This window comes from Paenibacillus flagellatus, from assembly GCF_003217775.1.
In the GTDB taxonomy this organism is placed as follows: domain Bacteria; phylum Bacillota; class Bacilli; order Paenibacillales; family NBRC-103111; genus Paenibacillus_AB; species Paenibacillus_AB flagellatus.
The window spans coordinates 1-114,300 of sequence record NZ_QJVJ01000016.1 but is presented as its reverse complement, the minus strand read 5'-3'; the positions used below and the strand labels follow the sequence as shown (position 1 = coordinate 114,300).

The 114,300-nt window shown below is 60.7% G+C and carries 108 protein-coding genes and 1 riboswitch (1 of these 109 only partly in view); of the genes, 74 read left to right on the top strand and 34 right to left on the bottom strand.

All coding sequences use genetic code 11. From position 1 onward, the window contains the following. The 3 genes from zwf to DLM86_RS27775 form a co-directional block, all read left to right on the top strand. Window positions 1–1,199: the 3' portion of a glucose-6-phosphate dehydrogenase gene (zwf, locus tag DLM86_RS27785; protein WP_245954971.1), read on the top strand. The gene continues 352 nt to the left of window position 1, outside the view; only the last 1,199 of its 1,551 coding nucleotides appear in the window; the start codon falls outside the window, past its left edge; it ends in the stop codon at window positions 1,197–1,199. Window positions 1,200–1,477: 278 nt separating this feature from the next. Beyond that, the gene (locus tag DLM86_RS27780) at window positions 1,478–2,539 is read left to right on the top strand and encodes a metallophosphoesterase family protein (RefSeq protein ID WP_110843330.1); all 1,062 of its coding nucleotides are present in this window, start codon (window positions 1,478–1,480) and stop codon (window positions 2,537–2,539) included. Between the two features lie 36 nt (window positions 2,540–2,575). Continuing rightward, window positions 2,576–4,159 (top strand): peptide chain release factor 3, encoded by a 1,584-nt coding sequence (locus DLM86_RS27775; RefSeq protein ID WP_110843329.1) that lies wholly within the window; start codon window positions 2,576–2,578, stop codon window positions 4,157–4,159. A 66-nt stretch (window positions 4,160–4,225) separates the two neighbouring features. Here DLM86_RS27775 and DLM86_RS27770 read toward each other — a convergent pair whose 3' ends face one another. Together DLM86_RS27770 and sspI are read right to left on the bottom strand one after the other, a co-directional pair. Then, on the bottom strand, window positions 4,226–4,900 hold the full coding sequence (locus tag DLM86_RS27770; RefSeq protein WP_110843328.1) for a GntR family transcriptional regulator: 675 nt from the start codon (window positions 4,898–4,900) through the stop codon (window positions 4,226–4,228). Between the two features lie 188 nt (window positions 4,901–5,088). Continuing rightward, window positions 5,089–5,295: a small acid-soluble spore protein SspI gene (gene sspI, locus DLM86_RS27765; protein ID WP_110843327.1), complete on the bottom strand. Its 207-nt coding sequence runs from the start codon at window positions 5,293–5,295 to the stop codon at window positions 5,089–5,091. 150 nt (window positions 5,296–5,445) lie between these two features. Here sspI and DLM86_RS27760 point away from each other — a divergent pair, with 150 nt between their 5' ends. After that, a complete protein-coding gene (locus DLM86_RS27760; RefSeq protein WP_110843326.1) occupies window positions 5,446–6,105 on the top strand; it encodes a potassium channel family protein in 660 nt (219 codons plus the stop codon). A gap of 23 nt (window positions 6,106–6,128) precedes the next feature. Further along, window positions 6,129–6,923, top strand: a complete 795-nt coding sequence (locus tag DLM86_RS27755) for a TrmH family RNA methyltransferase (RefSeq protein WP_110843325.1) — start codon at window positions 6,129–6,131, stop codon at window positions 6,921–6,923. Between the two features lie 110 nt (window positions 6,924–7,033). On the opposite strand, the gene DLM86_RS27750 is transcribed toward DLM86_RS27755, so the two are convergent. Continuing rightward, complete coding sequence (locus tag DLM86_RS27750) at window positions 7,034–7,369, bottom strand: TetR-like C-terminal domain-containing protein (RefSeq protein WP_245954969.1); 336 nt, start codon at window positions 7,367–7,369, stop codon at window positions 7,034–7,036. Between the two features lie 180 nt (window positions 7,370–7,549). On the opposite strand from DLM86_RS27750, the gene DLM86_RS27745 reads away from it, so the two are divergent. From DLM86_RS27745 to DLM86_RS27615, 27 genes are all read left to right on the top strand, one after another. Then, complete coding sequence (locus tag DLM86_RS27745; RefSeq protein WP_110843323.1) at window positions 7,550–7,756, top strand: hypothetical protein; 207 nt, start codon at window positions 7,550–7,552, stop codon at window positions 7,754–7,756. A 60-nt stretch (window positions 7,757–7,816) separates the two neighbouring features. After that, entirely contained in the window at window positions 7,817–8,866 is a 1,050-nt protein-coding gene (locus tag DLM86_RS27740; RefSeq protein ID WP_110843322.1) for an NAD(P)-dependent alcohol dehydrogenase, read from the top strand. A gap of 320 nt (window positions 8,867–9,186) precedes the next feature. Further along, complete coding sequence (locus DLM86_RS27735) at window positions 9,187–9,891, top strand: AAA family ATPase (RefSeq protein ID WP_110843366.1); 705 nt, start codon at window positions 9,187–9,189, stop codon at window positions 9,889–9,891. Window positions 9,892–10,322: 431 nt separating this feature from the next. Further along, window positions 10,323–11,216 (top strand): tripartite tricarboxylate transporter substrate binding protein, encoded by an 894-nt coding sequence (locus DLM86_RS27730; protein ID WP_245954966.1) that lies wholly within the window; start codon window positions 10,323–10,325, stop codon window positions 11,214–11,216. After that, window positions 11,213–11,689 carry a tripartite tricarboxylate transporter TctB family protein gene (locus DLM86_RS27725; protein ID WP_110843320.1) on the top strand — a complete coding sequence of 159 codons (477 nt, stop codon included), beginning with the start codon at window positions 11,213–11,215 and terminating at the stop codon, window positions 11,687–11,689. Before DLM86_RS27730 ends, DLM86_RS27725 begins: the two co-directional genes overlap by 4 nt. Window positions 11,690–11,730: 41 nt before the next feature. Beyond that, window positions 11,731–13,227 carry a tripartite tricarboxylate transporter permease gene (locus DLM86_RS27720; protein ID WP_110843319.1) on the top strand — a complete coding sequence of 499 codons (1,497 nt, stop codon included), beginning with the start codon at window positions 11,731–11,733 and terminating at the stop codon, window positions 13,225–13,227. A 26-nt stretch (window positions 13,228–13,253) separates the two neighbouring features. Continuing rightward, the gene (locus tag DLM86_RS27715) at window positions 13,254–14,954 is read left to right on the top strand and encodes an L-aspartate oxidase (RefSeq protein WP_110843318.1); all 1,701 of its coding nucleotides are present in this window, start codon (window positions 13,254–13,256) and stop codon (window positions 14,952–14,954) included. After that, on the top strand, window positions 14,951–15,262 hold the full coding sequence (locus tag DLM86_RS27710) for a 2Fe-2S iron-sulfur cluster-binding protein (RefSeq protein ID WP_110843317.1): 312 nt from the start codon (window positions 14,951–14,953) through the stop codon (window positions 15,260–15,262). The genes DLM86_RS27715 and DLM86_RS27710 overlap by 4 nt, the downstream gene beginning before the upstream one ends. 30 nt (window positions 15,263–15,292) lie before the next feature. Next, on the top strand, window positions 15,293–16,459 hold the full coding sequence (locus DLM86_RS27705; RefSeq protein WP_110843316.1) for an amidohydrolase: 1,167 nt from the start codon (window positions 15,293–15,295) through the stop codon (window positions 16,457–16,459). Beyond that, complete coding sequence (locus DLM86_RS27700; protein WP_110843315.1) at window positions 16,456–17,823, top strand: MmgE/PrpD family protein; 1,368 nt, start codon at window positions 16,456–16,458, stop codon at window positions 17,821–17,823. Before DLM86_RS27705 ends, DLM86_RS27700 begins: the two co-directional genes overlap by 4 nt. Window positions 17,824–17,835: 12 nt before the next feature. Next, window positions 17,836–19,215, top strand: a complete 1,380-nt coding sequence (purB, locus tag DLM86_RS27695) for an adenylosuccinate lyase (RefSeq protein ID WP_110843314.1) — start codon at window positions 17,836–17,838, stop codon at window positions 19,213–19,215. Continuing rightward, window positions 19,212–20,252 carry a M14 family metallopeptidase gene (locus tag DLM86_RS27690; RefSeq protein WP_110843313.1) on the top strand — a complete coding sequence of 347 codons (1,041 nt, stop codon included), beginning with the start codon at window positions 19,212–19,214 and terminating at the stop codon, window positions 20,250–20,252. The genes purB and DLM86_RS27690 overlap by 4 nt, the downstream gene beginning before the upstream one ends. After that, the gene (locus tag DLM86_RS27685; RefSeq protein ID WP_110843312.1) at window positions 20,245–20,754 is read left to right on the top strand and encodes a GNAT family N-acetyltransferase; all 510 of its coding nucleotides are present in this window, start codon (window positions 20,245–20,247) and stop codon (window positions 20,752–20,754) included. Before DLM86_RS27690 ends, DLM86_RS27685 begins: the two co-directional genes overlap by 8 nt. Beyond that, on the top strand, window positions 20,754–21,584 hold the full coding sequence (locus DLM86_RS27680) for a nitroreductase family protein (protein ID WP_110843311.1): 831 nt from the start codon (window positions 20,754–20,756) through the stop codon (window positions 21,582–21,584). The genes DLM86_RS27685 and DLM86_RS27680 overlap by 1 nt, the downstream gene beginning before the upstream one ends. 55 nt (window positions 21,585–21,639) lie before the next feature. Further along, a complete protein-coding gene (locus tag DLM86_RS27675) occupies window positions 21,640–23,307 on the top strand; it encodes a thiamine pyrophosphate-binding protein (RefSeq protein WP_110843310.1) in 1,668 nt (555 codons plus the stop codon). A gap of 11 nt (window positions 23,308–23,318) precedes the next feature. Continuing rightward, window positions 23,319–24,743, top strand: a complete 1,425-nt coding sequence (locus DLM86_RS27670; RefSeq protein WP_245954964.1) for an NAD-dependent succinate-semialdehyde dehydrogenase — start codon at window positions 23,319–23,321, stop codon at window positions 24,741–24,743. A 354-nt stretch (window positions 24,744–25,097) separates the two neighbouring features. Beyond that, complete coding sequence (locus DLM86_RS27665) at window positions 25,098–25,706, top strand: NAD(P)/FAD-dependent oxidoreductase (RefSeq protein ID WP_211326596.1); 609 nt, start codon at window positions 25,098–25,100, stop codon at window positions 25,704–25,706. A gap of 84 nt (window positions 25,707–25,790) precedes the next feature. Then, window positions 25,791–25,875, top strand: a riboswitch (cyclic di-GMP riboswitch). Between the two features lie 83 nt (window positions 25,876–25,958). After that, window positions 25,959–26,462 (top strand): chemotaxis protein CheX, encoded by a 504-nt coding sequence (locus DLM86_RS27660; RefSeq protein ID WP_110843308.1) that lies wholly within the window; start codon window positions 25,959–25,961, stop codon window positions 26,460–26,462. After that, on the top strand, window positions 26,447–26,809 hold the full coding sequence (locus tag DLM86_RS27655) for a response regulator (protein WP_110843307.1): 363 nt from the start codon (window positions 26,447–26,449) through the stop codon (window positions 26,807–26,809). Before DLM86_RS27660 ends, DLM86_RS27655 begins: the two co-directional genes overlap by 16 nt. A 96-nt stretch (window positions 26,810–26,905) precedes the next feature. Next, window positions 26,906–27,337, top strand: a complete 432-nt coding sequence (locus DLM86_RS27650) for an RrF2 family transcriptional regulator (protein WP_110843306.1) — start codon at window positions 26,906–26,908, stop codon at window positions 27,335–27,337. 82 nt (window positions 27,338–27,419) lie between these two features. After that, on the top strand, window positions 27,420–27,821 hold the full coding sequence (locus DLM86_RS27645; RefSeq protein ID WP_110843305.1) for a hypothetical protein: 402 nt from the start codon (window positions 27,420–27,422) through the stop codon (window positions 27,819–27,821). 55 nt (window positions 27,822–27,876) lie between these two features. Beyond that, window positions 27,877–28,194, top strand: a complete 318-nt coding sequence (trxA, locus tag DLM86_RS27640) for a thioredoxin (protein ID WP_110843304.1) — start codon at window positions 27,877–27,879, stop codon at window positions 28,192–28,194. A 214-nt stretch (window positions 28,195–28,408) separates the two neighbouring features. After that, entirely contained in the window at window positions 28,409–28,942 is a 534-nt protein-coding gene (locus DLM86_RS27635) for a YceI family protein (protein WP_110843303.1), read from the top strand. Window positions 28,943–29,058: 116 nt separating this feature from the next. Beyond that, window positions 29,059–29,412 carry a metal-sensitive transcriptional regulator gene (locus tag DLM86_RS27630; RefSeq protein ID WP_110843302.1) on the top strand — a complete coding sequence of 118 codons (354 nt, stop codon included), beginning with the start codon at window positions 29,059–29,061 and terminating at the stop codon, window positions 29,410–29,412. Between the two features lie 29 nt (window positions 29,413–29,441). Next, window positions 29,442–29,642: a copper ion binding protein gene (locus DLM86_RS27625; protein ID WP_110843301.1), complete on the top strand. Its 201-nt coding sequence runs from the start codon at window positions 29,442–29,444 to the stop codon at window positions 29,640–29,642. A 99-nt stretch (window positions 29,643–29,741) separates the two neighbouring features. Next, window positions 29,742–32,168, top strand: a complete 2,427-nt coding sequence (locus DLM86_RS27620) for a heavy metal translocating P-type ATPase (RefSeq protein WP_110843300.1) — start codon at window positions 29,742–29,744, stop codon at window positions 32,166–32,168. 17 nt (window positions 32,169–32,185) lie between these two features. Continuing rightward, window positions 32,186–33,037, top strand: coding sequence for a hypothetical protein (locus DLM86_RS27615; protein WP_110843299.1), 852 nt, complete (start codon window positions 32,186–32,188; stop codon window positions 33,035–33,037). Between the two features lie 255 nt (window positions 33,038–33,292). Here the strand turns inward: DLM86_RS27615 and DLM86_RS27610 are convergent, their stop codons facing one another. Further along, entirely contained in the window at window positions 33,293–34,456 is a 1,164-nt protein-coding gene (locus DLM86_RS27610) for an MFS transporter (protein WP_110843298.1), read from the bottom strand. 40 nt (window positions 34,457–34,496) lie between these two features. Next, a complete protein-coding gene (locus DLM86_RS27605; RefSeq protein ID WP_158289692.1) occupies window positions 34,497–35,753 on the bottom strand; it encodes a DUF445 domain-containing protein in 1,257 nt (418 codons plus the stop codon). Between the two features lie 212 nt (window positions 35,754–35,965). On the opposite strand from DLM86_RS27605, the gene yunB reads away from it, so the two are divergent. Continuing rightward, window positions 35,966–36,763 (top strand): sporulation protein YunB, encoded by a 798-nt coding sequence (gene yunB / locus DLM86_RS27600; protein ID WP_110843296.1) that lies wholly within the window; start codon window positions 35,966–35,968, stop codon window positions 36,761–36,763. Between the two features lie 36 nt (window positions 36,764–36,799). On the opposite strand, the gene DLM86_RS27595 is transcribed toward yunB, so the two are convergent. Next, window positions 36,800–37,813, bottom strand: coding sequence for a M23 family metallopeptidase (locus DLM86_RS27595; protein ID WP_110843364.1), 1,014 nt, complete (start codon window positions 37,811–37,813; stop codon window positions 36,800–36,802). Between the two features lie 180 nt (window positions 37,814–37,993). Between DLM86_RS27595 and larC2 the strand changes: the two genes are divergently transcribed. Further along, window positions 37,994–38,500: a nickel pincer cofactor biosynthesis protein LarC2 gene (larC2, locus tag DLM86_RS27590; RefSeq protein WP_110843295.1), complete on the top strand. Its 507-nt coding sequence runs from the start codon at window positions 37,994–37,996 to the stop codon at window positions 38,498–38,500. 108 nt (window positions 38,501–38,608) lie between these two features. On the opposite strand, the gene larC is transcribed toward larC2, so the two are convergent. From larC to larE, 3 genes are read right to left on the bottom strand one after another with little or no spacing between them, the layout of a single operon-like run. Further along, window positions 38,609–39,712 carry a nickel pincer cofactor biosynthesis protein LarC gene (gene larC, locus DLM86_RS27585; RefSeq protein ID WP_245954962.1) on the bottom strand — a complete coding sequence of 368 codons (1,104 nt, stop codon included), beginning with the start codon at window positions 39,710–39,712 and terminating at the stop codon, window positions 38,609–38,611. Next, the gene (larB, locus tag DLM86_RS27580; protein ID WP_110843293.1) at window positions 39,709–40,488 is read right to left on the bottom strand and encodes a nickel pincer cofactor biosynthesis protein LarB; all 780 of its coding nucleotides are present in this window, start codon (window positions 40,486–40,488) and stop codon (window positions 39,709–39,711) included. Before larB ends, larC begins: the two co-directional genes overlap by 4 nt. Beyond that, on the bottom strand, window positions 40,485–41,333 hold the full coding sequence (gene larE / locus DLM86_RS27575; protein WP_110843292.1) for an ATP-dependent sacrificial sulfur transferase LarE: 849 nt from the start codon (window positions 41,331–41,333) through the stop codon (window positions 40,485–40,487). Before larE ends, larB begins: the two co-directional genes overlap by 4 nt. Window positions 41,334–41,619: 286 nt before the next feature. Between larE and lipA the strand changes: the two genes are divergently transcribed. The 5 genes from lipA (at window position 41,620) to DLM86_RS27550 (ending at window position 45,236) form a co-directional block, all read left to right on the top strand. Beyond that, window positions 41,620–42,585: a lipoyl synthase gene (gene lipA / locus DLM86_RS27570; RefSeq protein WP_281272206.1), complete on the top strand. Its 966-nt coding sequence runs from the start codon at window positions 41,620–41,622 to the stop codon at window positions 42,583–42,585. A 36-nt stretch (window positions 42,586–42,621) separates the two neighbouring features. Next, window positions 42,622–43,119, top strand: a complete 498-nt coding sequence (locus DLM86_RS27565) for a YutD family protein (RefSeq protein ID WP_110843290.1) — start codon at window positions 42,622–42,624, stop codon at window positions 43,117–43,119. After that, entirely contained in the window at window positions 43,046–44,185 is a 1,140-nt protein-coding gene (locus DLM86_RS27560; RefSeq protein ID WP_110843289.1) for an efflux RND transporter periplasmic adaptor subunit, read from the top strand. Before DLM86_RS27565 ends, DLM86_RS27560 begins: the two co-directional genes overlap by 74 nt. Before the next feature lie 153 nt (window positions 44,186–44,338). Further along, window positions 44,339–44,662, top strand: a complete 324-nt coding sequence (locus DLM86_RS27555) for an acetyl-CoA acetyltransferase (protein WP_110843288.1) — start codon at window positions 44,339–44,341, stop codon at window positions 44,660–44,662. Between the two features lie 112 nt (window positions 44,663–44,774). Next, entirely contained in the window at window positions 44,775–45,236 is a 462-nt protein-coding gene (locus tag DLM86_RS27550) for a carboxymuconolactone decarboxylase family protein (protein WP_110843287.1), read from the top strand. A 44-nt stretch (window positions 45,237–45,280) separates the two neighbouring features. Here DLM86_RS27550 and DLM86_RS27545 read toward each other — a convergent pair whose 3' ends face one another. From DLM86_RS27545 to ylbJ, 4 genes are all read right to left on the bottom strand, one after another. After that, window positions 45,281–45,595, bottom strand: a complete 315-nt coding sequence (locus tag DLM86_RS27545) for a hypothetical protein (RefSeq protein WP_110843286.1) — start codon at window positions 45,593–45,595, stop codon at window positions 45,281–45,283. Window positions 45,596–45,693: 98 nt separating this feature from the next. Further along, entirely contained in the window at window positions 45,694–46,500 is an 807-nt protein-coding gene (locus DLM86_RS27540; protein ID WP_110843285.1) for an NAD kinase, read from the bottom strand. Further along, window positions 46,497–47,360, bottom strand: coding sequence for a PilZ domain-containing protein (locus DLM86_RS27535; RefSeq protein WP_158289691.1), 864 nt, complete (start codon window positions 47,358–47,360; stop codon window positions 46,497–46,499). The genes DLM86_RS27540 and DLM86_RS27535 overlap by 4 nt, the downstream gene beginning before the upstream one ends. 153 nt (window positions 47,361–47,513) lie before the next feature. Continuing rightward, a complete protein-coding gene (gene ylbJ / locus DLM86_RS27530) occupies window positions 47,514–48,740 on the bottom strand; it encodes a sporulation integral membrane protein YlbJ (protein WP_110843283.1) in 1,227 nt (408 codons plus the stop codon). A 421-nt stretch (window positions 48,741–49,161) separates the two neighbouring features. Between ylbJ and DLM86_RS27525 the strand changes: the two genes are divergently transcribed. Both DLM86_RS27525 and DLM86_RS27520 read left to right on the top strand, forming a co-directional pair. Continuing rightward, complete coding sequence (locus DLM86_RS27525) at window positions 49,162–49,551, top strand: globin domain-containing protein (protein ID WP_110843282.1); 390 nt, start codon at window positions 49,162–49,164, stop codon at window positions 49,549–49,551. Window positions 49,552–49,569: 18 nt separating this feature from the next. Further along, window positions 49,570–50,280 (top strand): DUF2225 domain-containing protein, encoded by a 711-nt coding sequence (locus tag DLM86_RS27520; RefSeq protein ID WP_110843281.1) that lies wholly within the window; start codon window positions 49,570–49,572, stop codon window positions 50,278–50,280. 103 nt (window positions 50,281–50,383) lie between these two features. On the opposite strand, the gene DLM86_RS27515 is transcribed toward DLM86_RS27520, so the two are convergent. The 3 genes from DLM86_RS27515 to DLM86_RS27505 form a co-directional block, all read right to left on the bottom strand. Next, entirely contained in the window at window positions 50,384–51,487 is a 1,104-nt protein-coding gene (locus DLM86_RS27515; protein ID WP_110843280.1) for a GGDEF domain-containing protein, read from the bottom strand. Window positions 51,488–51,613: 126 nt separating this feature from the next. Beyond that, window positions 51,614–51,850: a hypothetical protein gene (locus tag DLM86_RS27510; protein WP_110843279.1), complete on the bottom strand. Its 237-nt coding sequence runs from the start codon at window positions 51,848–51,850 to the stop codon at window positions 51,614–51,616. Then, a complete protein-coding gene (locus DLM86_RS27505; RefSeq protein ID WP_110843278.1) occupies window positions 51,847–52,038 on the bottom strand; it encodes a YycC family protein in 192 nt (63 codons plus the stop codon). The genes DLM86_RS27510 and DLM86_RS27505 overlap by 4 nt, the downstream gene beginning before the upstream one ends. A gap of 156 nt (window positions 52,039–52,194) precedes the next feature. Between DLM86_RS27505 and DLM86_RS27500 the strand changes: the two genes are divergently transcribed. Continuing rightward, on the top strand, window positions 52,195–53,985 hold the full coding sequence (locus DLM86_RS27500) for a M3 family oligoendopeptidase (RefSeq protein WP_425454003.1): 1,791 nt from the start codon (window positions 52,195–52,197) through the stop codon (window positions 53,983–53,985). Window positions 53,986–54,050: 65 nt separating this feature from the next. Here the strand turns inward: DLM86_RS27500 and DLM86_RS27495 are convergent, their stop codons facing one another. Beyond that, complete coding sequence (locus tag DLM86_RS27495) at window positions 54,051–55,313, bottom strand: methyl-accepting chemotaxis protein (protein ID WP_342773122.1); 1,263 nt, start codon at window positions 55,311–55,313, stop codon at window positions 54,051–54,053. Window positions 55,314–55,524: 211 nt separating this feature from the next. Here DLM86_RS27495 and DLM86_RS27490 point away from each other — a divergent pair, with 211 nt between their 5' ends. From DLM86_RS27490 to DLM86_RS27475, 3 genes are all read left to right on the top strand, one after another. Next, window positions 55,525–55,749, top strand: a complete 225-nt coding sequence (locus DLM86_RS27490; RefSeq protein WP_110843276.1) for a hypothetical protein — start codon at window positions 55,525–55,527, stop codon at window positions 55,747–55,749. 236 nt (window positions 55,750–55,985) lie between these two features. Then, the gene (locus DLM86_RS27485) at window positions 55,986–56,354 is read left to right on the top strand and encodes an O-methyltransferase (RefSeq protein WP_110843275.1); all 369 of its coding nucleotides are present in this window, start codon (window positions 55,986–55,988) and stop codon (window positions 56,352–56,354) included. Window positions 56,355–56,535: 181 nt separating this feature from the next. Next, complete coding sequence (locus DLM86_RS27475; RefSeq protein ID WP_158289690.1) at window positions 56,536–57,147, top strand: hypothetical protein; 612 nt, start codon at window positions 56,536–56,538, stop codon at window positions 57,145–57,147. A gap of 119 nt (window positions 57,148–57,266) precedes the next feature. Here the strand turns inward: DLM86_RS27475 and DLM86_RS27470 are convergent, their stop codons facing one another. Then, window positions 57,267–58,682, bottom strand: coding sequence for an extracellular solute-binding protein (locus DLM86_RS27470; protein ID WP_146250316.1), 1,416 nt, complete (start codon window positions 58,680–58,682; stop codon window positions 57,267–57,269). Between the two features lie 267 nt (window positions 58,683–58,949). On the opposite strand from DLM86_RS27470, the gene DLM86_RS27465 reads away from it, so the two are divergent. From DLM86_RS27465 to DLM86_RS27450, 4 genes are all read left to right on the top strand, one after another. After that, entirely contained in the window at window positions 58,950–59,966 is a 1,017-nt protein-coding gene (locus DLM86_RS27465; protein ID WP_158289689.1) for a Gfo/Idh/MocA family protein, read from the top strand. Further along, window positions 59,963–61,270: an enolase C-terminal domain-like protein gene (locus DLM86_RS27460; protein WP_110843270.1), complete on the top strand. Its 1,308-nt coding sequence runs from the start codon at window positions 59,963–59,965 to the stop codon at window positions 61,268–61,270. The genes DLM86_RS27465 and DLM86_RS27460 overlap by 4 nt, the downstream gene beginning before the upstream one ends. Next, window positions 61,267–62,202 carry a Gfo/Idh/MocA family protein gene (locus DLM86_RS27455; protein ID WP_110843269.1) on the top strand — a complete coding sequence of 312 codons (936 nt, stop codon included), beginning with the start codon at window positions 61,267–61,269 and terminating at the stop codon, window positions 62,200–62,202. Before DLM86_RS27460 ends, DLM86_RS27455 begins: the two co-directional genes overlap by 4 nt. Before the next feature lie 223 nt (window positions 62,203–62,425). Beyond that, on the top strand, window positions 62,426–63,016 hold the full coding sequence (locus DLM86_RS27450) for a Uma2 family endonuclease (protein ID WP_110843268.1): 591 nt from the start codon (window positions 62,426–62,428) through the stop codon (window positions 63,014–63,016). A 68-nt stretch (window positions 63,017–63,084) separates the two neighbouring features. On the opposite strand, the gene DLM86_RS27445 is transcribed toward DLM86_RS27450, so the two are convergent. Continuing rightward, window positions 63,085–63,318 carry an alpha/beta-type small acid-soluble spore protein gene (locus tag DLM86_RS27445; RefSeq protein ID WP_110843267.1) on the bottom strand — a complete coding sequence of 78 codons (234 nt, stop codon included), beginning with the start codon at window positions 63,316–63,318 and terminating at the stop codon, window positions 63,085–63,087. Between the two features lie 93 nt (window positions 63,319–63,411). Between DLM86_RS27445 and DLM86_RS27440 the strand changes: the two genes are divergently transcribed. Both DLM86_RS27440 and DLM86_RS31840 read left to right on the top strand, forming a co-directional pair. Continuing rightward, on the top strand, window positions 63,412–63,903 hold the full coding sequence (locus tag DLM86_RS27440) for a hypothetical protein (protein ID WP_110843266.1): 492 nt from the start codon (window positions 63,412–63,414) through the stop codon (window positions 63,901–63,903). A 37-nt stretch (window positions 63,904–63,940) separates the two neighbouring features. Next, on the top strand, window positions 63,941–64,441 hold the full coding sequence (locus DLM86_RS31840; protein WP_146250314.1) for a hypothetical protein: 501 nt from the start codon (window positions 63,941–63,943) through the stop codon (window positions 64,439–64,441). 84 nt (window positions 64,442–64,525) lie between these two features. Here DLM86_RS31840 and DLM86_RS27430 read toward each other — a convergent pair whose 3' ends face one another. The 4 genes from DLM86_RS27430 to DLM86_RS27415 all read right to left on the bottom strand — a co-directional run bounded on the left by DLM86_RS27430 (window position 64,526) and on the right by DLM86_RS27415 (window position 68,581). Then, entirely contained in the window at window positions 64,526–65,485 is a 960-nt protein-coding gene (locus tag DLM86_RS27430; RefSeq protein ID WP_110843264.1) for a carbohydrate kinase family protein, read from the bottom strand. Between the two features lie 16 nt (window positions 65,486–65,501). Then, a complete protein-coding gene (locus DLM86_RS27425; protein ID WP_110843263.1) occupies window positions 65,502–66,455 on the bottom strand; it encodes an aldose 1-epimerase in 954 nt (317 codons plus the stop codon). A 107-nt stretch (window positions 66,456–66,562) separates the two neighbouring features. Continuing rightward, window positions 66,563–67,546, bottom strand: coding sequence for a TIGR03943 family putative permease subunit (locus tag DLM86_RS27420; RefSeq protein WP_110843262.1), 984 nt, complete (start codon window positions 67,544–67,546; stop codon window positions 66,563–66,565). Window positions 67,547–67,582: 36 nt separating this feature from the next. Continuing rightward, window positions 67,583–68,581: a permease gene (locus DLM86_RS27415; RefSeq protein ID WP_425454004.1), complete on the bottom strand. Its 999-nt coding sequence runs from the start codon at window positions 68,579–68,581 to the stop codon at window positions 67,583–67,585. 229 nt (window positions 68,582–68,810) lie between these two features. On the opposite strand from DLM86_RS27415, the gene DLM86_RS27410 reads away from it, so the two are divergent. Beyond that, the gene (locus DLM86_RS27410; protein WP_110843260.1) at window positions 68,811–70,007 is read left to right on the top strand and encodes a GTP-binding protein; all 1,197 of its coding nucleotides are present in this window, start codon (window positions 68,811–68,813) and stop codon (window positions 70,005–70,007) included. A gap of 90 nt (window positions 70,008–70,097) precedes the next feature. Here DLM86_RS27410 and DLM86_RS27405 read toward each other — a convergent pair whose 3' ends face one another. Beyond that, window positions 70,098–70,628, bottom strand: a complete 531-nt coding sequence (locus DLM86_RS27405) for a MogA/MoaB family molybdenum cofactor biosynthesis protein (protein ID WP_110843259.1) — start codon at window positions 70,626–70,628, stop codon at window positions 70,098–70,100. Window positions 70,629–70,885: 257 nt separating this feature from the next. Here DLM86_RS27405 and rpmG point away from each other — a divergent pair, with 257 nt between their 5' ends. Together rpmG and trpS are read left to right on the top strand one after the other, a co-directional pair. Further along, a complete protein-coding gene (gene rpmG, locus DLM86_RS27400; RefSeq protein ID WP_110843258.1) occupies window positions 70,886–71,035 on the top strand; it encodes a 50S ribosomal protein L33 in 150 nt (49 codons plus the stop codon). 337 nt (window positions 71,036–71,372) lie between these two features. After that, on the top strand, window positions 71,373–72,356 hold the full coding sequence (gene trpS, locus DLM86_RS27395; protein WP_110843257.1) for a tryptophan--tRNA ligase: 984 nt from the start codon (window positions 71,373–71,375) through the stop codon (window positions 72,354–72,356). 62 nt (window positions 72,357–72,418) lie between these two features. On the opposite strand, the gene DLM86_RS27390 is transcribed toward trpS, so the two are convergent. Next, on the bottom strand, window positions 72,419–72,601 hold the full coding sequence (locus DLM86_RS27390; RefSeq protein WP_110843256.1) for a DUF5325 family protein: 183 nt from the start codon (window positions 72,599–72,601) through the stop codon (window positions 72,419–72,421). A gap of 146 nt (window positions 72,602–72,747) precedes the next feature. Here DLM86_RS27390 and DLM86_RS27385 point away from each other — a divergent pair, with 146 nt between their 5' ends. Further along, window positions 72,748–72,975 carry an alpha/beta-type small acid-soluble spore protein gene (locus DLM86_RS27385; protein ID WP_110843255.1) on the top strand — a complete coding sequence of 76 codons (228 nt, stop codon included), beginning with the start codon at window positions 72,748–72,750 and terminating at the stop codon, window positions 72,973–72,975. A 188-nt stretch (window positions 72,976–73,163) separates the two neighbouring features. Here DLM86_RS27385 and DLM86_RS27380 read toward each other — a convergent pair whose 3' ends face one another. After that, the gene (locus tag DLM86_RS27380) at window positions 73,164–74,147 is read right to left on the bottom strand and encodes a metal-dependent hydrolase (RefSeq protein WP_110843254.1); all 984 of its coding nucleotides are present in this window, start codon (window positions 74,145–74,147) and stop codon (window positions 73,164–73,166) included. 334 nt (window positions 74,148–74,481) lie between these two features. Between DLM86_RS27380 and DLM86_RS27375 the strand changes: the two genes are divergently transcribed. The 4 genes from DLM86_RS27375 (at window position 74,482) to DLM86_RS27360 (ending at window position 81,692) form a co-directional block, all read left to right on the top strand. Beyond that, complete coding sequence (locus DLM86_RS27375; protein ID WP_110843253.1) at window positions 74,482–74,775, top strand: hypothetical protein; 294 nt, start codon at window positions 74,482–74,484, stop codon at window positions 74,773–74,775. 463 nt (window positions 74,776–75,238) lie between these two features. Then, a complete protein-coding gene (locus DLM86_RS27370) occupies window positions 75,239–77,065 on the top strand; it encodes an ABC transporter ATP-binding protein (RefSeq protein ID WP_110843252.1) in 1,827 nt (608 codons plus the stop codon). Beyond that, a complete protein-coding gene (locus DLM86_RS27365) occupies window positions 77,062–79,173 on the top strand; it encodes an ABC transporter ATP-binding protein (RefSeq protein WP_110843251.1) in 2,112 nt (703 codons plus the stop codon). Before DLM86_RS27370 ends, DLM86_RS27365 begins: the two co-directional genes overlap by 4 nt. A 176-nt stretch (window positions 79,174–79,349) precedes the next feature. Continuing rightward, window positions 79,350–81,692, top strand: coding sequence for an AraC family transcriptional regulator (locus DLM86_RS27360; protein ID WP_146250313.1), 2,343 nt, complete (start codon window positions 79,350–79,352; stop codon window positions 81,690–81,692). A 118-nt stretch (window positions 81,693–81,810) separates the two neighbouring features. Here DLM86_RS27360 and DLM86_RS27355 read toward each other — a convergent pair whose 3' ends face one another. Genes DLM86_RS27355 through DLM86_RS27345 form a run of 3 tightly spaced genes read right to left on the bottom strand, consistent with a single transcriptional unit; the run spans window position 81,811 to window position 85,186 of the window. Beyond that, window positions 81,811–83,355: an extracellular solute-binding protein gene (locus DLM86_RS27355; protein WP_110843249.1), complete on the bottom strand. Its 1,545-nt coding sequence runs from the start codon at window positions 83,353–83,355 to the stop codon at window positions 81,811–81,813. Window positions 83,356–83,400: 45 nt separating this feature from the next. Beyond that, complete coding sequence (locus tag DLM86_RS27350; protein ID WP_110843248.1) at window positions 83,401–84,276, bottom strand: carbohydrate ABC transporter permease; 876 nt, start codon at window positions 84,274–84,276, stop codon at window positions 83,401–83,403. Between the two features lies 1 nt (window position 84,277). After that, window positions 84,278–85,186 (bottom strand): ABC transporter permease, encoded by a 909-nt coding sequence (locus DLM86_RS27345; RefSeq protein WP_110843247.1) that lies wholly within the window; start codon window positions 85,184–85,186, stop codon window positions 84,278–84,280. Window positions 85,187–85,435: 249 nt separating this feature from the next. On the opposite strand from DLM86_RS27345, the gene DLM86_RS27340 reads away from it, so the two are divergent. The 11 genes from DLM86_RS27340 (at window position 85,436) to DLM86_RS27290 (ending at window position 100,114) form a co-directional block, all read left to right on the top strand. Continuing rightward, window positions 85,436–85,918: a spore coat protein gene (locus DLM86_RS27340; protein WP_110843246.1), complete on the top strand. Its 483-nt coding sequence runs from the start codon at window positions 85,436–85,438 to the stop codon at window positions 85,916–85,918. Between the two features lie 166 nt (window positions 85,919–86,084). Further along, entirely contained in the window at window positions 86,085–87,050 is a 966-nt protein-coding gene (locus DLM86_RS27335) for a metallophosphoesterase family protein (protein ID WP_110843245.1), read from the top strand. Between the two features lie 25 nt (window positions 87,051–87,075). Further along, window positions 87,076–87,891, top strand: coding sequence for an MBL fold metallo-hydrolase (locus DLM86_RS27330; RefSeq protein WP_110843244.1), 816 nt, complete (start codon window positions 87,076–87,078; stop codon window positions 87,889–87,891). 100 nt (window positions 87,892–87,991) lie between these two features. Next, complete coding sequence (locus tag DLM86_RS27325; RefSeq protein ID WP_110843243.1) at window positions 87,992–89,233, top strand: MFS transporter; 1,242 nt, start codon at window positions 87,992–87,994, stop codon at window positions 89,231–89,233. A 189-nt stretch (window positions 89,234–89,422) separates the two neighbouring features. Further along, entirely contained in the window at window positions 89,423–91,684 is a 2,262-nt protein-coding gene (locus DLM86_RS27320) for a helix-turn-helix domain-containing protein (protein WP_158289688.1), read from the top strand. A gap of 224 nt (window positions 91,685–91,908) precedes the next feature. Beyond that, entirely contained in the window at window positions 91,909–92,856 is a 948-nt protein-coding gene (locus DLM86_RS27315) for an ABC transporter permease (RefSeq protein ID WP_110843241.1), read from the top strand. A 16-nt stretch (window positions 92,857–92,872) separates the two neighbouring features. Further along, complete coding sequence (locus tag DLM86_RS27310; protein ID WP_110843240.1) at window positions 92,873–93,760, top strand: carbohydrate ABC transporter permease; 888 nt, start codon at window positions 92,873–92,875, stop codon at window positions 93,758–93,760. Between the two features lie 27 nt (window positions 93,761–93,787). After that, window positions 93,788–95,416, top strand: a complete 1,629-nt coding sequence (locus DLM86_RS27305; protein ID WP_110843239.1) for an extracellular solute-binding protein — start codon at window positions 93,788–93,790, stop codon at window positions 95,414–95,416. Window positions 95,417–95,437: 21 nt separating this feature from the next. Then, the gene (locus DLM86_RS27300) at window positions 95,438–96,949 is read left to right on the top strand and encodes a sulfatase family protein (RefSeq protein ID WP_110843238.1); all 1,512 of its coding nucleotides are present in this window, start codon (window positions 95,438–95,440) and stop codon (window positions 96,947–96,949) included. Window positions 96,950–96,966: 17 nt separating this feature from the next. Then, on the top strand, window positions 96,967–98,520 hold the full coding sequence (locus DLM86_RS27295; RefSeq protein WP_158289687.1) for a sulfatase family protein: 1,554 nt from the start codon (window positions 96,967–96,969) through the stop codon (window positions 98,518–98,520). A 115-nt stretch (window positions 98,521–98,635) separates the two neighbouring features. Beyond that, entirely contained in the window at window positions 98,636–100,114 is a 1,479-nt protein-coding gene (locus DLM86_RS27290; protein WP_110843236.1) for an arylsulfatase, read from the top strand. A 73-nt stretch (window positions 100,115–100,187) separates the two neighbouring features. Here the strand turns inward: DLM86_RS27290 and DLM86_RS27285 are convergent, their stop codons facing one another. Continuing rightward, window positions 100,188–101,123 (bottom strand): AraC family transcriptional regulator, encoded by a 936-nt coding sequence (locus DLM86_RS27285; RefSeq protein ID WP_211326595.1) that lies wholly within the window; start codon window positions 101,121–101,123, stop codon window positions 100,188–100,190. Window positions 101,124–101,276: 153 nt separating this feature from the next. Between DLM86_RS27285 and DLM86_RS27280 the strand changes: the two genes are divergently transcribed. Continuing rightward, entirely contained in the window at window positions 101,277–102,014 is a 738-nt protein-coding gene (locus DLM86_RS27280; protein ID WP_110843234.1) for an SDR family oxidoreductase, read from the top strand. Window positions 102,015–102,127: 113 nt separating this feature from the next. On the opposite strand, the gene DLM86_RS27275 is transcribed toward DLM86_RS27280, so the two are convergent. From DLM86_RS27275 to DLM86_RS27265, 3 genes are all read right to left on the bottom strand, one after another. Then, window positions 102,128–103,093 (bottom strand): GNAT family N-acetyltransferase, encoded by a 966-nt coding sequence (locus tag DLM86_RS27275; RefSeq protein ID WP_110843233.1) that lies wholly within the window; start codon window positions 103,091–103,093, stop codon window positions 102,128–102,130. A 158-nt stretch (window positions 103,094–103,251) separates the two neighbouring features. After that, on the bottom strand, window positions 103,252–108,468 hold the full coding sequence (locus DLM86_RS27270; protein ID WP_146250312.1) for an S-layer homology domain-containing protein: 5,217 nt from the start codon (window positions 108,466–108,468) through the stop codon (window positions 103,252–103,254). Window positions 108,469–108,851: 383 nt separating this feature from the next. After that, window positions 108,852–110,042 (bottom strand): M20 metallopeptidase family protein, encoded by a 1,191-nt coding sequence (locus DLM86_RS27265; protein ID WP_110843231.1) that lies wholly within the window; start codon window positions 110,040–110,042, stop codon window positions 108,852–108,854. 568 nt (window positions 110,043–110,610) lie between these two features. On the opposite strand from DLM86_RS27265, the gene DLM86_RS27260 reads away from it, so the two are divergent. From DLM86_RS27260 to DLM86_RS27250, 3 genes are all read left to right on the top strand, one after another. Continuing rightward, window positions 110,611–111,801 carry a bis-aminopropyl spermidine synthase family protein gene (locus tag DLM86_RS27260; protein WP_110843230.1) on the top strand — a complete coding sequence of 397 codons (1,191 nt, stop codon included), beginning with the start codon at window positions 110,611–110,613 and terminating at the stop codon, window positions 111,799–111,801. Between the two features lie 101 nt (window positions 111,802–111,902). After that, complete coding sequence (locus DLM86_RS27255; protein ID WP_110843229.1) at window positions 111,903–113,096, top strand: glycine C-acetyltransferase; 1,194 nt, start codon at window positions 111,903–111,905, stop codon at window positions 113,094–113,096. A gap of 12 nt (window positions 113,097–113,108) precedes the next feature. Then, complete coding sequence (locus DLM86_RS27250) at window positions 113,109–114,074, top strand: NAD-dependent epimerase/dehydratase family protein (protein WP_110843228.1); 966 nt, start codon at window positions 113,109–113,111, stop codon at window positions 114,072–114,074. A gap of 81 nt (window positions 114,075–114,155) precedes the next feature. Here the strand turns inward: DLM86_RS27250 and DLM86_RS27245 are convergent, their stop codons facing one another. Beyond that, window positions 114,156–114,287 (bottom strand): IS3 family transposase, encoded by a 132-nt coding sequence (locus DLM86_RS27245; protein ID WP_281272205.1) that lies wholly within the window; start codon window positions 114,285–114,287, stop codon window positions 114,156–114,158. Window positions 114,288–114,300 lie beyond the last annotated feature (13 nt).

Below are 114,300 nucleotides of genomic sequence, written 5' to 3'. Positions count from 1 at the left end.
TCGGGGGCAACCGGCTGTTTTATTTGGCGCTCGCGCCGGAGCTGTTCGGCAGCGTCAGCTTCAACCTGCGCGACGGCGGTCTGCTCGATTCGCCGGGCTGGCACCGGCTCGTCATCGAGAAGCCGTTCGGCTACGATTTGCCGTCGGCGGAGAAGCTGAACGAGCAAATCCGCCAAGTGTTCCAGGAGGACGAGGTATATCGGATCGACCATTACCTCGGCAAGGAAATGGTGCAGAACATCGAGGTCGTCCGGTTCGCCAACGCGTTCTTCGAGCCGCTCTGGAACAACAAGCATATCGCGAACATCCAGATTACGCTGAGCGAAACGGTCGGCGTGGAGGAGCGCGGCGGCTACTACGACCATGCCGGAGCGCTGCGGGATATGGGACAAAACCATATGCTGCAAATGATCACGATGATGGCGATGGAGCCGCCGAGCCGGATGGAGCCGGAAGATATCCGCGACGAGAAGGTGAAGGTGCTCCGCTCGCTGCGCGTGTTCCGCGACGCCGAGGAAGTACGGGACAACGTCGTGCGCGGCCAATACGCCGCCGGCGAGCATAAGGGCAAGCCGCTTCCGGCTTACCGGAGCGAGGAGGGCGTCCCCGCGGATTCCGTCACGGAGACGTATTTCGCCGCGAGAGTGTTCGTCGACAACTTCCGCTGGGCGGGTGTGCCGTTCTATATCCGGACGGGCAAGCGTCTCCCGGTCAAGACGACCGAAGTCGTCGTCGAGTTCAAGAACATGCCGGAGAACGTCTACTTCTCCCGCAAGACGAAGCTCGAGCCGAATTTGCTCGTCTTCCGGGTGAATCCGACCGAAGGCATCTATTTGAAAATGAACGCGAAGCGGCCGGGCTCCGAATGGGGCATCGTGCCGATCGCGATGGATTTTTGCCAAAGCTGCGAGGTGGGCATCAATACGCCTGAGGCGTACGAGCGGCTGCTGTACGACGCGGCGCGCGGCGACTCGACCTACTTCACCCGCTGGGACGAAGTGGCGCTGGCGTGGAAGTTCGTCGACCGGATCGAGCAAGCTTGGCGCGAGCAGCACGTCGACCTCCATCCGTACCCGGCCGGCTCCTGGGGGCCGGAGGCCGCCCAAGCGCTGCTCGCGCGCGACGGCTTCAAGTGGTGGCCGGTGAACGGCCAGCACGAGGGCGAGGTCGTCTGGGCGACGCCGGTCGCCGGGAAATAATCGTCGAACCGGACCGGGCGCGGCGCCGTTTCCTTGAGTACGGAGAGTGCAAGGGAAGCGGCGCCCGCCGCCGGACCGCGACGCGCAAGACGGCTCGCTCGCGCATATGCTGTCGCAAGCGTCCGCGCGGGCGGCGGCCGTGTCCGCCGGGACCTTCGGATGCGAAGGTCTTTTTTGGATTGGATGGCCCTAGCCTCGCCTTCTATGCACGACACCGTCCGAACCGCTATAATGAAGGAACGGTGGCTGCCCCATCCTGGTAAAATGGAAGTGAACGCATGTCGAGACGCGGATTTTTGAAATGGTTGACGGCGGCCGCCGCGGTCGTGGCCGCATCGTTTTACGCGTTGTTTCAATTGCTGACCCGATTCGGCACGAAGACGCCCCCGCCGGCGGCGGCCGACATCGTCGTGCCGGTCCATCCCGAGCCGGCGCATGCCCAGGAGGCGAAGCCGGTCGTGTCCGCGGAGCCGCTGCTTTCGTTTTTCGTGCTGAGCGACCTGCACATCTCGATCTACGACGAGAGTACGCCGCGGAAGCTGCGGATGGCGCTGGACGACATCGTCAAGCTCGAATCGAAGGTGGACGCGATTTTGTTCGGCGGCGACTTGACCGACTACTCGATGGAGTCCGAGTACAAATCGTTCGAAGCGATTTTGAAGGAATACAAGCTTCCCCCGTATTACGCCAACATGGGCAACCACGATTATTACGGCGTCTGGATCGACAAGAATGGCGGCTTCAACCGCGATGCGTTCCCGAACGGCAAAACGGACGCGCAGTCGCGGGCAAGGTTCCAGAAGCTGTTCGGCTACGCGAAGCCGTACCACGACGTCCTGCTTAACGGCTACCACGTCATTCTGATGTCCCAGGAGGCGTATGCGCAGGAGAAGCCCGAAGTGGGCGAGGGCGCCTGGTATTCCGACGAGCAGCTCGAATGGCTCAAGGCGAAGCTGAAGGAGACGAAGGACGGGAAACCGATCATCGTTCTCATTCACCAGCCGCTGCCGCCGGAAGGGCAGGACGGCGGCTCGCACCGGCTGATCCGCGCCAAAGAGTTCCGCGAGGCGCTGAAGCCGTACAAAAACGTGTTCGTCATCTCCGGACATACGCATCAAGACTACGAGAACGGCTCGTCGCACTACAGCAAGGAGACGTTCCACTGGTTCATGAACGCCTCCGTCGGCCGTACCCGTACCCAGGGCGGCAAGGAGAAGTCGCAGGGACTGTACGTGCAAGTGTACGAGGACCGGGTCGTGCTGCGGGGCCGGGAATTTACGACCCGTTCGTTCATCGAGGCGGCGAATTGGACCGTCCCGCTCGAACGGGCGAAAGTGTAAGCAACGGAATACGAAGAAGGGAAAGACACGAAACTCATGAACCCTACCTCTACGGACATATTGACCGAGGTGCGCAAGCGCCGGACGTTCGCGATTATTTCCCACCCCGACGCGGGGAAGACGACGCTGACCGAGAAGCTGCTCCTGTTCGGGGGCGCGATTCGGCTGGCCGGAACGGTCAAGGGCCGCAAGGCGAGCCGCCATGCGACGTCGGACTGGATGGAAATCGAGAAGCAGCGCGGTATCTCGGTAACGTCGAGCGTCATGCAATTCGATTACGAAGGGCATAAGGTGAACATCCTCGATACCCCGGGCCACCAAGACTTCAGCGAGGACACGTACCGGACGTTGACCGCCGCCGACAGCGCGGTCATGCTGATCGACTCGGCGAAGGGCGTCGAGGCGCAGACGAAGAAGCTGTTCCAGGTATGCCGCAAGCGCGGCATCCCGATTTTCACGTTCATGAACAAGATGGACCGCGAAGGCCGCGATCCGTTCGACTTGATGGAGGAGATCGAGCAGCTGCTCGGCATCCGGTCGTATCCGATGAATTGGCCGATCGGCTCCGGCAAGCAGTTTTGCGGCGTGTACGACCGGGTGAAGAAGCGGCTCGAGCTGTTCAAGGGCGGCGACCACGACGAGATCGAGGTGCGCGAAGTGAGCGGCTACGACGATCCGCTCGTCCGCGAAATCGCCGGAGACTACTTGTACGAGCAGCTGCAGGAGCAGCTTCAATTGCTCGACATCGCCGGCGACGAGTTCGATTTGGAGCGGGTGGCGAGCGGCGAGCTGACGCCCGTCTTTTTCGGCAGCGCGATCAACAACTTCGGCGTGCAGACGTTCTTGGAAAACTTCCTGCAGCTGGCGCCCGAGCCGACGCCGCGCAACAGCACCCAAGGCGTCATCGAGCCGACGTACGAGAAGTTTACCGGCTACATCTTCAAAATCCAGGCGAACATGAACCCGGCGCACCGCGACCGGATCGCGTTTCTGCGCATCTGCTCGGGCAAGTTCGAGCGCGGCATGTCGGTGAAGCACGTCCGGGTCGGCAAAGACATCAAGCTGTCGCAGCCGCAGCAGTTTCTCGCCCAGGAGCGGGACATCGTCGAAGAGGCGTTTCCCGGCGACATTATCGGTCTGTTCGATCCGGGCATATTCCGCATCGGGGATTCGCTCACGCAAGGACCGGCGCTCGAATTCGAGGAGCTGCCGACGTTCTCTCCGGAAATGTTCAGCAAAGTGACGATCAAGAACGCGCTGAAGCAAAAGCAGTTTCTGAAAGGGATCGACCAGCTGACCGAGGAAGGAACGATTCAGGTGTTCCGGACGACCGTCGGCTTCGACGAGATGATTCTCGGCGTCGTCGGGCAGCTGCAGTTCGAGGTGATGGAGCACCGGATGCGGGCGGAGTACGGCGTGGAAATTTTGCTGCAGCGCCTGCCTTACCAGTTCGCCCGCTGGGTCGTCGACGACAAGATCGACCCGTCGAAATTCCGCATCAACTCGCTGCTCGTCAAGGACAAGAAGGACAATTACGTCGCCCTGTTCGAGAACGAATACGCGATGCGCAGCGCGATTGAAAAAATGCCGCAGGCGAAATTTCTCGAGACGGCACCGTAAGGATCGTCGAACCGGTCAAGTCAAAAACCTCCGTTTTCCTGTCGACAGACGGGAACGGAGGTTTTTTTAGCGCTGCCCGGAGACGGCCAGCCCGTCCGCGTATCCGTGCCGGGCGAGCTTCTCGCGAATGTTCCATTCCGATTCGAGAATCGCCCGCTTCGCATCGAGGAAACGGCCTTCGGACAGCAGACGGTACAAATCGGCGTACAAACTTTTGCCGGTAAAAGGACGGGACGAGCCGTCCTGCGCCCGATGGCCGATCACGTAGAACAGCACTTTGTCTTGGTACGTATCGAACGTCCGGAGCAGGCAGGCGTTGTTCAGCCCGGACAATAGCGTGCGCATGAACAGAAGGCCGTGCTCGTAATAATCGCGGTACCGGTTATGATCGTGCGCTTCGGCGAGCCGTTCGAGGTGGTGGCGGAGCGAAGGCAGATCCGGCTCGATGCGGTGACGGTCGGCGACGTCGAGCGCGTATACGTACAGCGCCGTCATCAGGTCGAACAGATCGTGCAGCTCCCGGACGTCGATCCCTTTCACAAGGATGCCCCGCTTGTTGATCGTCTCCAAGTATCCGTCCTTCTCAAGACGGGCGATGGCGGCTCTTACGGGCGTGCGGCTCATCCGCAGCTTGGCGGCCAGCTCGCTCTCGGACAGCATCGTTCCGGGCGGGTATTCGGCGTTCAACAGCTTCAGGCGAATGTCCCGGTAGGCGATCTCCGCCAGAGGTACGTCGGACATGGAAAGACTCCTTTGCGCTTGACTGGAAAAATCGACAAAAAAAAACAATAAATTCAGTATAGCGTGTCGTCCGCCGGTTGGAAAGGGGGAAGTCGTCACCGAAGACGCCGTAACGGCAAAAAGCCGTTGGCCGGGTTTCCGGCAACGGCGCGAACGGGCCGGGCGTGCCCGGCTTGCTATCGGTCCGATTACGACTCCAAGTGGGTTTTCAACGTTTCCACCATGCTATCTTGCAGCTGCTGCCCGCTATGCTCCCATATGATTTCGAACAGGACGCCGAGACCGGGCAGCGCTTTGTCGTCGCCGCCGATGGAGCCGTCGATCACTTCTTTCAGCTCGTCCGTCGACTTGTCGTGAACGCGTTGGATGATGGCTTGCCGTAAGCTTAAAATCATGGGTCGGACCTCCGGTTTCGTATTCTGATCCTTAATATGCGCACAACGTCCGGCGTTCATGTATCGGTCGCCGGGGCTGCTATGATGGGCAAGAAGCGTTGTGGTATAATAAAACGACGACAACTTCCGGACCCGGAAAGGAGCATCGGCATGAAAACGAAGCAATATGCCGTAATCGGAATGGGACGTTTCGGCTCGAGCGTCGCGAAGTCGCTCTACGAGCTCGGCCACGAGGTGCTGGCGATCGATTCGAGCGAACAGCGGATGCAGGACGTATCCGGCATGGTCACGCACGCGGTCCAAGCCGATTCGACGGACGAGGAAGCGCTCCGGGCGCTCGGCATCCGCAATTTCGACGTCGTCGTCGTGGCGATCGGGCAAGATATCCAGTCGAGCATTTTGACGACGCTTATCTTGAAGGAATTGGGCGTGCCGCTTCTGGTCGTCAAAGCGCAAACCGAGCTTCACGGCAAAGTACTGAAAAAAATCGGCGCCGACAAAGTCGTCTTCCCCGAGCGGGATATGGGCTTGCGAGTCGCGCATCATTTAATATCTCCGAACATTCTCGATTTTATCGAGCTATCGGACGACTACAGCATCGTCGAGCTGCGGGCGTCGCCTTCGATGGTCGGCCAGACGCTGCGCCAGCTGGACATCCGGGCGAAGTACGGCTGCAACGTCATGGCGCTCAAGACCGGCGACAAAATGAACATTTCGCCGCACGCCGACGATTCGATCCGCCAGGACGACGTGCTCATCGTCGTCGGACAAAACGAGCAGCTCCGTCATTTGGAGCGCGTATTCGCCTAAATTGACGGAAAGAGGAGCACCGCATGAACCGACAAGAACCGATCCGTTCCGTAAACAATCCGCGGGTCAAAGGGTGGAGCCAGCTTCTCGATAAAAAAGGACGGGACAAGCGGGGCGCGTATATCATCGAAGGCGTCCATCTCGTTCAAGAGGCGCTGCGTCACGGAGCGGCGGTCGAGACGATTTTGTATTCCGAGCTTCGCGGCTTGCCGGACGAGATCGGACCGGCCGCCATGGAAGGCGCGGAATGCATCCCGGTATCGGAGCAAGTATTGGCCAAGGTGTCGGACACGCAAACGCCGCAGGCGGTCGTCGCGATCGTGGAGAAGGCGCGTCTGTCGGCCGAATCGCTGCTGGAACGGCGCGACGGCCTCGTCGTCGTCGTCGACGGCGTGCAGGACCCGGGCAATCTCGGCACGATCGTCCGATCGGCCGACGCCGTCGGGGCGACGGGCGTCGTTCTCGGGCGGGGGACGGTCGACCTGTACAATCCGAAGACGGTCCGCTCGACGATGGGCTCGCTGTTTCACGTCCCGGTCGCCGAAGCCGATCTGCTCCCGCTGCTCGCGGAAGCGAAGCGCCGCGGCGTCAAGCTGTTCAACGCGAGCCTGCAGGCGAGCCGGACGTGCTACGAGGCGGACTTCACGGGCCCGACGTGGATCGTCCTCGGCAACGAAGGGAAGGGCGTTTCGCCCGAGGTGGCGGCCCAAGTCGACGAGCACGTCATCATCCCGATGAAGGGGAGCGCGGAGTCGCTCAACGTGGCGATGGCCGCGACAGTGCTGCTGTTCGAGGCGATGCGGCAGCGGGGGCTGTAATGGACACCGATAGGATCGTTTGGTTTAAAACCTCGGACGGCAGCGAAATCCTTCTACGATAAGGGTTTGCTGCCCTTTGGTTGAGGTCGGACGGTTAACCGATAACCATTCTAGTTATAAATGGCTTCAAACAACGTCCCCACTTGTTCCGCCATAACACTAGGCGGATACGGCATTCCGTTCGTTAACCACCATTCCACTACCCCAACGTAAGCCGAGGCAACAAAATGAACAATAATCTCTTCGCTGACCTCGCTATGTTTCTTGTCCGTTTTACGGAGCTCCTTTTTGAACGCTTCCATTTGATACTCCAGGAATCGATTGCGAAAGTACGGTGCGCCCTTATTGGCCAACATCGTCGAAAAAAACAAGTAATGGCTTTCCAAGTATTCGAAACAGATTTTCGTTGCCGGTTTCCACTCCATTTCGCACACGGTTTCGTTCATTGTGCGGAGCTTGTTTTTACGATAATACATATATGTTTCGTAATACACTATTGTGTATTATATACGAGAAACAAGGCGAAATAAAAAGCAGGGTGGAACACGATGCGCATAAAAGATGCCGGCATGGCCGATCCTACGTTTTGGTTAAAATACCGGACGTTACAAAGGAGGAGGGCCAGTATGGAGACAGCCGGACAAAGCTGGCAGCATCAATGCCAGGAGATCCGCAACGCTTGCTCCAATAGCGACTGGAGTCAAGTCATCGAAGGGTGCAACGAGCTGATCCAATACGCTCGGCAGCAATCGGATGCTGCACCGGCAGCAGCCGTACCAAACAATGACAAACAGCAACAGCTATTCATTCAAGGGCATGCCGAGCAAGACTGATTCCACCTTTTTTTGCATGCCTGTGAAAAAGATAAGCTCGTTCCTGTAGGAGGTTACATTATGATTACCGCGAAGGCACGTGCCGTATTCCGTCCGGAAGGTCCGTTCAAGCTGACCACGATCGAGCGCAGGGAGCTTAAGCCGCAAGATGTCCTTATCGAGATTAAATATGCAGGCATTTGCCATTCCGACATCCATACCGCTCGCGGCGACTGGGGTCCTGTCAACTATCCGCTCGTTCCGGGACACGAGATCGCCGGAATCGTCACCCAGGTCGGTTCGGAAGTTACAAAATATGCGGTCGGGGACCGGGTCGGGGTAGGCTGTATGGTCGACTCCTGTCGGGAATGCGTGAACTGCCAAAGAGGGGAAGAGCAATATTGCCTCAGCGGCAATACGGGAACCTATGCGGCGATCGACCGGTACGGGCAATATACGCAGGGCGGTTATTCCACCCACATCGTCGTAACGGAAGATTTCGTGGTTCGAATTCCCGACGGCATGGAGCTTGACGTCGCTGCGCCGCTTTTGTGCGCCGGCATTACGACGTATTCGCCGCTGCGCCATTGGGGAGCCGCTCCCGGCAAGAAAATAGCCGTTGTCGGATTCGGCGGGCTCGGACATATGGCGGTGAAGCTCGCTCATGCGATGGGGGCTGAGGTTACGGTTTTATCCCAAACGTTAAAAAAGAAAGAGGACGGCTTGCGGCTTGGCGCGGACCATTATTATGCGACGAGCGATCCGGAGACGTTTAAGACGCTTGCCGGTTCGTTCGACCTCATCATCAATACCGTGAGCGCGAAGATCGATATTAACGCCTATCTGTCGTTGCTGGCGCTGGACGGTACATTGGTCAACGTCGGTGCGCCGGCGGAGCCGCTGCCGGTTCAGGTATTCTCCCTGATCCCGCACCGCCGCTCGTTCGCCGGCTCCATGATCGGTGGAATTCGCGAAACGCAGGAAATGCTCGACTTCTGTGCGGAGCATAACATCGCACCCGAAATTGAAGTGATTTCCGCGAATCAGATCGATGAAGCGTGGGAGCGCGTGTTAGTGTCAGACGTACGGTATCGATTTGTGATCGACATCCGCACGATGGAGAATGAATAACGTTCGGGCGTCATCAACAAGCCATTGTTTTCGGACAACGGCTTGTTTTCATTGGCGAAGCGATTGCCGAACCGGTTGGCACCGGTGACAGATGAGGAAAATCACAAATTGCAATCATGGAGGGTAAGACTGTCTCCTGTTAGACAGGGCTCGGCCTGTAGACCAAACTTCCCTGGGTGAAGTGGTCCGCAGGCTTTTATGTTATAGTAAAATAGGTTTGGGCTGAACACCGACGTCGGGTAGGACCGGAGGAGCCGGCCGCGATCCGGTTTTTGTGCCGGCCGCCACCTAAAGGCAGCGCGATGGAGGGGACCGAAATCATGTTCTTGCGAAGACTCGACTTGTTGAATAAAGCCGGAACGGACGGCTATCCGTTCGACATCCCGGCGATCAAGCATTTGACGTCGCTCGAATTCCGGACGAACGTTACGTTTTTCGTCGGGGAGAACGGGTCGGGCAAATCCACGCTGCTCGAGGCAATCGCCTATCAATGCGGGTTTCATACGGCGGGGGGCGGGCGCAACAATAGGTATGAGGTGGACGCCTCGGAATCCGCTTTGGGCAACCATATCCGGCTGTCGTGGCTGCCGAAAATAACGAACGGTTTTTTCCTGAGAGCGGAGACGTTCTACCACTTCGCCTCCCATCTGGACACGATGCCGGGAAGCCTCCGCTATTACGGCGGCCGGTCTTTGCACGAGCAATCCCATGGAGAAGCGTTCCTCTCGCTGTTCACCCACCGGTTCGGCAAAAAAGCGATCTACTTGCTGGACGAGCCGGAGGCGGCGCTCTCGCCCGCCAGGCAGCTGGCGTTCATGCGCATCATCAAAGACTTGGAGCAGGACGCCCAGTTTATGATCGCGACACACTCGCCGATTTTGCTCGGTTACCCCCGTGCGCAAATTTTTCATTTCGACGATCAACCGATCCGGGAAATCCGGTATGAAGATACGCTGCATTACATCGTGACCAGGCGGTTTCTCGAAAACCGGGACCGCGTCTTGGACGAATTGTTCGAGGACTGAGCCGGTCTATTGCTTGACGCCATATATGAACTGTTGTACTATTAAACCAATAAAGCCGATGGGAATTAATTAAATATACTGACCAGACAACTGGAAGTACATGTAACACTCGTTATTTTTGAGTGTTCTATGTGCTTTTTTTTATTCCTTCAAGGCCTTATCCTTCCGCGGCTAACTTGGCTCGGGTGAACAAGAACAACATCAAGACACTGCACCGGATCTTCACTCTTTGTCACGTTATTTTGCGTTTTCGCGACATCAACACGAAATCTACCAGGAGGCAAGCTTCTATGAAAAAACGGCATTTATTCGGCAATCTCGCATTTATGATTGTAATCCTTACGCTTCTTGCGGCATGCTCGAACAGCGGAAATTCGGCTTCCAACACGTCGGAAGCGAACGCCGCTAACGCATCTCCGGCGGCGCAAAAGTTGGATTGGCCCACGAAAAACATCGAATTGATCGTTCCGTTTACCGCGGGCGGCGTGTCCGACATTTTGGCCCGTTCCTTCGCCGAAGCGGCCAAGGGCATCATCGACCAGCCGATTACGATCAAGAACGTCGGCGGCGGATCGGGCACGGTCGGCAATTACGAGCTCGTCAAGGCGAAGCCGGACGGCTATACGTGGCTCTGGGCCGCCACGGGCCATATGTCCTCGGCCTTGCATATCACTCCGGCGCAATATACGAAAGACGATTTTACCATCGTCAACAAAGTCGGCGACATGGTCGTGACCGTCGTCGTTCCGAAGGATTCGCCGTTCCGAACGCTTCAAGACCTGATCGGCTACGCGAAGGAGCATCCGGGCGAGGTGACGGTCGGCAATCCGGGCGAAGGCACGGTCGTCGCGATGCTGGCTACCATGTTGGAGGACAGCGTGGGAATCAAGCTGCAGCACGTACCGTTCCAGGGAAGCGGTACGCTTCTTCCGGCCGTGTTGGGCAAGCACGTCATGGCGGGCTTCATGAACGTGCCGGAGATTCGCGGCCAAGTCGAAGCCGGCGACCTGCGCGCTCTCGCCGTTCTGAGCGAGAACAGGGTCGATCTGCTGCCTAACGTTCCGACCGGCGGCGAGCAAGGCGTCAAAGGCGTCACCGGCGGCGCGGGCCACTTCATTATCATTCCGAACAAAGTGCCGGACGACGTCGTTCAAAGAATCGACGAGCTGACGAAGGCCGTTTACGAATCGGACAAGTTCAAGCAATTGATGAACCAAGCGGGGTATCAGCTCGGCTACAAAAAGGGCTCCGACGCCAAAGCCGAAGTGGACGAGTGGTTCGTGACGACGGGCGAAATCTACAAGAAGCTCGGTCAGATTAAATGATGACCAAGACGGTGCGCAGGGCGAGGTTGTTGACGGCGCTTCTGTTCTTGGCGTCGGGGCTGATTACGATAGGACAATCCTATGAGTTGCCGTTCGGTTCGTTGCGCCAACTGAAACCCGGTTTTTTCCCGATCGTGTTCGGAGGGCTTCTGACGGGCTTAAGCGTCTTGATGCTGATCGGTCTGCTGGGAAGCCGTCCGCATCATACGGGTCCCGCCGAGGAACGCGAAGCGGACGAGCCCGTCCATTGGCGAGGTCTGTTGTCGTTCAGCGGAATATTCGCCTTGTTTTTGGCGGTATCGTATATGCTCGGCTTCGTGATCGCCATGTTCGCCGCTTTGGCGGCATCGGGCTTCGTGCTGGGACTCAGAGGATGGCGGCTTGCCGTTCTCGCCGTCGCGACGACGTCCGCGATCTGGCTCATTTTCGATGTATGGTTGGGGGTTACTTTGCCGCCCGGCATCTGGCTATAAGTTTCGATTGACGATGTTGGGGGGAGAACGGCGTGACCGGTATGGAAGATATATTCGCGGGTATATCGTCCGCGTTTTCGTTTTTTAATTTATTGGTATGCTTGCTCGGGGTGGCGCTCGGCACGCTGGTCGGCGTCTTGCCCGGATTGGGACCGGTAGGCGCAATCTCGATGCTGCTGCCGCTCACCTTCTCGATGGAACCGACTTCGGCGCTAATTCTCGTCGCGGGCATTTATTTCGGAGGGATGTACGGGGGCTCCACGACGTCGATTCTCGTGAACGTGCCCGGGGAGGCCGCATCGGTCGTGACGACGCTCGACGGCTATAAGATGACGCAGAAAGGAAGGGCGGGAGCCGCGCTTTCCATCGCCGCGATCGGATCGTTCGTGGCGGGAACGCTGGGCATGGTACTGTTGACCTTGCTCGCGCCGCCGATCGCCAAGGCGGCCTTAAAGTTTGGGCCGCCCGAGCAATTCGCGATCGTCCTGGTCGGCTTGCTCGTACTGTCGAGATTGACCGACACCTCCTTAATCCGGAGCTACATGCTCATCGCGTTGGGCGTAGTCCTCTCCTTGATCGGAATCGACCCGATGAGCGGTTCGCTGCGGCTCACGTTCGATTCGCCCTGGCTGATCGACGGACTGGACTTCGTGCCGATTATTATGGGGTTCTACGGCATGTCGGAAGTGCTCGGGGCGCTCGAGCAGTCGTATCAGAAGCCGGTGCGGGCGGATCTTTCCCTGAAAAAGCTGATGCCCACCAAGACGGAGCTGCGACGCAGCGCCGGCCCGATCGTACGAGGAGGCTTGCTCGGTTTCTTGATGGGCTTACTGCCCGGACCGTCCAATATATTGAGCACTTACGCTTCCTACGGCTTGGAGAAAAAACTGTCGAAGCATCCCGAGGAATTCGGCAAGGGGGCGATCGAAGGTGTCGCCGGCCCCGAATCGGCCAACAACGGCGCCAGTACCGGCGCTCTAGTGCCGCTGCTGTCCTTGGGCGTTCCGTTCTCGCCCCTGCCGGCGATTTTGCTTAGCGCGTTCATGATTCAAGGCATTACGCCGGGACCGCTCTTGATCAAAGACCATGCTTCCTTGTTCTGGGCGCTCATCGCGAGCATGTACATCGGGAACGTCATGCTGCTCGTGCTGAATCTGCCGCTCGTCGGCTTGTTCGCGAAGGTCGCGCATCTGCCGTCAAAGGTGCTGATGCCGATCGTCATGATGTTCTGCATGATCGGCGCGTATTCCGTCCGAAGCAGCATGTTCGACGTTATCGTACTCATGATCTTTGGCGTAGTCGGATACTTGCTGAAAAAAGCGAAGATGGAGCCGTCGCCGCTCGTGCTCGGGCTTCTTCTGGGCCCGGTGCTGGAAAACTCGCTCAGTCAATCGGCATTGATCTTCAGGGGAGACATGTGGCAATTGTTCAACCGTCCGATTTCCGGCACGCTGCTGGCGGTCGGTCTGGTCGTGACGGTCTGGCCGCTCGTGCGTCGTCTCTTCCAAGCGGTCCGGTCACGCCGGAGCGGCACCTGATCCTACGATAAAGGAAGGAAGCGGCTATGGAAATGATGCGGGAACGATACGATGTCGTCATTGTCGGGAGCGGCGGTGCCGGCCTCCGAGCGGCTTTGGCCGCGACGGAGCTTGGAGCCCGCCCGGTTTTGTTGACGAAAGGAGAGCCGCAGCGGTCGGGAGGAACCCTCTCGGCCCATTATTCGTTCTGTGCGGTGTTGCCCACAGCGAAGCCGGGGGACAGCCCGGAAGTATTCGCGGGCGATATTCTTCGGTCCGGGGAAGGAATAGCGGATCCGCGGCTTGTTCGCGTGCTAGCCGAACGAGCGGGCGATGCGGTTGCCTTCGCCGGACGGCTCGGGGTCGCGTTCGACCTGGAGGAGGACGGCTCGAAACCGCATCTCGGCTGGTTGGCCGGCCATACGTTCGCACGGGCGGTACACGTCGGGAACGCCGTCGGCCGCGAGATGGTTCGCGTCCTGGTGAAGGCCGTCAAGCAGGCCCGCATCCCGATTCACGCGTTCACCCACGCGATCGATTTGATCGTAGACGACGGAGTCGTGCACGGGGTCGCCGCTTATCATCAGCCGAGCGGCGAGCTTCGGATGTACGAGGCGCCGGCCGTCGTCGTGGCGACCGGGGGCGGCAGTCAAATATACGAATTGAACACGAATCCGTTCGAGGCGACCGGAGACGGATACGGGCTCGCGCTTCGCGCCGGCATCGAATTGACGGACATGGAGTTCGTCCAGCATTATCCGTCCGTCATGGTATCTCCGCCGGGGGCCCGAGGACTGATGTTCAATTCCGGAATATTGATTCCCAAAGGAGCGCGTTTGCTGAACCGCCACGGTGAAGATTTCTGGGACCGATACGGAGTCGGCCCGTTGCGGGAAGCGACCCGCGACGTCATGTCCCGGGTCATGTCCCGGGAGATCGCCGCCGGTAACGGAACGGATGCCGGCGGATTGTATATCAGCACGAGAGGAATGGATCCGGACGAATTTCCGCAAATGCAGCAAAGGCTGCTGGAAGACGTAGGCGTGGACCGGGACGCGGTGGACCGCGAGGTCGCTCCCGGTGCCCATTATTTCATGGGCGGCTTGCGCATCGAGCCGGACGCGTCGACGAGCTTGCCTGGAGTGTTCGCCGCAGGCGAGTGCTCGGGCGGCATCCACGGCGCGAACCGGCTGGCGGGCAACGCCTTGTCCGAGAACCAGGTGTTCGGCGCGATTGCCGGGCGAAGCGCCGCCGCTTACGCGTTGCGTCATCCGCTGCCGTCCTCCGGGACGGACGGCCGTGCCGTAGAGGAAGCGTTGGAACCGGTTCGGCGCATACTGAGCCGCGTATCCCGCGGCGAAAGCGAACTGAAGCCAAGCGAAGGCTGGGCGGAAGTCCAGTCGCTCATGCAGCGGGACGCCGGCGCGACCCGTACGGCGGAAGGACTGGAACGCGCGCTCAATCGCTTGTCTTCGCTGCGGGAGGAGCTGCCGGAGCGGCTCGGCCTTCGGGAGTCCTCGCTGGTTTATAACAGGGATGCCGGCAAGGCGCTGGAATTGCGCAACATGATCGATACCGGATGGAGCGTCGCCGCCTCCGCCTTGGAACGGCGGGAGAGTCGCGGGGCGCACGTGCGTCTGGACGCTCCGGAGAAAAGCGGCGAATGGGCTTGCAGCCTGGCGATCCGCCTGTCCGACGGCTCGGCCCTCATCCGAAAGCTGGCGAGGGAAGAGGGGGAGCGGACATGACGAACGGAAACGTCTTGACCTGCGAAGTGGCGCGCAAGGAATCGTCTGCGGCCGAGACCGTCTTTGCGCCTTATACGGTGCCGTATCGGGAAGGGATGACCGTTCTCGACCTGATGCGCTGCATTGCGGACGAGCTGGACGGGTCTTTCGCTTTCTACGACCATGCCTGCAAAAGAGGGTTTTGCGGAAGCTGCCTGGTGAAGGTCAACGGGAAAAACAGGTTGGGCTGCAGGCAGCCCGTGCCGGACGGGCCACTGCGCCTCGAACCGGCCATGAAAACGGCGAAAGATTTCTGGCCGGCCGACTAATCATGATCGAGAGAGAAGGAGCATGCAACCATGACCACGATATCGACGGCTTTCAGGGAGCGGGCCGCGTCGCTTCAACCGCAGCTGGTCGCGATGCGCCGGGAGCTTCACCGGTTTCCCGAATTGTCGAACGAAGAGTACGAGACGACATCCCGGATCCGGGCTTGGCTGACCGAAGCGGGCATCCGGCTGCTGGACCTGGATTTGCCGACCGGCGTTTTAGCCGAAGTGAAGGGCGCGCGACCGGGTCCGACGATTTTGCTTCGCGCGGATATTGACGCGCTGCCGGTGAACGAAGAGACGGGCTTGCCGTACACTTCCCAAATTCCGGGGAAAATGCACGCGTGCGGGCACGATTTCCATACGGTGTCGATGATCGGGGCGACGAAGCTGCTTCAGGAGCTTGCCGGCGAACTGGACGGCACGGTGCGCATTTTGTTCCAGCCGGCCGAGGAGCTGGCCGTCGGCGCGCGAGCGGCGATCGAGGCGGGCGTCCTGGAAGGCGTGACGGCCGTGTTCGGCATGCATAACAAGCCGGAGCTGCCCGTAGGTACGATCGGCATCCGCACGGGCCCGTTGATGGCGTCGGTCGACCGCTTCGAGATCGACGTCTTCGGCAAGGGAGGGCATGCCGGTATTCCCGACGCCGCCGTCGATCCGATCGTGGTCAGCAGCGCCATCGTAGGCGCGCTTCAGACGCTGGTAAGCCGAGGCGTCAGTCCGCATCATTCGGCGGTCGTGAGCGTCTGCAAGCTGCAGTCCGGTTCGACCTGGAACGTCATTCCGGATTCGGGCGTACTGGAAGGGACCGTCAGGACGTTCCAGCCCGAAGCGAGAAGCGCGATACCGGAACGGATGAAGCGGATCGTCGAGAGCGTCGCCGAGGGGTACGGGGCGCAAGCGCGGCTGCACTGGACGGCGATGCTGCCCGCGGTGAACAACGACGGGCGAATGGCCGCGATCATGCGGGCGGCCGCGGCCGCCCAAGGCCTCCAAGTCACGGACGCCATTCCGACGATGGGAGGCGAGGACTTCGCTCTTTATCAGGAACGCGTACCGGGCTGTTTCATCTGGATGGGGACCGGAGGTACGGAGCAATGGCACCATCCGAAATTTACGCTGAACGAAGACGCCTTGGCGATCAGTGCGTCGTACTTCGCCGAAACGGCCGCTCAAGCGCTGAAATCGGTCGGATGAGCGCCGGATCGTTGACGCGGGGGCTGGCCGAGCGGATCGTCCGTTCCGAGCCGCTGAAGGACGCGGGAGTCGCAGAAGCCGTGCGCGCGGCCGTGTTGGATTGGATCGCGTCGGCACTGGCCGCGGCTTCCGACACGGGGGCGGGGATGCTGCTCCGGGCACTCGGAATCGGCTCGGAGGGGCGGAATACGGGAGTCTCGTCCGTGCTCGGCTTCCGCTGTCGCGCGTCCGCGCCGGACGCTGCGCTCATCAACGGGTATCTAAGCCACGCACTCGACTACGACGACGTTCACGAGAGCATCCGGGGCCATCCGAGCGCGGTGCTGATGTCGGCGCTGCTGGCCGAAGCGGAGGAAAGGGGCTCGTCCGGCGCGGAGCTGATGGCGGCTTACGCCGTCGGGGCGGAGACGATGTGCAGGGTCGGCCTCGCGCTCGGCAACCGGCACTACGAGGCCGGATGGCATAGCACGGCCACGCTCGGGACGCTGGGGGCCGCGGCCGCATGCGCCCGGCTGGCCAATCTGGACGTCGACGCGACCATTCGCGCGCTAGGCTTGGCCGGAACGCAATCGGGCGGCTTGCGGGTTCACTTCGGAAGTCCGGTCAAGCCACTGCATGCGGGAATCGCGGCCCGTGCGGGCTTGTTCGCCGCCAGATTGGCGGCGACGGGCTTCTCCGGCGCGGCGGAGCCGCTGGACGGACCGATCGGTTTCCTATCGCTGTTCGGCGGAGAAGGCGCTCGTCCGGAACGGATCGCGGAAGCGTGGGGGCAGCCTTGGCAGATCGTCGAACCGGGGCTATGGTTCAAGCCTTATCCTTGCTGTTCCGCCGCTCATCACGCGGCGGACGCGGCGCTCGCGATCCGATCGGCGCGCGAATTCGCAGCCGAAGACGTCGTTCGGGCGGAAGTCGTCTATCCGCCCGGAGGAGACGCCGCGCTCGTCGTGCGAGAGCCGAAGACCGGGGCGGAAGGGCGGTTCAGCGCCGAGTACGTCGTTGCGGCGGCGCTGTCCGACGGGGAGTTGGGCATCGGGACGTTCTCCGAGCGCCCGATTCGCGCGGATCTGGCGGCGCTTGCGGCCAAAGTAAGCCGCCGCTACGACGCGGATCTGGCGCCGGCGCCGAACGCGATGCCGAAGGGCCGATTTACGGTGCTCCGCGTCGAGCTCGCGGACGGAACGACGCTGACGGAACGGGTCGACTGCCCGCGAGGCTCTCCGGGCCGTCCGCTGTCGAAGGAAGAGCGGGCGGCCAAGTTCGCTGATGCCGCAAGGCGCATGCCTGACGCGTGGAGACGATTGCCGGACAAGATTAGCCGGCTTGAACGGATAGAGAACTTATCGAACTTTATTCCAGACATCTAGGAGGACGACAACATGCCGTCACATGTCATCGATATGATCATGCTTCAGAACAATTTCGGCACGGCGGAGATGCGCCAAGTCTGGGCGGACGAGAACCGGCTGCAGAAGCATCTGGACGTCGAAGCGGCGCTCGCGCTCGCGGAAGCGGAGTTGGGGCTCGTGCCGGCCGAAGCGGCGGAGACGATCGCCGCCAAAGCGAAGGTCGAGCTGATGAACATTCAGGAGATCGCCCGGGACGTGTTGAAGGTCAAGCATTCCTTGATGCCGACGCTGAAAGCGCTGCAGAAGCTGTGCGGACCCGAACACGGAGAGTGGGTGCATTACGGCGCGACGACGCAGGATATCGTCGATACGGGGATGATGCTTCAGCTTCAAGAAGCTCACCGCATCATCGTGAGGGATCTTCGGACCGTTGCCCGCGAGCTGGCCAAGCTGGCGCGCGAGCATCGGGCGACGCCGATGGCGGGGCGCTCTCACGGCATGCAAGGGCTTCCGACGACTTTCGGCTTTAAGGTCGCCGTCTTGCTCGACGAAGTCGTCCGCCACCTGGAACGGTTGCACGAAGCGGAGCCCCGGGTGTTCGCCGGTGTGCTCGGAGGCGGCGTGGGCACATACGCTTCTTTCGGGCCGCTCGGACCGGAGGTGGAACGCCGGACGATGGAACGGCTGGGACTGCAGGCACCGAACATTTGCTGGCATTCGTCGCGCGACCGGTCGGCGGAATACGCCGGCGTGCTCGGGATGATCAGCGGCACGCTCGGCAAGTTGGGCAACGAGTTTTACAATCTGATGCGCACCGAGATCGACGAGGTCGAAGAGCCGTTTTCTTCCGGGAAAATCGGTTCCTCGACGATGCCGCATAAACGGAATCCGGCCGCTCTGGAAGGGCTTGCGAGCCTGACCAAGCCGATCCGCTATAACGTCGCGCTTGTCCAGGAAGCGATGATCGTCGAGCATGAGCGCGACGCGATGAGTTGGCGCGGCGAATGGATCGCGCTTCCGGAAAGCTGCATCTATCTCGCGTCCCAATTGGCCTCCGCCAAAGCGATCCTCGCGGGCCTCGTCGTCAAACCGGACCACATGCTTCGCAACCTGAACCTGCTCGGCGGCCTGCTGCTCTCGGAGCGCGTCATGTTCGTGCTGGCGAAGCCGATGGGCAAGCAAACGGCGCACGAGGTCGTCTACGAATTGTGCATGAAGAGCGTCGAAGATGGGGTTCCTTTCCGCGAGGCGCTGATGGCCGACGCTCGCATTCGCGAAGCGATCGGCGAGGAGGAGCTGGAGAACCTGATGGATCCGGCGACGTATCTCGGCTCGGCTCCGGAAATCGTCGACCGGGTGTTGGCCGCGGCCGAGGCGGCGGGCTGGCTGCGGGAGGAGGAGGCGGAATGAGCGAAGATCGGACCCTCTCTTGGGGAGGGCTGCAGGCGGATCCCGGAGAGTACGCGGCCGGGAACGTCAAGGTAGCGGAGCTATCCCACCGCGGAGCCGTCGAAATTCCCGTCCTGATCGTCAACGGCGTGAAGCCGGGGCCTTGTCTCTGGTTGAACGGGGCGATCCACGGGGACGAGCTGAACGGCACGATGGCCATTCGCGGCTTGCTGCCGAAGCTGGACCCTCGGAAGCTGGCCGGCGCGGTCGTCGCCACGCCGATTTCCAACCCGCTTGCTTTTCAAGCGAGGAAGAAAAACACGCCGCAAGACGGGCTGGACATGGACATGCAGTTCCCCGGGGATCCCGCGGGAACGCTCTCCCAACGTCTCGCGCACCTGCTGTTCGAGAAGATCAGGAGCACGGCCACGCATCTGATCGATTTCCATACGCTCGGCACGCCTTACGACGCGCTGCCTTATACGGTGTTCAAGAGGCTGCCGGCCGCATCGGCGGACACTTGCGACCAGGCGGAACGAATGGCCCGGACGTTCGGCGGAACGGCACACTGCCGCGTTGATCTGGGCGGCAGTCTGAACGAGCTGCCGGGCAACGTGGCCGGTTTCCTCGACGTGCAGTGTCTGAAGCACGGCATTCCGGCCTTTATGGCCGAGCTCGGCTCGGGAGGTCGGATTCAGCCCGAGATGGTCGCCTTGGGGGAAAGGGGGATACTTGCGGTCATGCACGACCTGGGCATGTGGCCGGAAGCTCCCGAAGCCCGGGAACACCGCTCCGCGGCCAAGCCGCTCACGATCACGAAGCGACGGTTTCTCTACGCCGACCGGGGAGGCCTTGCGGTCGACGTCGCTCCGAGCGGCTCCGTCGTGCAGCCGGGAGAACGGATTTGCAGCATCGTCGATATGTTCGGCACCGTACAGGAAATTGTCGCCGAGCAGATGACGTATATCATCGCCTCGAGAAGCAACCCTCCTGTAGATACGGGTGACCGGGTAGCTTTCATCGGCATCGCATGGGAGGAGGACGAACGGCATGGCTGAATTTCGTCAAGCGGCCTTGAAGGACGCACCGGCGCTGCTCGACTTGTCGCTCCGCGCTTACGCGCCGATCCGCGCGCTCGGCATTCACTTCGCCGCCGCGACGGCGGACCTGGCCCTGGTGGAGAAGAACGTCCGGGAAAATATGTGCTTCGTGATGGAAGAGAAAGGCAAGATCGTCTCCACAATCTCGGCGAGGATGCCGTGGGGGCCGTCTCCGGGCCCTTACGGTGTACCCCATCTGTGGTGGTTTGCGAGCGATCCCGAAGCGGGGCGCAAAGGCATCGGACGCGAAATGATTACGTGGGCCGAAGAAGCGATGATCCGGGATACGCTCAAATCCCCGGCCGTCTCGCTCGGCACGGCGGACCGTCATCCTTGGCTGATCGATATGTACAAACGGCGCGGTTACGACATCCAAGGCTCCAAGGATCTGGGCAAAGGACATTTGACCGTCTATATGAAAAAAATACTGATCCCGAATGAGGGGCTAGGAGGACACTGATGGATCGCTTTTCCGTCGACGGGCTGCCCGTATTCGAGGCGCTGCGCAACCCGGTCATCGATCAGATCGTACGCCACTCGTCCGTTCGCGGCTTCGACCCGGAACGCGCGCTGCCCGAAGGGCTTGTCGAGACGATGGCCGCTGCGGCGCAAAGCGCGCCGACATCGTCCAATTTCCAATCGTGGAGCGTCGTCGTCGTCCGCGAACCCGAGAGGAAAAACAAGCTGCAGGAGCTGTGCGACAATCAAGCTTTTATCGGACAAGCGCCCCTGTTTCTCGTCTTCTGCGCGGATTCGAGCCGTCATCGGTACGTCACCGAGAAACAAGGATACCGTTTCGGTTCCGACTACCTGGAGCTACTGCTCGTCTCCGTCATCGACAGCGCCCTGGCGGCGCAGAACGCGGCGCTCGCCGCGGAAAGCTTCGGCCTGGGCTGCTGCATGGTCGGCGCGATCCGCAACCGGGCGCAAGAAGTCGCGGAACTGCTCCGTCTGCCGAGGGGCGTATTCGCGACGACTGGTTTGGCGGTGGGTTATCCTTCCCGTCCGAACAGCGTGAAACCGCGATTGCCTCAATCGGTCGTCGTGCATCATGAAACCTATTCGACCGAGCGCATGGATCGAGGCATCGCCGAATACGACGAACGAATGGCGCGATCGGATATATACAAAGGACGCAGAGTCCGCATTCCCGGCGTGACCCCGGAACCCGAACAGGATACGGGGCATTACGGATGGGCGGAGCATACGGCGCGGCGGATGGCGCGCGGCAACGAATTCCGGCGCGGGCTGGCTCCTTTCCTTCGGGAGCACGGGTTCGTGCTGGACTAGCCTTTTGCCGGACACGTTCATGAATGGACATCGCATGAAGGAAGGAGCCGGTATCATGAGCTCGGCCTTGGGAAGAGACTTGCTGTTTCAACTGCTTCAACATTACGGAGTGTCGCACGCGTTCGGGAATCCCGGGACGTCCGAGCTGCCCTTCATCGACGGGTTCCCGAAATATCCGGGCATCGAATACGTCACCGCGCTGCACGAAGCGAATGCGGTCGGCATGGCCATGGGCTATGCCAGGCAGACGGGCAAGCCCGGCGTCGTCATCCTCCATGTCGCGCCCGGCTTGGCGAACGGCACGGGCAACTTGTATAACGCGTACCGCGCCGGCATTCCGCTCGTTGTAATCGCGGGACAGCATCATACCCGCATGCTGATCGAAGAGCCGATCCTGGCTGGGGACCACGTCGGCCAAGTGCGCAGCATGACCAAGTGGGCGCACGAGGTACGGCACGCGGATGAGCTGCCGATCGCTCTGCATCGCGCCTTTAAGGTGGCGCTGACGCCGCCGCACGGCCCGGTCTTCCTGTCGATCCCTTACGACGTGTCGCTGGCGCCGACGGCGATCGACCGGATCGCTCCGCCCGCGAAGGTCGCCTCCGGCTTCGTCGCCGAGCGGGCGGCTCTCGAAGAGATCGCCCAAGTGCTCCTGGCCGCAAAACGGCCGCTCCTTGTGGCGGGGGACGGCGTCGGGGATGCCGGCGCCCATGACGAAGTCGTGCGTCTCGCGGAGCTGCTGGGCATCGGCGTAATCGCCGAGGGCATGCCGACGCGACAAAACGCGGACAACCGTCATCCCCTTTTCCTGGGGACCCTGCCGCTCAACGCCAAGCAAATTCGGCAATCGCTAGGCGGAGCCGACCTTCTCTTCTATGTCGGTGTCGGCGCCCAGGCGCCCGTGGCGCTTTACGACAACGGCGGAAGCTTGGTCTCCCCGGGGACGAAAATGGCGTACCTAAGCGACGATCCGTGGGAGATCGGCAAAAACGTCATCGGCGGCATCGGCGCTTGGGGCGAGCTGAAGGCGAGTTTAGCGGCGCTAATGGAAATCGTAAAAAAGAGTTCCGGTCCTTACCGGGATACGATTGCGGAAAGAAGACGGGAGGTCGAGGCGCAGGCGGGGGCCCGGAGGAAGAGACTGGCTGCCGCGTTGCTCGCGGACCGCGGCACCGGACAAATATCCGCCAAGCTTGTCGCGGCGGAGCTGGCGAAGCTTCTGCCGCCGGACGGCATGTTCACGATCGTAAACGAGGCGGTTTCGGGCGCGTCGGCTTTCTCCGATTACGTTCCCCTCTGGGATCCCAAGCAGTATACCGCCGGCAAGGGCGGGGGACTGGGCCACGGAGCCGCCCAAGCGGTCGGCGCGGCGATCGCCGATCCGGAACGGATTGTCGTGGGCGTATCGGGAGACGGCACTTTCCTGTATTACCCGCAAATTTTGTACAGCGCCGTAAAGTGCAATGCCCGCGTACTGTTCGTCATCGTAAATAACCGCGCCTACCACGTGCTGAAGACGGGAATGCAGGCGATGGGCGCTCCGCTCGGCGCCGATTCGCTGGATTGCCTGGATTTGGACGGTCCCGCGGATCTGGTCAAGATCGCGGAAGCCTTCGGCGTGGCCGCGGAGAGAGTGACAAAGCCCGACGAACTGGCCGACGCCTTGCGCAGAGGGTTGTACGCGGCGGGACCGTATTTACTGGACATATCGGTGACGACATGAAGGAGGCCGGGATGAACGCGAACTTATATATCAACGGACGTTGGATCGAGACGGAGAGAAGGATTAAGGTGGAAAATCCGGCCACGCTGGAAGAGGTCGGAACGGTCGCTTATGCGGGAAAAGAAGAAGCCTTGCTGGCGGTCGCGGCCGCGGAAGAGGCGCTTCCCGCATGGAGAAGCAGAGCGGCGGGCGAACGGGCGGCGCTGCTGATGAGATGGCATCAGCTCATTATGGAAAATAAGGAAGAGATCGCCCGCATCATGACGCTGGAGCAAGGCAAGCCGCTGCAAGAGGCGGTCGGCGAGGTCCTTTACGCGAACAGCTTCGTATCCTGGTTCGCGGAAGAAGCCAAACGCGTCTACGGACAGACGGTGCCCGCATCCGCGCCGAACAAGCGCATTCTCGTCCTGAAGCAGCCCGTCGGAATCGTCGCCGCGATCACACCTTGGAACTTTCCGGCAGCCATGATCACCCGCAAGGTCGGCCCGGCGATCGCGGCCGGCTGCACCGTCGTCGTCAAGCCTTCGGAGTTCACGCCGCTCACGGCGTACAAGCTGGCCGAGCTCGCGCACGAGGCGGGCATTCCGGCTGGCGTGATCAACGTCGTAACCGGCAACGAGCGCGAAATCGGCGAAATCTGGATGGCGGACGAGCGGGTGCGCAAAATTTCCTTCACGGGCTCGACTCGCGTCGGCAAACTGCTGATGCGTCAAGCCGCCGATACGATGAAGAAGGTTTCGTTCGAGCTTGGCGGGCATGCGCCGTTCATCGTGGCGCCAAGTGCGAACCTGGAGCTGGCGGTGAAGGAGCTTATCGCTCCTAAATTCCGGAACGCCGGACAAACGTGCATGTGCCCGAACCGGGTATTCGTTCACGAATCGATCCGGGACGCGTTCGTGGACCGGCTGAAGGCGGAAGTCGATAAGCTGAAAGTCGGGAACGGCATGGAAACGGGCGTAACCATCGGTCCGCTCATCAATCAAGCGGCCGTAGACAAGGTGAAGGAGCATCTTCGGGACGCACTGGCCAAAGGAGCGAAGCTGGTAACGCCGGAATACCCGATAAGCGGTAAGGGGTATTTCGTCCGGCCCGCGGTGCTTACGGATGTCAGCGACGACATGCTGTGCATGCGGGAGGAGACGTTCGGCCCGATCGCGCCGATCGCCACTTACCGGACGACGGAGGAAGTAATAAGAAGGGCCAATGCAACGCCATACGGCTTGGCGGCCTATGTGTTCACGCGAGACCTGAAAGAGGCTTTCCAGTTCTCGGAAGGCTTGGAGTACGGCATTGTCGGCTTGAACGACGGCTTGCCCGCCACGGCCCAAGCGCCGTTCGGCGGCATGAAGGAAAGCGGCATCGGCCGGGAGGGAGGACACTGGGGCATCGAGGAATTCACCGAAGTGAAATACGTTTCTTTGAACATTTCCGTATAGGAAAAAGTGCACCCTGTCAACGGGACTCTACTATAAGTATATGAAGGCGGCCTCAGTCCTGAATTCCGTGGGATGGAGGCCGTTTCAAGTTGTCTGTAGGCGCCGGTTGTTGTAAAGGGGATAGGCATCGATACGTGTGCCGATTTCGGCCCCTCCTAGGAAAATCCAGGGAAGATTTAGGTTGACTAATATAGGGGTGGGGGGTATATTGAAGATGGAGGAGGAGGTGAATGCCGGGATTGGAGGGGAGCCCGGAACCAACAGCGGAGCTCTATTTTTTTGCTCATTCATATACAATACAGGGGTATTGTAATTCGACCTTATTTATTTTATTTTCATCGAGGAGGAATCGGCATGAAAATCGCGATCGCGCCGCTCATCGGCGTCGGGGGGAATCGGTTCACCGCGGAGCAATGGAGGACGGTCGGCTCGGTCCTCGGCGACGAGGCGCACATCGAATTTACGCCTTTTCGGCAGCTGTACGCCGACGTGGAGGAGGAACGGTTCGACGACGTGCGGGACCGGCTGGCGGAAAAGGGCTTGGACGTCTACCCGGCCGGGTTTTTCTCGAAAAGCTTGATCGCCTGCCAATTTTGCCGGGGCGCCGAGGAGGCCGGGTTGTCGACGGCGCTCAAGCTGAACGAGCTCGTCGCGGGCCGCGCGCTTCCCCACCCGCTCAAAGTCGGCTACGCCGGATGCGCCAATGCGACTAGCGAGCCGCTGTTTCAGGATATCGGGATCGTCAAGATGAAGGACCGGTTCGATGTTTATTTGGGCGGGGACGGGAAATCGATCCGCGCTTCGGTCGGTCAGCTGTGGCTGAGCGGTTTGACGGAAGCGGAGCTGCTCGAGACGATTCCGAAGCTGCTCGCCCACTTCCGCGACAACGGCAAGAAGAAGGAGAGGTTTTCCCGGTTCGTCGGGCGGATGACGATGGAGCGGCTGCGCGAGGCCGTCCGGTGAAATTTTCCCGGACGTCTTTACGATCCGGTCCGGCCCATGTATAATGATTTAGGATGAAAGAACTAGTTGCGTGATGAAAGTCCCAATTGAAAAAGGCAAACTTATTGAAAGATAAGGACGCAAAGCCACGGGTCTAAGGCGGCAACGCGATGACGGCCGGGTTGCCAAAGGGAGCAAGGCGACGGCCTGCCGATCAAAGCCCCCTTCCGGGGCTTTTTTTAATGGGCAAAAACGGGCGGGGGATGAACCGGGATGGAACAAGAAGAGGAGCTGCGGCAGTTAATCGGGACGGTCGGGGCGAACGTGATGACCGGCTACTTGGGGATACCGGTGAACGTTTCGGAGCGGGTCGAAACGATGCGGACGGCCCCGAGCAAGGACGTGTCCGTCCATATCGAGCTGTTGGGCTCTTACGGCGGCAAGCTCGTCTTCTCGATGGAGGAGCCTACGGCCAAACGGATCGTCGGCACGATGATGGGCGGCGTCGCCGTCGAGGAGCTGGACGAGCTCGGGTGGAGCGCGATCCGGGAATTCGCCAATTGGTTCATGAGCGGGATCGCCACGGAATTCGCCAACCGCGGCTATGAGGTCAACATCAGCCATCCGACGGTCGGAGCCCGGCAATCGGCGCCAGAGGACAGCCGTCCGTTTCAGTTCATCCCGCTGCTCAGCCATGTCGGGACGATCGAAGTGTATTCATCCATTGCGTATCGGCAGCCGAACGAAGGAGGACAACGGGTATGGCAAGGATCATGATCGTGGACGACGCGGCATTCATGAGAATGATGCTGAAGCAAATCTTGACGGAGAACGGGCACGAAGTCGTGGCGGAAGCTTCGGACGGGAGGCAGGCGGTGGAGATGCACGCCAATGTCAAGCCGGACTTGACCACGATGGATATTACGATGCCGGAAATGGACGGCCTGGAGGCGCTGAAGACGATTCGAGGAAGCGATCCGAAGGCGAAAATTATTATGTGCTCCGCCATGGGGCAGCAAGGGATGGTCATCGAGGCGATCCAGTCGGGAGCGCTCGACTTTATCGTGAAGCCGTTCCAGAAAGACCGCGTGCTCGACGCCTTGCAAAAAGCGCTGAACCGGTAAACGGGCTCCGACGAGCCCGTCGTATCGAAAGGCGATTGACAATTCAAACTGTAACTAATATAATAACAGTAAGCAAACGGGAAGGGGCAGCGTCGGGTGAACAGCGAATTTACGATAGCGGTGCACAGCCTCGTCTTCTTGGCTTCCAGGCCCGATCGAATGGCTACCAGCGAGATGATCGCCCATAACGTCAATACCCACCCGTCGCGCGTACGCAAGGTGATGAGCTGCTTGCGCAAGCAAGGGTATATCTCGACGAAGGAAGGCATCGGCGGGGGCTACCTGTTCGACGGCGACCCGGAGCAAGTAACGCTTGCCGCCATATACCGCGCGACCTCGATCGGCTCGATCAAGCCGGGATGGTGCTCCGGGAACGACGAGGAGTCCTGCATGGTCGCCTGCAATATGGCCGACGTGATGGACCGCATTTTTTGCGAAGCCGAGCAGCAGCTTTTGACGTATTTGCAGCAGATGACGATTGCCGGCGTGCTGGAGCAGGTTCGGGCCGCCCAGCGGGGGAAAGGATAGCATTCCCTTTTTTACGGCCTAACTGTTACTGAATTAGTGTCAGATATGCGGTGTCCAAGTTGAAGAGAGAAGGTGGATGGCTATGGAACAAGGTTTCGACGGACGGATCGGAGTGGGCGATTGGATCAGCGCGACTTCTCCCGAGGACGAGAAATTGATCGGTTATGTCGAGTCCGTAAGCGGAGGCACATTAAAGGTACGGGTGACGCAGTGCGATCGTCCGGAGACGGTAGGTACGACCGTCGAGACGAAAACGTCGAAGGCGAAGAAGCTGCCGGATTACGAACCGAGCGCACCGGAGCAGCTGCGCGACCTGATCGAGCTGGCGCTCCTGACGCACGACAAGCCGTGGTTCGAGGAGCTGATGGCGAAGCTCGGCGCCGGTGCGGCTCCGTCTCCGGCAGGACGCCCCGGACGGGGATACCCGAACAGGCTGCGCAGCCGTTTGACGGGCAAAGCCTCGGGCGACGGGTCGGAAGCGTAACGTATTTGGAAAAAGCGGTGTAGACCGAATAGGAGACGAAAAGGAGCGGATGGAGATGGCGATTGTAACTACAAATGATGCCGGTTTTCAACAAACGATTCAAGACGGGCTGGTGCTGGTCGATTTTTGGGCGCCCTGGTGCGGCCCTTGCAAAATCATCGCGCCGATTTTGGAGGAGCTGAGCGCGAAAGTCGGGGACGCCGTCACGATCGCCAAGGTGAACGTGGACGATAACCCGGAATCGGCCGGCCGGTACGGGGTGATGAGCATTCCGACGTTGAAATTGTTCAAGGACGGCGTCGAAGTCGGCACGTACGTCGGAGCGCGCCCGCTCTCGGAGCTGGAAGCGATCTTGAAGCCGCATCTTCAATAACGGAGGAGTCTGCCACGAAACGCCCGGCATGGCCGGAGTCGAACGCCAACCGTTCAGGTTGGCGTTTTTGCCGTTGTTCGGAGAGGTTGCGACAGGCTCGGGGGCGATCAAAGTTTCGTATTGACAACCGAAAGGGGATCAACTATGATTAGATTATTACTTAATGTTAGTTAATAATTTTATGTAAGTTAATTATGAAGGAGGTTTATCATTTATGACAGTAACGAATTGGGCGGTAGACGCCACGCACAGCAGCATCGACTTCACGGTGAAGCACATGATGATCGCGAACGTGAAAGGGTCGTTCAAGTCGTTCCAAGCGACGGTTGAAGCGGACCCGCAAGATTTGACGACGGCGAAGATCGGCTTTCAAGTGGACGTATCGAGCATCGATACGCGCAACGGCGACCGCGATGCGCATTTGCTCTCCCCGGACTTTTTCGACGCGGAGAAATACCCGCACATCACGTTCCAATCGACCAAGATCGTCGGCAAGGGTGACGGCGAGTACGACGTTACCGGCGACGTGTCGATTCACGGGGTTACCCGTCCGGAGACGTTCTCCGTCACGTTCGAAGGCGCGGGCAAAGATCCTTGGGGCAACGAGAAGGTCGGCTTCAGCGCCCAAGGCAAAATCAAGCGGAGCGATTACGGGCTGACGTACAACGCGGTATTGGAAGCGGGCGGCGTCCTGATCGGGGACGATATCAAGATCGCGCTCGAAATCGAGGCGGTTAAACAGGCTTGACGATGATCGGGAAAACGGCGGCATACGGAGTAAATCCGGGGTTGCCGTTTTTTTCTTTTTGCCGCTTGACATACCCTTGGGGGGTATTGTATATTAACAGTGTGAGGTGAAACGTTATGGAACAAGCGACAATCGACACGAAGGAATCGAGCGAGACGGGCGCCTGCTGCGCGAGCGATCCGGGCGACGCCAGAAGAAGCCACCATTCGGACAAGATGAAGGCGAACCTGATTACCCGGCTGAACCGGATCGAAGGCCAAGTCCGGGGGATCAAAGGACTGATCGAGAAGGATACGTACTGCGACGACGTCCTGAACCAGATCGCGGCGATCCAATCGGCGCTGAACGGCGTCGGCCGGCTTCTGCTCGAGGGCCACATGAAAAGCTGCGTCGTCGAGAAGATACAAGCCGGCGATCCGGATATTGTCGACGAGCTTCTCGTAACGGTTCATAAATTGATGAAATCTTGAAACCATACTACTATACGGAGGGAATCGATATGCAAAACGTCAAACTGCAAGTGGAAGGCATGTCCTGCGGACATTGCGTCAGCTCGATCGAGGGGGCGGTCCGCAACGTCGGGGCCTCGGCGAAAGTGGATCTCGGCAGCAAAACGGTAACGGTCGATTACGACGAAGCCAAAGTATCGCTGGCGGCGATCAAGGAAGCGATCGAGGACCAGGGCTACGACGTCGTGTGACGGTTCATACGAAGAGGGAGCCGCCCGTCAGGGGGCTCCATCCTTTTGCCAATAAATATACCCTATAGGGGTATAAGAAAGCGAATGAAGGTGATCCTAATGAAAGCAGCGGAACAAATCAACGACGGACAAACGGTTTTGCAAATTACGGGCATGACGTGCGCGGCGTGCGCCAACCGGATCGAGAAAGGGCTGTCGAAGCTCGACGGCGTCTCGCAGGCAAGCGTCAACTTCGCGCTCGAGCAAGCGTCCGTCAGCTACGATCCGGCTAAGGTCGACCTCGAGCAATTGGAGCGCAAAATCCAGGATCTCGGCTACGGCACGGCGAAACGGACGGTCGACTTGGACATCTCGGGCATGACGTGCGCGGCATGCGCCGCCCGCATCGAGAAAGGGCTCGGCAAGCTGCCGGGCGTGCAGCGCGCCACCGTCAACTTCGCGCTCGAGTCGGCGCGGGTGGAGACGGCTCCGAACGGACCGACCGTGCAGGAGATGGTTCGCAAAGTGGAGCAGCTCGGCTACAAGGCGAAGCCGAAGGAAGAAGCGCGCGACGCGGGCGAGCACCGGCTGCAAGCGATCCGCAAGCAAAAGCGCAAGCTGGCCGTCTCCGCGATATTGTCGCTGCCGCTTCTGTGGGCGATGGTCGGGCATTTCTCGTTCACGTCCTGGATCTGGGTGCCGGAGCTGTTCATGAACCCGTGGTTCCAGCTGGCGCTGGCGACGCCGGTCCAGTTCGTCATCGGATGGCATTTTTACACGGGAGCGTATAAAGCTCTCCGCAACGGCAGCGCCAACATGGACGTTCTCGTGGCGCTCGGGACGTCGGCCGCCTACTTCTACAGCCTGTACTTGACGATCGATTCGATCGGGGGGCATATGCACCAGGTCGACATGTATTATGAGACGAGCTCGGTGCTCATCACGCTCATCCTGCTCGGCAAGCTGTTCGAGGCGCTGGCGAAAGGCCGTTCCTCCGAGGCGATCAAGACGCTGATGGGCTTGCAGGCGAAAACGGCGCTCGTCCTGCGCGGCGGCGAGGAAATCAGCGTGCCGGTCGAGGAAGTGGCCGTCGGCGACGTCGTGATCGTGAAGCCCGGCGAGAAGGTGCCGGTCGACGGCGAAGTCGTCGAAGGCGTATCGGCGGTCGACGAATCGATGCTGACCGGCGAAAGCATCCCGGTCGAGAAGCGGGCGGGGGATGTCGTCATCGGGGCGACGCTGAACAAGAACGGCGTGCTCCGGGTACGCGCGACGAAGGTCGGGCGCGAGACTGCGCTGTCGCAAATCATCAAGGTGGTCGAGGAGGCGCAAGGCTCGAAGGCGCCGATTCAACGGATCGCGGACGTCATCTCGGGCATCTTCGTCCCGATCGTCGTCGGAATCGCCGTCGTCACGTTTTTGATCTGGTACTTGGGCGTCGATGCGGGCAATTTCGCCGGCGCGCTGGAGAAAGCGATCGCGGTGCTCGTCATCGCCTGCCCGTGCGCGCTCGGTCTTGCCACGCCGACGTCGATCATGGCCGGCTCGGGCCGTTCGGCGGAGCTCGGCATCCTGTTCAAGGGCGGGGAGCATCTCGAATCGACGCACCGCATCGAGACGGTCGTACTCGATAAGACGGGTACGGTGACGAAAGGCAAGCCGGAGCTGACCGACTTCTCGGCCGGTCCGGAGTGGGACGAGAACGAGCTGCTCGGCTGGATCGGCGCCGCGGAGCGCAATTCGGAGCATCCGCTGGCGGAAGCGATCGTCGCCGGCGTTCTAAGCCGCGGAATCGCCCTGCCCGCGACGGAATCGTTCGAAGCGGTTCCGGGCTACGGCATTCGGGCGGTCGTGCAAGGCCGCGAGCTGCTCGTCGGCACCCGCAAGCTGATGGCTCAGGCCGGCGTCGACGTCGATGCGGTGCTGCCGGAGATGAACCGGCTCGAGGAGCAAGGGAAGACGGCGATGCTCGTCGCGGTCGACGGCCGCTACGCCGCGCTTGTCGCCGTAGCCGATACGATCAAGGAAACGTCGGCGCAGGCGGTAGCCCGCCTGAAGGAGATGGGAATCGAGGTCGTCATGATGACCGGCGACAACGAACGGACGGCTAAGGCGATCGCCCGTACCGCCGGCATCGATCGCGTACTGGCGGAGGTGCTGCCCGAAGGCAAGGCGGCGGAAGTGAAAAAGCTGCAGGCGGGCGGCCGCAAGGTAGCGATGGTCGGCGACGGCATCAACGACGCCCCGGCGCTCGCGACGGCGGACATCGGCATGGCGGTCGGCACCGGAACCGACGTGGCGATGGAGGCGGCGGACGTCACGCTCATGCGTGGCGATCTGAACGCCATTCCGGATGCGATGCGCATGAGCCGGAAAACGATGGCGAACATTAAGCAAAACTTGTTCTGGGCGCTGGCGTACAACGTGATCGGAATCCCGATCGCCGCGCTCGGATTTCTTGCCCCGTGGCTCGCGGGGGCGGCGATGGCGCTCAGCTCGGTTTCGGTCGTGCTGAACGCGCTTCGGCTGCAGCGGGCGAAGATTTGAATTCGCGGAGGGAAACGATGAAACGAACGATATGGATCGCGCTGGCACTGTCTCTCGTATTGCTGGCCGCTTGCTCGAAGACCGGAGGCAAGGAAACCTCCGCTAGGACCGACGGGCACGGGACGGAGCACGGATCGGAGCACGGCGGACACGAGGAGGGGGGCGGCGCGGCGGCGGCCGACGCCACCCGGGCGGTATGGAAGCTCTCGGCGGCGAAGCCGCAAGCCGGGGCGGTTACGACCGTCTCCGTACAGGTGGAGGATAAGAACGGCAAGCCGGTCGAGGCATTCGACATCAGCCACGAGAAGATGATGCATCTGATCGTCATCAGCAAAGATTTGTCCTACTTCGACCACATCCATCCGGAGTACAAGGGAAACGGCCGGTTCGACATCGACACCCGGTTCCCGGCGGGCGGGGAGTATAAGCTGTACGCCGATTATGTGCCGAAGGGCGGCTCGACGGTCACGAAGAGCGAATGGATCCGCGTCGAAGGGAACGCCGCCGCGTCGGTACCCGTCACGCCGGATGCGAATCTCGTCAAGGCGGTGGACGGCAAGGAAGTGAAGCTGTCGATCGACGGGCTTGCGGCGGGCAAGGATGCGAGCTTGACGTTCCATATCGCGGACGAGAAGACGAAGCAGCCCATCACCGACCTTCAGCCCTACTTGGGAGCCGTCGGCCACGTCGTCATCGTGAGCGGGGACGCGGAGCAATACTTGCACGTCCATCCGACCGAGGAGAAGGCGAAAGGACCGGACGCGAAGTTTATGACGAAGTTTCCGAATAGCGGCGTCTACAAAATTTGGGGACAGTTTCAGCACAACGGCAAAACGTTCATCGTTCCGTTCGTCGTGAAAGTTCCGTAAGGGAAATAGGGAAATGAGGGGAAGAGCGGAGCGGTCCGCTCTTTTTCGTTTTCGGGAAGAGGAGGCCGGTGTGCCTCGACGTGTGGCGTGTCGCAGCCTGGCCGGGGCTTTTTTACATATCGGAGACTTCGGATCTTTACCGCATAACCCTCATCTCTCCCCGATCCAAACGCTGTTCGTGAACAGCGGCGGCTCGAGAATGATCTTAGTGTGGACGGGGAACGTGTTACGTTTGAACGTTTTTGCGGTCGCCTCTTACGCCCGCTCGTCATCCGCCGGCGCGTCGCCGGGCTTCTCCCGCGTCAGCACGGCGCCGCCGAGCAGGAACGCTCCGCTCGCGTAAAACACCGCGGCTAGCCCGGCCGTCGTGCCGACCAGCCCGAACAGCAGCGGCGCGATCATCTGCGACATCCGGTTCGTGGCGAGCCGAAGCCCGAGCACCTCGGCCGTCCGCGACTTCGGCGAGGCGTTGTACGTCGTCGTCATCGAGAGCGGCTGGCCGAAGCCGAGCCCGGCCCCCATGAGCGCGGCGACCAGTCCGGCGGACAGCACGCCGTGCGCCGACACGGGGACGAGCAAAAACGCGAGCCCGGCGGCCGTAACCGACGCGAACAAAACCGCGCCCCGGCCGAACCTGCCGCTGATTCGCGCGATCGACGCGCGGACGACGACCATCGCGACGCCTTGCGCGGTAATGATCCAGCCGATCGCCGACGCGGACAAGCCTTGCTCGGAGCCGTAGAGCGGGAAGTAGGCGACGAAGATGTCGCGCGAATACAGGACTAGCGCGCTCGTCGCGAGCGCTTTGCGCAGCAGCGGAATGCTCAGCAGGCGCAGGGCGGACCCGGCCTCCTTCGCCGCTTGCGGCGGACGGGTGACGGCCGTGCGCCCCGGCAGCCGGAACGACAGGGCGACCGGGACGGCGCCGCAGCATAGGGCGACGAGGAAGACGAACGGATACGAGACGTGCTCGGCCAAGTATCCCCCGGCCACCGGGCCGAAGACGCCGCCGAGCGCGACCGCGGAGCTGAGCAGGCCGAAGTACGTGTCGCGGTTGTCCGGCGTGGCGGCCCGGCCGAGCGCGTTTTGCAGCGCGATGTTGACGAGAATTTGCGATATGCCGACAATGCCTTGGGAGACGAACAGCGCCCACAGCGCCGGAAACGCGAACGGAAACGCCATGCCCGCCGCGATGCCGGCCGTTCCCGCCACCGCCGCCAGCCGTTCGCCGGTACGATCGGTCATGCGGCCGATGCGGATGGCCACGATGAGCGGGAAGAAGGCGTAGGCCGACGTCAGCAGGCCGACCTCGAACGCCGACGCGCCGAGCGAGGAGGCGTAGAGCGTCATGACCGGGCGCGTCATATTCAGCATGATTTGAAAGCCGAACGCGACGGCGACAACCGTATGAAGCAGCACGATGAACGTCTCACCCGCCTTCACCGTTTATTGGCCGAGATTACGAAACGATCAGATGGACCGCCGCCAGCACGAGCCCGATGCAGAAGCCGCAAATCGCGCCGTTCACGCGAATCCACTGCAGGTCGGAGCCGATCTTCTCCTCCAGCATGGCGATCAGCGTCTCGTTGTCGTACTTCGCGATGTTTTCCTCGATGAGCTTGCCGATCTTATGGTGGTTGTTCTCGATCCAGCCGGCCAGCTTGTCCTGCACGAACGCTTCGACGCGTTCGGTACGGTCCGGGTCGGCTTTCAGCCGCCCGATCGCTTGTTCGAGCAGCGGGATGATCAAGCCGTTCGGGTAAGCGTCCGTATGGATGTAATCGAGAACCCGCTCGCGAGTCTGCTCCAGAAAACGATGGACGCCCGCGGCTACGTCGAACCGGGAGGCCAGCTCGGTTTTCCACCGCTCCAGCGACTTTTTCGTTTCGGGATCGGCCAAGGCGGCATCGAGCTTCTCCCGCATCGTATTCGAGATGCCGATTCGGGTCGGATTGTTCTCGTCGCGAAGCTCGCGAATTTGGCTCTGAAGCAGCTGCCGGATCGTCTCGCCGAGCCGTTCTTCGCTCATGAAGCCGGCGAAAGCGTTCAGCGCGAACTGCATAAGCCCGTTCGTCTGGATGCGGCCGATCGCGTCGGAAGCCATCGCGCCGAGCTGCCGGACCGTCGATTCGCGGTTCACGTATTCCTCCGCGAAATCGAGCACGAAGTCGAGCGCCTTCTTGTCCCATTCGTTCGCGAAGCCGTACTCGGCCAAGCGGGCCGCCGCCCCGGCCGTATCGAACGAGTCGATGCGCCGTCCGATCTCCCGCTCCAGAACGGGGACGAGCTTCTCCAACGGCACCGACCGGACGGCGAAGTCGCTGATGCCGACGATCGCGCGGACCGCCTCCGGCGTGCGCACATTCGCCTCGACGCCGTCCAGCAGCCGGGACGTGACGGCGAGCTGCTTCATCTTGTCGCGGATGCTCGTCTTGCTCAGCAAATCGTTTTCGACCGTCGAGACGAGCGCTTTCGTCACTCTCGCCCGATTGTTCGGCAAAATCGCCGTATGGGGAATCGGGATGCCGAGCGGGTGGCGGAACAGGGCGGTGACGGCGAACCAGTCCGCCAAGCCGCCGACAAGACCGGCCTCGAAGCCGCTGCGGAGAAACCGGACCCACGGGACCGCGTCGAACGGCAGACAGATGCAAAAGCCGGCGGCCATGGCTACGAGCGAAATCGCGGCTATATGTCTCGTATTCGGTTTCGATTTCATGTCGGGTTCAATCCTTTCCTGGGGAACCGGCGGTGCGCCGGATCGTTCGTTCACTCCCATTGTACTCCAATCCGACGAATTCGAAAAATCCCTCTCCCGTGCCCGCACCGGCGGCCAACCCGAGCCTACGCATCATGCGGATCTCGTCTTTTTTCCGGGACAGCCGCATACACTGTACGGAAACGGAACGGATCGGAGGGGGACGCGCTGACATGCTGAGACGCGGATGGCGGAGCCGGCCGGCCAAGAGCGGGAGGAGGAGGGCGCTGTTTATCGCGCTGCTCATCTTTTTTTTGTTTACGCTGCAATCGATCATATTCGTCGACAAGCATTTGCGTCCGCCGCTCATGAACGTGGCGAAGCTCCGGGTGAAGCAAATCGCCACCCAATCGATCAACTCGGCCATTACCGAGCGGATTGCGCAGGGCGGCAACTTCGACAAGCTGATCGATTGGCGGACGGACAAAAACGGGAAAAACACCGGACTGATGTTCAACTATATGGAGCATTCGAAAATATTGTCGGAAACGGTAGGGACGGTCCAGGGCGTACTGAACGAGCTGAAGGAAATTCCGGAGCACATCCCGGTCGGGCAGGCGTTCGACAGCCCGATTCTCGCTTCGTTCGGCCCGAAAATTCCGATCAAGTTCACGCCGGTCGGATCGGTCAAGGTCGATTTGAGCACCCGCCAGCAAAACGCGGGCATCAACATGGTATTGATGGAGGTTTACATCCGCATCATGGCGGAGGTGGCCATCATCATTCCGTTCGATACCGAGCCGGAGATGGTGGAGACGGAAATCCCGATCTCGTACGTGCTCGTCGTCGGCGACGTGCCGATGTATTATTACGACAACAACGGCAATCCGAGCGGCAGGTCGGCCGCGGCGCCGCCCAGCATCGCCATTCCGCAGATCAAGCCGGACGGGGCGAAGACGGAGACGGGGGCGGGGACGGAGACGCCGACGGGGAGCGCGGGCAAGGAAGCCGCCGGCAAAGCGGGCGAATAGAGGGAGCGAAAGCTTCCGACGCGAAAAACGGCGCCGTCAGGCGCCGCTTTTGTTTTTCATGGCGCGAAGACGGTCTTCGCGCTCCCATTTTTTCAAGTAGGGGTACGGATCGAACGACCATTCGCGCATGCCGTTGTCGCGGTACAGACCGAAATGCAGGTGCGGCGGAAACTTGCCCGACGTGCCCGGTTTGCCGTAGCCGGAGCTGCCGACCCAGCCGATCACCCGGCCGGGCTTGACGATGTCGCCGACCTTCAAGCTTTTATCGAAGCCGGACAGGTGGGCGTAATAATGGTAGACGTTGTTCAGGTCGCGCAGCCCGATCCGCCAGCCGCCGTACGGATTCCACCCTTTCACCTCGACGACGCCGTAGCAGGTGCTGCGGACGGGGACGCCGTAATTCGCGAACAGATCGGTCCCTTCGTGGATGCGGTGGCCGCCCCAGCCTCGGCTCGCTCCCCACGTTCCGCGGTACGAGTAGGTGGACTTGATCGGCAGCGGGAACGCGTGGTCGTGCAGGTCGAGCCGTCCGAAAGCGGCGTAGATGCGGGCGAATTGCAGGATGCGGTCTACGTTGCGGACGTTGCGGTACCGTTCCCACAGCGCCAGCTTCAGATCGTTCTCGGTCGTGCCGTAGCCGAGCAAAAAGGTGGCCATCGTCGACAGCACGTCGAAGTCGTTGGTGCGGTCCGCCCGGCCGTCTCCGTCGCCGTCGGTTCCCCGCCCTGCGAAAAGAGCGATCGTCGCCGGGTCGGTATCGGCTTCATTCGGATTGCCGAAGCCCGTCCATTCGACTTCGGAGTAATAGATGCCGATCAGAGCGTTTTTTCGCGTCGGCCGCTTTTTCGGATTGGCGATGGTGAGCGAACGTTCGAACTGATCGATCGCGGCGAGGTTGTACCAGGGAATGCCGGAAATTTGCCCGATTTCATCGAAGAGCCGTTTGCGTTCCGCGAATACGGTATTCATATCCTTCGTCTCGCCTTGTGCGGTTTGCGCCGCGGATACGGGGGCGGTCCATGCGAGCGCCAGCAGCACGGCGCATAGCATCACCGCCGAATACCGGCGAAACCGTCCTGCACGTTTCAACTTCGCTTCCTCCTTCCGAAAACGAGGCTTTTGTTTGGTTAGGGTGCGCCTTTCCGCTTCTTGCTATTCGTTTACATGCATACGGAAGATTTGATACGATAAGGGGAACAAGAGAGTGGCGGAGAAGGAAGGGGGGAGCCCATGTTCGACCACCGGCACGAACACATCGACGACCGCATGGTGCTGCTGCAGGCCAACCTGGACGATATGAACCCGGAATACGTGTCCTACGTATCCGACCGGCTGTTCGAAGCCGGGGCCAACGACGTTTATTGGATTCCGATCGTCATGAAGCGGGGAAGGCCCGGCGTCATGCTGAACGTGCTCGTCTCGGAAGAGCGGATCGGCGAGATGGAACGGATCGTGTTCGCCGAGACGACGACGCTCGGGCTGCGGTATTTGCGGGCGGACGTGCATCGGCTCGGCCGCGAATTCGCAACGGTCGAGACGCCATGGGGTCCGATTACGGTCAAGCTCGGCTTCCACCGAGGGGAGCTCGTGCAGATGGCGCCGGAATTCAAGGAATGCGAGGCGGCGGCCAAATCGAGCGGGGTGCCGCTCAAGACGGTGTACGACGAGGTGCGCCGGCGGTATGCCGACATGCGATCGGCCGCCGGGCAACAATCGGGCTCCGGCGGAGGGACGTGAGCGCATCCGGCGGTAGGCGCGGAAGGCGATGATCATAAAGCGAGAGGCTGTGCCTCCGGACGGATTCCGTCCTCGGAGGTACAGCCTCTCGGCGTTTCCCGGCGCGCTTTAATGCTTGTGCGCGTTCGTATCGTGCTTATCGTCGTGCTCGTGCGAGTGATGCGCATGCCCGTGACGGTCGCGCTGTTCGTGCCGGCGGGCTCGATCGTGCTCATGCTCGTGGCCGTGACGATGTTCATGGTGGTGATGATCGTGATCATGGTGGTGATGGTCGTGCTCATGGTGGTGATGATCGTGATCATGATGGTGGTGATCGTGATCATGGTGGTGATGATCGTGATCATGGTGGTGATGATCGTGATCATGATGGTGATGGTCGTGATCATGGTGCCCGTGATGATGATGATGCTCGTGCGGATGGGCGTGGTCGGCATGGATCGGCTGCAAATTCGCCTTCCACTGGCCGATGTACGAATCGGCCGAGCCGACGACGACGCGCAGCACGTTCGGCTGGTTCGGCAAGTCGCGCGTTCCCGCCCCGTAGCCGATCGACTCGACGACCATCGGCGGAAGCCCCTTGGAGAAATCGTGCACGACGCCCGAAACGATGCCGGCGCCCGTCGGCGTCGTCATCTCCATCGCGTAGTCGGTCGGGGCGATCGGCAGGCCGCGCATCATTTCGAGCGTGGCGGGAGCCGGCACCGGGTACAGGCCGTGGTCGCACCGGACGGTGCCGGAGCCGAGCGGCACGGGAGCGCTGTAAATGCGCTCCGCCTGTAGCGAATCGAGCGCCAAGGCGACGCCGATGACGTCGACGATCGAGTCGATCGCGCCGACTTCGTGGAAGTGGACCTTCTCGACCGGGATGCCGTGAATTTTCGCTTCGGCGACGCCGATCTTCTCGAAGATCGCAAGGCTGTACGCCACGACCCGCTCGTTGAAGCCGGCGGATTGGATCATCCGGACGATGTCGGCATAATGCCGATGGTGAGTCGGCGGCCGGCTCGAGTCAAGCTCGACGTCCATTTTAAGCGCGGAGATTCCTTTTTTGTTCACGCGGCGCCATTGCAGAGCGAACGGCTCGATCCGAATTTTTTGCAGCTCGCTCTCGATATACGCGCGGTCCGCGCCGGCGTCGACCAAAGCGGCAAGCGCCATATCGCCGCTAATGCCGGAGAAACAATCGAAATAGACGACTCGCACTCGGTTCACGACCTTTTCGACATATTTTTGTTGATGAGTCCGGCGCTGTAGCCGGCGCCGAAGCCGTTGTCGATATTGACGACGGTGACGCCGGTCGCGCACGAATTGAGCATTGTCAGCAGCGCGGAGACGCCGTGGAAGCTCGCCCCGTAGCCGATGCTTGTCGGCACCGCGATGACGGGCTTGGCCACCAGGCCGCCGACGACGCTGGCAAGCGCGCCTTCCATGCCGGCGACGACGACGACGACGTTCGCGCCGCGGATGACCGGCAGCCGCCGGAACAGCCGGTGAATGCCGGCCACTCCGACGTCGTATACTTTCTCCACATGGCTGCCCATGCATTCGATCGTAATGGCCGCTTCCTCGGCGACAGGCAGATCGGACGTGCCGGCGCAGACGACGGCTACGTATCCGTCATGCACGTTCAAGATCGGCTTGCGGAACCAGGTGAGCGCCCTCGCCGTCGCATGGTACGTGGCGCCTTCGACGGCGGCCGCCACCGCCTCCGCCTTGTCGGCGTCGACCCGGGTGGCGAGAACCCGGTCGGAATGCTCGGTCAGCCGCTTGAAGATGGCGACGATCTGCTCGGTCGTCTTGCCCTCGCCGTAGATGACTTCCGGGAAGCCGGTCCGCTTCTCGCGCTCGATGTCGAGCTGGGCGAAGCCGAGATCGGCCACTTTGCCCGCGGCGTCCGTCCTCGCGATCTCCTCGATTTGCCGCTTCGCTTCCTCCACATCGAGGTCTCCGGCCTGCAGCAGCTTCAATACGTGCTCCAGCTGCATCATGTCGCCGCTCCTTTAACCGTCACCGGCAGTTCTTTTTTGAGGACCGCGTTCATGCTCCCGGTCCGGTAGCCCGCCAGATCGAGCGTGACGTAGGTGAAGCCGAGCTCGGTAAATTTGCGGTGGATTTGCTCGTTCAGCTCGACGACTTTGTGCAGCTCGTCGGGCATGACCTCGATTCGGGCGATTTTGTCGTGGTGCCTGACGCGCACCTGCCAGAAGCCGAGCGAGTACAGGAAATCCTCCGCGGCGTCCAGCTGATCGATTTTGTACTTCTCGATCTTCGTGCCGTAGGGAATGCGCGAGGACAAGCAGGCGAACGACGGCTTGTTCCACGTCCGCAAGCCGAGCTCCTTGGACAGCTCGCGAATTTCCGCCTTCAGGAAGCCGGCTTCCTGAAGCGGGCTGCGTACGCCCTGCTCCGTTTTGGCCTGCAGGCCGGGACGGTAGTCGCCCAAATCGTCCACGTTCGAGCCGTCGACGATGAACGGATAGCCGAGCTCCCGGGCCAGCGTTTGCAGGTGCGAGTATAGGCCGGTTTTGCAATGGTAGCATCGGTCCGGGTTGTTCGCCACGAACGATGCGTTCTCGAATTCTTTCACTTCCGTCTTGTACAGCCGGACGCCCATATCCTCGGCGAGCCGGACCGCCGCATCGAATTCGCGGGTCGGAAACGTCTCCGAGGCGGCCGTCACCGCCAATACTTGGTCGCCCAATTCCTGGTGCGCCCGCTTCAGGACGAACGTGCTGTCGACGCCCCCGGAGAAGGCGATCAGGACGCGTCCCATATCCCGAAGGATGCGGCCGAGCCGTTCATCCTTTTGCCGCAACGTCATACCGGTTTCCATGCGGGTTCCCTCCCTGGTCAAGCCGCCGCGCGATTCGCGCCGCGGCCGTTCGATGGTGATGCCGCTTACTACTCGTAAGTGTAACATAACCTCGGTTCGTCTGGAACGGGTAGCGCAACTTTCCCGGGGCGGCGCAACCGAACAAATCGACACCTTTTCCAACAAGTTCGATCCTGCTTTTCGCCCGGGGCTCCGTTAAAATGGGATCGAAGCCGACGTCCGGCATGGATTGTTGCCGCTTTCGTGATATAATACTTACAGATTCGCCCAAGCTTCGGCCGGGCGGATCGACAGGGCGGGTCGCACCGGGAAGACACGGGTCCATCCGGGCGATGCCGAATATGACGGAAAGCGGGAATCGAACATGGCGACCAAACCAAGTCTTCGCAAGCCGGAATGGCTCAAGATCAAGCTGCCGGCAGGCGAAGATTACGATAACGTCAAAGAAATCAAGGATATGATGCGCTCCAAGACGCTCCACACGGTCTGCGAGGAGGCGAAATGTCCGAACATCCACGAATGCTGGGCGAACCGGACGGCGACGTTCATGATTTTGGGCGACATTTGCACGAGGGCTTGCCGGTTTTGCGCGGTCAAGTCGGGTCTCCCGACGGAGCTCGACCTGCAGGAGCCGGAGCGGGTGGCGGAGGCGGCCGAGCAGATGGGGCTGCGCCATTGCGTCATCACTTCGGTGGCGAGGGACGACTTGGCGGACGGAGGCGCCTCCATCTTCGCCGAGACGATCCGCGCGGTCCGCAGAAGGATGCCGTTCTGCTCGGTCGAGGTGCTGATCCCGGACTTCATGGGCAATGAGGATTCGCTGCGCATCGTCATGGAGGCGAAGCCCGACATTTTGAATCACAATATGGAGACGGTGGAACGGATGTCCGACCGGGTCCGGTCGAAGGCGAAGTACCGCCGGTCGCTCGAGCTGTTGGCCCGCTCCAAGAAGCTGGCTCCCGCGATCCCGACGAAGTCGAGCATCATGGTCGGCGTCGGCGAGGAATGGGACGAAATTTTGCGAACGATGGACGATTTGCGCGCGGTCGATTGCGACATCATGACGATCGGGCAATATTTGCAGCCGACGAAGCAGCATCTCGACGTGAAGCAGTATTATACGCCGGAGCAATTCGCGATGCTGAAGGAGGAAGGCATGAAGCGGGGATTCCGCCATGTCGAATCCGGCCCGCTCGTAAGGAGCTCCTATCACGCTCACGAGCAGGTGAAGGCGGCGCATGCGCATTCTTGATCGAGACCGTAAAACCGGCGCAAGGAGGGGATCCCGTTGATCCATATCGGCGGCAAAACGTTCGAGCTCGTGCAGGATCACCGGAACGGCTACAGCTTCGAAGCGTTCCGGGACCGCTACAGCGAAGTGCTCGACCGCTACGATTACATCGTGGGCGATTGGGGCTACAATCAGCTGCGGCTGAAAGGATTTTTCAAGGAAAACAGCAAGAACGGCAACAAGGATACGTGCGTGTCCGGCATGCACGATTATTTGAACGAATATTGCAATTTCGGCTGCGCGTACTTCATCGTGCGCAAAGTGCCGGGCAAGCAGGGGCAAGGGGAGGCGGCTCCCCAGCAAGGGCCGGGAGAGACGACGGGAGCGGGCGCGCCGCAGGAAAACGCCGCGACGGTGTCGACGTCGAGCTCCTCCATGCCCCCGCGCCAGCACCAGCACCGTCACGAGCGTCACGAGCGCCATGACCGGCACGAGCGCCATGAGCGCCAGCCGCGTCACGAACGTTCGCAAGGACGCCAGCAGCCGCAAAAATAGCGAATCGTCGATCGTCGCGATCGGTCGGGGGGCGGAACGCTTGTTGAACATGGCAAAAAGACGGTGGATCGCATGGGCGCTGCTCGGTGCGATTGCCGCGGTACAAACCGGCTGCACGTACGTCAATGCGGAGCAACAAGCGAAGCCGGAGCTGCTGAAGCCGGTCAAGCGGCAGGAAGATTTGTTCGAGGTGAAGAGCGGCTCGATCGTCAGTCAGATCCGGGGCGTCGGCTTTTTCGTCCCGGCCTCCACGAAGTATTATCAGCACGCCACGGGCGGCAAAATAGCCGCGTTGCGGGTGAAGGCCGGCGATTCCGTCGCCAAGGGCGACGTGCTGCTCGAGCTCGACCCGCAGGACTTGCCGATGAAGATCGTGGAGCAGAAGCTCGTCGTGGCGAAAGCGGAGGAGAGGCTGGAGGAAGCGAAAACGTCCCGGGATGCGGAGGTGCTTCGGCTCGCCGGCTTGAATCTGGACGTCGAGCGGATGAAGCTGCAAGGACTGGAAGCGAAGCTGGCGAAGACGAAGCTGACGGCCGACAAGGCCGGCACGGTGACGTTCCTCGATTTCGTCAAGCCGGGAGATACGCTCGCGTCGTACAAGGACGTCGTCGGCGTATCCGATCCGAAGGAGCTGCTGTTCCTGTACGCGGTACCCGCGGCGGGAGGCGACCTGTCGTCCGTCGAGCTGGGGGCGGAAGCCGAAATCGCCTACAAAGGGTCGACCTATAAAGGCAAAGTGATCCAGACGCCGAGAACGTCTCCGTTCACGGACAACCCGGTTCAAGTGGAGAAAAACACGAGATCGATCCTCGTCGCGCTGGATCGGCTGCCCGACGACGCCGAAATCGGCGGGCAAGGCGACTTGTCGATCGTCACGGAACGCCGGGACAACGTCCTCGTCATTCCGCGAGTCGGCTTGCGCTCGTACCAAGGACGAAGCTTCGTCCACGTCAAGGACGGCGACAGCCGCAAGGAGGTCGACGTCGAGAAAGGGCTCGAGACGGCGACCGAGGTTGAAATCCGCAAAGGGCTGAAGGCGGGTCAGCAACTCATTTTGAACAATTGACGGCATGAACCGGTTCGGTAAGCTTGGGGGCGCCACGCTCCCGAGCTTTTTTTGTATTCGCTCAAGTCCGTTCCGCAGTGCGCAGCGTTGTCACCGGCAGGTGGGCGAATGCATAGAATGAGGCGAACCGATCGAACGGAAGGAGCAAGCAATATGATGAACGAACCCGTATACGGGCAGCAGCTGTTGTATCAGGCCGATCCCGGCTATGTGCACCACGTGAGGGCGGTAAGAGAGCGTCTCCAGGAGGTGGGCCGGCACTGTATGAACCGTCGCGTCCGCATTCAAACGCTCGCCGGCCACGTGCACGAAGGCGTCATCGTCAATATCGACGCGACGCATTTGTACTTGAGCGTATCCGCCGACGAGTCGGCTCGCCAATGGCCGAACCCGCTGCAGCAAGCTTACGCGTACAACAACGTCATTCTCCCGCTCGTCCTGTACGAGCTGCTCGTCATTACGCTGATGTATACGTAATCGCGGCCGCCGATTTTTTTAAAAGCTTCGAATGAAGCGTGTCACAAACCCGACCGCCCGATCGTCTCATGGTTGTAAGACCGAAACGATACGGAAACGGGAGGGAATACCGATGGAACAACGATTGAACATGCAGCAGCTGGAGCCGAAAGCTTACGAGGCGATGTACGGGCTGGAGCGGTACGTCCGTTCGAGCTCGATACCGAAGACGCTGCTCGAGCTGATCAAAATCCGCGCTTCGCAGCTGAACGGCTGCGCGTACTGCATCGACATGCATACGAAGGACGCCCGCCATTACGGCGAGACGGAGCAGCGCATCTACGCGCTGAACGCGTGGCGGGAGACGCCGTTCTTCACGCCCGAGGAGCGGGCGGCGCTGGCGCTCACGGAAGCGGTGACGCTGGTCGCCGAGACTCACGTGCCGGACGACGTATACGAGGAGGCGGCCAAAGTGTTCGAGCCGAACCTGCTCGCGCAAATCATTATGGCGATCGTGACCATCAACGCCTGGAACCGGATCGCCGTCACGATGCGGGCCGTTCCGGGCTCGTATAAGCCCGGCGCGTTCGACTGAACGGGGAAAAGGGAGTAGGGACGGCGTCCCGTACTCCCTTTTTTTCATCTTGCCTGCTCGCCGGCACCGAATACCTCTTCCTCCAACTGCCGCAGCAGCCGGAGCTTGCGCCGCCATTCTTCGCCGTGCTCGACGATGCCGAGCCATTCCGGATAGGAGGATGCGGGGCGATCCCGCAGGCTCCTTATCTCGTATCTCGCGAATACCCGAAGCACGTCTTTCGCGTCCTGCCGCTCGGTGACGCGTTCCCCGATCAGCCGTCTGGCCGCGTAAGACATTCGGTGGCGCGTTTGCACCCATTCCGGGGAGGAGCCGATTCTTCTCCAGTTCGAAAAAGAAACGCGTTCGTTTCCGCTCAAGTCGTCGTCCCCCAGCGTGTCGGCGAAATGGCCGTATCTTCAACCTAGCGGGGACGAACGAAAAAAGCAACGGAAAGAACGCGTTTAACGAATGTGCGCTACTCCACGATATCGCCGATGAACGCCTCGCGCACCCGGTTCCAGAACGGGAACGGACGGTAACGCACGAAGCTGACCTTCCGGTCGGCGACCATACAGCGAATCGACGTCAAATCGGTCAGCTGCATGTTGAGATGATCGAGCGTGAACAATATTTTTTGACCCTTTTTCGGGTAAATGTCGCAATGATGGTGCTTCGGCAGGACGATCGACGAGCCGAGCGACCGGTAGACGCGATTGTTGAGCGACGCCATCTCGGCGATTTGGACCGCTTCGAGCGAAGGGTGGAGAATGGCGCCGTTCAAGCTCCGGTTATAGCCGGTGCTTCCGGTCGGCGTCGAGATGCAGATGCCGTCTCCGCGGAACATCTCGAACCGCTCGTCGTTAATGCGCAGCTCGGCGACGAGCGTCCCTTCGACGCCCTTCAGCGTACACTCGTTGAGCGCAAGGTGCGTTTCCGTCGTATTGCCGTTCGATATTTCGATTTCGATGATCGGATATTTCACGGTACGGATCGGCTCGGACGTATCGGTCGCCATATGGCGGATGAGCGTCTCCAGCTCCATCGGCTTCCAATCCGCGTAAAAGCCGAGATGGCCCGTATGGATGCCGACGAACGAGATGCGATCCAGCCGGTCGGCGTATAGATGAAACGCGTGCAGCATCGTACCGTCCCCGCCGATCGACACGACGACGTCGGGATGCTCGGCGTCAACCGTCAAGCCGGATGCCGCGGCCAGCTCGTGAAAACGGTCTTTCGTCCGGACGGACGTCTCGTCTCCGCGGTTCACTACGTTGTACTTCACTCGTCGTCCTCCTCAGCATTTGGCCGAGCCAAATTCACATCGTAACCAAGGGCCGAAAGCGATCGGGCCCCTTGTATATCGGAAGCGTCCGCCGATTTCGGCGAAGCCGGTTTCCCTTCGTAGGCGTCGGTCCAACCCGCGACGTCGTCGTCGCGATCGTCTCCTTCGCCCGCGCGACCCGCAGACGGTTCCCGCTCCTGGCCTTGCTGATTCGCCCGGCAAAACCGGTCGATCGGCTCGATCGTCTCGGGCGGGCAATCGCGGAACTCGGCCGCCACCCGGTACGAATCGCTGCCGAACGCCGTAACCCGGACGATTTCGCAGACGAGATGATGCTTCTCGGGCGAGGAAGGGAGGACGAAGGTCAGCTCCAGCAGCAGCGGCTCGAACAGCCGGGTCGAGGTGACGAACGAGACGCCGCCCGCCGACAGCTCGATCATTTGACCGTAAAAAACGACGCTCTGGGGCGACATCTCGCCGCGAACGCCGACGATCCGGCACGTGATCGGGATACGGGAGGCCAGCTGCACGCGAACCGACTTCCGCTGCTGGGTCATCCGAACCGTCTCCGGTGCGGCCAGCGTCAGCAAGCAGTGCTGCTTCGTCATTTCCATCGACAGCATGTCCGCAAAGCCGTAATATAGCATGCCCCGTTCCAGGAAAGAAAGCTCGATAAATCCGAGATGATGCAGCTTTTCCAAAGGGTGAATCGTATGGTAAGCGAGACCCGCGACGATTCGCTCCGCATCGAGCTTATGAACGGTGAACCGGTCCTCGTAGCAAAACGGCTGCCCGTCCTTCGTTTCGCCGACGAGAATCAATCGGCATTTCGATCCGGAGACGACCCGTCCTTCCTCCAACAATTGCGTCCACCTCATGGCCATCACCGCATTCGCTTCGTAGTAAGGGCAATCTCTCCTTTCATCATAATCAATATGGCCGCACAACACAATGCCGAATCGCCGCTGCCCGCCCGCCGCGGCGTATCCCGGAGCGTCCGAGAACGGGACGCGCTAAGAGCGGCGAAGCAGCGGGCGTACGCAGCGGTAGACGGCATACATCGCCGCGACCGCCGCGATCGTCCCGGCGAACAGCAGCGCCGACAGCGAATACAGGGCGGGCAGCGCCGCATACAGCCACCGGTCCGGCGCGAATGCGGGGACGGCGGCCGACAGCGCCGACACGGCGGGGGAGAGCGGCTTCCAGAGCACGAAGACGAGCGCCGCCGCCATCAAGCCGTGCGCCATTCTCGCGACGGCGAACGGCATATAGCGCAGATCGGTGCGGTTGAGCAGGCTGACGATTTGCGCGTGCACCGACAAGCCGCTCCACGACAGGACGAACGCGGCGATCGCGACCTTGCTCGCGAGACTCAAATGCGTGCCGGCTCCGGCTGCCGACTTGGCGCCGATCGTCACCTCGAACAAGCCGTTCACGACGGCTTGCGACAGCTCCGGCGGGAAACGGAACCAGCGCAGCGCCGAATCGACGGCCGCATACAAGCCGCTCATGACGCGGGATAGCGTCAGCACCTCCAGCACGACGCAGAAGAAGACGACGAGCCCTCCGACGACCATGATCAGCTTGAGCGACGACTGCACCGAATCCTTGAGCAACTCGCCGAACGTGCGGCTTTCCTGCAAGCGGGCACGGTGCATCGCCTGCATCGCTCGCCAAAGCAGCGTCCGACCCGAGGCGGCCGGAAGCGTGCCGGTTTGCCGCTTGCCGCCGTGAAACCGCATCAAGAAGCCGACGATTAAGCCCGACCCGTAGTGGGCGATGCCGAGAACGAGCGCCAGGCCGACGTCATGGAAAAATCCGACGGACACGGCGCCGATGAGAAAAATCGGGTCGGACGACGTCGTGAACGAGACGAGCCGTTCGCCTTCGTCGCGATTGACGAGCCGCTGCTCCCACAGCTGGGCGGTCAGCCGGGCGCCGACCGGGTAGCCGGAAGCGAACCCCATCGCCATGACGAACCCGCCGATGCCCGGCACGCGAAACAGCGGACGCATCATCGGGTCGAGCAGCGTGCCGAAGAAATGGACGATGCCGAAGCCGAGCATCAATTCCGATAGAACGAAAAACGGCAGAAGCGAAGGGAACAAAATGTCCCACCAGATGGATAAGCCGCGCAGCGCGGCGGCCAGCGAAGGGCCGGGAAACGCCGTCATCAAGGCGGCGACGGCCGCGACGGCGGAGCCGGCCAGCGCCGTTTTCCAGACGCGAACGGAGGTCATGCGTCAGTTACACCCGCTTTCCGGCGCAACTTGTCCGTTCGGGCGGGGCGGACCCGCCCCCGGACGTTATCGCGCTCCCTTCATCTTTATGACGGGAAAAGCCCGGACATGCGGGACTCGTACGGCTGAAAACGGATACATTTTTTTCGTAAAGGGCTGATATTTCGTTCCGGATATGGTAAACTAAAAAAAAGTGAAGACGGAGTGATGCTTATGATGAGTGTAGTCACAGGGTTGATTGTATGCGCCTTCGTTTTTGTCATTCGGGAGACGCTGATGAGCTCCGCCGAGGAAGATATGGAAAATTAATCCCATCGGGGTTCGCCCGGTTAAAACGCATGGTGCCGCTTAAAAATAAGTTGGCACCATTTTGTTGTTCTAGTGTATAATGTGGGGGAAATCAATAGGACAGGTGGCGGATATGGACACTCAACGAGATGGGACCAAATCCCTATACGAGTCGATCGGCGGCGCCGAGACGGTTCGCCGGCTGGTCGAGGCGTTTTATCCGAACGTTCAGGCCGATCCGGACATCGGACCGCTGTTTCCGGAGGACATTACGCCGGTCATGGAGAAGCAGTATTTGTTTTTGACGCAATTTTTCGGCGGACCGCCGCTGTACTCGGAGCAATACGGCCATCCGATGATGCGGGCCCGGCATTTGCCGTTCCCGATTACGCCGGAGCGGGCGGACGCTTGGCTTCGCTGCATGAAGCGGGCGCTGGAGGAGATCGGACTTTCGCCGGAATGGCGCGATATCGTGCTCGAGCGGCTGAAAGCCCCCGCTTATCATTTCGTCAATACGCCGTAACGAAAGGATGTCCGTGCAATGGCGGAGCTGGAACCTTTATATTTGATTCAAACGACGTGCCTTTGCTGCGAGCAGCCTTTCCATACATCGCGGGTCCGGTCCAGCTTCAAGAAAACGGCGAAGACCGACACCGATTTTTGCATGCACTACAAGACGGTCAATCCGGATTATTACGTCGTCCGGGTATGTCCGTTCTGCGGCTTCTCCTTCACCGAGAACTTTTCCGAGCGGATGACGCCGAAGCATAAGAGCCTGTACTACGACAGGCTCGGGAAAAATTGGAACGCGCTCGACTTGACCGGGGAGCGGGATTGGAACGCGGCGATGCAGTCGTACAAGCTCGCGCTCGTCTGCGCGCAGATCAAGGAGGAGAAGGATCGCGTCGTCGCGGGCTTGCTCCACCATATCGCGTGGCTGTACCGGTACAAGGACAACCGGGAGCAGGAGAACCGGTTCCTCGAATTCGCGCTGGACGCTTACGTGAAAGTGTTCGAGACGGAAGGGGCGGACGTGAACAATGCGCGCCTCATGTACTTGATCGGCGAGCTTCATCGCAGGCTGGCGAATTACCAGCAGGCGGTGCTCTGGTTCGGTCGCGTCATCAATGACAAGAAAATTATGGATTCCGCGATGATCCGGGCTTCCCGGGAGCAATGGGTACAGACGCGCGAGGATATGCTGGCGGCGAAGATGGAGCTGCCGGAGGAGATGCGCGAGAGCGGGACTTGAGGATACATCCGAATAACGGGAGAGAAGACCGGGCGACCGGTCTTTTTTGGTATGGCCGTCGTTTCTGCGACAAACGTCCCGCCGCACGATACCGACAGGACGTTCAGGAATAGAGGGAAAGCGGCTCCCGATTGTCGAAAAACGTATAGCGGTTTTTGCCGCCTCGCTTGGAGACGTACAGCGCCTGATCCGCTTCCGCGATGAGCCGGTACAGGTCGTCGCCGGGACGCTCGGATACGGCGATGCCGATCGAAATGGAGATCGCCTTATCCGGTTGCACCTCGCGGCCGACGAACGGGTACGCGGCGATTTCGTCGCACAGCCGATGGGCCAGAAATGCGACCAGATTGCGGTCGACGGAGTCGCACATGACGATGAACTCTTCGCCGCCGTAGCGCGCGATATAGTCCTTCTCGCCGATCGTCCCCCGCATGAGGCTTCCCGCCTCGCGGAGCAGCTGGTCGCCTTGCAGATGGCCGAGCGTATCGTTAAAGTTTTTGAAATTATCGATGTCGATCATGAAAATGCTGATGCGCCGCTTCTTCAACGTGCTGCCGGCGATTTCCAAAAAGCTGCGAAAATTCGGCAGTCCGGTCAGCCGGTCCTGGTTCGCCTCCAGCTCGAGCTGGCGCTGCAGCAGCCACGTCTTGTTCTCGTCGTTATGGAGCGCGATCAGGACGAGCAGGCACAGCAGCGTAATGACGAACATGTAGCCGTTCATCGCCGCATAATGGAGCCAGTCGCTTCGGAAAAGCAAAATGCCGGCCGCCGTCTTGACGGCGAACAGCAAAACGGCGATTTTGACCCCGTCGACGAGCCGCAGCGGCTCGAAGCCCGAACGATATTCCTTCCGGTGCAGAAACGAGCTGATCAAGGCGGGGAACAACAAGCCGTGCAGCAGCTCGTAGATCAAATACGGCTGCTGGAGCCATAGGCCGTACGCCGCGGGCGGAATCGTCGACAGGAGCGCCACGGGCAAGCCGAGCCGCAGCCCCGCCATAATGATCGGAATGTACCGGAGATCGTTGATGATCAAGTCGGCCGGAATCGGCAAAAGCATCATGAGAACGGAGGAGAGTCCGGTAAACAGGGGAACGAGCACCATTTCGTTCGTGCCGCCGATTACGCGGTTTCGCAGCTTGATCGCGACGTAGCTTAGCGTAATCAAGGTGCAGGAGTTCGTCACCGGAATGAGGAAATCGTTCATAAACGTATCGCTCCCGAGAAGGCTGCAGCATACAGTGCCGTGAAAATGTATAGTATTCGATAGAGCGGATCGAAAATCCTCTTTTTGGCTCCGGCGTTGCGCATAAAAATCGGCGCCATGGGCGGGTCAGCGGCGGCGGACGATACGGTCGGCGAGCAAGTAATCGCGGTCCGCGTCGACGGCCGTTATTTTTTCCCGGCAGCAGGGGAACACGATCAGCTTTTTGCGCCCTTCCCGGATCGGCTGGAGGTCGTTCGTCTTGAGCGCCAGGTGAACGTTGCGTTCCCCGCAATACGGGCATTCGACGAGATAAACGTCTCGGCCGATCGTTTCGTAAGGCAGCGTATTCTCAAACGGAATCATGACGCCGGTCCGTTCTTCCCGCCGGAGCCGGAGCCGTCGGCCGAATCCGCGCCGGGTTGCTGCTGGGCCAGCTCGGCCAGCTTCTGGATCAGGATATGCTGGGGCATATGCATAAGCCGCTCGATCGGCACTTGCAGCGCTTCCGCAAGCTTGACGGCGGTTTCGGGCGATATTTGCAACGGTCTCATGGGACGTTCCTCCCGGTCGTAGTTTATCGCGGTTGGCCGCGTTGTACCCATTATACAACAGACGGGCCGCATTCTCGAATCGGTTCGCGCGTTTCATAATTGCGGAGAAATATGGTTTAATGTTGTCATAACGATAACACGAAAGGTGAGATGGCCATGACGCAACGGTATAGCCTCGTTTGGGATTTGGACGTCTTTTTCCCCGGGGGGAGCGCCTCCCCGCAGTTCGCCGCGTTTCTCGAGGAGACGGAGCGCGAGATCGGATCGTTCCGCGATGCCGTGGCTTCCGCCGCGGAGCGGGACGGTGCGCCCGGCGCCGATACGCTGGCCGCGCTGATCGAACGGATGCAGAGCATCGTTTTGAAGCTGCGCGAAGCGGATTCGTTCGCCGGCTGTCTCGCCTCGGAGAACCAGGCCGATAAGAAGGCGGTGCAGCTGAACGGACGAATCGCGTCCCTCGGCGCGGCGTTCTCCTCGGTGCTGACCCGATTCGACGAGCTGCTGAAGCGGGTGCCCGATTCGGACTGGAGCGCGCTGCTGCAATCGGAGCCGTTCCGCCCGGTCGCCTTCCCGATCGACGAGCGCCGCCAGCTGGCGAAGGAGAAGCTGGCTCCCGAGCTGGAATCGCTCATCGGCGATTTGGCCGTGGACGGTTATCACGGCTGGGGCGAGGCGTACAACACGGTCGTCGGCAAGTTCAAGCTCGAGTTCGAGGAGAACGGCTCCGTCACCGCGCTGTCCGCCGGACAAGCGGCGAACAAGCTGCACAGCCCGGACCGGAACGTCCGTACGCGGCTGTTCGCGGAATGGGAGAAAGCGTGGGGCGAGCAGGCCGATTACGCGGCCGACGCCTTGAACCGGCTCGCCGGCTTCCGCATTCAGACGTACAAGCACCGGGGCTGGGACTCGATATTGAAGGAGCCGCTCGACGTCAATCGGATGTCGGAGAAAACGCTGTCGGTCATGTGGGACGTCATCGAACGGAACAAGCCGATCTTCGTCGACTACTTGAACCGGAAAGCGAAGCTGCTCGGCCTCGACACGCTGTCGTGGCACGACGTCGAAGCGCCGGTCGGCGAGGCGGGGAACGATATCCCGTTCGACGCGGCGGCCGACATGATCGTGGAGCAGTTCCGACGGTTCAGCCCGAAGATGGCCGATTTCGCCGAGATGGCGTTCGCCGAGCGGTGGATCGAGGCGGAGGACCGCCCCGGCAAGCGTCCCGGCGGGTTTTGCACGTCGTTTCCGATCAAGGGGCAGACGCGCATCTTCATGACGTACGCCAACACGGCGTCGAACGTGTCGACGCTGGCGCACGAGCTCGGTCATGCGTACCATCAGCACGTCATGAACGACATGCCGGCGCTGGCGCAGGAGTATGCGATGAACGTGGCGGAGACGGCGTCCACCTTCGCGGAAATGATCGTCTCGGACGCGGCGGTCAAGCAAGCGTCGACCGACGCGGAGCGGCTTGCGCTGCTCGAGGATAAAATTCAACGGTCCGTCGCGTTTTTCATGAACATCCACGCGCGCTTCCTGTTCGAGACCGAGTTCTACGAGCTGCGCTGCGGCGGGCTGGTGGGCGTCGAGCAGCTGAACGAGCTGATGACGAGCGCGCAGCGCCGGGCGTTCCAGGATGCGCTGAGCGAATATCATCCCCATTTTTGGGCGTCGAAGCTGCATTTTTACATTACGAGCGTGCCGTTCTACAATTTCCCGTACACGTTCGGCTATTTGTTCAGCTCCGGCCTGTACGCCGTCGCGCAGAAGGAAGGCGCCGGGTTCGAGGACCGCTACGTCGCGCTGCTGCGGGACACGGGCAGCATGACCGTGGAGCGGCTTGCCGAGAAGCATCTCGGCGTCGACTTGACGCAGCCGGACTTTTGGCAAAGCGCGGTCGACCTCGCCGTCGCCGACGTGAAGCAGTTCCTCGCGATGACGGAATGACGCGCGAAGCGTAAAGAAGAGCCCCCACTCCTCTCGAAGGGAATCGGGGGCTTTCGCTTTGCGGCTCAGAACTTGAAAATTTGGATCGTCCGCTGCAGCGTACCGGCCGTCTGCATGAGCTGCTCGGACTGGCGGACGAGCGCCTCGACGACGGCGATCTGCTCGTTCATGGCGGCGGATACTTCCTCCGTCCCGGCGGCGGACTGCTGCGTAATGGCCGCGATATTTTCCATCGTCGCGGAGATCGTCGTGGCGGATTCGAGCATCCGGTCGCTTTCCTTCGCGAACTGCTGGATCGTCTCGGCGATGAATTCGATGCTATGTACGATTTGGGAGAAGATCGCTTCCGTCTCATGGATGAGCGTCGTCTGCGTGCGGACGATTTCGGCGTTGTTCGCCATTTGTCGAAGCGCGAGCTCGATCCCCTGGTCGATGTTGCGGACGAGGTTGAACACTTCCTTCGTCGAGGCGGTCGATTCCTCGGCCAGCTTGCGCACCTCTTGGGCGACGACGGCGAACCCTTTGCCGTGCTCCCCGGCCCGGGCCGCTTCGATGGAGGCGTTCAGCGACAGCAGGTTCGTCTGCTCGGCGATTTCGGAAATCGTCCTCGTCATGTTCGAGATGCCCTTCGCCTGCTCCGCCAGCCGGTCGATCGTCTCGGATACGGTGGACGTCGCTTCGACGTTGCGCTTCATGCCTTCGCCCTGGCTTTCGACCGCTTCGCGGCCCCGCTGCACGAGGCGGATCATCGCATCGGACTTTTCGTTCATTTCCTTGGTCGAAAGGGCGTACGAGGATACCTTCTGCTCGATGTCCTTGATGGCGCCGGATATCGTCGCGATTTCTTCCGTTATTTTGATCGAACCGGCCGCGAGCTCGTTGGCCGATTGCGTGACATGGCCGAGGACGTCTTTCAGCTGCCGGTTTTTGTCGCTTCCTTCGCGGCTCGTATCGACGACGGAACGGGTGATGGACGTCGTCTCGTTCAAGATGCCCCGCAGCTTGTCGATCATCTGGTTGAACGTCTTCCCGAGCTCGCCCAAGGCGTCGTTCGTGTCGACGTGAACTTTCATCGAGAAGTCGCCTTTGGCGATGTTAAGCGCGATGCGGGACATGCTCTCGATCGGCCCTGTAAGCGCTCTCTCCAACCACCCGATAAAAGGGACGCTGGCGCCGATCAGCACGAGGACGACGACCAGGGAAAGGACGAACGAGACGTCCGACATCCAGGCGAAGACGAGCGTAAGCGCGGAGAATACCGCTACGAGCGAGTAGCAGCCGATTTGCAGTTTCCTTTTGAAGGAGAGACCCTGGAAACCGTTCATCATGATTCGACCCCTTTTCCATATTCTAGATAACGCCTCGATTATATCATGTCGAATCGTATCGGTCTATCGCCTTATGTTCAAACTTAGGTCCCAAGTACCCTAGTGGATGCGAAAAGGCGTGACTATAATGATGGTACGGACGACCCCCACATATCGACAGGCCGTTTCGAAACCTGTACTAGCTTAAAGGATCGAGAAACGAGGGATACGGATGTCACTCGCCAACTGCAAAAGCTGCGGCCGGCTGTTCGTGCGGCAAAAGTCCGAACACTGCGATGCGTGCCGGGAGCGCAACGAGAGAGATTACTTCACGATGCGCAATTTCCTGAAGGCGAACCCGCGCAGCACCGTCCTCGACATTCACGAGAAGACGGGCATTCCGCTGTCGAAGGTGCTGGAGATGCGCAAGGAAAGCTTCGCGCCGTACGGTCATTGATTCGCGTCGTTGCGATCGCGATCTACATAACAGGGCTCGTTCCGCTCCGGCGGGACGGGCCCTTTGTCGTGCAGGCTTTATGACAAAATCCAGCAAGCTAGGCCATTGTAACCAGAAAGTTGGTTGGATTTGTAAATTGTTGTTGAAAAAGGTGGAACGTCGCAGTATAATGTGACGTAAGACCCACATGAATATGACATAAGTTCCATAATTATGAAAAAGAAAGGAGGGAATTCATGATCGATCAGCTGTCCCTATCCCGGCAGCTGGACATGGTATTCAGAGAACTTCAGCAAGAGCTGTCCCAGCTGTCTTCCGGGACCATATTCGTACATATCCGGAACAACTTGATCGGGAAATTCGGGGTGCGCCATCTTCCGTTAGAGGCGGCCGACGGCAAGGTCGAGCCCAAGGCGTCGGGGCTGACGGCTTTGCAAGTGCGCTCGTTCCAGAAGATGGCGGTGGACGCGCTCAAGTACAAGACGAACTGGACACACGGGGAAATCCATTTCGACTTCACCGTCCGCCAGAACAAGCTTTGCACGAGCGTGCAATTCGAGAGCAATTACAATATGTCGAACTTGCTGTTTCATAAAACGAACTGATTTCTTTTATCTTTCATCCGCGGAGCTTTACAAGTGGCCCGGCGCGTCGAGCGCCGGGCTTTTTTTCTTAAAGGGCATTCTTCGGAAAACCGTATTGTGATAAAGTGGGCGATAATGGGATATTTCCCTTGTATTTCTTTTCCGACGGGTTTCGATCCTACCAACAAACGGAAAGGAGTTCATGATGGCATCCAAAAAGACATACATGATTGCAATTCTCCTTCTTGCAGTTTGTGTCGGCATTTATGGGCTGGCAAGCGTTAAAAACAACGGAGCGGGGGAGGGGAGCCGTCTGATTGTCGATCCATATCGTTATTTAAACGATTATGCGGCCCGAGTTCAAATGGAAGCCCGCTATTTTCTTGAATTAAGTCAAAATTTGAATACCAGGTCGGATGCATTCCTGTATACAAAAGGCTATCTGGAACGAAATAGTACGGATGATTATTTCAAAAGTGTGGAAAGGGCGATGCTGGACGCGTACGAAGAAAAGGATAAGCCGGTTGTCAATCAAATAATCGGCGTGAACAACGAAATCAACATCCTGATCGGGAATCTATACGACTATTTAAATCGTCATGACGATAACGATTTTGCCAAAAAGTGGGGAGATATTCAAAAAAGGCTGCAGGCCATCTACCCCTTGTTAGTTTCCGGCTCTTCAAGCGACGTAACGCTCTATAACGTCTCGAACAATCCGAGTGAATTTGTTAACAATAAAGAATTGCACGTTTTGTTGGAAAAAGTGAGTCAGATCATAAACGACATTTATGGACTGATCCGGAGTCCGTGATCCATTTCGAAATGAGTTCATTCCGATCCCGGCGAGAAAAGAGCCCGGCGCGTCGAGCGCCGGGCTTTTTTTCGCCGGTCGGAGCAAGGCGAGCACGAACGGTGGCGGAACGGTTCGGCCTACCGTTCCTGACGCAGCAGCTCGTCGACCTGCTCGCACAGCTCCGGCTCGCCGATCAGGCCGGACCAGTATTTTTTGAGCAGCTGGCGCAAGCCGGCAAGCGCCGGCGACGTCAAGCCGAGCTCGCGGTGGAGCCGGTACGAGGCCATAATTTCGCGGAACAGGTAATAGCGGCGCGGCCGGTTCATCGGATCGTCGGGAACGGCGGGCGATTCGGCCGTTTCTTTGTGCGCCGGCAAGCTGAGCGTGCGCTCCCGGATCATCCGCTGCGCCCGCGGCGAAGCGAAATAGTCGGCCAGCAGGCGGGCCGCTTCGGGATGCTTGGCGCCGGCCGCCGCCGCGACGCCGATGACGTTGACGAGCGAGCGCGGCTCGAACAAGTACGGCAGCGGCGAGATGTCGTAGTCGAGACCGGTCGATTTGAACTCGTTGATCGTCATGTAGTTCGTCATGATCATCGATACTTTTCCTTGCGCGAACAGCTCGGTCACGTCGTCGCTGTTCTCGGACAAATAGTTCGGGAAGACGTCCGGGTCGGAGATGATCCGCTTGCACAGCCGGATCGTGTCCATCATCCGGGAGCCGGCAAGACGCAAAGGCTCGTCCCCGACGGCCGCGAACCGCATGCCGCTCTGCAGCAAAAACGCCGGCCAGCGGTTGTCCGACAGCAGGTAAAAGTACAGGCCGTGGCGTTCGCCGGGCTTGGTCAGAGCCGCCGCATGGCGGATCGCGTCGTCCCACGTCCAGCCGCCGTCCGGCTCAGGGACGCCCGCCTCGCGGAAGTGGGCGCGGTTGTAGGCGAGCACGATCGGCGAGAAGACGACGGGCCGGGCGTAAACCGCCCCTTCGAAGACGAACGCCTCTTGGGCGGTCCGGTATAGGGAGGGATCGGGCGGAAACGCCGCGAGCCGATGTACGAACCCGGTTTCGCAAAACAATTGGAAGTCCAAATTGTTCAGCGTGAACGCATCGATCAAGCCGTTATCGGCATACTCCCGGACGGAGCCCGTGTAGTTGGACGAGGACTGCACCGGAATCGCCTTGACGCGGACGGCCGGATGGAGGGTGCGGAAGTCGTCCAGCAGCGCCGAAAAAGCGAAGTCCCGCTCGATCGAGGCGCTGAAGCCGATCGTGATCTCGGCCGTCGCCGCCTGCGCCGCCGTGTCCGTGACGCGGCTGCCGACGCGGTCGAGCTTGACGATCAGCCCTTCCTCGACGAGGGCGTCCAGCGCCTTGCGTACCGACTTGTTGCTCAGGCGAAACTGCTCGGCCAGCACCTTCTCGGAAGGCAGATAGTCGCCCGGCGCGTAGTCGCCGTTGCGGATGGCGGCGCCGAGCCGCTCGATCATGCGGCGGAGCCGGGCGTCGAACGTTTTGCGGCTAGGTTTGCCAGGTTTGCCGGTTGGATCAGTCAATGGGATGCCCTCTTTTCGCGTGACGATCGTTTGCTTCCATCATATCGGATGCGGGCCTTTTTGTACAGCAATCTGATGTATATCATTGAACAGAAATAAGGATGTGAGTCAATAAAAGAAAGTATTGACAGCAGAACAGATGGGAATGTAAGATTGGGGCGCAAAATATACATCAACATATACACCAGTAAGGCGTTGTTAACGGTTTTCGGGAAATCGATGTACAGCAGGCAATCGAAACGAACGAACCGGGAGGAGAAACGAACGATGCGTACGGTGAAAATCGGCATGATCGGCTGCGGCAACTTGGGCAAAACGCACGCGAAGTGTATCGCGGATATCGAGGGAATGGAGATCGCCGCCTATTGCGACGTCTACGAGCCGAGCGCGAAGGCGATGCTGGAGCAGTTCGGCGGGAGCTACGCGACGAGCGACGCGGACCGCTTGTTCGACGATCCCGAGCTGGATGCGATCTACGTGACGACCCAGCACGATACGCACGCGGCCTACTGCATCCGCGCCTTGGAGGCCGGCAAGCACGTGCTGGTGGAGAAGCCGCTGGCGATGACGGTGGAGGACTGCGTCCGCATCGGCGAAACGGTGGAGCGGACGGGGAAGAAGCTGTTCACCGCGTTCAAGATGCGGTATTACGAGCTGCTGTGGAAAGCGAAGGAGCTCATCCCGCAGCCCGTTCTCGTAACGATGCAGATGATGGACAATCGGTGGGGAGACGGCATTTGGCCGAACGATCCGGTCAAGGGCGGGGGCAACGTGCTGAGCCAAGGATGTCATTCCGCGGACATATTGCGGTTCGTGGCCGGAGCGGAGCCGATCGAAGTCTACGCGGCGGGGGGCAACTACTACCAGCCGACCGGCGTCGTCGACAATATGGTCGCCGTCTTCCGCTTCGACAATGGCGCGGCCGGCAATTTGGTGCAGGGCGACTGCGGCTGCCCGCCGCTGACGAGCAAATTTTTCATGCAGCTGTTCGCCGAGAACAAGTCGATCACGATCAACGACAGACTAACGACGCTAACCTATACGGAGGCCGGCAAGGAAACGCAGGTGTTCCGGGGGACGGAATCCGGTTTCGTGGAAGAAAACAAGGCGTTTCTCCGCTGCTTGCAGGAGGACGCCCCGGCGCCGATCGACCACGTGGACGGCTTGTATGCGACGCTGATGGTGCTTCAGGCGTTCGAGTCGCTCCGCAGCGGCAAGCCGGAGCCGATCAAGCGGCTGGTGGAGGACGCGGTGTCGGCCGTGTCCGATAAGGGGATCGCATGATCCGGGTGGCGGAGACGAAGCATGCGGTGCACGGCGAGCCGCTCCGGTCTCCGTTCGGCTTCAAGGGGACGTACTTGACCGAGCTGTGGCAGTCCGTCGCGATGATAGCCGGGGACGGCGGAGAGGCGGGGATCGGGGTCGGCGTCCAAAGCCCGCTCTGGTCGGACGCCCGGGTGTTCGTCCGGTACGGGGAGACGGCCGCCAACGAGCTGATGGCCGACTTGACCCGCAGCGCCCTGACCCGGATCGGGTCGACGCGGTTCGAAACCCCGTTCGAGCTGCTCGACGCGGTGCTGCCCGCCGTATGCGCATACGGGCAAAGGTCGACCGGCCTGTCCGATCTGAGGACGACGTTCGCGCTGAACGCGCTCGTCGCGGTCGATCACGCCGCGTGGGGACTGTACGCGAGTGGCAAGGGGCGGCGCTTCAAGGAGCTCGTGCCCGAGACGTATCGTGCGGCGCTCGGCGAGCGGCGGACGCGGCTCGCCGCCATTCCGCTCGTCCCCTACGGAATGGGAGAGGCGGGTATCGCGCAACTGCTGGACGACGGGTACGGTCTGCTGAAAATGAAAATCGGGGCGGATCCGGATCAAGACGGCAGTCAACAAAAGATGCTCGACTGGGACTGCCGCCGGCTGTCGCTCGTCCACGAGATCGCGTCCCGCTACGCGACCGAGCTTACGCAAAGCGGACATATCGCCTATTACTTGGACGCGAACGGCCGTTACGACGGGAAAGACCGTCTGCTCCGTCTGCTCGAGCATGCCGACCGGATCGGCGCGCTCGAGCGGATCGTCCTGTTCGAGGAGCCGTTCCCGGAGGAGGTCGAGCTGGACGTTTCGGACGTCCCCGTCCGGCTGGCGGCCGACGAGAGCGTCCACGACGAGCGCGATGCGCTCGCGCGGATCGAGATGGGGTACGGCGCGCTGGCGCTCAAGCCGGTCGCCAAGACGATGAGCATGAGCCTCAGGGTGGCGAAGCTGGCGCGGGAGAAAGGCGTGCCGTGCTTTTGCGCCGACTTGACGGCAAATCCGCTGCTCGCCGATTGGAACAAAAATGTGGCCGCCAGGCTGTCGCCGCTGCCCGGGCTGAAGGTCGGCATTCTCGAGACGAACGGGCCACAACATTACGTCAACTGGGAACGAATGAAAAGCCGGCATCCCCGCAGCGGGGCCGGCTGGATCGACGCGCGGAGAGGGCTGTTCGCGCTGGACGACGAATTTTACGAGACGGCGGGCGGGGCGCTCGACATCGGGGCCGCCTACGAATCGCTCGTCGTCGGAGGAGGAGAATCATCGGCATGAAACGTTTGCGAATCGGTCTCGTCGATCTCGACACGTCCCATCCGGGCAGCTTCGTCCCGATTCTGCGAAGCATGGGCCACGACGTGGCGGCCGTCTACGACGGCGGTACGATTTATCCCGAAGGCTACGCGGCCGCGTTCGCGAAGGAGCACGGCATCCCCCGCGTCTGCGCGAGCGTGGAGGAGATGGCGGGGCTCGTCGACGCGGCGCTGATCCATAGCTGCGACTGGGATCTCCATGTCGGGCGTGCGCGTCCGTTCGTCGAGGCGGGCAAAGCCGTCTTCCTCGACAAGCCGCTGGCCGGCAACGTGCGCGATTTGCGGCAAATCGAGCGGTGGGCGGAGGAAGGGGCGACGATTACCGGCGGCTCGTCGCTCCGCTACTGCGCCGAGGTGCGCGACTGGCTCGCCCTCGACGTTCCGCGCGAGGAATGGGTGTACGCGTTGGCCGGCTGCGCCGTCGACGAGTTCAACTACGGCATCCACGCGTACTCGATGCTGCACGGCTTGATGGGACCGGGCGTCCGCACCGCCCGCCATCTCGGCGCAGGCGGCGGACAAGACCAGTTCGAGCTGACATGGGAGGACGGTCGGCGGGGTGTCGTCAGCGTCGGGAGGACGTCGGGCTATTTGCCGTTCTATGCCCAGATCGTCACACAGAAGCGGGCCGACGCGATCAAGGTCGACAACGGCAAGCTGTATGCGGCGCTGCTGGAAGCGGTGATGCCGTATTTGGCGGGAGAGGCTCCCGCACCGGTGCCGATCGGGCAGCTGGCCGAGACGGAGCGGGCGGCGATCGCCGCCAAGCTGTCCGCAGAGCGCGGAGGGTTACCCGTCGCGCTGGGCGACATCCCCGACGATTACGCGGGCTACGACGGGGCGGCCTTCGCCCGGTCGTACAAGAAGCTGAAGTTTCCCGCGGCGGCGCCATAACTCCGGCGTACGGACCGCGCGCTCGTACGTCCACGGCGTTTTCCGGAAACATCGGCGCTTCGTTTCATGAATCGACGGCAGCGGATCCGAAGCTATTCCCGAACCGTTTCGGCGGCGGGGGTAGCTTTGCTTTTTTTCGGGTTTTACGCGACTTGGGGGAGACGTGGCGGTGCGTGCGATTATGATATAATGGGGATCATACGCGTGGAAGGGGTGCTCGTTCATGAAGCCCGAGTTCAAGCCCGGAATCGTGAAAGAAACCGGCGTGACGTACGACGACTACGCCAATTTGCCGGACGACGGAAGCCGCTATGAAGTGGCGGACGGCAAGCTGGAATTGATGAGTCCGGGGCCGTCGCCGAGACATCAAGCGGTCGTGGTTCAGTTATTGACGAAGTTGCAGCAAAGCTGCGGCTCCGAATATGTCCTTTACGTGTCGCCGATCGACGTCATCTTGTCGGTGACGGAGGTTAGACAGCCGGATCTTGTCATGATCCGCCGCGATCGGCTCGATATCGTCACGCGGAGAGGGATCGAAGGGGCCCCGGATCTGGTCATCGAGGTGCTGTCGCCGTATTCGGGACGCCGGGACAGGCTTCACAAGACGCGAGCTTATGCGCGTTACGGCATTCCCGAATATTGGATCGCCGATCCGGCGAACCGGATGATCGAGCAATACGTGCTGGAGGGCGACAAGTACGCGCTGGCCGACGTATTCGCCGCAGACGAGCCGGTCCGTTCGGAGCGAATCGGGTGCGCCTCGTTCAAGTTCGGCGACATTTTGCGCGGAATTCCGGATACGCCTGCGGATTGACGGCAAAATGAAAACCCGGCAAGCGCGGGACGAATCCTGCGAAGCCGGGTTTTGCGGTTAAGTATAGGTTAGCGGGAGAACTGGCTGCCGCCGCTCAATTGCTGCTCGGCGATTTGAACCAAGCGACGAGTGATGTGACCTCCGATCGCGCCGGTGTCACGGGTAGCCATGTAGCCCATGTAGCCGTCTTGAGGGATTTGGATTCCGAGCTCTTGAGCCACTTCGTACTTCAGTTGGTCCAAAGCTTGGGACGCTTGAGGTACGACGAGCTGGTTGCTGGAACGACTTTGTCCTTGTGCCATATTTATCACCTCCGTTGATAGGTAGTATGAACACAATTCGAAATCTTACTCAAAAATAAATTGGAAAATCGGACCAAGGGGAGGGGCTCGAACATGTTCGAACTGAATGTCGATCGGCTGTCGTTCGACGAAGGGCTGCAAATCGTCCAAGCCGACGTCCGGCTGGCGATCGACGGCGAATCCGTCGTCGAGGAGCCGCTTTGCGTCGACGTCGGACTGCCGGCGCTGCTGCTGAGCGGGCTGGAGGACACGTCGCCGTATCGGTGGGCGCCCGCGGACGAATGGAGCCGCATGCCGTTTTTCGTCTGCGGCTGCGGGGATCCGGAATGCCGGGCGTATTCGTTTCGGGTGAAGCACCGGAACGGGGAGGAGGCGGAGTGGACGCTGGTCGAGGAGTCGGAGGACGGGACGTACCGCGAGCAGGAGTCTTACGCGGTGCCGCTCGGCGAGTGCCGCGAACAGCTGATCGAGCTTGGCGAACGGTTTCTCGCTTTCGTCGGACCGCTCGATTACAGGCCTTATTTTGCGGATACCGTTCCGGTCGTGCAAGAGCTGGTGGACCGGCTGAAAGCGGCCGTTCGTTGACCGATCGGCTCGTTGCTTAAGGAGAGGAGACAGCGATTTGCCGTCTTGGAAATTTTTATGTCCCGTTGTCGTCCTGCTGCCGCTACTATTCGGCTGCCGTGCCGACCCAAACGCCTTTAACCCGATAGCAAGCGAGAAGCGTTTGCCCGCAAATTTTCATGAAATGGCGTTTTCGAGACCTTCGCCTCCCCATTTTCAATATGTGGTGAAACAAGCAGCCGATCAATCGGAATATGAGGAAGCATGGAGCTTGTATGGATTGCAAGGGAAAAGGCCGAATGTGGACTTTGACGGGAAAATCGTTTATTTCATCGGCGTTTACGAGTCCGGGAGCTGCCCCTACACCCTGAAAAAGGTGGAACTTAGCTCCGATCGCAAAACGTTGACCGTCCCTCTGTCGGAACCGAAAGGCGCGTGTACGACCGATGCGACACCGAGAACGTTCGTAATCGGATTGGATAAAGAAACGGCAAACGAAATCGAGAACGTGGTTATGGTTCGGAGCGGAGTCGAAACGAAGCTTCCGCTAAATCCTTAATACCGCCGGGAGTCTATACAAGAAAAGCCGCCCTCGGGCACGCGGTTACGACGCGGGCGCCCGGGGCGGCCTATTTTTATATTTTCAAACGGAATCCGGCAGCAGCGCCCGAATCGCTTCGTCCTGTGCGAGCAGCTCGCCGAGCCGCTCGCAGTTGTTTTCCGGCGACTCGATCGTCCAGCCGGCCACCTTCGTGCCGCAGACGACGGCGTCCCGGAGCGGCAAGCCGCGCATGAGCCCCATGGCCGCACCCGAGAAGAAGGCGTCGCCCGCCCCGCTCGTATCTTGGACGTTGACCGGGAATACGGTCTGGCGGCCGAATTCCCCGGTATCCGCCGACGCGTAGACGGAGCCGTCCGCCCCGAGCGTAACGACGAGCGACCGCAAGCCGCTTCGCTGCAAGTAGGCGAGCATCGCTTCCTTCTGCGCCGCTTCGTCCAGCTCGTGGACGGGAACGCCCAGAAGCCGCTCCGCCTCGACGTGGTTGCAGATGAAGCAGGAGAGGCTCCGCATCAGCTCGGGATGGCCGAGGACGACTTCGAGGTTGCCGGGAATGCCGTATACCGGCTTTCCGTGCTTCTCGGCCAGCTCCAGCACCCGTTTGGAAATGGTCGCGTTCAAGTCCAGCTCCAGCAGGAGGTGGGACGACTCCCGCACGATCGTGTCGCCGTGCTCGGCGACGATCCGCTCCATCGTCCCGAGGTCGGGCATCTGCGAAATCGAACCCGCCAAATCGCCCGCATGATCCAGCACCGCGAGCCACATCCCCATTCCTTCCCGCTCGGCGGCCCCGACGTATTGCGTGTCCGCGTTCGTCCGGCGCAGCCGCTCGATCACCTCCTGCCCGAGGCCGGTGGCGTCGACGGAGGAGACGAACCGCGTCGGCACGCCCATCCGCGCCAAGTTTTCGGCTACGTTGCGTCCGACTCCTCCATGCACGAAGCGGATCGACCCGAGGTTGCGCCCTGTCGGAATGTAGATGTCCCGGGCGAACCCTTTGCAATCGATAAATACGGTCCCGATGACCGTCGCTTTCAAGCTCATCGTTCGTGTTCTCCCCTTATTCCCGTTCGATCGACAGCGTCGTCCGAACGATCAGTTCCTCGCCCGGCGCGATCGCCCGCATGCCTGTCAGCTCGGGCCCCGCGTCCAGGTTCGGCGCATCCGGCGTCCAAGTGAGCGGCTCGATGCAGATCGTATCGCGGGCCTCGCCCTTCGTATAGACCACCCATTGGGTCACCGGCTCGTTCGCCGAGTAGCGGATCGCGTATCCCGGCTTGGACAGGACGGCCTCGACCGGCCGATCGCCGATGCGGAACGCCATATCCATATTTTGCCCCTCCAAATTCATCCCTTCGTTCAACGCTTCATACCGGCCGAGCGGCAGCCGGCTGCCGGTGGCCAGCAGCTTCTCGTTCAGCTCCCAGATGTCCGACACCGGCAGCTTCAGCGTCCAACGCTCCGGTTCCCCGTCGAGCAGAAACCACGTATGCAGGCCGAAGCCGAAGGGGGCCGGCTCGTCGCTTCCGTTGCGGAACGAGAACGTCTGGACGAAAGACGCGCCGTTCAGTTCGGTACGCGCCCGAATCGTCAGGTCGTGCGGGTACTGCGGAGCGAGCTCCGGAAAGTCGGCCGTACGGAACTCGGTCGTCACCGACGCGGTGTCGCCGTCCGCGCTCGTATCGACGACGCGCCACGGGCGCATGCGCACGAAGCCGTGGATGTAGTGGCCGTCAGGCGTGTTCGGCTCGAACCGGTACGTTCGGCCGTTGAACGGGAACGACGCGCCGCGAATCCGGCTCGGGGGCAGCAGCAGCGGAACGCCGTAGTGTCCCGGACTGGCGCGGAGCTCCTCCGGGCGTTCGGGCGTGCGGAGCACGTCCCGCCCCGCGATTTTATCCCGCAGCCGATACGCGTTGGAGCCGATTTCGGGAATGAGCGAAGCGAGAAAAGTGCCGTTTTCCAGCTCGTATACGGGCGAGCCGTCCCATGATGCTTGACGGACGTTTGCCATGAACGTTGGTTCGCTCCTTTTCGGATCGGAATTCACGCTTCCCATTGTAGCAAACGGGGGAGCCGGTTGTCATGGGCCATTTCCCGAAATCCGGCGGCGGGACGCCATCAGGCGCCGAAATCGTAATTCGGGTACACGTATTGCTCCTTCGGCGGTTCGATTCTCGCAATCTTCTCCGCTTTGACGACGAGCAGCTCCGAGCCGTTGAACGTCGTCCGCCCGATCGTGCCGGTCAGCTCGAGCCATTCGTCGGTCGCGTACAGGTTGGCCCGGTCGAATTCGACGAGCACGCCGAACGGAGCGGCATCCGCGGAGCAGCATTGGACGGCGAACCGTCCGATGACGAACTGCTTGTCGTTCATCGTCTCGTCGCGGTAGACGAAGCCGCTCAGCTTCACTTTTTTGCCGGCGAAGGAGGCGGCGTACAGATCGAGCGTCGTCAACGTCTCCATGTACAGCTCTTCCTTGACGACCATCGGGTCGGTGACGTACAGCTCACGGGCGTGCTTGGCGAACGCTTCGGTGAACTTGTCGGACGGAAACAGCTTGTCGAGGTCGGCGTCGGCTGCCGCGTTTTGGCCGGCCGGTAAAGGCGGGGAGGCGGCATCCGTTCGTTCGGCCGCCGTCGGGTTTGGTTCCGTCGGCTGCGTGCCGGAAGGAGCCGGCTGCTGCGGCTGGACGTCCGGCTGCGGCGAAGCGGTACGAATCGTCGAGGCGCTGTTCAAGTTCATCCCTTTCTTGGCGGCGAGCGAGCTGCCCATCGACGTATCGGGCATCGCGAAGCCGAGAAGCAGCGGAAACGCGAACAGCCCGTACACGAGCATGCTTTTCCAGGCGGGACCGGCATGCGAATGGTCGTGACCGCAGTCGCAGCTTTCGGCGCGCCCCCAATAGGCGCGAACCGCCGTATACAGCTGGTGGGCGCCGACGGCGTACAGGCCGAGCGCGGACAGCTTGACGTAGATCGTCATGCGGGGGGAGATGTAATACAATATTCCGTCCGTTTTTACCAAATAAGCGATATAGACGGCGAAGCCGAACAGCAGGAGAGCGCGGATCGACGGATGGATCCAAGGGAAACGGCTGCTCATCGGTAGGTCAACTCCAATCGGCGAAATATGGCGCGGCTACAGCACGGTCAGTTCGAATAGGCGCGAGCCGAGCAGGACGAGAACGGCCAGCAGCGCGGTCAAGGCGAGGACGAACCGGATGCGGAAGACGGAAAGCAGCATGAGCGTGTTTTTCAAATCGAGCATCGGGCCGAAGACGAGAAACGTAAGCAGCGACCCGGTCGTAAACGTCGTGGCGAACGAAGCGGCGACGAAGGCGTCCGACGTCGAGCAGAGCGACAGCAAGTAGGCGAAGCCCATCATGAACAAATGCGAGCTCCAGTCGCCTTGGCCGATCGACACGAGGCTTTCGCGGGATACGGCCGCTTGGATGACGGCGGTCATCATCGCGCCGAAGATCAAATATTTGCCCATCTCGAAAAATTCGTCGGAGGCGTGTCCGAAGGTCGCCTGCAGCTTGCCGGTCAGCCCCGGGCGACCGTGTCCGTGGTCATGACCGTGGTGGTGATGATGATGCTGACCGTGGCCGTGTCCATCGCCGTTTTCGGTGCGGGCGGCGGCATGAGGGAGCTCCGGTCGAAGCGGGCTTCGTCGGACGAAGCGGTAGACGATCAAGCCGATCGCCGCAGCGACGAGGAAAGCGAGCCCCATGCGGGAGTAGGCCATTTCCGGCCGCGAGCGGAATGCCATATAGGTGGAGGCGTACACGACCGGATTGAGCACCGGACCGGCGAGAATGAACGCGACGGCGATATAGACGGGCATGCCTTTGCGCATCAGCCGTCTGACGATCGGAATCATGCCGCATTCGCACAGCGGGAAGACGACGCCGAGCGTACAGGCGAACAGGACGCCGAGAACGGGATGGCGGGGCGTCCATCGCCGGACCGTCCGCTCGGAGACGAACACTTGCAGCAGCGCGGAGAAGAGAACGCCCAACAGGACGAACGGGATCGCTTCGAGGATGATGCTGATGAAGATCGTCTTGAAGTTGGCCCATGGAAAAGACGCGATGGCGCCGAAATCGGGCGGACGACGAACGAGAATAAGCGCGATCAGGACGATACAGGCGAGACCGGCGACGAACGGGCCTCGGCGAAGCAGCGTTTGCAACGAACATTCCTCCTTGGAAGGCGGATCGGTACCCGTACTAACGTATGCGGCCAAGCATGGCGCTAGGACATGTTTTTGGCTGTTTGCGACGTTTAATCGTAATATTTACAAAACTGAATCCGTCTCGTATAATCGTAACAATTACTATTTGAACAGTCAAGGAGGATGAACGATGAACGGAAGCTTGAAGCCGATTCCGGTTACGGTACTGAGCGGTTATCTCGGATCCGGCAAGACGACGCTGCTCAACCATGTGCTGAACAACCGGGACGGGTTGAAGGTGGCGGTTATCGTCAACGATTTGAGCGAGGTGAACGTGGACGCGGGTATCGTGCGCGACGGCGGTCTGCTGCGGACGGAAGAGAAGCTGGTGGAGATGTCGAACGGGTGCATCTGCTGCACGCTGCGCGAAGATTTGCTGACCGAGGTGGAGAAGCTGGCGCGGGACGGACGGTTCGACTACATCCTGATCGAATCGACGGGGGTCGGCGAGCCGGTTCCGGTGGCGCAGACGTTCTCGTACGCGGACGAGGAGTCCGGGATCGACCTGTCCCGCTATTGCCGGCTCGACTGCATGGTGACCGTCGTCGACGCGCACCGGTTCTGGCACGATTACGGCTCGGGCGAAACGCTGCTCGACCGCAAGCAGCATGTCGGCGAAGACGATACGCGGGACGTCGCCGATCTGCTGATCGACCAGATCGAATGCTGCGACGTGCTCGTGCTGAACAAGTGCGATTTGGTCGGCGAGGACGAGCTGGAGGAGCTGGAGCGGCTGCTTGCCAAGCTGCAGCCGACCGCGACAATCGTGCGGACGACGCGCGGCGAATTGGATCCGAAGACGATCTTGAACACGGGGCTGTTCGACTTCGAGCGGGCGTCCCGTTCCGCGGGCTGGATCGCGGAGCTGGAGCGGGAGCATGTCCCGGAGACGGACGAATACGGCATCGCTTCGTTCGTCTATGCGCGGAGGCGTCCGTTCCACCCGGAACGGCTGGCGCGCTGGCTCGAAGAGTTCCCCGTCGAGGTCGTCCGCTCCAAAGGAACGCTGTGGCTCGCCTCGCGCAACGACGTCGGCACGTCGTTCAGCCAAGCCGGCGCTTCGATTCAGATGGGACCGGCCGGGTACTGGCTCGCCGCCCTCGACGAAGCGGAGCGGGAAGCGTATCTCCGGGAGGAGGGAGAGCCGGCTGTGTCGGGGTGGCACCCGCAATGGGGAGACCGGATGACGCAGCTCGTCCTGATCGGTATCGGGATGGACCGGGAATCGCTGGAGCGGTCGCTCGACGAATGCTTGCTGAGCGACGCGGAGATGGCCGCCGATTGGGGCGCATTCGCCGACCGTCTCCCGGGAGCCGGTGCCGCTTAAGCACAGGAAGCCCTTCCGCCTGACCGAGACGCGCAAACCCCGCCTGTTTTCCGACGGAGAAGGCGGGCTTTTGCGCGTCCGGCTCCATCTCTACTTGCGGTCCTTGTATATTTCCCGCATGACGTGGCGCAGCTCCGGGACGACGATCTTCGTCATCGCGAGCCGGACCGCGCCGGAGGAGCCGGGCATCGAGAAGACGGCGGTATTGCCGCGGACGCCGGCGACGGCACGGCTCAGGATGGCGGCCGGGCCGATGTCCTCCGCGTAGCTCAGGTAGCGGAATATTTCGCCGAAGCCCGGCATTTCCTTGTCGAGCGAGTCGCGGACCGCTTCGTACGTCGTATCGCGCATGGCGATGCCGGTACCGCCGTTCAGCAGAACGGCTTCGATCCGGTCGTCCTCGGAGGCGGACCGGACGAGCTCGCGGATGTGCTCGTATTCGTCCTTCACGATCCGGTAATCGGCGACGATGTAGCCGGATTCCTCGAGCAGCTGGCGCATCAGCTGCCCGCTCTTGTCCGTTTCCGGCGTGCGGGTGTCCGACACGGTCACGATCATGCAGCGGACGGACGACGGCGCCTCGCGGCGGTGCTCCTCGACGGAGCGGATAGGTTCTGTCATTGGTATACCTCCCGGATAAAAAGACCATAGGGCAGCCGCGCAACGAACCGTCGCGCAGCCAAATTTTATCATCTTCCCCGGCGGGGCGCAAAGCCGGGGCCGTTATGGACCGGATGAGGAGATCCCGCTTGAACGATTGACTCCCGGGCCCTTTGCTGGTATCATATTAGTTATGCTGTGATTATGGAAACAAATGCGGACAGACCGCGACCGATGCGGCCTTTTTCGCGTTCGACTGACAAAAGGAGGTGTGTACGATGCGCGTTATCGTCACTTTGGCGTGCACCGAAACAGGTGATCGCAATTACACGACTACGAAAAACAAAAAAACTCATCCGCAGCGGATCGAGATGAAAAAATATTGCCCTCGCCTGAAGAAATACACTCTTCACCGCGAAACCCGCTAAGCGGTTAGCTTTAGCCAAGCGATGACAGGAGCAAGTAGGAGACGTCCCCCCGCATTCAGAGAGCCGGTGGTTGCTGCGAACCGGCGCGGCGCGTCTTCCGAATGGGTCCTGGAGCATGAAGCCGAAACGTTCGCCCGCGGTACAAGCTGCCCGGCGGACGAAGTAGGCGGAACGGCGGTTCCCCGTTATCGGAACGACCAAGGTTTTCCGTATCGATACCGGCTATCGGCTTTTGTATCGGAAAACGAATTAGGGTGGTACCACGGCCTCTCGTCCCTTGCGACGAGGGCTTTTTTGTTTTGGTCGGCCAGTAATCGACTTATTGGAGGGAAACGATATGAAACGCGTATTGTCCGGGATTCAACCGAGCGGCCAGCTGACGCTCGGCAACTATATCGGCGCGATGAAAAATTTCGTCAAGCTGCAGCACGATCACCACTGCTTCTTCATGATCGTGGACCTGCACGCGATTACGGTTCCGCAGGAGCCGGCCGCGCTGCGCGAGCAGAGCGAGTCGGTCGCCGCCCTGTTCATCGCCGCGGGCATCGATCCGGCGAAGGCGAGCGTCTTCCTGCAGTCCCATGTGCCCGCCCACGCCGAGCTCGGCTGGATCATGACGACGCTCGTCTACATGGGCGAGCTGGAACGGATGACGCAGTTCAAGGACAAGTCGGCCGGCAAGGAATCGGTCGGCGCGGGACTGTTCACGTATCCGGCGCTGATGGCGGCCGACATTTTGCTGTATAACGCCGATCTCGTACCGGTCGGGGACGACCAGAAGCAGCATTTGGAAATCACGAGGGACTTGGCCCATCGGTTCAATCAGCGGTACGGCGAACAGTTCACCGTTCCCGAGCCGTACATCCCGCAGGTCGGCGCGCGCATCATGTCGCTCGACGATGCGTCGAAGAAGATGAGCAAGAGCAACCCGAACCCGGGCAGCTATATCGCGCTTCTCGACGAGCCGGACGTTATCCGCAAGAAGATCAGCCGGGCCGTGACCGACTCGGGCCGCGAAATCAAGTTCGACCCGGCGTCGAAGCCGGAAGTGAGCAACCTGATGAGCATTTATGCGCACTGCGCGAATATGAGCGTCGCCGAGATCGAAGCGAAGTACGAGGGCCAGGGGTACGGTCCGTTCAAAAAAGATTTGGCCGAGGCGGTCGTCGCTACGCTCGAGCCGCTGCAGCAGCGGTACAAGGACATTCGCGCCTCCGGCGAGCTGAAGACGATTCTCCGTCAAGGCGCCGAGCAGGCGGCCGAAATCGCGAACAAGACGGTGCGCGACGCCAAGGAGAAGATGGGCTTCGTGCTGCCGTAATCATCGTTTCAAAGATGGCCGTAGAGGCCCAAAGAAAAACCGTAATCCGAATTCGCTTCGGGTTACGGTTTTTCGTTGCGCCGGCGAAGCTTCGCTTTCACCATGAAGCCGAAGCCGATGAAGAGGAACGAGCCGATCGAGCACAGCCAGACGGCGGCGACATTGCCGTAGCTGATCGCGGCGGCGATGCCGACGAGCAGGGCTGTTCCGATCAAGGCGAACAATAGGGCCAAAGGGCGGTTCATGCAACGGATCACCCGCTTTCTGAAATCGACTTCAAAGTTTTTTGCAAATAGGATGCATATAAATCGGCCTACGTAACATAATAAGCTTGCAAGCTTGCAAATACATCAAAGACATCAGACGCAGATTGAAAGGAGTGCATCGTTTTATGGCAAGTGGTCAATCTCGCAGCAGCAATCAGCTCGTCGTACCTCAAGCGAACCAAGCTCTGGATCAACTGAAATATGAGGTGGCTCAAGAGCTGGGCATCCAAATCCCGCAAGACGGCTATATGGGTTACATGGCAACTCGCGACACGGGCGCAATCGGTGGACACATCACTCGCCGCTTGGTGCAAATCGCCGAACAACAACTTTCCGGCGGCATTGGTCGATAAACGATTACTTTCTTTCGCACATACGTCGTTTGAAAAAGCTCAAGGGACTCGTCCCTTGGGCTTTGTTCCATATTCGGGGGGACGCGGGAAAACGACGAAGCGCTTCGCGCGATCGTCCCGGCGGAAAGAGCCGGGGCCGAAGGCGGGAAACGCTCCGCAGCCGTTGCGGTTGGCCGGCGTCGGGCCGGCTAATACGTGCTGATTTTCAGCTTTTTCTCGACACGTCCTTCGCTGCGCCAGCCGACGTACGAATCGATCGGCCGGAATTGTTTGTCCATGAGCACGACCGCGACGAACGGGTACTGCTTGCGGTGCCGGTACCGGACGTCCGTCCAGCGTACCTCGTAGCCCCACGAATGCTCCTTCGCTTCGGCGCATGCCGTCGACGTGAAGTACAGAAACGCTTGAACGTCGGGATGCTCCTTGGAAGCGTCGATCGCCGGATGCTGCTCGCACCGGACTTGATCGACCCAGCGCAGCTTGCCTCCCCGAAACTCGCCGATCGTGTAATGATCGGGCTTCGTCCGCTTCACCACGTTCCAGACGTACAGATGGATCGTCGGGATCAATATATAAGTGTGGTCCGGTTGATAGTGCGGGTCCTGCAGCTTCAGCCGAGCGGAAACGTTGGCGTGCACGAGCGTTCGCCATGCGTAATAGATGGCGAGCAGGCCGTAGAGCGTCAAGAACAGCTGCGCGGGAGGTGCGAGACGGACGGACCACAAGAAGATGGCGATCAGATGGGTCGAGAAGATGATCGGGTCGAAAATGTGGATGATGTTCCACGAAATCCATTTATCCGTTATCGGTCGGAACGCCTGCGTGCCGTACGTGTTGAACAAATCGCTGAAGACGTGAAGCGCGACCGCGATGAACACCCATAAGCCCAGGTGCACGACGGATACACCTCGAAACAGAACGGCGAGCACGAGCGTAATCAGCACGGTCCAGATGGCGACGGCCGGCAAGCTGTGCGATTTGCCGCGATGGTTGCGGATGTACGCGGCGTTGCTGCGAAAGCGGAGCAGCCCGTCCGAATCCGGCGCCTGCGACCCGAGCACGGTGCCGATCAATACGGCGGTCGCCAGAGCGGGGTCCGATGCTACGGCCGGGTCCACATAGGCCAATCCGGCCAAACCGAGTCCGACTACCAGATGCGTTCCAGTATCCAAAAGATGTCTCCTCCTCATCGGTCTTCCTTGTTATCATACCATGTAATTCGGTAAAATAAAAAAATGAAAGTTCGGTGAAAATCGCGAAGATGAGCGACCGCGTTTCAGCTGTACATTTTTTTGGTAAAGAAAATCGCCTTTGCTTTTTCGAATAGCAAGAGTGGATTTTCTTTAACGATAAAAAAATGAAAGTTCGGTGAAAATCGCGAAGATGAGCGACCGCGTTTCAGCTGTACATTTTTTTGGTAAAGAAAATCGCCTTTGCTTTTTGGAATAGCAAGAGTGGATTTTCTTTAACGATAAAAAAATGAAAGTGACATTAAGGGGAATTTCCATGGATATCGTTTTCGTCGAGTATAAAGTGTTCCCCGAAAAGCGGGATGCATACTTGCGCTGGATCGGAGCCGCCGCGCGCGCGGATAACCGATTCGAGCTGTACGAAGGCTCCGAGCAGCCCGACCTGTTCGTCGAGCTGTGGCGGGGGATGGACGACGAGCGGTACCGATCGTTCAAGCGGGAACGGCTCGAGCCGGGCGACCCGTCCTGGGGCGCTTTGGCCGAATTCGTCCCCGGCGGCTTGGCGAAGGTGCACGTCTGGCACTTTCGCCGTACGGAGCCAGCCGGCTAGCCGTCTGACGGACAAGCGGGACGAATCGAGCGTATCGCTTGACCCGGTTGTATTGTATGGACCGGACGAACGGTCCGCCACGGCGTCCGCGACGTCGGCCGTAAAAGGGCCGTCGCCTTGCCTGATCCCCGCACGCTCTTCCCGCTTTCGCTTCCGATTGTCGATTCGCCTTCGTTGGATCCGTCGATCCGCCGGCTCCCGCTTCTTCCCGTTCGGAACGTCAAACGCAGTGACGGCCGCCGCGTTCGCGGATCCGAACGGTCCCGTCTTCACCCGCCGTTTTGCCCGTCCCGTCGGGCTTTCCCCGCCTTATTCCGCTTATGTCCCACCCTGTGCGCATGATCGAATCGTCCATTATTTCCAGCATGGATATCCATGGTTTCTCCCTGACGGGTTATGTAAGCTTACAGGTAGGATACGTGCCGCAACCTGTTGCAGCAAGCCATCCCGGAGGGGGACTACGATGGGCAGGAAACATATTTTGTGGGGTCATATCAAGGAGCACCGCTATGCGTACGCATTCGGCTTTGCATTATTGTCCATTTCGTGCGCGCTCCAGCTCGTCATTCCGATCTTGCTCGGCACGTTCACGGACCGGCTCGAGCTCGGCGAGCTCACGTACGGCGAGGCGGCGACCATCGCCGTCTGGATGATGGCGGCCGGCTTCGGCGTCGCGTTGTTCCGGTCGACCGGGCGCATCTACCTGTTCCGGCTCTCGCGCGTGCTCGACATGCGCATCCGCGACGATTTGTTCAAGCATTGGGAGAAGCTGTCGACCCATTACTTCAAAAATCAGCGCGTCGGCGATCTGATGTCGTATGCGATCAGCGACGTCAGCGTCATCCGCGACGTGACGATGTCCGGCATCTTCAACTCGCTCGAGGCGGTCGTGCTGATCACGATTACGGTCGTGGCGATGGTGACGGCGGTCGATCCGCTGCTCACGTTTCTGACGATGCTGCCGCTGCCGCTGCTCAGCATTCTCGCCTACCGGTTCAACCGGCGCATCCAGAAGGAATCGGCCGGCGTCCAGGAGGCGATCGGCGATTTGACGAGCCGCGTGCAGGAATTTATCGCCGGCATCCGCGTCGTGAAGGCGTTCGTGCAGGAGCGCGAGCAGAGCCGGCTGTTCCGGCGGGACAACGAGCATGCGGTGGCGATGAACCGGAGGCTGGTGAAGTCGAACTCGCTGTTCGGGGCGCTCAGCTCGGGCGTCGTCGGCGTCAGCTTCCTCGTCTCCGTCGTGCTCGGCGGCATCATGGTGCTGCGCGGCCGGATTACGCTCGGCGAGTTCGTCGCCTTCAACTCGTACTTGTCCCTGCTCATGGGGCCGATCGAAAATTTGGGCAAGGTCGCCAACACGATGCAGCGCGGCAAAGCGTCCGAAAACCGGCTGCTCGCCATCCTGAACACCGAGCCGGACGTTGCCGACGACTCGTGCGCAGACGCATCGATCCGCGGCATCGAAGGGGACATCGTCATCCGGAACCTGACGTTCCGTTACCCGGAAGCGCACGAGCCGGCGCTTCGCGACATCTCGCTCCGCGTGCCGAAAGGAACGAGCCTCGCCATCGTCGGCCGGGTCGGCAGCGGCAAAAGCACGCTCGTCCATCTGCTCGTCCGGCTGTACAATCCGCCCAAAGGAACGGTGTTCCTCGACGGCCGGGACATTCACGACATTCCGCTGAACGTGCTGCGCGGCGGCATCGGCATCGTGCCGCAGGACCAGTTCCTGTTCTCGACGACGATCCGCGACAACATCGGCTTCGACCCGAAGCCGTACGGCGACGACGACATCGAGCGGGCGGCCAAGGTGGCGCAAGTGTACGACAATATCGTCGAGTTCCCGAATCAGTTCCAGACGGCGCTCGGGGAACGGGGCGTCTCGCTGTCCGGCGGCCAGCGCCAGCGCGTCAGCATCGCGCGGGCGATCATCAAGAAGCCGTCGATTCTCATCTTCGACGACAGCTTGTCCGCCGTCGATACGGAAACGGAGGACCGCATCCTCGAAGGGCTGAAGGACGTCATGGAGGATCGGACGACGATCATCATCGGGCACCGCATCTCGTCGGTGCAGTCGGCCGACCAAATCGTCGTACTGGAGGAGGGGGCGATCGTCGAGCGGGGCGACCACGAATCGCTGCTCGCCTTGAACGGCATCTATGCGGACATGTATCACAAGCAGCTGCTGGACGAGGTCGGCGAGCGTCACGGGCGGGAATGGGACGACGCCGGAGGCGAGCCGACGGGAGCGGGCCGCGGCGCGGCGGGCGGGGGGAGAGCGGGATGAGCATTCATGCGGAGAAAGCGGCGGTCGATATCAAGGACGGGCAGCTGTTCAAAAAAATGCTTGCCTACGCCAAGCCGCATTGGAAAACGATATTGCTGTGCATCGCCCTCGCGTTTTTGATCGTGCTGACCGATCTGGCCCGTCCGTACATCATCAAGGTGGCGATCGACGACCGGATCAACGGGCTGCACAAGCCGATGTACGCCGCCCGGGCCGAAGACGCGGCGCTGCTGGCGCCGTACGGCGATCCGATCGTCGTCGGCGGCCGGGCGTACGTCCGCGTCGACGCCGGGGAAAGCGCGGCGCCGCCGCGACCGCCGTCGGACGCCGTCCGTCCGGTGCGCATCGTAGAAGCCGGCGGGGCGGCCTACTTGGCCGACGGCTGGCCGGATCCAAAGACGGAGCCGACCGTGCGGCTCGACGGCGACCGGGCGGTGCTTGAGGCGGCCGGGCTTGCGTTCGCGGCCGAGCCGCTCGGCGCGGAGACGGTCGAAGCGCTCCGCGAGCGCGACGTCCGGGGATTTTTCGTGCTCGGCGCACTGTTCCTGATCGCCGTCGTCGGCGGAGCGGCTTTAAGCTACGTGCAGACGAACTTGCTGCAATATACCGGACAGCATATCATTTTCCGCATCCGTCAGCAGCTGTTCGACCATTTGAGCCGCATGTCGTCGTCGTTTTTCGACCGCAATCCGGTCGGCCGGCTCGTCGTTCGCGTCACGCAGGACACGGAGTCGCTCAACCAGCTGTACTCGCAGGTGATCGTCAACCTGGTGAAGGACGTCATCGTCCTGTTCGGCATCCTGATCATCATGCTGCAAATGAGCTTGAAGCTGACCGCGCTCATGCTCGTCGTCATCCCGCTTCTGTTCGGGATGACCGTCTGGTACCGGATCGTCGTGCGCGAGGCGCAGCGGAAGATGCGTCTGCTGCTCGCCCGGCTCAACTCGTTTCTGGCCGAAAACTTGTCCGGCATCCGCATCACGCAGCTGTTCGTCCGCGAGGAGCGGCAGCTCGAGCAGTTCCGCCGCCTGAACGGCGAGCATTACAAAGCGGGGATGCGCGGCACCGTCATCAACTCGATTTTTCAGCCGGCGGTCGGCTTCCTCGGCAATTTCGCCATTGCCCTGCTCATCTGGTACGGGGGCGGTTCGGTGCTCGACGGGACGATCACGTTCGGAATCGTTTATGCGTTTACTCATTATGTGCGTCAATTTTTCAACCCGTTAATGAGTTTGGCGGAGAAATACAACCAGATCCAGACCGCGATGGTCGGAGCGGAGCGCATCTTCGACATGCTGGACGAGAAGCCGGCGATCGTCGACGCCGCCGAGCCGAAGCCGCTGCCGAGGCCGGTGCGCGGGACGATCGAATTCGACCGCGTCTGGTTCGCTTACAACGAAGGCGAGTGGGTGCTGCGCGACGTATCGTTCCGCATCGAGCCGGGGCAGACGGTCGCGTTCGTCGGGGCGACAGGGGCGGGCAAGAGCTCGATCATCCAGCTGATCAACCGGTTCTACGATATCCAGCAAGGCACGATCCGGCTCGACGGCATCGACATCCGCGACATCCCGCTCGATCAGCTGCGGCGGACGATCGGCGTCGTCCAGCAGGACGTCTTCCTGTTCAACGGCGATATCGCCTCGAACATCCGGCTGAACGAAGCCGGCATCACCGACGAGCAGGTGCGGGAGGCGGCGCGGCTCGCGCACGCGGACGAGTTCGTCGCGAAGCTGCCGCTCGGCTACGCCACGCCGCTCGGGGAGCGGGGCGTCAACTTGTCGCTCGGCCAGCGGCAACTGCTGTCGTTCGCCCGCGCCGTCGCGTTCCGGCCGCAAATCCTCATCCTGGACGAGGCGACGTCGAACATCGACACGGAAACCGAGCTCGTCGTGCAGGACGCGCTGCGCGAAATGACCATAAACCGGACGACGCTCATCGTGGCGCACCGGCTGTCGACGATTCAGCACGCCGATCAAATCATCGTCATGCACAAGGGCAAGGTGCGGGAGATCGGCAGCCATTATCAGCTGCTGGCGAACAAAGGCTATTACTACAAGCTGTTCGAGCTGCAGTACAAGGAGCAGAAGCAGATGCGGGACGCCCGGTAGGATGTGGGGGGGTGCCGTGAACGGCCGGTACGGATTGAAATCGGTGCAAGGCGAGAGCCGGCGGTAAGGGATAGTTGAGGACGAGTATATAGTTGGGTTTATTTGGTTTTGGTTGGATTCCTTTCGCAAATCTACTATGATGAAAGAAGGAAACGTTTGCGAAGGTGGATCGGACGATGACGATATTGAAGCCAACGATAGCCAGGCGTGGATCTTTTTTTCGCAAAAGCTTGGCTTGGGTGCTCACCATCACCTGCCTGCCGGTCAGCCTGATCGGTATTGTGCTGTATTATGCGGGAAGCGACCGTATCGTGAATGAAGTGAACGGCGCGTACCGCACCCAGCTGCAGCAGTCGATTCAACGGCTGGACGATTATTTGACCCAGCTGGAGCTGTATTCCGCGCAGCTCGGTTTCAATCCGGAGTTCGACCGGTCGCTTGCGACCGTCGATTTCGCCCGGCAGTTTCAGCAAACGAACGATCTGATCAAGACGCTGCGGTTGATGAAAGAAACGAACCCGTTAATTGACAGCGTTTACTTGTATCTGAAAGACGCGAACAAGCTGATCGGCGATTCCGATGGCGTGCGAACGATCGAGACGGAGAAGGACCGGGGCGAGCTGGCGAACCTGTTGGATCAGGGCAGCCCGATTTACTGGCGCAATTCGCTTGCCGAGATCGACAACCCCGATAAGCCCAAGCCGGCGGTCGTGGTGAAGCTGCCGGGAGGCAGCTGGTATAAGCCTTTCGGCGCCTTCATCCTCTATATCAAGCAGGAGGAGCTCGATTTGCTCGTTCAAAGGCTGACTCCGCAGTCCGGCGTCTCTTTCCTTGTCGACGACAGCCAGTCGTACGTCACGACGCTGCCGGACGACGGGGAAGACCGGCAGCTGGCCGACGAGCTGCGCAGCCGCATGGCCGCGCTGGATATTTCGTCGCCCCGGACTTCCGCGTACAAATGGAATGGCCAAACCTACTCCGTCTCCTACGGCAAGCTCCCCCGGTTCGGCGGAATCGGAGCCGGCTGGACGTATGTGACGGCAACGCCGCTGACGCACATTATGGCGCCCGTCGCTTCGATGTCCAAGCTGATCGTCCTTGTCAGCGGCTTCGGACTGCTTGCCGCCCTGCTGCTCGGATGGCTCGTTTCGAACAAAATTTATGATCCGATCCGCCGGTTGACGAAGCTCCTGCACGGTCACCAAGTAACCGCGAGAACCGGCGACGAGATCCAGCTGATCGAAAACGAGTGGAGGCAGCTGCTTACGGAAAAGGTCGCACTGCAGCATCGCCTGAAGGAACAGCTTCCGGCCATGCGCGAACGGTTCCTGATGCAGCTTCTTCAAGGCAGCTTGCAAGCCTTGACCGAGAGCGAGGCGCGGGGCAAGTTGAAGCAGCTCGGCTGGGATACGGACGATCAAGGCTTCGCCGTCGTTGTCGCCAAGCTTCACGCGCCTCTTCAAGCGGAGGCGGCCTTATCGGACAAAGACAAGCAGCTCGCTACCTTCGCAGCCTCCAACGTAATGACGGAGCTGTTCGAATCGCGCTATGCGATGCTGCACCTGATCAACGCCCAAAACTTGTGTGTCGAGCTCTTGATCGTGCTTGGCGATGGGCGGCCGATGGCCGAGGCGAGACAAGAGCTGCTGCAGCTTGGCAGCGATGTTATGAAAACGGTTAACAACGTCACGCGAATGAATACGACGCTTGTCGTGAGCAGGCCGACCGACCGTCTCGTCGATACCCCGGGCGTGCTCGGGCTGACGCGCAGCGCGCTGCGCTTCCGAGACCCCGAAACCGGCAGCCAACTGCTTGACATGGACGATTTCGTGCTGGAAGGCGGCCAGCCGGTCCGGTTTCCGTACGAGCTGGAGCGGGCGGTGGTGCATGCGGTCGGCACCGGCCTCGAGGAGGAAGCGGTCCGCAACATCCGCGAATTCGTGCGGGCGCTGCAGAACGACGCCAGCACCGAGCTGATGGTGCATCAGGGGATGATGAAGCTGCTCGGAAGCGTGATGGACGTCGTGCTGCGAGCCGAGGTCAATCCGCACGTGCTGTACGGGGGCGTCCACCTCTACGAAAAGCTGCTGCATATCAGCGATCCGGAGGAGATGGTGCACTGGTTTCAGCACGAGCTGATTCGTCCGTTCATCCGAACGATAACGGATACGAGCGACCGCGAGTTGAAAAGCATCTTGGAGCAGGTGCTGCGCCGGATCGATACCGAGTTTACGCAAAATATTTCCGTCGAATCGTACGCCGAGGAATACGGAACGAGCCCGTACAAGCTGCGCAAGGCGCTGAAGCAAGCAAGCGGCATGAACTTCATCGACCTGGTCATGCAGAAGCGCCTCGACAAATGCAAGGAGCTGCTCGTCACCACCGACATGAAAGTGAACGATATCGCGGAGAGACTGGGTTACCAGCCTTCTTACCTGATCCGTATTTTTAAGAAAGGCGAAGGCATGACCCCCGGTCAATACCGGGAGAGGATGGAATCGTCGCAAACCCCCCGTTAACGCCGACGCTCCATGAACGGCGGCGGCCGAAAAGCGCAAAAGGCGTTCCCGCCAAGTCCGGTTGGACTTGGGGGAACGCCTTTTTCCAGGAAAGACGGGGGGCGGTAAGGACATGCGGTTACTTGGGATCGGGACGCTTCGAGAAGGAATCGTTCATCTCGCTTATTATTTTTTGGAAGTTCGGGTCGGCCAGCGTCTTCGCGACCAGCGCGTCGTACGCCTCGATGGATTCTTGGCCAAGAACGACTTTCGTGCGCATGTCGGTAATTTTTTTGGAAAAGTCCGGGTACAGCGTAATATTCGCTTGGGAAAACGTACGCTCGCCGTGGTTATAGATGCGGGTTTTGCTGCGCTCCGCCAGGACGCCCTGCAGCAGCTTGTAGTAATCGTCCGGAGTCCCGTTGACCTTGATGTTCGATTCCGGATCGATCGTCGCCCAGAGGGTCGTCGCGCCGCTTTCCGCGATTTTATCCGTCTTTGCCTGCTCGGTCGGCACTTTTTTGCCGTTGTCTTCCTTATAGTGAACGTCCTTGACGCCCCAGAACGCCAGATCGTTTCCTTCTTGGCTGTAGCCGTAATCCATGAAGGCGAGAATGCGCTTCACTTTCGCTTCCGGTACCGACTTCGGGATAAAATATTCCCCGTAGAACGGCGTGCCGGAGTGCGTATAGCGATTGCCCTTCGGGCTGATCATGTAGGGCAGAGGCAGCATGGTCGCCTTCGGGTCCGTTTTGCGGGCCGCCTCCGTAAGCGGCCATGCGTTCGGCATCGACCAGCCTACGCCGCCGGCTTTGCCGCTTTTCACCAGATCGCCGAGCTGCGACAACTTGAGAATGGCGAAGTCGCTCGGGAACAAGCCCTCGTCGTACGCTTTTTTGATCCAGAGCAGCGCGTCGCGCGATTCAGGCTCGGTAATGATCGGGACGATTTTGCCGTCCGGCTTTTGCTTCCAGGAGCCCACCGTTTCATTGAATAAGGCGTATACCCACCCGATATAGCTCGAGCTTGTCGAGAACGGGATCGTATCGTTTTTGCCGTTGCCGTCCGGGTCTTTTTCCTTGAACGCCTTCAGTACGTTATAAAAATCGTCGATCGTTTCCGGCACTTTCAGTCCGAGCTTGTCAAGCCAGTCTTTGCGCAGCTGGGGGAACACGCCGCCGCCGAAGCTTGCGTAATAGCGGGGGATCGAGTAGTTTTTGCCGTTGATTTTGGAGGTGTCCCACGTCTCCTTCAAATCGGCCCGAGACAAGTTTTTGTACTCTTTAATGAACGGCGTCAAGTCCCAGAATACGCCCTGATCGACGAGCGTGCGCACCTGCGGGGCGTCGGAGTTCTCGATGAACACCATGTCCGGCAGCTTGCCGGAGGCGAGCAGTACATTGATTTTGTCGTCGTACGTGCTGTCGGGGATCCACTCGATTTTCAAATTCGTGTTCGTCCTCTTCTGCATTTCTTTCAAGAGAACGTTGTCGTTGTCCGATACCGGCGTCCCCCAAGCGATTACCGACATGGAGATTTCCGTCGGCGCTTCCTGGCTCCCGTCCTTCCCGGCGTTGTCGGATGCGGTCCCGCCGCCGCTCTTGCCGCCGCAGGCGGAAAGCGCGAGAGACAGCGCCATGGCGGAAACCAAAGGCACGTAAAGCGATCTGCGAATACGTTTCATTTCCGTTTACCCCTTTCCGATTGAAAATCGTTCGAAGCTATGTGATCATTCCTTGATCGAACCGATCATCGCACCTTTGGCAAAGTGCTTTTGCAGGAATGGGTACACCAGCATGATCGGCACCGTGGCCATGACGACGGCCGCCATCTTGAGCGTTTCGGTCGGCATGGGCCGGCCCGATCGGGCCGCGTCGATCTTGTCGTTGCCGGACATCATCGGGTCGACGAGCATATTGCGCAGGATCACCTGCAAGGGCCATTTGTGCGAATCGTTGATGTACATGACGGCGCTGAAAAACGTGTTCCAATAGCCGACGGCGAAAAACAAGCCGAACGCGACAAGAGCGGGAAGGGAGAGGGGAAGCACGATACGGAAATAAACGCCGATCTCGTTCGCTCCGTCGATGCGGGCCGCCTCCTCCAGTCCGTCGGGTATGCTGTCGAAAAAGCCTTTCATGAGAAGCACGTACCAGCCTCCGGTCACGCTGGGTACGATCAGCGCCCACAGCGTATCGATCAGCCCGAGCTGGCGAACGATCAAGTAGGAGGGGATAAGCCCGGGCGTGAACAGGATCGTCAGCAGGATCATGAACATCATCGCTCTTCGGAAGCGGAGTCTTTTGCGCGACAGCGCATAAGCGAGACCCGATGTCACGAACAAACTGAGCAGCGTGCCGAAGGTAGCCAAAATCGCGCTGATGCCGATCGAGTTCACGAATAAGTCGTTGGAGACCAAATACCGGTAGGCGTCAAGCGTCCACATCGTCGGGAACAACAGAAACGTTTTACGGTAATACTCCGTCGGATCGGTAAACGAAAGGACGAACGTATAGTAAATCGGAAACAGCGCACCCAGGCCGACCAGCAGCAAAAAGCCCACATTGCACGCGTTGAACAGACGGCTGCCGAAGCTCTCCTTCACGTCAATACACTCCTTCCTGGCCGAACCGCTTCGCAAGGAAATTCGCGCCCGTTACGAGTACGATGCCGATGACCGATTTGAACAGGCCGATCGCCGTGCTGTAGCTGAACTGTCCTTGCTGGATGCCGGAGCGGAAGACGTACGTATCGAAAACGTCCGCCACCTCGGATACCGCTCCGTTCATCATCAAGTAAATTTGCTCGAAGCCGGTGTCCATGATCGATCCCAGCTGCAATATAAACAGGATCATGATGACGTTGCGGATCGCGGGAAGCGTAATGTGCCACATTTGGCGAAACCGTCCGGCCCCGTCCATGCGGGCCGCCTCGTACAGCTGCGGGTCCGTGCCCGCGATCGCCGCGAGAAAGACGATCGTCCCCCAGCCGGCCTCCTTCCACATCGACTGCGCGGTTATGAGCCCCCAGAAATAATCCGAATTCGTCAAAAAGTCGATCGTCTCCCAACCGAGCGAGGCGAACAGCTTGTTCACCATGCCCTCCGACTGCGACAGCATCAGATAGGTCAAGCCGGATATCAGCACCCATGACATGAAATGCGGAATATAGAGCACCGACTGAACGACGCGCTTGAACACCATGCTTCTCAGCTCGTTCAGCAGAAGCGACAGCACGATCGGAAACGGGAAAAAAAACGTCAAGCTCAACAGGTTGATGACCAACGTATTGCGCAGCAGCAAATAAAAATCGTCGTTCGAGAAAAACCGCTGGAAGTGGGCAAGGCCGACCCACTCGCTTTTGAAAATACCGAAGAACGGCGAATAATTTTGAAACGCGATCACCAGCCCGCCGATCGGCACATATTTGAACAGGATGAAGAAGGCGATGCCGGGCAAGGCAAGCAAAAACAAATATTTGTCTCTCGCCAAATCCGACCATAATCTGCTTCTCATGGCGCCGTTCCTTTCTTTTGGGATGAGCGCGGCAAGCCTGCCGCAGGGGTTGCAAGCGCTGTCAACAAGTCAAAGCATAGCGGCCGTACCCGTTTCCGGCAATCGTTCATTTTTTAAACGGCCATTTCTTCGAATAGCACGATCATCAAACGATGTACCGCGATCGTCTTTTTGTAAAATCGTTGTAACCGCCGCCCATTGGGCGAATACACTATGGCGAAGCGGTATTCAACCATGAGGAGGATTTTCGTGAACGTACATCACCGGCTGGCCTGGCATGAGACGTTGGATATGCACGAATTGGTCGCTTTTCAAACCGTAAGCTTGATCGAATTGAAAAGGGCGATTCGCCAAGTGCAGGATCAGGAGCTTCGCAATCTTTACGCCCAGACGATTCAGGTGCTCGACGGCAATCTGCGCGAGCTGTTGGCCTTTTATCCGAATGCGCCGATCCCTCCGGGCCATCGCGACCAGAAAGACCCCGCCACCGGATTTTTTGCCGGCAATTTGCTGGGCATGGCCAAGACGTTGGTCCGGAGCTATGCGATCGCCATTACCGAAACGGCGACGCCGAGCTTGCGGGAAGTGCTGACCAGGCAAATCAATGTCGCCATCCGTCTGCATGCGTCCGTCTATTATTTCATGTACGAAAGAAGCTATTACCCTTCGTACGACTTGGAGAAGCTGTTGGCGAACGACGTTCGGAACGCGCAAACGGCGTTGTCCATGTGAGCGCGGCGACACCGCTCGGAAGAGCTCCGATCCCTTTGTCACTCGACGTGACGAAGGGATTTTTATTTGTTCGGAGGAAGGTTGAAATTATTGTATATATGTGTGTTTGATTGTGTTATTATGCAAAGTGAAGGCAACGATTCGGGGTATGGAAAGGAGGCGTCGATTGAACAAACGGTTGAAGTTTCGGGATGACGGCACGTTTGTGATCGTACAATTTACCGATACGGAATTGATCGACGAATACGATGCGGACCCGGAATCGCCCCTGCTCGACCGGGCGACCCGGGCCACGATGGAGACGGTTCTGGAGGCGGAGCGGCCCGACTTGATCGTTTTCACCGGAGACTTGATCGCAAGCGCAAGAACGAGAGACCCCGAGGCGTCGTTTCGGAATGCCGTCGCGGCGGCGGAGGAACGACGCGTACCGTGGGCGGCCGTATTCGGCAATCACGATTCCGAAGGCGCGGTTCCGAGGAAGCGCATGCACGAGCTCCAGTTGGAGCACGCGTGCAACGTCGCCGAGCCGGATCCTCCGGGCGTAAGCGGAGCCGGAAATTTCGCGCTTTCCGTTCACGATGCGGACGACCGGCCGGCCGCCGCGCTGTACTTTCTCGACAGCGGCGATTATTCCCGGCTCGACCGCGTAGGCGGCTACGACTGGATCCGCCGGGATCAAATCGACTGGTACGCCCGCGAATCGCGCAAGCGGACCGAACGGAACGGCGGCGTCCCGCTTCCGTCGCTCGCCTTCTTCCATATCCCGCTGCCGGAATACGAGGAAGCGTGGCGGGCGGCCGATTGCGTTGGGCACAAGCGGGAACGGTGCAGCGTGCCGCGGATCAACTCGGGCTTGTTCGCCGCCATGGCGGAAAGTGGCGACGTCCTGGGAACGTTCGCCGGCCACGACCACGCCAACGATTACGCCGGGACGGTGCACGGCATCCGTCTCTGCTACGGCCGGTCGGCGAAATATATCGGCTATGTCGGAGGCGTGCGCAGCGACCCTTTCTCGACCGGGGCCCGGGTCATTCGGTTGAAGGCGGGCGAGAGGCGATTCGAGACGTGGATTCGCCAATCCGACGGCACGGTAGCGGAGCTGTCCGGGCATCGCGCGGAACAGGAAGCGTGACAACACAAGCGGAAGGATGAGGAACATGCAGCTTCATTTTCTTGGAACGGCCGCGGCGGAAGGGATTCCGAACGCCTTTTGCCGGTGCGACACTTGCCGGGAAGCGCGAAGGCTCGGAGGGAAAAACATACGCACCCGCAGCTCCGTCATCATCGACCGGAGGCTGAAGGTCGATTTCTCGGCGGACTCCTACATGCAGGCGCTTCGCGACGATATCGATCTCGGGGCGATCGAGCACCTGCTCGTCACCCATACGCATTACGACCATTATCATCCCCAAGATTTGTACAACCGGGTCGAAGGGTTCGCGCACGGACTCGACGGACCGCTCCACATTTACGGCAACGACAACGTCATCCGGCTAGGCATCGCCGCCGTCGAAAGCGGCAGCGAGCGGTACCGGTTCCACCGGCTGCTCCCGTTCCGTCCGTTCTCCGCGGGAGAATATGCGGTAACCCCGCTGCTGGCCGATCACGATCGGAACGAAACCTGCCTGCTTTACGTGATCGAAAAGGACGGCCGGAAGCTGCTGTACGGCAACGATACGGGCTGGTTTCCCGAGGAGACGTGGGCTTGGCTGCAGGGCAAACGGATCGACTACGCCATCCTCGACTGCACGCACGCGTACACGAACAATCCGAGAAACCGGAACCATATGTCGATCGAGACGATCGTCGATATGCAGCGGGCTTTCCGGGAGCAAGGCGTGCTGGCCGAGAACGGCCGGATCACGGTGACTCATTTCACCCACAACGCGGGATTGCAGCACGACGATTGGGTGCGCGCGTTCGCGCCCTACGGCATCGAAGTCGCCTACGACGGCAAGCTGGATACGGTTTGAGGGCCATCCGGCCGGCGCAAGGGATACCTCTTCGAGATAGCAAGTGCAGCGGAGCAAGAAAAAGACCCGGAAAGCGAGTTTTGCCAAAAGGGAGTGGAGCATGAACCCGGACTCGAAGCCGAAATCCGAGAAGCTCGTCGTCGTCGTCGGCTTGGTGACGGCGCTGTCGCTGCTCGGCGATTCGATGCTGTACATCGTTTTACCGCTTTACTGGAAAGAGGTCGGGCTTCATTCGTTATGGGAGGTCGGCATCCTGCTGTCCATGAATCGGTTCGTCCGGCTGCCGCTCAATCCGGTGATCGGGTGGCTGTACCATAACATGTCGCTGCGAACGGGGCTCGTCGTCTCCGTGGCGATCGGGGCGATGACGACGCTCGGCTACGGCATGTGGAAGGGCTTCTGGATTTGGGTGCTGCTTCGGGCTCTCTGGGGCGTGGCCTGGTCGCTCATGCGCATGGGCGGATATTTGACCGTCATCGCAAGCTCGGACGAGACGAATCGCGGCCGGCTGATGGGCAAATACAACGGCCTGTGGCGGCTCGGCAGCATGGCCGGCGTCCTGTTCGGCGGGCTGCTCGTTCCGGAGCTCGGCATGAGGCCGGTCGCGCTCGTCTTCGGCGCCGTCGCCCTGCTGGGCTTGCCTTGCATCGTCGCCTATATCCGCCCCGGCCGTTCCGCCCAGACGGAATCGGCTTCCCGGCACGCGAACGAACGGGTCCGGCACGTCTGGTCGAAGCCGGTGGCGAAAGTCGTCCTGAGCGGCATGCTGGTCGCGCTGCTCGGCTCCGTGTTCAACTCGACGGTGTCGCTGGTCGTCTCCGAGCGGCACGGCGCCACAGTGACGGTTCTCGGCATCGCGATCGGCAGCGCGGCGCTGGGCGGCATCCTGCAGGCGGTGCGCAACGGCTGGGAGCCGTTCCTCGCGACCTGGTTCGGACGGCGGTCGGACGGCCCGGCGGGACGGGTGCCCCAGCTGCTGATCGCGCTCGCCGTCTGCGCCGCCGGGTATGCCGTCCTGCCGTGGGACATTCCCATCGAACTTTGGATCGCCGCCGCCTTGACCGTCATGGTCGCGACCACCTCGCTGACGACGGTCATGGACGCGATGGCCGCGGATGCGGCCAACAGCCGCTCCGTCATCTCGCTCATGACGACCTATACCGTCTTCGGCGATTTGGGTGCGGCGCTCGGTCCGACGATTACGTTCCTCGCGACCGATTCCGCGTACGGCATCGTGTCCGTCTATCTCGGCTGCGCCGCCGCGTTCGCGGCGATCATGGCGTGGCATTGGCCGGACCGAAACGCGAGAAGCAAGAGCCGCCGGCAGCCTTATTCCGCTTAGACGACGAACCGGCGTCGTCCGATACGTGTCGCAGGCCGCGGATGACCACCGCGGCCTTTTCGCATGTGCCGGGTCCGACGCGCATATGCGGGGACCGATTCGCACATTTACATTTGAAAGCGATTCCAGTACCATGTGAATACGCTGATTTCCGAACCTCGCGACTATATGACATGGGGGACGCTCGTCATGCTGAACAAAATGCCGATCTTCATGAAATATTTGATCTCCTATATCGCCGTGCTAATCATCCCGCTGCTGATGATCGGTCTGCTCGTATACGAGCATTACGTCGACATTTTGAAGGACGAAGTGACGACGAATCATCTGCGCATGCTCGACCGGATCCAGACCGCTTTCGACCAGAAGGTGAAGGAAATGAACACGATCGCCGCGGAAATCGCCTCGAAGCCGGAGCTGACGCCGTTCCAGCTGCAGCAGACGGCCTACAGCGGGGTGAAGGCGAAGCAGCTGCTGACGTATTCCGCCGCCAACGATTTCATCAGCGACGTGCTCGTCTACATCCGCGGCCAGCCGTATTTGTATTCGGGCTCGAGCACGTATACGCCGGAACTGTTCATGAACCATATCTACAAGTACGAGTCGTGGAGCCTGGAGCAATTCGTCAGCGATATGGCGACGCTCCGCTCGCCGCGGCTTCGGCCCTCCGAGCCGATCGTGGCCGCGCATTTGTCGGACAAGCGGGCGCTTACCTACATGGTTCCGATCCCCGTGAACGCGGCGGCTCCGTACGGCAGCGTCCTCTTCGTGATCGGGGAATCGAAGGTGCGGACGATGCTGCAAGGTTTGCTGGAATACGGCGAAGGCAACACGATGGTGTTCAACGAGAAAGGGGAGCGCATCGTATCGCTGCGGGACGGGACGGATGCGGACGAGCTCGAGGCGACGACAATCGCGCAAGCGCTTTCGGCCGGGACGAGCACGCGCAGCTATGCCGGGCAAGATTACGTTTTCTCGAAGGTGAAGTCGTCCTACAACGGCTGGACGTACGTGACGATGCTGCCTACGGAGCGGTTTCTCCAGCGGGTCATCGACGTGAAGAACCGGGCCGTCGTCGCCTTATGCTGGGTGCTCGCGGTCGGGAGCGCGCTCATCTACGGGCTGCTGCACGTCAATTACGGACCCGTCCGCCGGCTGCTGTCTTCCGCCGGGAAGCAGTGGGGCGGCTCGTTCCGCACGTTCGGCGACGTCACGAGGGCGTTCCACCAAATTGCCGAGCAAAACGAGCGTCTGGGGCGCAAGGTCGATCAGACCCGGACGGCGGTCCGCGAGCATATGCTGCTCGCCTTGATGAAAGGGCGCGTCGAGGACGTCGACGAGTTCCGCCGCAAGTCCGAGGAGGCGGGCATCCGGTTCACGAAGCCGCAGCTTGTCGTCGTTCGCTTCGCGGTACGCCGAGCCGCCGACGGGGAGCCGGGCGTACGGGCCGAGCTGGCGGAGGCGATCGAACGGGGGATGGCGGACATCGCCGAATCGTACCGCGTCGACGGTCTGGAAGGGCCGCAGCTCAATTTTCTGTGCGCCGTCGACGAAGCCGGCGACGACTGGCGGATGCGGATCGCCGAGCTGCACGGCAGCGTACGCGAGACGTTCCGCATCGACGTCGCCGTCGGCATCGGCAGCCCGTACCGGGATTTGCGCGAGCTGGGGAAATCGTTCATCGAGGCGTCGACGGCGCTCGATTTCAAGCTGATCAAGGGCTTCAACGAAGTGATCGATTACCGGACCATGACGGGGGAGCAGGAGATGGCGGTCCGTTACCCGCGGCGTCAAATCGAGACGCTCGAGGTGCTCATCGTCCAAGGCGACACGGTATCGCTGAATGAGGCCGTGCGCGAGCTGCTGGCCCGGATCGAGAGCGGCTCCATGCCGCTTCATCTCGTCCGCTGCGTCTGCTACGACATGATCAACTGCATTCTGAAGGCGATGCAGCGGCTGGACGGCGGCATCGAATCGGCGGCGGTCCCGTATCCCGACGTCGTCGCGCTGACGAAGTTCGATACGGTTCAAGAGCTGGCCGCCCTGATCGAACGGATGGGCGAGCAGCTGTGCGCGGATATCGCCGCTTCGCGGGACGAAGCCGGCCAGACCGCCCTCAAGCGCGCGATGATCGAGCATATCCGGACCGCGTACCGGGACCCGCAATTTTCGGTCCAGTCGATGGCGGATCATTTCTCCGTGTCGGCTTCGTATTTGAAACGGTTTTTCAAGGAGCAGACCGGGCAGACGGTGACCGACTACGTCAACCATTGCCGGCTGGAGCAGGCCAAGCATCTGCTGCTGACGACCGATCTGGTGCTCAAGGACGTCGTGCGGGACATCGGGTATTTCGACGTGCCGAGCTTTATCCGCAAGTTCAAGCAGACGATGAAAGTGACGCCGGGGGAATACCGGAAGCTTCGGGACGACCGGCCCCGCGAGCCGGGTTGACGGTCGAATGACGCAACACCTTCCGCTACGGGGACCGCCCCTATGCGGAAGGTTTTTGCATTTGCCGGACGGGTCGCGTCCGTTCGGCCAACCGGATGGCCGATACGCATATTTACGGCGGCCGGCCGGCACGGCTATCGTAGGAGGTGCCGCGGCAAGGCAACAGGCATCATACGACTACGAGAGGTTGGGGGGATTCCTTGAAACCGGCAATCACGTCTCCGATGGAAGCGGATTCATCACGCAAGGCGTTCGCGGCCGCGAAGGCTGCGCCGACTTGGAAGCGGATACGCAAGCATTACCAGCTGTATGTATTCCTGCTGCCGACGATCGTTTATTTTCTCGTGTTTCAATACGGCCCGATGTACGGCCTCACGATCGCGTTCAAACAATTCGTCGCCGTCAAAGGCATCGCGGGCAGTCCGTGGGTCGGGTTCGCCCATTTCGAACGGTTTTTCCACTCGTTCCAGTTCGCGACCGTGCTCCGAAACACGCTGCTCATCAGCTTGTACGAGCTGCTCGTCGCGTTCCCGCTCCCGATCGTGCTGGCGCTTCTGTTGAACCAGGTCGGCCACGCCCGGTTCAAGAAGCTGGTCCAGACGGTCACGTACGCGCCGCACTTCATCTCGGCGGTCGTCATCGTCGGCATGCTCTACTTGCTCCTGTCGCCGAGGAGCGGGCTCGTCAACCGGCTCATCGTCCTGCTCGGCGGGGAGCCCGTCTACTTCATGGCGAGCGCGGACTGGTTCAAGACGATCTTCGTCTTCTCCGGCGTCTGGCAAAACGCGGGCTGGTCGATGATCGTCTACTTGGCGGCGCTGACGGCGGTCAACCCGGACCTGCACGAGGCGGCGGTCATGGACGGCGCGAGCAAGGCGCGGCGCATCTGGCATATCGACGTGCCGGCCGTCCTGCCGACGATCATGATCATGTTCATTTTGAACGTCGGCAGCTTCATGTCGGTCGGGTTCGAGAAAATTTATTTGATGCAAAACCCGCTCAATCTCGCCTCGTCGGAAGTGATTCAGACGTACGTGTACAAAACGGGGCTGCTCGGCGCGCAGTACAGCTATTCCGCCGCGGTCGGCCTGTTCAACTCGCTCGTCAATTTCGTCCTGCTTCTTGCGTTCAATCGATTGGCCAAATCGTTGAAGCAGGCGAGCTTATGGTAGAAAGGCGGTTGAGGTGATGGTCATTCGAAAAACGCGGGCGGACCGCTGGTTCGACCTGTTCAACTACAGCTTGCTCGGGGCCGTCATGCTGGTCGTGCTCTATCCGCTGTACCTCGTCGTCATCTCGTCGATCAGCGACCCGAACAGCGTAAACGGGGGGAGCGTCTGGCTCTTGCCGGACGGCGTGACGTTCGAAGGGTATCGGCGTATTTTCGCCGACGGGCGCATCTGGACGGGGTACCGCAATTCGCTCCTGTACGCGGCGCTCGGCGCGTCGATCAACGTGGCGCTGACGCTCGGCGCCGGATACGCGCTGTCGCGGACGGAGCTGGCCGGGCGGAACTTCTTCATGTTCCTCATCGTCTTCACGATGTTTTTCGGCGGGGGCTTGATCCCGTCCTACTTGCTCGTGAAGGAGCTCGGGATGGTCAACACGGTCTGGTCGCAGGTCATCCCGAACGCCGTCGGGGCGTTCAACATCATCATCACCCGGACGTTTTTTCAATCGACGATTCCGAAGGAGCTGCAGGAGGCGGCCGATATGGACGGCTGCTCGGACGCGACGTTCTTTTTCCGGATCGCGCTGCCGCTGTCGCTGCCGATCGTCGCCGTCATGACGCTGTTCAGCGTCGTCGGACATTGGAACTCGTACTTTCAAGCGCTCATTTATTTGCGCAACGAGGAGCTGTATCCGCTGCAAATCGTTCTGCGCGAGATTTTGATCGTCAACGCGACGCAGGACAACATGCTGATGGCGTCGCAGAACGAAGCCGAGACGCTGCGCATCGTCGACGTGATGAAGTACGGCGTCATCATCGTGGCCAGCTTGCCGGTGCTCGTGCTGTATCCGTTTTTGCAGCGGTATTTCGTCAAGGGCGTCATGATCGGCTCGATCAAAGGATAGAGACTATAGACGAAAAGGGGTATTGCCATGACCATGAAACGAATCGCCCGGTCGGGCTTCGCGTTGACGGCGGCCGCGGCCGTCCTGATTGCGGGATGTTCGGGCGGCGGGGAACCGAAGGCGAACGACGCCGCCGACAAGACGAAGGACGGAAATGTGAACGCGACGGGGCTGCCGATCGTCAAGGAGCCGCTGACGCTCAAGTTCGCGACGACGAAATCGGCGCAGCAAAAAAAGCCGCATGAAGAGATGGAGGCGGTGAAAGCGTTCGAGGCGCAGACGAACATCCGCATTCAATGGGACGCGACGGCGCAAGGGCAAGGCTATCCGGAGAAAAAAAATCTGATGTTCGCCGGCGGCGATTTGCCCGACGTCTTCTTCGGTCCGGAGAGCTTGAGGGACGACGATTTGCTCCGGTACGGCCCGCAAGGGCTGCTCGTTCCGCTTGAAACCCTGATCCCGAAGTATGCGCCGCGTATTCAGGAAATTTTGGACAACAATCCGTCGATCAAAAAGTCGATTACGGCGCCGGACGGGCACATTTACTCGATTCCGACGATCGTGGACGGGATGGAAAGCGCGCTCGGGGAAGTATGGTTCATCAACAAGACGTGGCTGGACAAATTGAATTTGCAAATGCCGACGACGACGGAGCAGTTCGAGCAGGTGCTCAAGGCGTTCAAGGACAACGATCCGAACGGCAACGGCAAAGCGGACGAAATTCCGCTCAGCTTCCTGTACGGCAACGCCTTGAACGGCATTTATTCGTTCAGCGGCTCGTTCGGGACGCTCGATAACGGCTCGCATCTGTCGGCGATCGACGGGAAGGTGACGTTCACGGCGGTCCAGCAAGGGTTCAAAGAGTCGATCGCCTACTTGAACCGGCTGTACAAGCAAGGGCTGATCGATCAGGAGGCGTTCACGCACGACCGCAACGTCTACTTCGCGAAGGGCCGCAGCAAGGGCGGAGCCGTCTATGGCGTATTCAGCGGCTTCCATACGCCGAACGTCGTCGGCACCGAATACGAGAAGCAGTACGTGCCGCTTCCGCCGCTGAAAGGACCGGGCGGGCAGCAAATGTGGAACGAATACGAGCCGCGGTACTTCGCTCGCGGCGGGTTCGCCATCACGTCGGCGAACAAGCATCCCGAGGCGTCGCTCCGCTGGATCGACGAGCTGTACAAGGAGAAAAATTCGCTGCAATGGAGCTACGGGCCGATCGGCGTCACGCTCAAGGAGAACGCCGACGGGACGTACGGCAACATGCCGACGCCGTCCGGAATGAGCTACGACGAGTTCCGTCACAGCGAAGCGCCCGGCAATACGTCGGCCGCGGCGATCCTGATGGATACGGTCGCGAAGATGGAGAAAAACGACAACGTCAAGAAGCGGCTCGAATACCTCGCCATCTACAAGCCGTTTATGAAAAACACGGCGTATCCGAACATTCTGTTCGATCCGAAAGACATGGAACGGTTGACGGTGCTGCAGACGGACATTATGACCTACGTGACGCAAATGCAGCCGAAATGGGTGATCGACGGCAACATCGAGGGCGAATGGAACGATTATTTGAAAAAGCTGGACCAGATGGGCTTGAAGGAAATGATGACGATTTACCAGTCGAACTACGACCGGTACCAGTCGGTGAAATAAGAAGCGAAAGCGGGCGGTGACATGGCGAAAAAGCCGAATATCGTGCTCATCACGAGCGATCAGCAGCATTGGAACACGATCGGGGCGTTCAACCCGGAAATCTCCACCCCGAGCTTGGACCGGCTCGTGCGGGAGGGGACGACGTTCACCCGCGCGTACTGCCCGAATCCGACCTGCACGCCGAGCCGGTCGTCGATCGTGACGGGAACGTACCCGAGCCGGCACGGCGCTTGGGCGCTCGGGACGAAGCTCCCGGAAGGGACGCGCACGCTCGGCGACGAGCTGCAGGAGGAAGGGTACCGGACGGCGCTGATCGGCAAAGCCCATTTCCAGCAGCTCCGGTCCTCGGAGACGTATCCGTCGATTGAAAGCGAGCCGCTGCTGCACGATTTGTCTTATTGGAAAGAGCGCTTCGAAGGGCCGTTCTACGGGTTTCAGCATGTGGAAATGCTGCGCAACCACGCGCACGAGCACCTGGTCGGGCAGCATTACGCGCTCTGGATGGATGAGCAGGGCTTCGATTGGAGGGCGCATTTCGCCGAGCCGACGGGGACGCTGCCTTACGCGACGGAGCACCGGTGGTCGCTGCCGGAGAAGTACCATTACAACGCCTGGATCGCCGAGCGGACGAACGCGTATATGGAGCGCTGCCGGGACGAAGGGGAGCCGTTCTTCGTCTGGGCGAGCTTCCCCGATCCGCATCCGCCGTATCTCGTGCCCGAGCCGTGGGACGCGATGTACGACCCCGACGCCTTGACGCAGCCGGCGCTGACGCCCGGCGAGCACGAGGCGAATCCGCCCCATTTCGGCATGACGCAGCTGCCGAACCCGGATTTCGCCGCTTATCAGGAGACCGGACTAGGGGTGCACGGCCTGCACAGCCACTTGATCCCGGAAGCGAAACAGCGCCGAAATATGGCGGTCTACTACGGCATGGTCAGCATGCTGGACCGCTACGTCGGCCGCATTCTCGACAAGCTGGACGCGCTCGGCTTGACGGACGAGACGATCGTCGTCTTCACGACCGATCACGGGCATCTGTTCGGCCAGCACGGGCTGCAGTTCAAGGGCGCGTTTCATTACGAGGACTTGCTGAAGCTGCCGTTCCTCGTCCGGTACCCGGGCGTCGTCCCGGCCGGCGCCGTCTCGGCGGCGATGCAGTCGCTCGTCGACTTGGCGCCGACGCTGCTCGGCTTCGCGGGCCGGCCGGCGCCGCGCGGCATGACCGGCGTCGACCAGCGGCTCGTCTGGGCGGGGCGCCAGTCGGCGGCGCGGGACCATATCGTGTGCGAGCATCGCAATGAACCGACGGCGATGCATGTGAGGACGTACGTCGACGCCCGCTACAAGCTGACGGTCTACTATCACCGGACGTACGGCGAGCTGTTCGATTTGGCCGCCGATCCGGGCGAAATCCGCAACGCATGGGACGATCCGGACTACCGCGGGATCAAGTCGGAGCTGCTGCTGAAGTTTCTATGGGCGGAGCTCGGCAAGGAGCCGATGCCGATGCCGCGGCTCAGCCACGCCTGATCAGGGAGGAGATCGCGATGAAGGAACGGACGGCCGTCCGGCCGGACAAACGGCCGAACGTGCTCATTTTCCATACCGACCAGCAGCGATATGACAGTCTCGGCTGCACGGGCAACGCGTACGCCGAGACGCCGAACATCGACCGGCTCGCGTCGGAAGGGACGCTGTTTCGCCGGCACGTCAGCGCAAGCCCGGTCTGCATGCCGTCGCGCGCTTCGTTGTTCACGGGACGGTACCCGAACGGGCACGGCGTCCATACGAACGGGGTGGCGCTGCCGCGGCGCGACCATTGGACCGGCCATCCGATGAACGACGGTCAGCCGTTGAACGCCGGGGTGTTCAGCCACGTGCCGACGATGGCGGACGCGTTCTCGGAGGCGGGGTACCGGACCGCCTCGATCGGCAAGCTGCACCTGACGTGCACGAACGCGCCGCGAAGCTGCCGGTACGAGGAGTCGCGCGTCCGGTGGGCGGAAGAGGCGATGGAGTCGTGGTCGGGACCGTATTACGGCTTCGATCGGGTCGAGCTGACGATCGGCCACGGGGAAGACTATACCGGCCATTACGGCAGGTGGCTGGAGCGCGAATATCCCGAAGTCGCGGCCCGGGTGAAGTCGGGGCTGTACCGGGGGAGCGGCGCCTCCCGCCATACGCTGTACCCGAGCGTCGTGCCGGTCGAGGCGCACAGCTCGACCTGGATCGCCGGTCGGGCCGTCTCGTACTTGCGGGAGGCGGCGAACGACACGCGGCCGTTCCTGCTGTTTCTCGGCTTCCCCGATCCGCACTTCCCGTTCGTGCCGCCCGCGGAGCTGGCCGAGCGGTTCGCGTCGAAGGACGTCCCGCCCGCCCGGGAGAAGGCGGACCCGTATGGCGTCCCCGCCGCGATGCGCAGGCTGTACCGCGACGATGCGCTGCAGAACGTCCGGCGGTTCGGCGACGGCTTCGTCCGGCTCGCCCGTCAATATACGGACGCGATGCTCCATCTGGTCGACCTCTCCGTCGGCCGGGTGACCGGCGCGCTGCGGGAGCTCGGGCTGGAGGACGATACGATCGTGCTGTTCACGAGCGACCACGGCGACTATCTCGGCGATTACGGGCTTATCTTCAAGTCCGAATTCGGCTGCAAGGCGCTCAACCATGTGCCGCTCCTCGTGAAGGTGCCCATGCGCCGGGACGATTGGCCGGGCGAGTGCCGGGCGGCCGTAAGCAATGCGGACGTGCTGCCGACGCTGTGCGAGCTGGCGGGCGTCCCGGCGCCGGACGGCGTCCAGGGCCGCAGCTTGGTCCCGCTCCTGGAGGGCCGGGCTCCGTCGTCGCCCGTCACGGTCGCCTGTTACGGGGAGGCGCCGGAAGATCGCAATTTCAGTCTATGGAACGACCGGTACCGGTACACATGGTATCCCGCCGCCGGCGAATGCGAGCTGTACGACCACGAGGCCGATCTGGGCGAGACGGCCGATCTCGCGGGGACGCCGGAGGCGGCGGCCGTCCGGCAGGCGATGCACGCGGAGCTGCTGGAGAGGCACGTCCGCCACGACCGGCCGTCGGCCGGCAAATCGTCGAACTGGTGAAAGGGGGACGGAGCGAGCGATTGCCGCTCCGTCGTTTCGCTTTTCGCACGGAATGGCTTCTTTTTCTTGAAAGCGGTTCCTGCTACACTGATCTTGACGAAAGGGAGGGATGGATATGACGCGGACGAACGTGCTTCTTCTCATGACGGACCAACAGCGGGCGGACAGCGTAGGCTGCTTCGGCAGCCCGGTCGTCGAGACGCCGAATTTGGACTGGCTGGCGTCCCAAGGGACGATCTTCACGCAGGCGTATACGCCGAGCCCGTCGTGCATTCCCGCGCGGGCGGCCTTGCTGACCGGGCAAAAGCCGTGGAACACGGGCATTCTCGGAATGGGACGCGGACAAGGCCCGATGGGGGTCGGGTTCGCGCATACGCTGCCCGGCGAGCTGGCGAAGGCGGGGTACCATACGCAGGGCGTCGGCAAAATGCACTTTTACCCGCAGCGCACGCTGAACGGCTTCCACCATACCGTGCTGGACGAATCGGGGCGCGAGGAGGATCCGGGCTTCGTCTCGGATTACCGGAAATGGTTTCAGCGCCACAAGGACGGGGACTACGACATCACCGACCACGGCATCGGCTGGAACTCGTGGATGGCCCGGCCGTACCATGCGCCGGAGCATCTGCATCCGACGAACTGGACGGTGAACGAGTCGATCGAGTTTTTGAAGCGGCGCGATCCGGCGAAGCCGTTTTTCTTGAAAACGTCGTTCGCCCGGCCGCATTCCCCTTACGACGCTCCGGCGTATTATTTCGACTTGTATGCGAACGGAGGCAAGGCGATTCCGGCCCCGTACAAGGGAGAATGGGCGTCCATGCACGACGATCCGGAGGAGGCGGCCCGGCCGGACGCGTGGCGGGGCGTGCGCTCGGACGAGGAAATTCGCCGCGCCCGCGCGGGCTACTACGGCTCGATTACGCATATCGATCACCAGATCGGACGGCTGCTGACCTATATGCAAAAAATCGGGGAGCTCGACCGGACGCTGATCGTGTTCGTCTCCGACCACGGCGACATGCTGGGCGATCATAACCTGTGGCGCAAAACGTACGCGTACGACGGCTCCGCGCGCGTCCCGCTGATCGTCCGTCCTCCGCGCGCGTGGGGCAAGCCCGCCCGGGCGGTCGTCGATACGCCGGCCGTCCTGCAGGATCTGATGCCGACCGTGCTCGACTTCCTCGGCCTGCCGATACCGGATACGGTCGACGGCATCAGCCTGAAGCCGCTGATGGAAGGGAAGAGCGTCGGGCGCGAGTACATCCACGGGGAGCACAGCACGTGCTACTCCGAGGAGCAGGAGATGCAGTACATGACGGACGGCAAGCGCAAGTACGTCTGGCTGCCGCGCATCGGCCGGGAGCAGCTGTTCGACATCAGCCGCGATTTCCGGGAGGAGCGGGACTTGTCGGCGGACGGCGACTGGCGGGAGGAGCTGGACGTCTGGCGGAAGCGGCTCGTCGCCGAGCTCGAGCCGAGGGGAGCGGGGCTGACCGACGGGGGACGGCTCGTCAGCCAAGCCGGCAAGCCGTTTCTCGTGTCGCCCCGGTACCGCGAAAGGCTGGAGGCGTCGCCGTACAAGTGGATGAGCTGACGACAGCGGGAAGCGGGAAACGATGCCGCCCCGGCGATTCGGGCCCAGCGCGGCGGCGGCTTCGCCTCTGCCCTTACCGCCGCTCGGATGCGAGCAGCGCCCCGCGAACCGACTGGACGTCGCTGATCGGCGGAAGGCCGAACATGCGGGCGTATTCCCGGCTGAATTGGGTCGGGCTTTCGTAGCCGACCCGGAACGCCGCATCCGCGGCTTCCAGCGATTCCGCAAGCAGCAGGCGGCGCGCCTCCTGCAGACGGATCGCCTTCTGATACTGCAGCGGGCTCATGGCCGTCGCTTTCTTGAAATGCTTGTGCAGCGCCGAAGCGCTCATATGCACTTCCTTCGCCAGCCGTTCGATCCGGAGCGGCTTGTCGAAATCCCGGCGAATGAGCCGGATGGCGCCGGCGATGCGGTGCGAATGGCTGCCGGCGGCCGCAAACGTCAGCATCATCCGGCGCAGCTTGCCCTGCATGACCCGGTACAACGTTTCGCGGATGACGAGGGGAGCCAGAACCGGAACGTCCTGCGGCGAATCGAGCAGCCTGACGAGCCGGACGACGGCGTCCAGCAGCTCGGGAGTAAGGGTATCGATTCCGATGCCGCGCTCGACCTCCGTCCCTCCGTAAGAGGCCGGATCGAATTCTTCGGCGAGGTCGAGAATATCGTCCGTGCCGAAGCCGAGATGGAGGCCCAGGTACGGCTCCTCGGGCGACGCCCGGACGACCCGTCCGGCGATGGGCAGGTGGACGGACGTGACCAGGTAGGAGGCCGGGTCGTACCGGTACCGTTCATCCGCAAGCGATGCGGTTTTGGCGCCTTGCGCGATGATGCAGAGCGACGGCGTATAGACGGAATGGACGGTACCGTACGTATCGGTCGCGCGGATGAAGCGAAGGGCCGGAACGGCCGTCTCATGCGATCCGTCCGTCGGGGCGTGCCGCTCGATCAAGGCGGCCAGCTCGCCCAGACCGGCCGCCGGATCCGACGTCGTCCGTTCGTTATTCTTCATACCGATCAACCTCCGATGCATGTGTTGACCGAATCATAACAAACCGGATAGGATTAGGCAATCGTCATCCGCGATCGGGCTACCCCGTTCCGTAGCCGCTCCGCTACAATGATCCCATGAACCATACACCAATAGGGAAAGAGGGATCCGGGCATGCATTTGCAAGGGAAAGCAGCGATCGTAACGGGAGCGTCGAGAGGAATCGGGCGCGCGATAGCGGAGCGGCTGGCGTCGCTCGGCGCCAGCGTCGTCATCAACTATGCCGCGAATCGGGATAAAGCGGAGGAAGCGGTCGAGTCCATCGTCAAGCGGGGCGGGAGAGCGATTGCCGTGCAAGCGGACGTAAGCCGGGTCGGCGATGTGGAGAAGCTGTTCGCGGACGCCGTCTCCGAGCTGGGCAAGGTAGACATATTGGTCAACAATGCCGGGGTGATCGACTACAGGCTGATCGGGGACGTAACGGAAGCGGATTTCGACCGGCTGTTCGCGATCAACGTCAAAGGCACCTATTTCGCTTGCCAGCAAGCGATGAAGCGGATGGAGGAGGGCGGGAGAATCGTCAACTTCTCCACCTCCGTCGTCGGCTCGATGCTTCCGGCCTACAGCGTCTATGCGGCGACGAAAGGGGCCGTCGAGCAGATGACCCGCCAGCTGGCGAAGGAATTCGGTCCGAAGCGGATTACGATCAACGCGATCGCACCCGGGCCCGTCCGCACGGAGCTGTTCATGACCGGCAAAACGCAGGAGCAGATCGATGCGACGAGCCAAGCGAATGCGTTCCGGCGCCTCGGCGAGCCGGAGGACATCGCGAATGCGGTCGAGCTGCTGGTGAGCGACCGGTCCGGCTGGATTACCGGGCAGACGATCCGCGCGAACGGCGGATCCAATTGACGCGGTTTCCGGACGTCCGGTAACCGCCCCAGGCGGCGGCATCCGCAAACACAAATCGCCATTTCGCAAGCTCGAGCGAAAATGGCGATTTTTTTCGTACAACGGTCGGGCGTCTACAAGATGCGATGCATCGGCCAGTACGCTCTCCAGGGGCGGTAGCCGAGCTTGCCGTAAAAGTCCACATAGGGCGTAGCGTCGATCACGATGCTGCGAACGCCCCGTTCCCGCAGCTCCGCTATGGCCGCTTGCACGATGGAGAGACCGTACCGGTAGCCGCGAAACCGTTCGTCGATGCCGAGCGGTCCGATTCCTCCCATTTTGTCGGCGAAGAGGGGGGCCCAATATATATTTTGGGCGAGAATCGGGGACTGATCGTCGTTCAGCCGGCAAAACCCGATGATCTCGCCGCCGTCTTTCTCAAGCACGACGAATTCCCGGCCCGTGCCGCCCCGCTCCCAATAGTACCGGGTTTGATACTCCCATCGGCCGGGGAAGCACCGCTTCATGAAGGCGAGAAGGTTGTCCCGGTCCTCGGGCCGGGCCAACCGGAACGTCGCTCCGTCCGCCTCGGGCCGCTCGATTGATCCGGCTTCCTCGTATTCGTTCAGAAGGTCGTGCGACCGTTCGAACGCCGTATACCCCCTTCGCTCGAACCAGCGCTTGGCATCCGGGTTTTCCGTCGGGACTCCGGGAAAAAACCGCCTATAGAAATCGTTGCCCAGCACGATTCGCCCGACCTTCTTCTCGCGCAGCGCCGACTCCGCACGAGCGAGCAGCTCTCCGCCGATGCCGCGTCCGCGCGCTTCGCGGTCCACGACGAGCGCTTGGATCCATCCGGCGTCGTCGTCGAACGCCATGCCCGATTCATGATCCTGCCACACTTTGGCCGTGACGAAGCCGAGCAGCCGGTTCGTCGCCGGGTCGATCGCCATCCACGAGCCGGAATTCAGCAAATTGCGGTCCTCGAACACGTTTTGCAGCAGCAGCCGCTCCCGCATCGGAAACGTCCCGGCCCACTCCTGATTCCACAGATCGGCCATGTCAGCGATCCGCGATTGCTCCAACGGCTTGAATTCCATCTCTGCACCTCATCGCTTTTTCGAGTATACGGGTTGCATCTGTCTATACTTTAACCCACAAGAGCGGGAGTGCCAACCATCGCGATAAAAAAGAAAAACGTACCCGCCCTGACGACGAGTACGTTCTTAATCCTATTTCCTAATCGGCTTGCCGGCAGTTATTGGACGTCGTCCTGCAGCGGACGGACCCACTTCTCCGACCCGCTATCTTCCCTCGACGATTGGTGAGACACCGACGCTTCCTCCACATCGCCGTATCCCCAGTAATCGGTCGCGACGTCCGGGAATGTCGGATCGGCCTTCGCCACCGGCCCGCGGTACAGCATATGGTTGACCAGCGTGACGGCCTCGATGCGGCGAATGGCTTCGTCCGGCTTGAACGTGCCGTCCGGATAACCGGACAGCAGGCCGTTCCGGTACAGCGCTTCGATCGCATGCTGGGCCCAATGCCGCTCGGCATCGGCGAATGTCGCGTCGATCGGCCGGGCGACGTCCAGCTCCAGATAACGGGTCATCACGACGGCCAGCTCGCCCCGGCCGATCGGGAGATCCGGCCGGAACGTTCCGTCGTCGTAGCCGTCGAACAGCTTCAACTGCGTGACCGTGCGAATGTACGGATATGCCCAGTGCTTGGCCGGAACATCGGCATACCGGACGGTTTCTCCGGAATCCTTATTGCCCGACAGTCTGGCGATCACCGCCGCCAGCTCCGCTCGCGTCAACGATTGGCCGGATTTGAACGTGCCGTCCGGATAGCCGAGAATATAGCGTTGATGGTTCAAATTGCCGAATCGGGTGGAGAAGACGAGAAATTTCAGCGAAGCGACGGCTTGGTCGGGATGGATCAGCTCCCCGACGGTCGCTTTCGCCTTCGCTTTCACGCTCACGATTTTCTCCGAAGCCACGAGCGTCGGGAACTTGACGGTCAGCGTGAGGCTGCCCTTCCGGCCGACGTCCAAATCCCGGACCGGCCAAGTGAACGTGTGCTCCTTCTCCTCGAAAACGCCGTCCTTCGGCTCGATCACTTCGGATCCTTCGGGAAGCGTCACGACGATTTCCCCGGCCTGCAGCTTCGCCGTCCCGTCGTTCACGTAGTCGACGAAGATCGAGCCGGTTGTCTCTTCTTTAAACAGGCTGCGCGTCACTTCCAGATTGACGGTAAGGTTCGGCTTGCCGTCGTCCGTCGGCGGCGCCGGCACGACGACAGGCGGCTTCGTCGGGACGACCGGCCCGGAGGACGAGCCGCCGCCCGCCCACAACGGCACCATTTGGAAATCGTGACGAACGATCGTGCTTCTGACCGGAATCGTCGAGCTCCGGTAATCGTAGTATCCGGAAGCGGTCGCCTCGATATAATAGTCGGTGTCGCCGTAAACCATCCACGCGTAATTGCCTCCCGCGTCGCTGAACTGGACCGGGCTCGCGTTATCGGACGGAGGGAAGCCCGGCAATTCCGGCAAATACACTTCCGTATCCGGGGTAACGCCTCTGGCGATATTGTAAGGCGTATTCGCGTACTTCAATACGACGCGGGCGTTGACGACCGGAACGCCGGTTTCGCTGTCCGTAATGATGCCGTACGGGTCGATCAGCTCTTCGTTGATGTTCATCTCGCCGGAACCGACCGATACGTTCGGCAGCGTGCCGTCCCTTTTCGTATTGATGACGACATAACCGCGGGTCGGAAGCCCGTCCTCGCCCTTCGTATCGAAGTAGAAGCGAATTTCCAGCTCGTAGGTGCCTTGCGGGATACCGCTGGCGACGAACAAACCGTCGCCGCTCATCTCGTACCCTTCGCTTTCGTCAGGCGAAGCGACGGAAGGACCTTGCGCGTTGGTCCGGTCGACGTATCCGCCGCCTTTTTTGAGATAAACCTTATAGGCGGGGTTCACGTGGCTCCGGCTGTCGTCGATCGCCCGGAAATCGATCAAGGCGAGATTGCCCGACCGGTCCTTGCCGCCGATAATGCCGGCGACCGTCTCGACGGAAGACTCCTCCTGCAGCGTCCCCGTAATCGGATCGGGAAACGGCGCCGGCTGCGTGTAGGTGATCTCCTTCGAGCCGACCGTCTTCGTATATTCCACAACATAGTCGACTTCGCCCTTCGGAACGGCCAGCGCATAGCTGCCGTCGTCGCCCGTTACCGTCGTGGTCGAAAAGTCGTCGCCGTCGATATCGCCGTCGCCGTCCGTATCGCCCTTGACCGCGATCCGTTTCCCCTTGAGCGGTACGGTCGTTCCGTTCGCTTTCGTCTCCGTAATTTTGCCGCTCAAATACGCCGGCTGGAAGACGATATCGATGCTGGCTTCGGCATGGAGCCCGCGGACGGTGTCGTTGACCGTGGCGGTTACGACCGCCGTTTTCGGAGTCAAGTCCGGCGTAATATTCGCGGAACGGTACCGGATGATAGCGAACCCTTCCGAATTCGTTTCGACCGCCGGCGTTTCGGAATAGTCGGTGCCGTCCTCCTTCAGAAACGTTCCGAGCGTCGCGGAGAATTGAACCGGCACACCGGCTACCGGCACGCCGTTCGCTTGGATCTTCGTCCGAAGAACCGATACGGACCTGCCGTCCCCGATAATCTTGTCCGGATCGGCCGTAAGCTCGATGACGGCGGTATCGTTCGAGATCGTGATCGAAACCGCGGACGGAGCGCTGGCCGCGCCATGCTCGTCGACGGCCGCGAAGGTGAAGCCGTCCTGCCCGGTGTAGCCGGGTTCCGGCGTATAGACGAAGCTTCCGCCGTAGACGTCGCCGGTTACGGTACCGTGGGCGGGAGCGTCGACCAATTGATACGACAATTGTCCCGCTTCGGGATCCGTGCCCGTCAGCGTACCGCTGTAAGCTTGGTTCACTTGCGTTTTGACCGTCTGCGCGTTCGCCGTCGGCGGGGCGTTCACCGTGACGCCGGCCGGAACGACCGTAATGCCGATCGTCGCCGCGGAGCTTTCCGCTCCGTGCTCGTCCGTCGCTTGGAACGTGAAGCCGTCGGTTCCCGTGTAGCCGTCGTTCGGCGAGTACGTAAAGCTTCCGTCTGCCTCGACTTCGAGCGTTCCGTGCGCCGGCTCGCTCGCTTTCGCATAGGTCAAGGCATCGTGATCCGGGTCGGCGCCCTTCAATTGACCGACGTACGGGACGCCTGCATGCACTTCGATGCTTTCGGAAGCAGCGGTCGGACTCCCGTTCGCAGGGGGCTGATCGCCGACGGTGAAATGCGTCTCCTCTTCGGACGTGTTGCCTGCGACGTCGGACGTCGTGGCGATAACCGTGTTGGCCGGATTCCAATCGCCGACGGGCGTATAGGACCAGTGGCCCGTCTCGTTCGCCGTCACTTGAACGATCGTCGAGCGATTCAAATTCAATTCGACCAAGGCGCCGGGCTCCGCCGTTCCGGTAATGGGCTCTCTTGCGTTACCGGTCGAGCCGCCCGAAACGGGGCTTGCGATATGGACCGAGTTCGAAGTTTTGACCCGAAGCTTTACCGTTGCCGTCTTGGTCGGGTCGTTGGCGGCCGTGACCGTAACGGTATAACGGGTATTGTCTTTCAAGGCGTTCTCGGCGGGAACGCGCTTGGACCATTTGCCGCCGGTGACCTCGACGTTTTGGAGCTCGAAGTTATGTTCAGGCTGATCGTCCTCCACGAACTTCACATTCACAAACGTATCGGTCGAGCGTCCGCGGATCGCCGGCTCCCGATTGTTGATATAGATGAAGTCGTGAGCGCCGTTTTCCGCGCTGACGTTCACTTCGTCGACGCCGTAATGAACGACGTCCTCCCGGGTCGTGCCGTCATCCGCGGTGACGACGGCCTTGAATTCGTGATACGCGGACGAATCCGCATTCGGGCTTAGCGCCCGGTCGATTGTGGCGGTCCAGCTGCCGTTCTCGTCCGCGACGACGTCCCGGTATAAAGCGCCGTCCACATATAACGATACGGTAACGCCCGAATCGGCCGTACCGCTTACTTCCGGCGTCGCGTTCGACGACCGCGATTGGTCTTCCGGAACGGTAATCGTTACGTTGCCGCTTAGATAACGAATCGTTTTATAGGCCACGATGCTCGGGTTATTGGCGGCTTCAACCTTCACTTTATAGGCTTTCCCGGGCTCCAGTCCGGTGTACGACATCGTATCGGGTCCCCACGATCCCGGCGAGCCGCTGACGTTTGATCCCGTCACCGACGCGATTTGAGTTTCGTACGGGGGGACGTCGGACAGCTTGTACACATGCACGTTCACTTTCCGCGCTCCGCCCGTCGTTCTGACGTACTGGCCGGAGAAGCCGGTCGGGAATACGAAGGTCGAATAATCGGCATCTCCGGCCAGCGTTACGAAAGCCGCTCCCGTACCGACCGTCAACGTTTGACTTGTCGTTGCGGCGTCGCCGTTTTCGTTCGTCACGACGGCCGTCACTGTGTAAGTTCCCTGTGCGGCTAGCCCGGTAATGCCGGTTACGCTCCAAGCGTTGTCGGTAACCGTCGTCTGCTTGACTACAGGCTCCCCGTTCCCCGGAGGGGTGACGGTTACGGTTACGGAGCTGCCTGTCCGGGCTCCCGAGGTCGTTCCCGCGATGGTATCCGGGAATGCGTCGGCCCCGTTCGCCAAACCGGTGAACGCCATCGTCGGCGAGTACACGGCGAAAGGCGCCAGCCGGATATAGGCTCCGTTCGAGCCGTTCCCGTTGCCGTTCATCCCGTCTTTATTGACGACCGACAAATTCGCCGCCTTCGACGTTGCGAAATCGAATTGCACGATCGCATCCGGCGTCAGCTCCGGATCGATTTCCGCCAAGCGGCTTATCGGCAGTTGGAAGTCGAGAAAGTAATCGCCGTTATCGTCTTCGGTTACTCTCGCCCCCCGAACGTTTTCGCCGGAAGAATCGGTTTTGTTGATCGATTTGACGACCGATCCGCCGGCGTTCGCCATATATATGTAATCTTCGTGCGGCGATTTGCCGTTCAAGCCTACCGTCGCCTTATGCACGCCGTTCTTGTAAAGCTTGACCAGCCAAACGGACGATAGAAACCCGCCCTTCGTATCTCTCGGATCTCCCAGCATTCTCATTCTGAAAAAGAGATTCGTGCCGTCGCCGGCCGCATAAAAGGACGGCTTGTCCCCGATCCCTTTGACGGCTCCGCTTGTAAAATCGACGTCATCCGGGCTGATCCCGGGTTCGTTCGCCGGATCGTAAAACGGGTTTCCGTTCCGGTCCGCGTAGGCCGTGAATGCCGGCCAGCTCGCCGCGATCGGATCGTCGTACGCATCTACCGAAGGGGCGGCAGAGGCGACGTTTGCGGCGGGTAGTGCGATCAGACCGACCATTACCCAGGCGAGTAACAGGGATATTCCTTTTCGACAAGCTCGTAAGATTGGCAAGTCTTGCACTCCTTTGCGATTGGGTAGGCCCGCATGGTTGCGGGAAGGCTCGGCTTCCCGTCCACCGGCCGCGAGTTCGTGTTGCGCAGCAAAGAAGGCTTCTATGAAGTTTTCTTTTCGGCAGCCGAACCGTCATGAAACGTTTCGATCGTTCCCCATAGCGGGGGCGTTCCCGACTTCGCCTATCATAACCTCCTTTTCCAAGCCGGTATTTTGCACTCTGCTTCGTTCATTGCCCATCCATTATAGTGGGGGTGTATGGACGATACAAGAACCATTATTTTCTAGTAGAAAGTTTAATCGGGGAGGGGGGGAGAGCTGCGGTCGCTTCCATAAAAAAAAGCCCTTGCCGCAACGTTTCGAAGCGGCAGGGCATTCCGGTCTTAATCGGGCCGAGGGAGATTCAAGAAGTTCAAAGCGAATGCGGACAGCATCGCGACGCCGACCGGCATGGCGCTTTCGTCCAGATCGAACAGCGGGTGATGAAGCGGGTAGCCGCTCCGTTCGCCGCCTCGGGTGCCGAGCCGGAACATGACGGAAGGCACGCGCTCCGCAATAAACGAGAAATCTTCGGCGCCCATCGTCGGCTTGAGCCGCTCCAATCCGCCTTCACCCAGCAGCTCGGCGCTCGTCCGGGTCAGCAGCCCGGCCATATCGTCGTCGTTGATTACCATCGGATAGCCGTATCGGTATTCCAGCTCGTAGGCGGCCCCGTGCGCCTCCGCTGTTCCTTTGAGCACGGTCGCGATTGTCGCTTCCATCCGCTCCCGGACAGCCGGGTTCAACGTCCTCACCGTACCGGTCATTTCCACCTCCGGGGCGATGACGTTGCGGGTGTAACCTCCGTTGATCTGCCCGATCGTGACGACGACGGAATCGAGCGGATCGACCTGTCGGCTCGCGATGTGCTGCAGGGCGGTAATCGCTTGGGCGGCGACCGGAATCGGGTCGATCGTTTGATGCGGGTAGGCGGCGTGTCCGCTCCGGCCGACGATCCGGATCTTGATGGTATCGGAAGCCGCCCATGCGGCGCCGCCGGCCAAGCCGAGACGGCCGGTCGGAAGGAACGGCCACACATGGAGAGCGGCGGCGGCGTCGACCTTCGGATCGTCGAGCACGCCGTCCTCGATCATCGCCTTCGCCCCGGCCGATCCTTCCTCCGCCGGCTGAAACGCGAACTTCACGCTGCCGCGAGGCAGCCCTCGCTCCGCCAGCAGCCGGGCCGTTCCCATCAGCATGCTCGTATGGGCGTCGTGTCCGCACAAATGCGCCTTGCCGGTTGCCGTGGACGCGTAGTTCGTGTCCTTCCCGTCGGGAATAGGCAAGGCGTCCATATCCGCCCGGAGCAGCAAGGTCGGTCCCGGCTCCGCTCCTCGCAGCAGCCCGACGACGCCGGTTTTGCCGACCCCCGTCCGGACTTCAAGCCCGAGCGTTCGCAAATGATCGGCAACAATACTCGACGTTCGGTGCTCTTCGAAGCCAAGCTCGGGGTGCCGGTGAAAATCGCGCCGCCAAGCGACGAGCGAATCGAGCAGCGCTGCCGCTTCCTCCCGTAAACCGCTGCCTTTATCCATGCCCCAATTCCCCCCTATGAGTTCGGAATACCTGCATTTACGGTAAATTGATTTGCCAAGAAACGCCGATCGCCCGATCCTAGCGGCTAAAGCATGAAAATGCGATCCGGCTTGTTGTCTGAAAATTCTACCATATGGTTAAAAATAGGACATTTTCGATTCATGGTCAACCATTCGGTTTTTAATATTCACGATTCGGGATCGCTTGACTTCGACCGATCCATAACATAGAATGGAAGGTACTTCCACTAAGGAGAGATTTTAATGTCTGCGGTCGTTCTTAACTAATCAATTCCATATGGGAAGAGTTCAAACGGCTCCATCCGCTCGAAGCGAGAATCGAGAGGCTTATTGGGCATGGGCGTTCGAAGTCTTCGGAATTAGTTAAGAACAACGGATACGACTGGATCCTTAGGGATACCTATTCTTTTTGCACCCGATCCGTGCTGTGTTCAGCGCGGATTTTTGTTTGTTTTCGCGGTGCTTGACGATTAGGCCATACAAGGGCAGGGATGACGTTCGTTCATCCGTGCCCTTTTTTCTATTTTCGGTGAAGGAGCGATGGACTATGGATTCGTATATCAAGCGGGTAAGCGAGCGTATCGAGCTGCAGGAAGGGAGGGTGGCGATCGAGCAGCTGCTGCTCGAATGTTATTTGCACCCCGGCGTGTCGACCAAGGAGCTGGCCCGAAGCGTTCTGCTCCCGGTCCCCGTCGCCGCGGCGGTGAAACGGGAATTGATCAAAGCGGGAGCGCTCGTGCAGGACCGCGGCGTCCGGTGTACGGCCGAAGCGTCCGCACGGCTGGAGACGGAATGGGGCCTCGGAGGGCTGGACCGTTCGCTGTACCAAGCCTTGATCCGCGAAGGGGAGCGGGCCGCCGAATGGAAAGGAATGCTTGCGCAAGCGGAAGCGTTGCTTGCTTCGCGGCCGCCGGCCGACGTCCGGATCGACCAATCGATGTGCACGCCGGAAACCAGCTTGCGCCGGGCGGTTCTTGGCTTGAAGCAGCATGCTCTGATCGGCAAACGAATATTGTGCGTAGGCGACGACGATCTCGTCAGCGTGTCCATGGGGGTGCTTCTGGGACGGCTGTTTCCGGGAGCCGATCATTCCGCGACGCGTATTCACGTTCTCGACAAGGACGAACGGTTCTTGCGGTTGATCGGAGAAATCGCCGCGGAACATCGCATGCCGATCGAATGCCATCGCATCGATTTGCGGGAGCCGCTTCCGGATTCTCTTCTAGGGCGGTTCGACTGCATCTTCACCGATCCGCCCTATACGCTGCAGGGCATGAGCTTGTTCGTCTCCCGCGGGATCAGCGCGCTGAAGCGGGAAAAGGGGCTGCCGATTTTTTTGTCGTTCGCGCATAAGTCGCCGGCGTTCAACCTGGCCATGCAGCGCGAGCTCGTACGGATGGGACTGACCGTCGGAGCCGGCTATCCGAATTTCAATGCTTACGAAGGGGCGGAAATGATCGCGAACCGGAGCCAAATGTTCATTCTGCGCACGACCGACCAAACCGAGCCGGAGCACCGCGGCGTTTTCGCCGACGCCTTGTATACGGGCGAAGTCAAACAAACGAGGCGTACGTATCGCTGCAAGCGATGCGCGCGGAACGTAACCGTCGGCCTGCGGGAAACGATCGCCGCCATCGAGCAGCTGAAAAACGAAGGATGCTCCTTCTGCGGCAACGATACGTTCGAGCTGGTATCGAAGCAAGCGATAGAGCCCGCATGCGACGATGCCGAACGATAAGGGTACAAAGTATTTACATTATAACGCACACATGTATAATATAACGTATATACCATGAAAACGGATTTTTGAGCGTTATAGCATACAATGGAGGGGTTATAATGGCAAGCATCGGTTTGGCTTCGTTTTTGCGTCGCAATCTCGCCGAGCTGAAGGAGAAGGGGCTGTACAACACGATCGAGCCGCTCGAAGGGCCGAACGGGCCGATCATTCGCATAGTGGGGCGCGACCTGATCAATTTGTCGTCGAACAACTATTTGGGGCTCGCGACGGATTCCCGGCTTGTGGAAGCCGCGGTCGAGGCGACGCGTACGTTCGGCGCAGGCAGCGGAGCGGTCCGGACGATCAACGGGACGCTGGCGCTCCATGCGGAGCTGGAGGAGAAGCTTGCCGCCTTCAAGCATACCGAAGCGGCGGTCGCCTACCAGTCGGGCTTCAACTGCAACATGGCGGCCATTTCGGCCGTTATGGGCGCGGGCGACGCGATTTTGTCGGATGAGCTGAACCACGCCTCGATCATCGACGGCTGCCGGCTGACGAAGGCGACCGTCATCCGCTACGGCCATTCGGACATGGACGACTTGCGCGCCAAGGCGCAGGAAGCGAGGGCGTCGGGCAAGTACGACAAAATCATGGTCATTACGGACGGCGTCTTCTCGATGGACGGCGACATCGCCAAGCTTCCCGACATCGTCCGGATCGCGGAGGAGTTCGATCTGATCACCTACGTGGACGACGCGCACGGCTCGGGCGTGCTCGGCGAAGGGGCGGGTACGGTGAAGCATTTCGGGCTGTCCGACCGGATCGATTTCCAAATCGGCACGCTGTCGAAGGCGGTCGGCGTCGTCGGCGGCTACGTGGCCGGCTCGCGCGATCTGATCGATTGGCTGAAGGTGCGGAGCCGTCCGTTCCTGTTCTCGACCGCGCTGCCGCCGGGAGCGGTCGCTTCCTGCATCGCCGCGATCGACATTTTGCGGACGGGCAAGGAGCTGCAGGAACGGCTGTGGGCCAACGCCGCTTATTTGCAGCAGGGGCTGCGGCGGCTCGGCTTCTCGACGGGCGTTACGGAAACGCCGATTACGCCGTGCATCATCGGCGGCGAAGAGGAGACGCAGCGGTTCAGCGCGAGATTGTACGAGGAAGGCGTGTACGCGAAGGCGATCGTGTTTCCGACCGTGCCGAGGGGAACCGGCCGCATCCGCAACATGCCGACGGCGGCCCATACGACGGAAATGCTCGACCGGGCGCTGGCCGTTTACGAGAAAGTCGGGCGCGAGCTGAAGCTGATCGGATAGGGAGGGATTCGGATGAAGCGCATACTGGTTACCGGCGCGCTCGGGCAGATCGGCTCCGAGCTCGTCGTCAAGCTGCGGGAGCTGTACGGGGAGGAAGCCGTCCTGGCGACGGATATTCGGTCCAATTCGAGCGAGGCGGCCCAGTCCGGTCCGTTCCGCCTGCTCGACGTGACCGCGGCGGATGCGGTGTTCGAGGCGGCGAAGGACCATCGGGCGGATACGATCATTCACCTGGCCGCTCTGCTGTCCGCGACGGCGGAGGCGCGTCCGCTGCTGGCGTGGCAGTTGAACATGGGCGGGCTCGTCAACGCGCTGGAGGCGGCGCGGGCGCTCGGCTGCCAATTCTTCACCCCGAGCTCGATCGCCGCGTTCGGCGCCGGCACGCCGAAGGTCGGCACGCCGCAGGATACGCTTCAGCGTCCGCTGACGATGTACGGCGTGAACAAAGTGTCGGGCGAGCTGCTGTGCGATTATTACTTCGCCAAGTACGGCCTCGACACGAGAGGAATCCGGTTCCCGGGCCTCATCTCGCATTCGGCCCCTCCGGGGGGCGGCACGACCGATTACGCCGTCGACATGTACGTGGAGGCCGTCCGCCAAGGGGCGTACACGTCTTACATCGCCAAGGGGACCTTCCTCGACATGATGTATATGCCGGACGCCATCCGGGCGGTCGTGCAGCTGATGGAGGCCGACGCCTCCCGGCTCAAGCACCGCAACGCGTTCAACGTCACGGCGATGAGCGTCGACCCGGAGGCGATCGCGGCGAGCATCCGGCGTCATATTCCGCACTTCGAGCTCGACTACGACGTCGATCCGGTGCGGCAGTCGATCGCCGACGAATGGCCGGATGCGATCGACGCGACGGCCGCGGCGGAGGAATGGGGATTCCGCGCGGAATACGATCTCGAGCGGATGACGGCGGATATGCTGGCGAAGCTCGAGGAGAAGCGGCGCCCGGATCAGAAAATCAGCTGAATCGAGTTTAAATAAGGGACCGTAAACGGCGACATTCTGAACTGCACCCCGTCAAGTAGACAGTACAAATAAGTAAAAGAATTAGACGGCTTTAGTCCTATATTCCTTAGGACTGAGGCCGTTTAATTTTGCCTGTATTCGCTGGTTCGTGTAAAAGTAAATATAGGCGTCAATGGCTTTCTCCAGTTCCTCGAACGTATGGTATGAGTTCAGATGATACATCTCG

What these genes read in the sequence shown, in the direction of transcription:
- DLM86_RS27655 (WP_110843307.1), top strand. Translation starts at nt 26,447, where the DNA reads ATGGCAAGGATCATGATCGTGGACGACGCGGCATTCATGAGAATGATG.
- purB (WP_110843314.1), top strand. Translation starts at nt 17,836, where the DNA reads ATGCCGTCACATGTCATCGATATGATCATGCTTCAGAACAATTTCGGC.
- DLM86_RS27440 (WP_110843266.1), top strand. Translation starts at nt 63,412, where the DNA reads ATGTTCGAACTGAATGTCGATCGGCTGTCGTTCGACGAAGGGCTGCAA.
- larB (WP_110843293.1), bottom strand. Translation starts at nt 40,488, where the DNA reads ATGATGCAGCTGGAGCACGTATTGAAGCTGCTGCAGGCCGGAGACCTC.
- DLM86_RS27485 (WP_110843275.1), top strand. Translation starts at nt 55,986, where the DNA reads ATGATCGATCAGCTGTCCCTATCCCGGCAGCTGGACATGGTATTCAGA.
- DLM86_RS27500 (WP_425454003.1), top strand. Translation starts at nt 52,195, where the DNA reads ATGACGCAACGGTATAGCCTCGTTTGGGATTTGGACGTCTTTTTCCCC.
- DLM86_RS27265 (WP_110843231.1), bottom strand. Translation starts at nt 110,042, where the DNA reads ATGGATAAAGGCAGCGGTTTACGGGAGGAAGCGGCAGCGCTGCTCGAT.
- DLM86_RS27725 (WP_110843320.1), top strand. Translation starts at nt 11,213, where the DNA reads ATGATGACCAAGACGGTGCGCAGGGCGAGGTTGTTGACGGCGCTTCTG.
- DLM86_RS27630 (WP_110843302.1), top strand. Translation starts at nt 29,059, where the DNA reads ATGGAACAAGCGACAATCGACACGAAGGAATCGAGCGAGACGGGCGCC.
- DLM86_RS27445 (WP_110843267.1), bottom strand. Translation starts at nt 63,318, where the DNA reads ATGGCACAAGGACAAAGTCGTTCCAGCAACCAGCTCGTCGTACCTCAA.
- DLM86_RS27290 (WP_110843236.1), top strand. Translation starts at nt 98,636, where the DNA reads ATGACGCGGACGAACGTGCTTCTTCTCATGACGGACCAACAGCGGGCG.
- DLM86_RS27280 (WP_110843234.1), top strand. Translation starts at nt 101,277, where the DNA reads ATGCATTTGCAAGGGAAAGCAGCGATCGTAACGGGAGCGTCGAGAGGA.
- DLM86_RS27635 (WP_110843303.1), top strand. Translation starts at nt 28,409, where the DNA reads ATGACAGTAACGAATTGGGCGGTAGACGCCACGCACAGCAGCATCGAC.
- DLM86_RS27420 (WP_110843262.1), bottom strand. Translation starts at nt 67,546, where the DNA reads ATGAGCAGCCGTTTCCCTTGGATCCATCCGTCGATCCGCGCTCTCCTG.
- DLM86_RS27345 (WP_110843247.1), bottom strand. Translation starts at nt 85,186, where the DNA reads ATGAGAAGCAGATTATGGTCGGATTTGGCGAGAGACAAATATTTGTTT.
- DLM86_RS27690 (WP_110843313.1), top strand. Translation starts at nt 19,212, where the DNA reads ATGAGCGAAGATCGGACCCTCTCTTGGGGAGGGCTGCAGGCGGATCCC.
- larE (WP_110843292.1), bottom strand. Translation starts at nt 41,333, where the DNA reads ATGGAAACCGGTATGACGTTGCGGCAAAAGGATGAACGGCTCGGCCGC.
- DLM86_RS27300 (WP_110843238.1), top strand. Translation starts at nt 95,438, where the DNA reads ATGGCGAAAAAGCCGAATATCGTGCTCATCACGAGCGATCAGCAGCAT.
- DLM86_RS27410 (WP_110843260.1), top strand. Translation starts at nt 68,811, where the DNA reads ATGAACGGAAGCTTGAAGCCGATTCCGGTTACGGTACTGAGCGGTTAT.
- DLM86_RS27285 (WP_211326595.1), bottom strand. Translation starts at nt 101,123, where the DNA reads ATGAAGAATAACGAACGGACGACGTCGGATCCGGCGGCCGGTCTGGGC.
- DLM86_RS27740 (WP_110843322.1), top strand. Translation starts at nt 7,817, where the DNA reads ATGATTACCGCGAAGGCACGTGCCGTATTCCGTCCGGAAGGTCCGTTC.
- DLM86_RS27665 (WP_211326596.1), top strand. Translation starts at nt 25,098, where the DNA reads ATGAAAATCGCGATCGCGCCGCTCATCGGCGTCGGGGGGAATCGGTTC.
- DLM86_RS27750 (WP_245954969.1), bottom strand. Translation starts at nt 7,369, where the DNA reads ATGAACGAAACCGTGTGCGAAATGGAGTGGAAACCGGCAACGAAAATC.
- DLM86_RS27710 (WP_110843317.1), top strand. Translation starts at nt 14,951, where the DNA reads ATGACGAACGGAAACGTCTTGACCTGCGAAGTGGCGCGCAAGGAATCG.
- DLM86_RS27365 (WP_110843251.1), top strand. Translation starts at nt 77,062, where the DNA reads ATGAGCATTCATGCGGAGAAAGCGGCGGTCGATATCAAGGACGGGCAG.
- DLM86_RS27320 (WP_158289688.1), top strand. Translation starts at nt 89,423, where the DNA reads ATGCTGAACAAAATGCCGATCTTCATGAAATATTTGATCTCCTATATC.
- DLM86_RS27355 (WP_110843249.1), bottom strand. Translation starts at nt 83,355, where the DNA reads ATGAAACGTATTCGCAGATCGCTTTACGTGCCTTTGGTTTCCGCCATG.
- DLM86_RS27385 (WP_110843255.1), top strand. Translation starts at nt 72,748, where the DNA reads ATGGCAAGTGGTCAATCTCGCAGCAGCAATCAGCTCGTCGTACCTCAA.
- DLM86_RS27305 (WP_110843239.1), top strand. Translation starts at nt 93,788, where the DNA reads ATGACCATGAAACGAATCGCCCGGTCGGGCTTCGCGTTGACGGCGGCC.
- DLM86_RS27620 (WP_110843300.1), top strand. Translation starts at nt 29,742, where the DNA reads ATGAAAGCAGCGGAACAAATCAACGACGGACAAACGGTTTTGCAAATT.
- DLM86_RS27460 (WP_110843270.1), top strand. Translation starts at nt 59,963, where the DNA reads ATGATCCGGGTGGCGGAGACGAAGCATGCGGTGCACGGCGAGCCGCTC.
- DLM86_RS27615 (WP_110843299.1), top strand. Translation starts at nt 32,186, where the DNA reads ATGAAACGAACGATATGGATCGCGCTGGCACTGTCTCTCGTATTGCTG.
- DLM86_RS27555 (WP_110843288.1), top strand. Translation starts at nt 44,339, where the DNA reads ATGATGAACGAACCCGTATACGGGCAGCAGCTGTTGTATCAGGCCGAT.
- DLM86_RS27515 (WP_110843280.1), bottom strand. Translation starts at nt 51,487, where the DNA reads ATGAACGATTTCCTCATTCCGGTGACGAACTCCTGCACCTTGATTACG.
- DLM86_RS27295 (WP_158289687.1), top strand. Translation starts at nt 96,967, where the DNA reads ATGAAGGAACGGACGGCCGTCCGGCCGGACAAACGGCCGAACGTGCTC.
- DLM86_RS27525 (WP_110843282.1), top strand. Translation starts at nt 49,162, where the DNA reads ATGGACACTCAACGAGATGGGACCAAATCCCTATACGAGTCGATCGGC.
- DLM86_RS27455 (WP_110843269.1), top strand. Translation starts at nt 61,267, where the DNA reads ATGAAACGTTTGCGAATCGGTCTCGTCGATCTCGACACGTCCCATCCG.
- DLM86_RS27375 (WP_110843253.1), top strand. Translation starts at nt 74,482, where the DNA reads ATGGATATCGTTTTCGTCGAGTATAAAGTGTTCCCCGAAAAGCGGGAT.
- DLM86_RS27780 (WP_110843330.1), top strand. Translation starts at nt 1,478, where the DNA reads ATGTCGAGACGCGGATTTTTGAAATGGTTGACGGCGGCCGCCGCGGTC.
- DLM86_RS27325 (WP_110843243.1), top strand. Translation starts at nt 87,992, where the DNA reads ATGAACCCGGACTCGAAGCCGAAATCCGAGAAGCTCGTCGTCGTCGTC.
- DLM86_RS27405 (WP_110843259.1), bottom strand. Translation starts at nt 70,628, where the DNA reads ATGACAGAACCTATCCGCTCCGTCGAGGAGCACCGCCGCGAGGCGCCG.
- DLM86_RS27475 (WP_158289690.1), top strand. Translation starts at nt 56,536, where the DNA reads ATGATGGCATCCAAAAAGACATACATGATTGCAATTCTCCTTCTTGCA.
- DLM86_RS27680 (WP_110843311.1), top strand. Translation starts at nt 20,754, where the DNA reads ATGGATCGCTTTTCCGTCGACGGGCTGCCCGTATTCGAGGCGCTGCGC.
- trxA (WP_110843304.1), top strand. Translation starts at nt 27,877, where the DNA reads ATGGCGATTGTAACTACAAATGATGCCGGTTTTCAACAAACGATTCAA.
- DLM86_RS27755 (WP_110843325.1), top strand. Translation starts at nt 6,129, where the DNA reads ATGAACCGACAAGAACCGATCCGTTCCGTAAACAATCCGCGGGTCAAA.
- DLM86_RS27250 (WP_110843228.1), top strand. Translation starts at nt 113,109, where the DNA reads ATGAAGCGCATACTGGTTACCGGCGCGCTCGGGCAGATCGGCTCCGAG.
- DLM86_RS27490 (WP_110843276.1), top strand. Translation starts at nt 55,525, where the DNA reads ATGTCACTCGCCAACTGCAAAAGCTGCGGCCGGCTGTTCGTGCGGCAA.
- DLM86_RS27425 (WP_110843263.1), bottom strand. Translation starts at nt 66,455, where the DNA reads ATGGCAAACGTCCGTCAAGCATCATGGGACGGCTCGCCCGTATACGAG.
- DLM86_RS27465 (WP_158289689.1), top strand. Translation starts at nt 58,950, where the DNA reads ATGCGTACGGTGAAAATCGGCATGATCGGCTGCGGCAACTTGGGCAAA.
- trpS (WP_110843257.1), top strand. Translation starts at nt 71,373, where the DNA reads ATGAAACGCGTATTGTCCGGGATTCAACCGAGCGGCCAGCTGACGCTC.
- DLM86_RS27675 (WP_110843310.1), top strand. Translation starts at nt 21,640, where the DNA reads ATGAGCTCGGCCTTGGGAAGAGACTTGCTGTTTCAACTGCTTCAACAT.
- DLM86_RS27390 (WP_110843256.1), bottom strand. Translation starts at nt 72,601, where the DNA reads ATGAACCGCCCTTTGGCCCTATTGTTCGCCTTGATCGGAACAGCCCTG.
- DLM86_RS27735 (WP_110843366.1), top strand. Translation starts at nt 9,187, where the DNA reads ATGTTCTTGCGAAGACTCGACTTGTTGAATAAAGCCGGAACGGACGGC.
- yunB (WP_110843296.1), top strand. Translation starts at nt 35,966, where the DNA reads ATGCTGAGACGCGGATGGCGGAGCCGGCCGGCCAAGAGCGGGAGGAGG.
- DLM86_RS27660 (WP_110843308.1), top strand. Translation starts at nt 25,959, where the DNA reads ATGGAACAAGAAGAGGAGCTGCGGCAGTTAATCGGGACGGTCGGGGCG.
- DLM86_RS27770 (WP_110843328.1), bottom strand. Translation starts at nt 4,900, where the DNA reads ATGTCCGACGTACCTCTGGCGGAGATCGCCTACCGGGACATTCGCCTG.
- DLM86_RS27760 (WP_110843326.1), top strand. Translation starts at nt 5,446, where the DNA reads ATGAAAACGAAGCAATATGCCGTAATCGGAATGGGACGTTTCGGCTCG.
- DLM86_RS27685 (WP_110843312.1), top strand. Translation starts at nt 20,245, where the DNA reads ATGGCTGAATTTCGTCAAGCGGCCTTGAAGGACGCACCGGCGCTGCTC.
- DLM86_RS27275 (WP_110843233.1), bottom strand. Translation starts at nt 103,093, where the DNA reads ATGGAATTCAAGCCGTTGGAGCAATCGCGGATCGCTGACATGGCCGAT.
- DLM86_RS27430 (WP_110843264.1), bottom strand. Translation starts at nt 65,485, where the DNA reads ATGAGCTTGAAAGCGACGGTCATCGGGACCGTATTTATCGATTGCAAA.
- DLM86_RS27605 (WP_158289692.1), bottom strand. Translation starts at nt 35,753, where the DNA reads ATGAAATCGAAACCGAATACGAGACATATAGCCGCGATTTCGCTCGTA.
- DLM86_RS27550 (WP_110843287.1), top strand. Translation starts at nt 44,775, where the DNA reads ATGGAACAACGATTGAACATGCAGCAGCTGGAGCCGAAAGCTTACGAG.
- DLM86_RS27700 (WP_110843315.1), top strand. Translation starts at nt 16,456, where the DNA reads ATGAGCGCCGGATCGTTGACGCGGGGGCTGGCCGAGCGGATCGTCCGT.
- DLM86_RS27775 (WP_110843329.1), top strand. Translation starts at nt 2,576, where the DNA reads ATGAACCCTACCTCTACGGACATATTGACCGAGGTGCGCAAGCGCCGG.
- larC2 (WP_110843295.1), top strand. Translation starts at nt 37,994, where the DNA reads ATGTTCGACCACCGGCACGAACACATCGACGACCGCATGGTGCTGCTG.
- DLM86_RS27310 (WP_110843240.1), top strand. Translation starts at nt 92,873, where the DNA reads ATGGTCATTCGAAAAACGCGGGCGGACCGCTGGTTCGACCTGTTCAAC.
- ylbJ (WP_110843283.1), bottom strand. Translation starts at nt 48,740, where the DNA reads ATGACCTCCGTTCGCGTCTGGAAAACGGCGCTGGCCGGCTCCGCCGTC.
- DLM86_RS27450 (WP_110843268.1), top strand. Translation starts at nt 62,426, where the DNA reads ATGAAGCCCGAGTTCAAGCCCGGAATCGTGAAAGAAACCGGCGTGACG.
- DLM86_RS27705 (WP_110843316.1), top strand. Translation starts at nt 15,293, where the DNA reads ATGACCACGATATCGACGGCTTTCAGGGAGCGGGCCGCGTCGCTTCAA.
- DLM86_RS27745 (WP_110843323.1), top strand. Translation starts at nt 7,550, where the DNA reads ATGGAGACAGCCGGACAAAGCTGGCAGCATCAATGCCAGGAGATCCGC.
- DLM86_RS27255 (WP_110843229.1), top strand. Translation starts at nt 111,903, where the DNA reads ATGGCAAGCATCGGTTTGGCTTCGTTTTTGCGTCGCAATCTCGCCGAG.
- DLM86_RS27645 (WP_110843305.1), top strand. Translation starts at nt 27,420, where the DNA reads ATGGAACAAGGTTTCGACGGACGGATCGGAGTGGGCGATTGGATCAGC.
- DLM86_RS27330 (WP_110843244.1), top strand. Translation starts at nt 87,076, where the DNA reads ATGCAGCTTCATTTTCTTGGAACGGCCGCGGCGGAAGGGATTCCGAAC.
- DLM86_RS27315 (WP_110843241.1), top strand. Translation starts at nt 91,909, where the DNA reads ATGGAAGCGGATTCATCACGCAAGGCGTTCGCGGCCGCGAAGGCTGCG.
- DLM86_RS27625 (WP_110843301.1), top strand. Translation starts at nt 29,442, where the DNA reads ATGCAAAACGTCAAACTGCAAGTGGAAGGCATGTCCTGCGGACATTGC.
- DLM86_RS27715 (WP_110843318.1), top strand. Translation starts at nt 13,254, where the DNA reads ATGGAAATGATGCGGGAACGATACGATGTCGTCATTGTCGGGAGCGGC.
- DLM86_RS27360 (WP_146250313.1), top strand. Translation starts at nt 79,350, where the DNA reads ATGACGATATTGAAGCCAACGATAGCCAGGCGTGGATCTTTTTTTCGC.
- DLM86_RS27560 (WP_110843289.1), top strand. Translation starts at nt 43,046, where the DNA reads ATGACCGGCACGAGCGCCATGAGCGCCAGCCGCGTCACGAACGTTCGC.
- DLM86_RS27260 (WP_110843230.1), top strand. Translation starts at nt 110,611, where the DNA reads ATGGATTCGTATATCAAGCGGGTAAGCGAGCGTATCGAGCTGCAGGAA.
- DLM86_RS27370 (WP_110843252.1), top strand. Translation starts at nt 75,239, where the DNA reads ATGGGCAGGAAACATATTTTGTGGGGTCATATCAAGGAGCACCGCTAT.
- DLM86_RS27510 (WP_110843279.1), bottom strand. Translation starts at nt 51,850, where the DNA reads ATGATTCCGTTTGAGAATACGCTGCCTTACGAAACGATCGGCCGAGAC.
- DLM86_RS27505 (WP_110843278.1), bottom strand. Translation starts at nt 52,038, where the DNA reads ATGAGACCGTTGCAAATATCGCCCGAAACCGCCGTCAAGCTTGCGGAA.
- sspI (WP_110843327.1), bottom strand. Translation starts at nt 5,295, where the DNA reads ATGATTTTAAGCTTACGGCAAGCCATCATCCAACGCGTTCACGACAAG.
- DLM86_RS27670 (WP_245954964.1), top strand. Translation starts at nt 23,319, where the DNA reads ATGAACGCGAACTTATATATCAACGGACGTTGGATCGAGACGGAGAGA.
- DLM86_RS27520 (WP_110843281.1), top strand. Translation starts at nt 49,570, where the DNA reads ATGGCGGAGCTGGAACCTTTATATTTGATTCAAACGACGTGCCTTTGC.
- rpmG (WP_110843258.1), top strand. Translation starts at nt 70,886, where the DNA reads ATGCGCGTTATCGTCACTTTGGCGTGCACCGAAACAGGTGATCGCAAT.
- DLM86_RS27495 (WP_342773122.1), bottom strand. Translation starts at nt 55,313, where the DNA reads ATGATGAACGGTTTCCAGGGTCTCTCCTTCAAAAGGAAACTGCAAATC.
- DLM86_RS27595 (WP_110843364.1), bottom strand. Translation starts at nt 37,813, where the DNA reads ATGCTATGCGCCGTGCTGCTGGCGCTCGCATGGACCGCCCCCGTATCC.
- DLM86_RS27720 (WP_110843319.1), top strand. Translation starts at nt 11,731, where the DNA reads ATGGAAGATATATTCGCGGGTATATCGTCCGCGTTTTCGTTTTTTAAT.